This is a genomic window from Blautia sp. NSJ-175 (assembly GCF_022867815.1).
Taxonomy (GTDB): Bacteria; Bacillota; Clostridia; order Lachnospirales; family Lachnospiraceae; genus Blautia; species Blautia celeris.
On record NZ_JALIFQ010000003.1, the window covers coordinates 229,198 to 344,540 of the forward strand.

A 115,343-nucleotide genomic window follows, 5' to 3' on the forward strand; every position below is an offset into this window, starting at 1 on the left:
AACACAGGCAATATTGTCACCGCCCACTTTCGGGGCATTTTCCTGCAGCTGTTTATTTGCAAAATCCATGTCACGAAGGGTCTCAAAAATACCGTCAAAATCCACGTCTCCCTCACCCATTGCCAGATGCTGATGAATGGTCACATCCGCTTTTCCACGTCCGTTCAGCCACGGGGGATTGGCAATATAGCGGCAGTCCAGGGTCTGGTTAAAGGTATCCGCGAACAATACATGAGTCAGCTCGTCGCCTGCGTATCTCAACATGGAACGCACATCCCCTTTGCCCTCGTCATAGAAGAAGCCGTGAGGGGAAGAATATACATATCCCAGATTTTTGGAACGGAAGGATTTTACCAGATCACAGGTTTCGTTATTCAGCTCACAAAAATCATAAGGGTGGGACTGGATTTCCACACGGATGCCTTCTCTCTCTATGATAGGAAGAAGCTCCTCCATGGACTTGAACCACATGCCATTACAGATTTCCTGCTGATTAGGGTCTCCCGACAACTCTGTGTTGATGACCTGGACGCCCATGTCCACTGCAATCTCGATCATACGTTTCCAGTTGGCAACCGCGAACTGTCTCTGCTCCTCAGTAGGGCCTGACCAGCGGTATACAACAATAAAGGATGAAATTTCTACACCGGTCTCTTTTAATGCCTGTCTGTATTCCTGCTCGCATTCTTTCGAGAATAACGGGTGTTTGTAAAAGGGATTGATCCTCGGGTGTGGGGACTGCTCAATGTATTTGTATCCCCAGTCAGCTACCTGATGGACCATGCGGTTGATGTCCATCTGCTTTGCCAGTACATCTACATCAAATGCTATTTTCATATTCTGTATCCTCCTATGGATTTAAGAGTTCGTGCTCTCTTCCAGGTAAAAATAAATGAGATTTCTTTTCCGCAATTGTCTTCCCAAATTCTCCCTGGCGGACTTTTTATTTTTTATAGAATTCAGGCATTTCGTCGAAGGTTATTTCCACTACTTTTTTCTCATCACGTGCTTTGGAAGCTGCTTTTGCAGTTACCTGTCCTACATATCCGTCCCAAGCTGTAGGGCCGTCTACTCTTCCTTCCTTTGTGGCATCGATCCATTCCTGGATTTCCGTGTTGTAGGCATCCACGAATCTGGTGGACCAGTCACTGTGGATTGCATGGCCTCTTGTGGCATTGGCACATACTTCAATATTGGAAGGCTCCGGCAGATTCAGGATGGCATCCTCGCATACAACCTCACATTTAATATCATAGCAGTGACCTGTGTTGACAAAAGCCTCCACATCGATGCGGACACCTGATTTTGTTGTCAGGATCATGATCTGCGGGTCCATAAGGTTTGCATGGGTTCTGCGGGTGTTCTTGGCAAATACCACCTCTGCGGTTGCGTAATCTTCGTTCAGCAGCCAGCGGAGAACGTCGATTTCATGGATCATGGAGTTTTCTACTGCCATAGGTGTGTCATAACTCTCATCCACAGCCGGATTTCTATGTGCGCAGTGCAGCATCAGGGGTTCTCCGTAGGTGCGGTTCTCAATCGCTGCCTTTAACTGACGGTATCCGGTATCGTATCTTCTCATGAAGCCGACCTGTACAAGCTGTTTTCCGCCTGCAACCTCTGCCTCCACGATTCTCTTGCAGGCTTCTGCCTCAGGTGCCAGAGGTTTTTCACAGAATACATATTTTCCTGCTTTGATCGCTGCCATTACATACTGCTCATGATATGGGTCAATGGTGGTGACGATCACTGCATCAATATCGTCCGATGCAATCATCTCTTCTCCGTCTGCATAGAATTTGCAGTCATACTTTTCAGCTACGGATTTTCCAAAATCCACATTTACATCTGCACATGCAACTACTTTTGCACCCTGCAGTTTGTTGTTAATTCTCTCAATGTGTGTTCTTCCGATTGCTCCTGTTCCTACAACACCAATTCTTAAATCTTTACCAGCCATAATCTTATCTCCTTTTCTTCATTCCTGAGAACATTGTTTTTTGTTGTTAAGAGCTCGTGCTCGTACTTTTGTAAAAAAGAGTGCGGCTTTCACCGCAGGTAAATTTTCTTTTGTTATATTGCTCATTATCTCTTGTTTTGCTCGCTTGCGAGCTCGTGCTCTCTTTGATGAGTTAATAATACAACTTTATTTCTTTTGTGTCCATTGACATTTTTACTTAATATCATATTTCATTTTTGTATAATTTTAACAATAATAGTTTTCAGGAGATTTGCTTCCGAATACAGGAAGAGCAGCGGGCTGTGCTCATCGAATTGAGGCCAAATATACAGCAAGGCGGCACGTGCACGCCTTTTTGCAAGGCATGCACGTTTATGTATTGAGCAGCAGCAGGCCGCCCAGACACAGCATGATTCCGCAGATTTGTTTTATACTTATCAGTTCTTTGTAAAAAATCACACCAACCAATATCAAAATAACTGCGAGGCCGATATTTGCGACCAAAGAACCAACGCTGACTTTCCATCCGGCCCTGTATATTGCAATATACCCAAATTCCAGCGCAACGACAGATGCCCCCAGGACAACAGATGCCCAGTTCAGTTTTTTTAACTCAACAAAATAATCCTTTCCGGCTGACGTCAGAAAAAACATGCCTATGGACAAAAGCGCACCTACCAGATATGTGATAGAAAGTGATACAAATGAATTTGCCTCTGCAGGTGTTGATTTGGCGCAGATGTTATAGACCGTGTTGGAGCCGATCACCAAAAGAATCGGCCAGATGTAATTCCACATACTTCTCTCCTCCTCTCTGATTCCTGAACACTATCATGTACCGTACCAAAGGCCGGCAATATACTGTATATAACAGGCGGTATATGCAGACCTTCACTGTAAATATCAGGCTTTTTCAAATAAAAAAACCGCAAACTAATGACCTTAGTTTGCGGTAGGTGTCCACCCAATTTTTATTTTACGTCAAATTCTCTTATCCGTCAAATGTTTTTCTCTCAATCTTTTCTTCTCAGGCAAACCACAAGAACCTGATTCTGTTTTCTTCGTGCCCATCCTATGTGTTTTACAGACTGATGGTCTGTTTCAATGCATCAATGGATGTGAGAACGCCTGCCTCGGTGCTCATAGTCAGGTCTTCCATTTCCAGGGAAACGTATCCGTCATATCCCATCATGCGGCATACAGAGAAGAATTCCTTCCACCACTGCAGGTCTTTTCCGCATCCCACTGCCACATAATTCCAGGTACGGTCTGCCACCTCTGTGACAGCTTTCCACTCAGGCAGTCCGTTGATCTCGGCAAGTCCTCTCTCAATTCTGGCATCCTTGCCGTGCAGATGGTAGATTGCCCCTTTCAGTGCCCTGGCAGAGGCAATGGGGTCTGCCCCCAGGGCGATCAGATGGGATGGGTCCAGGTTGATTCCGATAATAGGATCCACTGCATTTCTCAGTGTCCAGAGTGTTTCTGGATTGTACACCATCTGACAGGGGAATTCCTCTATGGCTACCTGCTCGATACCGTATTTTTTACAATGTACGGTAAATTCCTTCCACCAGGCAATGGTTGTTTTCCACTGGTACTCCACCGTGGGCTGCATATAAGCTGTCATTGTGACGCTGGAGGTGATCCAGTTCGGTGTAGTATCGTGTTCGCTGCCTGCAGGAAGTCCTGACATGCAGACAATTTTCTTTACGCCCAGTTTACTGGCAAGCACAACACAGTCATACATGGAATCAGAATATTCCCTTCCCAGTTCACAGGGCCAGAGCTGGTTGCAGGAGGTGTTCAGCGCTGCAATCTCCATTCCGCGTTTTTCCAATTCCGCTTTATAGGCAGCAAGTTTATTGTCATCCTCCAGCAGTTCTTTTGTGGGACAGTGTGTCCTGGCTCCCCACCCTCCGGCTGTCATCTCCACCGCATCAATCCCCAGGGATTTTACCTTATCCAACATTTCCGTGTAACTCAGTTCTGCAAATACATCTGTGCAAATAGAAAGTTTCATGTTCATTTCCTCCGTCTTAGATTACTTTTTATAAAATTCCGGCATTTCTTCGTATTCAATGTTCACCACGGTCTGTGTGTCGCGGGCTTTGGAAGCTGCCTTCGCTGTCACCTGTCCCACATAACCGTCCCAGGCGCTTGGACCGTCAACTCTTCCTTCCCGGCATGCATTGATCCATTCCTGGAATTCAATATTGTACGCGTCGATAAAACGCTCTGACCAGTCATGACAGATAGGTGTGATGCGGGAATCATTGCTTCTCACCATAGTGTTGGCCGGCTCAGGCAGGTTCAGGGAACCCTCCTCGCAGACAACCTCACACTTGATATCATATCCGTACCGGCAGTTTACAAAAGATTCCACGTCAATGCGAACCCCTGATTCCGTGGTCAGATACATGATCTGCGGGTCGCGCAGTTCTCCCTCCGCGTTGCGTGTTGTCTTTGGAAATACTACCTCTGCTGTTTTATAATTCTCTCCCAGCAGCCAGCGAAGCACATCTATCTCATGGATCATGGAGTTCTCCACCGGCATGGATGTGGTGAATCCCGGTGCGTCGTAGTTCCTGTGTGCACAGTGCAGCATCAGAGGCAGACCGTATTTTCCGGAGTCGATCAGCGCTTTTAACTGGCGGTATCCCGGGTCATAGCGGCGCATGAAACCAACCTGCACCAATTGTTTTTTACCTGCCATCTCCGCTTCCACAATACGTCTGCAGGCATCCGCCTCCGGTGCCAGCGGCTTTTCACAGAACACGTATTTACCTGCTTTGATGGCCGCCGTCACATACTGCTCATGGAAGGGGTCAAGCGTGGTGACGATCACCGCGTCCACTGCATCAGATGCGATCATTTCCTCTCCGCTGTCATATGCCTGAATGCCGTATTTCTCAGCTACAGATCTGCAGAAGTCCATATTCACATCTGCACATGCCACAACCTTCGCTCCCTGGAGTCTGGTGTTGATCCGCTCAATGTGTGAGCGTCCGATCGCACCTGTTCCTACTAATCCAATTCTCAATTCTTCCATTTTTTTATTCTCCTTTATCTTTGATTGATTGAATTTGTTACATTTCTCCCCGCAGCTCCCGCTCTGCCAGTTCCTTCATGATTCGGGGATAAATCTTATCCAGTTTATAGAAAATAAGGACCACCACTGCAATGACCCAGATAAATGTGGTTCCGTATTTGTAAATACTCATGATCATGGCCTTTGCCGTTTCCGGCTGCACAGCGCCGCCTGTGGAGGAACTGATGTAGCCGCTGGCATTTAATAAGCCGCTGATGATAGCGCTTGTCAGGCCTACTCCCAGTTTGAATCCCAGAGATCCGCCGCCAAAGACAAGGCTTTCCTGGCGGATATGGCTCTTCCACTGTCCATACTCAATGACATCTCCCATCATGCCGAAGACCACCGCCGTAAGGGGTGCCTCCCCCAGCGCTCTTACAATGGTAGTTCCCATTGCCAGGCCAAAACTGTGAGGGTTCATAAAGAATACCATCTGTGCCGCCACTGCCAGAACGCATCCGGCCAGGGACAGATCCCTTTTGTTGAATTTCTTCAGAAGTACAGGGCAGATCAGTGCCCCTGCGATCAGTGTGACGGCCTCTGCCATGTACAGTGTGCTGTACATCCAACTGTCATTTCCGAAAATATATTTGCAGTAATAAGGCAGTACAGCTCCCACAAGTGTCTGGTGCACACAGGTGATAGTCCAGAGGATCAGCGTTGCCCAGAAATAAATATTTCCCACAAGAGCCTTTACATTTTTACCGAAGGACGCCTTCGGTGTTTCTTTCTTTACTTCAATATGTACGTGTTCTTTACAGTTTGCAAAACAGATAAGCAGCATGACAAACGCGATCACACACCACAGCATCATGGCTTTCACCCAGGCTGCCTGTGTATCTCCGAATAATTTCACCACCGGCATGGTGAAAGTTACTGCAATGAGCCTTCCCACCGGAGCCATGGACATACGCACAATGGAAAGCAGGTCCCTCTCGTGAGATGACCTTGTCATCATGGTGGACAGTGTTCCGTATGGCACATTAATGGCTGTGTAGCACACCGTGGTGCACAGATTATATGTGACAAAAATGTACCAGAACTGTATCGTCTCGTTCGTCTGGGGGACCGTAAACATAGCTATGGCACAGAGCACATAGGGAACCGCCATCCACAAAAGCCACGGCCTTGATTTCCCCCATTTTGATTTTGTTTTCCCTACAATGACTCCCATGATAATGTCTGAGGAGCCGTCAAATACTCTTGATATCAGCATGACCAACCCCACTGTCGCAATGGGGATTCCCGCATAATCTGTGTAAAACAAAGTCAGCAGAGCATTGATCATGCCGCAGACGATATTACATGCTGTATCTCCGCATCCGTATGCTATCCTGTTTCCCCAATTTAGTTTGACAACTCCGCTCACTGCGGCTGTCTGTCTTTCTCCTGTTATTTCTCTGTTCATAATCACCTCTCCTGTTTTTCATTTTTTCACCGAAAATTATATAAAATTGCCTTCTGTTTTTTTCTGTTCCAACCTGTCTTCAGGTTCTGATATCTGTGTCATAAGCTTTCTGCCACTTTGCCGTATTATAGCTCTTTTTTCATCACCTCCATGTCTATTATGACCAGCATTTCCCTGTTTTTGCTATATTTGCGTTGCCCGTTCATGAACTTTAACTATATTAATCATATCAAATCCGGCTAAAATCCGTTATTATTTTCTTGCTGTATTTTTTGCCTTTTTTCGCTCTCTATGAGATTTTGTTATAAAATCTTGCAAATATGTTAAAAAAAGACATCCATTGCCCGCATCGGAATCATGATTCATGAAAATGATTCTGACACGGACAATGGATGTCCTGTTATTATAAACTGCTTTCATTTAAAATGGCTGCGAAACTCTTTTGGGGAGATTCCCACATATTTTTTGAACATAGCGCTGAAGTGACAGCTGCTGCCAAACCCAAGCCGTTCCTCTATCATATGGATGGGAATGTGGGTATCCATCAGCAGCGTCTGCGCCTCCCCGATCCTGCGGTGTATCACGTACTGCATGGGTGACACTCCTGTCTCTCTCTTATATATATGCGAAATGCTGGAGGGGCTGATGTAAAATCTGTCACTGAGTTCTTTCAAAGTCAGCGGTTCTGTGTAATGTCTGTCAATATAGTCTGTGATCTGCCGCACCAAAAATTCCTTTTTCTGGTCCTCCACCTCCCTACCGCTGTCCTTGTACTGCTCCAGGCGTTCCTTTACAAGAAGGTACACCGCCTGGGCCAGATGCTGACAAACGTCTTTTTTATACATATTTTCTGTGAACAGCTCATGCATGGTACGCATGAGACATCCCATATGCCCTGCAGCGTTTCCCATAGCAAGTACCGGTTTATATCTGGAATCCATCAGACAATTTTCCGGAAGTCCGGGAATCATCACCTGCGTAAGCGCACAGCAGTATGTCTGGATCTCATGTTTTTGAAAAGGGGCCTCCCCGTGTATCATGCCGGCATTGCAGATCACTACATCCCCGGCAGATACCGCATATTCCCTTTTTCCCACAATATACCGCCCTTCCCCGCTGTCAATGTACAGAATTTCCAGTACATCGGGATGCTTGTGCAGCATATGAGCGTGATTCTGGCTGTAGTTTACATCTACAAAGTATGTTTGCATCAATTTTGGCATAGTGGTCATCCTTTACGCTTCTATATGTGTTAAGGTAAATATACTATGCCTCCAAAGCAAATACAAGTAAGAATCAGACTTCCCGGCTTCTGTTTTCCGACCCGAAAATCTTCATCTTCACCTTTGCCGCCGCTGCCACGGCTTCCACCTGATAGGGAATGATGTCTGTCAGGCAGGTTTTTCCCTCTTTCCATGCCTGCTCTGCCGCTTTTGCCGCCGCAATATTGATATCCGTGAAGATATTTACTTTGCTGATCCCGCAGCCAATTGATTTTTTAAAGTCCTCCTCCGACAGCCCGGAACCTCCGTGGAGCACCAGAGGGACATGCACCATATCCGCAATTGTCCGGATTCTTTCAAAATCCAGCTTTGGTTTGAATTTGTAAGCTCCGTGGGCCGTCCCAACGGCTATGGCAAGGGCATCCGCCTGTGTTTTCTCTATAAAATCCTTTGCCTGGGCCGGATCTGTATAGTATGCTTCCGGCATTTCCGCCTCCCGGCCTCCTGCCTCCTGGTTATCCCCCACATGTCCCAGTTCAGCCTCCACAGTTGCACCGAAGCAGTGGGCAATCTTTGCAAGCTCCGCAACCTTTCTCACATTTTCTTCATAGCTGTCCGTGGAGCAGTCATACATAACCGAAGTGAATCCCAGCTTCAGCGCCTCCATGCATTTCTCAAATGTAAGTCCGTGGTCATAATGGACCACCACAGGGACTGATGCTCTATCTGCCATGGAAACGATCAGTGGTGCCAGATCCTCCAGCGGCCCGCTGGGAAGCAGAATCTCCGCTGTACCGATGATAACCGGGGACCTGAGTTCCTCCGCAGCCCTCAGCACACCTCTTGCCAGTTCCAGATTCACGGTATTGAACAGACCCACCCCATAGCCATTCTGCCTGGCCGGAAGTAATACCTCATTTAAATTTGCTAACATTTTCCATGCTCCTTATCTTCTGAAATTCTGTTTTTTCCATCCCTTTTCAATCCTGGACGCCAGTTCCTTAAGCGGCCGGATTCCGCCCAGTGCGTCATAAGCCTCCACACAGGAGGCCCCTTCTGCCGCTGCCAGATGGATACACATTTCAAAAGGATACCCCTCAAGCATAGCTGTCATAAATGCCGCAATGGTGGTGTCGCCCGCACCTGTACCTGACAGCACCCTCTCTGGCTGATAGCTGGCCTCAAATCCCTCTCTGTCCGACCAGTCCTCTGCAGAGATCCCAAGGGCTGTCTCCAGTCCTTCCAGACGTTTTACTTCTGTGGTCCTGTAATACAGGCCGGGAGCTCCGCATTTCAGCAGAAGGACCTTTGCCCCTAATTCCATGCACTTATCTGCCAGAGGCCTGATATCTCTCTGAACATCCAGGGAGAAAGAAATGTCTTCATCCCCTGCTTTGGTCTTCCAAGCCTCATATCTGTCCCGGTCCAGCATAAAGCAGAGTTCTTCGATACTGGGCACAAAAAAGTCTACATACGGCAGCACCCGGCTTAGAATCTCCTTCCAGTCCGCCGCTCCTGCATCTGACTCCCCGTCCACAAAAGCCAGATCAAGGGAAGTTGCCGTCCCCTGGGCTTTCATATATTTCATCATCCGCACCAGTTCGCTTCCGGTGTCCTCATACATTTTCTTCATCAGCGGGGGATAGCCGAAGTGGAACAGGTCTGTCCCCAAAAGCTTTTCCTTCGGCAGATCTTCAAAGGAAAAAGTGTGGTTGCACCCCGGGTCATGAAGAAATATCCTGTCTATACCCGGAAGTGCAAGGACCACCGAATAGGAGGTATTCTGCCCTTCCTGCACAATGATTCCGGAATCTGCGCCCTGTGCGGCATAAATATCGGAAATGATCTTTCCGAATTCATCGCTGCCTGTCTTTGCCATGAGACATACATCTGCCCCCAGCATTTTCATTGCCATACCCGTGTTGGATACCGCACCTCCTGCATGGATATCAACACCCTCCATCTGTATCAGCTTTCCCGGCGACAGGATATTTCCTAATTTCGCTGCCTGCTGATTCTGAGGAAAGAGAGGGGTAATATCCAGACAGGCATGTCCTGCTACAATTACTTTTTTACCCATACGATCACCCTTTTTCTGAACTGTCACGTTTACTTTTGCTCTCGCCGTAAAACGAAAAGTCTGCATTTTCTGCGCAGAAAATTTCTTTATAAACTATCTTCAGTTTAATCGTTTTTTCTCTGCGGGGCATTTCCATGTTTGTGAAAATACGGCGATTATCCTGCGCTGGTTGATTTCTTGGCTGCAAGGCTTATTTTATGGGAAGTTCAGCTAATTATCCGTTCCACAGGCTCGATTTATTTGCTGTTTATCAACGATTAGTTTGTTGTTTTCGTGAATATCTTGAGACAGTTCTTGCCTCTTTTCTGAAATGACATTAGAATAGAAAATAAGAAATTATGAGAAGGCAGTGACGGAAATGGATAAAGAATTTGAATTGATCGCACACCCGCAGATCCACGCGTTCAGTGCTATACTGGTACGCCTTTTTTCCCGTGCGCCGCACGCACACAGGGAGATGGAAATCGGGCTTGTTCTTGACGGAAAAGTGGAATTTACAGTAAACGGAAATGCAAACCAGCTTCACAGCGGTGACATGTATCTGCTGAACCCCATGGACCTCCATGAGATACGCGGACTGGATGGCAGCGCCCTGATCCTCGCCATTCAGATGTCCCGGCAGCTTGTCACATCCTATTTTCAGCACGATGAAAATACATGTTTTCTGGAGAACTGTGTGCGCCCCTTCTTCTCCCGGCATGAGACACGCTACGAAATTATGAATGGTCTGCTTATTGAGCTGGCCTACAATTATTTCGGGCAGTTTGCCAATTATGAATATAAATGCATGAGTCTGCTGAATATGATTCTGTACAGCCTCCACACCTATGTTCCCGAGAAAATATATACAGACGCAGAGATGACAGCCCGCAGGCACAGGCAGGAACGCATGAGCCGCATTACAGACTATATAGAAAAAAATTTCCGGCAGAAACTGCTGCTTAAGGACATTGCAGAGCACGAAAATCTGTCGCTGACCTATCTGTCACATCTGTTCCGCGATGAATTAAACCTGTCCTTTCAGGAATATCTGAATCTGAAACGTTTTGAATACGCCTGCCGTCTTCTGCAGAATACAGATAAAAAGGTGCTCACCGTGAGTATTGAGAGCGGTTTTTCTGATGTCAGATATTTAAATCAGCTCTGCCAGAAATATTACGGCTGCCCCGCCTCCGAACTGCGCCAGAAACGGCCGGGACCTGCCCGCGCGGACAGGCAGGCTGCTTCCAATACACAGAATATCTTTACAGCCGGGGACAGTATGCTGCTTCTGCATACGCTGCGGGAGAGCTGCAGGGAAAAATACGGGGATTATACGATATGGGAATTTTATGGGTAAGCGGATACTGTAATGGAATGGCGTTTCTATTACTCCTTGTAGATATTTTTTCCAAAATCGTATGCCTTCTGCAGATGATCTGTTTTGTCAATCTGCGGCCTGCCGTTTGTATCTCCGCATCCGCCTGCAAGCAGCATGCCTTTGTCCTTGAAACCCATGTAATTGATGACGACAAACTTATAGTATGACACAGCCTGCTCATATGTCCAGAAAAAATTATCTGCCGATGTCATCAGTAAAGCAGCATCTTTTACCGGATATCTTTCATATCGGCCATAGGGAGGATTCGGGTCCTCCTCTGCTATGCAGTAGAATCTTTCTATAAATGCCTTTAATTTAGAGGATATTGTCCAGAACAAAAGCGGTGATGCGAAAACAAGCAGATCCGCTTCTTTTATTTTGGGGACTATTTTGTTGAAATCATCCTTTTGTATACAGGGTTTCCCGTAGCGGCATGCATTGCAGCCGATACAGCCTTTTACCTCGAACTTGTTCAAGGATATTTTTTCTGTTTTATGGCCTGCTTCTAAAGCTCCTTTTAGGAAGGCATCTGCCAGTTGGCTGGTATTTCCGTTCGGACGCCCGCCGCCCTGGATTACTAATATATTTTTCATAGATATCACCTCTTGATATTCTGATTCTGGTTCGTCTTTGTGTGTTGCCAGATAGGGGAATCGTAGGAGACATACTATCTGTTTTCCTGTGTATTTGTTAGTCCTATTCTATCATAAGCCTATAACAAAGTCATTTATTTTCGGGTAACATTAGTCTGATACCGTAAGAACAAGCGGGCGAAATCCCCGCAAATTCAAAATTTCACAGCATCTATTGACAAAATGGAACATCTGTCATAAGATATAAGTATCAATTGATACCTTATCGAAGGATAAAAATTTGACACATGGAACAAAGATACGGATTGAAAGTGAATTAGAGATAAAGGCTTACATACAGAATTTAAAATTTGCACTTAACAATGGAGCCGAAATACAGTTTCAGGCCAAAAGACGTGTAGATGATAATAGAGAAGAAAAGTATACAAATCAATATACTGTAAATACCCTGTTCCCGGATGAAAATCCGGTAGACGCGCTAAGGAGGGAGTTATTAGCATTAAGTGTGGAAGACTATATGCAGACAGTCAAAGACATTCGTTTTCCCAAAAGAAGTGAAATGCGTGAGTTTGGTAAGGTTTACAATAGTAAAGATGACGTATATATTAAAATAAGGGTAGAACTTCTTGGAACATATGGCACCCCCGCAACATTTGTAATGTCTTTCCATTTTGCGGAAAAGGCATTTACACCGGAGATGTTTCCATATAGGAAGAAATAGAGGAGGTGTTTCCATGGATATGAAGATTATTAAAAAGGAAAAACGTTTGTGCACATGCTGCATGGAAGAACATGAAGTGAAGACAGTTCTTGTGAAAGACAGGGCTACTTTTAAGAATTTAAAAGTTGATTATGACGCTTCTTATTTGTATTGTGATGCGGCAGATGAACTTTATATGGATGGGCAGCAGATGCAGGAAAATGATATGCGCCTTAAGGATGCCTACAGGAGAGCAGAAGGACTTTTGACATCCGCCGAAATCAGCGGTATCCGTGCAAAGTATGGAATCAGTCAAAGCGATTTTTGCACTCTTCTTGGCTGGGGCGGCAAGACCATTACAAGGTATGAGAGTCATCAAGTGCAGGACAAGGCACACGACACGATATTAAAGAAAATTGATCAGGATCCGGAATGGTTCTTATCATTATTAAATAATGCAAAAAGTAATCTGTCAGCCGAATCTTATCAGAAATATTTTGATACAGCTACTGCTTTATATGAGAAAGCTCAGGATTCTTATATGCGTAAGGCCATTGAGGCAATTTATGCTGGATTTCAGGGAAATCAGATATTTCACGGGAATACAGAACTTTCTCTAGATAAAGTTGTTGATGTTATCCGCTATTTCGCAGCATCTGCGCAGATAACCGATCTTTATAAAGTTAAGCTTATGAAGCTGATGTGGTATGCAGATGCTCTCTCTTATAAGAATAGGGGTTTTGCAATAACAGGTTTGATTTATCAGGCTCTGCCAATGGGAGCCGTACCGGTAGGGCATAACTCGATTATTGATTTGAAGGATGTTCCATGTGAGGAAGTGGATATGGGAGAGACGAATGCATATCATTTCTCTTTAAAAGGAGCCGTTGCTTTCCCATCTCTTTCGGATGCAGATAAAAATATTCTTGATGCAGTTATTTGTAAACTTGGCAAGATGACAAAAAAAGAAATTATTTCTTTTATGCACAGGGAAAAGGCATATATTGAAACTGCTCCCAGAGATGTGATTCCATTCAAATATGCAGATACTTTACAAATTTAAAAATGGTAAAACACTTGAATTGACCTATAACAAATCTTTTCTAACAAGGGCGGTGCCGGAGCTTAATCTGCTGAAATCATATAACAGCTTCTGCCGCCGCCCTGCCCGATTACCAGGATATAGGCAGTATATAAAAATCAACGAATTACACAACATCTGCATATACTGCCTTGCGGTTATTTATCAATCCAAAATAATCAGCGCCATAAACACCAGATCCACATCCCCTGTATTCACCAATCCATGCCCATGAGCATCCGGTGTAAACGTAACGTCCCCGGCTTTGACAGGACGGACCACACCGTTGTCATCATAATCGCCCTGGCCGGACAGGATATAATATGTCTCACTCTCCTTGTGATGCTCATGGTATCCGAGTGAACATCTCGGCTCAATGATCACTTCCGCGTACAGTCCGCATTTTCCATTCAGTTCTTTTTCCCCTAAAATGTGCTTGATAATCACATGGCCCTTACCACCACACATATTTTCTACTGTCTCTGTTTTTATCATACTTCATCCTCCATGCAAAAAGGTCCCCAAAGGTGGGTTTTCGCCTTTGAGAACCTTTTTTCCAACTTTTATTTTTTCTATATCTTAGACCAATTTCTTCCTGTTGTCAACATTTTACTGCAGGCACTTAGAAAATATCCGGTTTTACCCCTTAACTTGAAAACTATTCTCCTCTACCACAGGGACCTCTTTTGCTTCAACGCCCTCAATCCTTATAAAATTCCCCATGGACAGGCGGTCCAGAAAATTGGATATCTCTTCCTCTCCGCCCTGAAGCTCAAGCTCCACGCATCCGTCCCAGGTGTTCTTCACCCAGCCTGTCAGCTGCAGCAGCCTCGCCAAATGCTGTGCCCGGTATCTGAGCCCCACCCCCTGTACCATACCGGTCAGTATAAAATGCTTTCTAATCTTCATCTTTTACGCCCCATTTCTCCCGATTTCTTTCCATTGCCTTCCGGGTTTTTATTATAAAACCGGATCGGCTGCAGCACCTGCGCTGCTGTTTTATTCAAGGATTCTTCCATCCTTTTTTAAAGGCCGGAAGAATTGTACAACTTGAATTATACCACTTTCTGTAATGTCTGCAACTGTCTTTTTTATATATGCTTTCCCGTAAAACTGCCAGACAGAACCACTCTGCCCTATGTCAGGGAATTCATACGCCTGTGCCGGGAAACTCCCGACAGACAGCCGGAAAGCGTACCGGTACAGGAGTAAAAAAAGGGTTCTCAGGAATATTCCTGAAAACCCTTATCTATATCATCTTTCATACGAATGAAACGGTCCCGCAGCCTCTTTTATCTCACACTCGCATTTTCTTCCTGAAGCAGTGATTGATCAACAGCTTCACTTGGTACCTCTGTGCCTGAAGAATAGTCCTCTGCCTCTGCAAGGTTATTTTCATTCATATTCTGTGTTTCTCCGTTCACTGACGCTTCTGCTTCCGTTGTTTCTCTTAAAATTATATCTTCCGCTTCCCCATAAGCACTTACTTCCGGAATTTCCTGTGCTTCTCCATAAGCATTTTCTTCCGGAATTTCTGTTATCTCTTCCACTGCACCATTTTCGGGAATTTCCTGTGTTTCTTCCGCATTCGATTGGGCCTTATTCTCTTCAATTTCTCTGGCCTCTTCTATCACATTCAACTGCGGCTTTTCCCTACTCTCTTTTGACTCTTCACTGCTTTTTACAATGGTTTCACCGTCACGCATTCCCGCAAAAATCTGGTTTGAAAATCCCAGCAGCAGCGCAAAGGAAAATACAATGCTCCCCATGAATATCTTCCCGGCGATTCCTGTTCTTTTGTTTGATTTTTTATAATTCATTATAGCGATCACTCTCCTCTTCAGACTTCCTGCTGACAACTGGGATGTCATCCGGCTGAGACGGCAGTACAGGCCCGCAAAAGCCACAAGTGTGCCTGCATAGGCTGCCCTTCCGTCCTCTCCTATGCGCCGAAGCACCTCCTCGTCACAGGATAATTCCACTTCTCTAAGAAACGTAAAATAAAAAAACCACAGATACGGATGCTGCCAATAGGCACATAAAAGAAAAAGCGCCAGGAATTTCCACAGGTTGTCCCTTCTCTTGGCATGGATGAATTCATGCAAAACAATCTGTGTATATTTTTCCTCCTCCTCATCCTTCAGATAAGAGGGAATCAGTATTTTGGGCATGAAAAATCCCCAGGTCACCGGCGCACTTATGCGGTCACTCAGCAGAATCCTTCTTCTGTCCAGGCCCAGTTCTTCAAAACTCAGCTCCCGTGCGGCCTCTCCCGGCACCGGAACAGCCTCTCTTAAAATACTGCTCTCACGGCAGTAGCGGATAAACAGTATAAAAAATATCGCACAGCCCACAGCGAATGCGGCCGCCATTCCCCACTTTACAAAGTGATAACTCTCTGCCACTTTCTGCGGAGACATCCTGGAAACGATTCCCATGGTCTGTGTTGAAACAGCACGCACCGGATATCTCTCCACTGCAAGCATCAAAGGCAGTGCCAGGATACCGATGCAGATGAAGATCCGGTCCATCCTGTACTTATCGCTGCTTCCGAACTTTTTTGAAGCCAGACGGAAAATGCTGAAGACAAGGCACATTACCGCAAGAACCACATTGATCTTTATAAATACCATGCTACCTCCGCTTCCTTTGAATCAGCGATTCAATCTCCTCCAGGTCTTCCTTCGTCAAATCCTGCTCCGCGAAGAACGCTGAGATAAAATTTTTCTTGGAACCTTTAAAGGTCCTGGAGATCAATTCGTTCACTTCATAGGATTCAAATTCATGCCTGTCGATCAGGGGCCTGCACCGAAATCCCGGCTCTGACCGCTGAACGGCTCCTTTTTCTATACATTTCTTGATAACTGTGTAAGTTGTATTCTTGTTCCAGCCGACTCTCTCACTCAGCACTTCAACGACTCTTTTTGCCGGTATCTCACCTTCTTCCCACAGGACTTCCATTACTTTCTGTTCTGATTCAAATAATTTCATAAGCATAACTCCTTTGGACTATTGCAATCGTCTACATATAGACTATTACAATAGTCCGTATTTGTCAATGGTTTCTTTTAATCTTTTTTCTCTTCTATGATATCCAGCAGGATTTCTTCCCACACGCCTCTGTTTTCCCGGAGGATTCTCCGGTAGGCAGACTGCGGCAGGGGAGAATCCGCTCTGCCGATCTCTATAGTTAGACTGGGAATCCCCATCTTAAGCAGCGCCCAGTCCTTGTATCCCGCCGGGTCCAGTTCTTCATAATTGCCGTCCGGTTCATAGCCTGTGACAGCGGCAATGCGTTTTGCAAAGGTCTGGGTCCTTGATGCCAGCTCTCCCTGCTGTCCAAATGCCCAGTATATGACACCGCCGGAGGAGTGATAGCTGACTGTGCGGCAGAACAGTTCCTTTTTTGTAAGATTTACCAGTGCCTGCGCCTCTTTGGTGCTCTCCGGCGCAGTTCCCTTGTATTTTTCTCTGGAAGGCCTGCCGATCCCATCCACATACTCTTCCCACAGGGCATCAAAGTTCCGGTTCACATCCACGCCCTCCGCATTGGACTTCCAGCGGCGGAAATAAGATTTCCAGGGCATTCTGGCGCCGTCCTCGTCCGCAATCTCCCACACCTGTTCCCGGATTCCGGGAGACCGCATACCCTCGGCTCCGAACTGGCTCACTGTCACACCGTCCGGATTCGCCATGGGGATAATATGCAGAGCTCGGTCTCTCAGCAGCTCGCTGTAAGAGTATCCCTTGTAAGTTCTGTCCTCATGAAGCAGATTCTCCACAAATTCCCCCAGCTGTTCCATGACAAGCTGAGTGGTCATATATTCTCTTCCATGGATTCCCGCAAAGATCAGAACCTTGTCAGCCGCGTTTTCATCCCCCATACGCACGTGATATAGTTTCCTGCCGTCCACCGTATCACCAACTGTTTGAACTTCCATAATTCCTTTGAAAATTTTGGAAAATATGTGCAAATCATTCTCCATTTCTCGGTAAGTGTAGCCTGAAAATTGGACAAATTGTCGATTTTCTCTTTGATTTCGGGCATTTATGCACATTGACGGATACCTCAAAACTCATTATAATTAAAGATATTCTATGGGAGGGAGAATAAGAAGTGAAGAAGCTGAAACAAATTGCTGCACTGGTTGGAGCCGTACTGCTGCTTGGCATGTACGTCCTGGCTTTTATTTTTTCTCTTTCGCACAGCCCAAATGCCGGTAATATGCTGCTGGCCGCAATCTACTGCACGGTACTTGTTCCCGTGTTTTTGTATGCCTGCCTGCTCGTATACCGCTACACAAGGCAGAAAAACGGTATTCCCAGGATAGATGCCAATTCCTCTGTGGATACCTTTATCTTTGACCTTGGAAATGTGCTGGTCCGTTATGACTGGAAATCATTTTTAAAAAGCATGAAGTACAGTGGGGAAACAATTCAGGCTGTGGGCGATGCTGTGTTTGACAGCCCTGACTGGGTGGATGCTGACCGTGGTGTGCGGAATGAAGAGGAAATTCTCCAGGCCTTTATTGATAATGACCCGGAATACGAAAAAGAAATACGCGAGACATTTGCCAAAATGAGCGGTGTCATACATACCTACTCTTACACAGTTGACTGGCTGAAATATCTGAAAAAAAGAGGGTACAAAATTTATTACCTGTCCAACTTTTCACAGCCGCTCTATGAACGCTGCAGGGAGGAAATGGCCTTTCTGGATCTGATGGACGGCGGCTACATGTCCTGGCAGGTAAAAATGCTGAAGCCGGAACCTGAATTCTATCAGAAACTGCTGAAAGATTTTCATATTAAACCTGAAAAAGCTGTATTTATTGACGATGTCCTGGAAAATGTGGCGGAAGCCCGCTCCCAGGGAATTAATGCTGTCCATTTTAAAGGTCGGAAAGAGACAATCCAAAAATTATTGGAAGAATACGATGTGCAGTAAAAATAAGTGCACCCAAAATAAGACAACGCTCCATTATAAAACCAATGGAGCGTTGTCTTATTGTTTTATTTATTGCGGTAGATAATATCCTCACGGCTCGGACCATTGGAAACCATGGTGATGGGGAAGCCGATCTTCTCTTCCACAAATTCAATATATCTGCGGCAGTTTACGGGAAGGTCATCGTAGTTTTTGATGCCGCGGATGTCACAGTTCCAGCCCGGAAGCGTCTCCAGAACCGGTTTTGCCTTTTCCAGCCTGCCGGTTGTGGGGAATTCTGTTGTAATCTCACCGTCAATATCGTATGCCACGCACACCGGAATCTCCTCCAGATATCCAAGTACATCCAGGACCGTGAAAGCTACATCCGTAGTTCCCTGCATACGGCAGCCGTATTTAGATGCCACACAGTCAAACCATCCCATACGTCTCGGGCGTCCTGTGGTAGCGCCGAACTCTCCGCCGTCTCCGCCGCGTCTTCTCAATTCATCTGCCTCATCGCCGAAGATTTCAGATACAAATGCGCCTGCGCCTACTGCACTGGAGTATGCCTTGCAGACTGTGATGATCTTTTTGATCTCATATGGCGGAATCCCTGCACCAACTGCACCGTAGGCAGCCAGTGTGGAGGAAGAGGTTACCATGGGATAGATACCGTGATCCGGATCTTTCAGGGAACCTAACTGTCCTTCCAGAAGCACTTCCTTACCTTCTTTCAGAGCGTTCCACAGATACAGAGAAACGTCACACACATAAGGAGCGATCATCTCTTTATATTCCGCCAGCTCTTTCATGATGTCATCCGGGTTCAGAAGCGGTTTGTGGTATAAATGCTCCAAAGTCACATTCTTTGTCTCGCATACACGCTCCACTTTATCTCTCAGTGCCGCGTCATCATCGAAAAGCTCGCTGACCTGGAAACCGATCTTTGCATATTTATCAGAATAAAACGGTGCGATTCCAGACTTGGTGGAACCAAAAGATTTTCCTGCCAGGCGCTCTTCTTCATACTCATCAAATTTGATATGATAGGACATTACCATCTGCGCACGGTCAGAGACTTTGATCTTCGGTGCTGGTACACCCTTGTCCACAATAGACTGAATCTCTTTAAACAGTACCGGGATATTAAGCGCAACACCGTTTCCGATGACACTGGTTGTGTGGTCGTAGAACACACCGGACGGAAGAGTATGGAGCGCAAATTTTCCGTAATTGTTTACAATTGTGTGGCCCGCATTGGCACCGCCCTGGAATCTTACGATGATATCGGATTCCTGTGCGAGCATGTCAGTGATTTTGCCCTTACCTTCATCTCCCCAGTTAGCCCCTACTACTGCTTTTACCATTTTTCATTCCTCCTAATGAACTTTTTGTACCCATGTATCATACTACATTTCTTTTAAGAAATAAAGTTCTAATTTGTAAATTCGGACGAAAAATTGCGGATTTTCATGGGAAAGGAGCCGTTTTCCCCGCGTTTTGGCGGCTTAAAACGGCTCCTGCATCCGGGCAGAATAAAAATTCCGATTCTCATTCTGCCGTTTTTTATCAAAAACTGTTAGTCAAAATGCACTTCTGCGGCAAATTTTGCCCTTTCATCCATCAATGCCTTGAATCCATCCTCATTTCTGGACCCCTTCAGCTCATCCATATATTCATCATAATCGCATAAATAAACATAGACGGTAGATGTGTCATGGTTTTTCACGGATACGGTATTTACACTTCCCCCTGTGACATCCATAACTTTGCCCTGGGCATCCAGGATCACCGGGAAATAATCTGCTCTTTTCGTTTTATCATCATATGACTCATTGACTGTGATCTCAAATGGAGTTTTGACAACAGATGCAATGCCTGCGCCATCCTCATTCATCTCATTCACTTCGGCAGTCTGTGTTCTGGAGTAGTCTGCGTTGATATCAAGCTCAAACTGCCAGGAGCCGTCCATCCACCAGTTTTCATGGCTGTTGGGGAAGCTGTCCCAGCCGCCTTCGTCTTCCGCTTCTGTCATGACCCGATTCCACTCTTCATCGGACATGGCTTCCAGTTCCTCCGCCGTGTACCCTGTACTGAAGGTATCGGGATCAGCCAAATCCCCTATGATCTGGCTGATGTCCAGATTCAGGGTGAACTGTTCCGGTACCTCTATTTTGGTGCTGTACTGATCCAGTACTTCCGCGTCAACTATAAATTCTTCCCCGTTTGCCTCAGCCTCTGCCTGCTTTGCCTGCAGCCCGCTGTCGTCTGTATTCTTCATGTTCAGGTCTATACGCATAACCCCTGTGTAGGTATTTTTATCCAGAAACTCGCCTTCCAGATAGACAAGATCATTCTGTTCCTGAGGATTGAAGCTGTAATTTTCCTTCGTTTTCACACTGATCGATGGCTGTCCGTTCCCATCCAGACGGGTATCCTGAAATGGCTCTTCTGATTCTATGATAAGGGAAAGGTACAGGGCCGAGCCGCTGCAATAACTCTCAGACATGGTAACTGTAGTGCCGCCAACCGTTTGACGGAAGGCTCCCGCACCGGTATTTCCCTCATCGCCGCTGTCCTGCCCGCCGCTTTCCCGGTTTTGTGCTGCTTCCTTATCCAGTGGTTCTGCATAATCCTTGTAATCTTCCCCAAAAGAAAGCTGTCCTTCCATGCGCTCAAATATGTGCCCGATCAGCGGCAGATTGGAAGCCCATACCGGATTCTGATAGCAGGCTCCGATAAAGACTGCCATAGCGGCTGCGGCGGCTGTACAACCCACAACTGCTTTCTTCAGATGTCTGCCCCTGCGCTTTGTCTTCCTGTTCATTCGGATGATCTCGGCACCTGCCGGTGCCTTCTCCCCTGCTTTTTTCTCTATCAGTTTCAAACTCTCCTCAAATCTGTCATGAAATTCCTTTGAAGGTACCGGTGCCCCGTCTTTCCATTTTCCCTGTTCTAACATAATGCTTCCTCCTTATCACCAAGACTTTTTCTAAGCTGATTTCTTCCCCTGTAAAGCCGTGTTTTCACTGTATTTTCCCTGGTCTCCAGCATCTCCGCGATCTCCGCAATGGAGAAACCTTCTATATAAAATAAGGTAACCGCAATGCGGAGGTCCTCCGGCAGATCATCTATGGCTGCATAGAGGTCTGTATACAGCTTGTCCTCCTTCCCCGGTGCGTTCTCCACATACTCCTCGTAGGGAACCAGACGTTTACTTCTGCGTTTCATTTGGTAGCACTCATGGATAAGAATGCGTATCAGCCATGTTTTAAAGTATTTTTTTTCCTTCAGGGTATCTAATTTTTCAAAAGCCTTCAAAAGCGCTTCCTGTACCGCATCCGCACTGTCCGCATCATTCCTTAAAATGGACATTGCAACATGGTACAGGGTAGCTTCTGCGTCCCTGACGGCCTGTATAAATTCCTGCTGCTGCATGGGCTCCTCCTTTTTCTGTTTTATCTCTTTTGTTATCTATTAGATACCCGGGGTGATAAAAAGGTTCTGATAAAAATATTATAAATTGTTTTGGGGATGGGCTGCAATACAAAAACACCTGGCAGCCCGGATTTCATCGGACTGCAGGTGCCAGTTTTCCTTATTTATCTATTCTCTGGTGTTTCTCTCCACCAGTTTCACAATCCTATCTGCTTCCTCCCTGCTTTCTGCCTCAGACAGAATAAACAAACCTTTTGAGGAAAGCTGTTTCATGGCAGACTCTATCTCTTCCGGTTTTAAAAGCAGCAGAAGGCCTTTTCCCTTTTCCTGGATTTTTTTCAGCTGATCTATGAATTTTAAAGGTGAGGGCTGCCCTACCACGCTGGTCCACTGAATCATCCTCAGTTTCTCAATAGACAGCAGGGTATCCAAATGCCGTATCTGTTCGATTCCGTCAAAATGATACAAGGGATACTCAAGAAAACTGCTCTGTTCTTCCAGCTCTGTTCTAGCAAATTTTTCATAGATATCATTTGAAAACATAACAGAAATATCACACTGTATCTGACCATGAAATCCGGGAGCCCAGGTGCGGAGCCATCCTATTGTACTGCCTTTGTGATTGCATTCCCCCACAATCCTGTATGTCTCTTCCAGCCCTGCTTCCCACATGCGTTGTATCTTACTTAGGCACCCTCGTATAACCTCTTCGTCCTCCGCCAGAAAATCCACCAGCAGTTCCTGGGAACCTCTAAGAGCAGCCAGTACATCCATGTTTCCGGCCAAATCAGGCATTGAAATAAGATATTCCCCTCTGCATTCATCCCGAAAATACTCTGCATGTTCCAATGTCTTTTGAAAAAGAAAACTATTTCTGTCAAAAATTATCTTTTCAGGGCTTAATTCATCCTTCATAAACGGTGTAAACCATATGGTACTGGGTTCATAGCTCCATTTCATATCTTTTACAAAACCTGCGTGGCCGGCAGGTCCCAGATTCAGCGATACCAGTGGAAACGCATCCCCTGCATAATATGTATGTTCCATATGTCTGAGATTTCTTTTCAGCACAATCTCAGGGTCTGTCCAGTATTTCATTCTGTCCTCGCCGGAAACAGGAAACGCATCTATGGCCTGTCTTTCATTCTTATCCTCATATACAACGCTGACACAGCATCTGTCCAATACTTCATGATCCCAGAGAGCTGTCATACGCTCTTTTATTCTATCAAAATCCACCCTCATATGCACACTCCTTACTTTTTCTCTGTATTATATTTTTCCATAGCTGACTGAAATTTCTCTGCGGCTTCCTCAGGTGTGGTCGTTAAACCAAACAAATCCTGGCAGGTATCCAGATGCACCTGTCCCACTTCCGGCGGAAGATATTGGTCATACCAAAGCTGTGTAGCCGGCGCCCGGTTTACTGCGTCCAGAATCTGCAGACAGACAGGATCTTTTATCATATCCTCCACGCCCTTCATTGGAGGTACCTTCCCCTGCTCTACCATCAGCTCCACCATGTCATCATCGAAAAAGGTTTCTACAAAACGAAAAGCTGCCGCCTGCTTTTCTCCGGTGCAGTTAAAAGTAAAAAACTGGTCCCCAATCGTTCCTATGATAATATCGCCATTATTTTCTTTTCCCTCAATCGCCGGAAATGGAAACCAGCCTACTTTTTCATAGAACTCTTTACTCTCCGACTGCATCGTGCTCGTATACCAGAACCCCATCAATATCATGGCTGCCTTCTCCTGATACAAAAGCTGCCTTCCCTGTCCGTCACCTTCACTCAGGCTGTTGACGCCTTCTGGAAAATAATTCTTTTCCACCCACTCCTGAATCTTTCGGCCTGCAAAGAGAAAACTTTCATCTTCAAAGCTTCCTTTCCCCGCCACCGCTTGATTGAATGGTTCTAGGCCGCCTTCCCGGGCAGCCAGAGACATAAAGAACATGGAGCCTGTCCACTTTGCTTCATTTGCCAGCGCAAACGGAATCTTTCCGTTGGCAGTCAGTGTGTCACAGACCTGTTCAAGCTCTGCCACTGTCTTCGGCACCTCTAGGTCATATTCCTGAAACATCTCTTTGTTATAAAAAACACCTGCGATCGAGTCATTCAGTACGCCAATGGAATACATTTTCCCCTTGTACTGTCCCTGCGCTATGGCTGCATCCTGCATCTTATCCTTGATTTCACTGCTGTTAAAAAGCTCATCTATTGGCTGTCCATACCCTGCTTCTATGTATTCATTCATCGGTCCGCCTGACCAGTTGGCATAGAGGTCAGGACACTCTCCGGAACTCATTGCTATCACTATCTTTTCCTTGTACACATCCGGTTCCGATGCGACTGAAGTGATATGATATCCGCTATCTGTACTTTCATTAAATTTCTTTACCGCTGTTTCATAAATAAGCTTGTCTGTATCCCCTGTGCCAGTATTCCAGAACAGAATTTCTTTACTTCCCTCTTCTTGATTGTTCAGGGTTTCTATTTCTGTACCACCATCATTTCCGCCACATCCCGACAACACAAATACAGCGGACATTACCGCCAAACCTGCCGTCATAATTAAACGCCTTCTCATTTTTTTCTTCCTCCTTGAAATTTTTCCCTCAATTTATAAGTATATTATTGCATTCACTGCAATGCTCTACAAGATAGGAAGGCGACAACAATCAGGACTAATCCGACATCTCCTAATTCTGTTTTCTAGCCTGGCTGGGGGAAAGGTTAAATCTTTTCTTATAGACTCTGGCAAAATAGGATGGGTCCTCAAATCCTGCCTCCTCTGCCACAGCGCTGATAGGCCTTTCCGTATTCATTAAAAGTGTTCTGGCATGTTTCAGGCGCAGTTCTGTCAGATATTCTATGGGGGACATACCACACTCCTCCGCGAAGACACGTTCCAACTGCCTTGGGGAAATTGTAACACTTTTTGCTATATCCGTTACTTTAATGGAGGTATTCAGATTGGAACGGATATACTGAATCGCGCTTGCCAGTATTTTCATTCTGTCTGACAAGTGCTGTTCTGTCCTGTAGTTGTTGGCAATGTAAGAAATTAGCGCCTTAAATCCATATTTCACTGCCACATAGTACTGCCCCTTGGCATCCCTAAGCTGTTCTATCAGAAAATCTGTGAGCAGCTCCACTACTCTTACAGTTTCTTCCCCCATTGTAACGCGGTAAGGATATGCAAGATGCGGCAGCCATTCCGGCTGAATAATAAACATATAGTCAAATCCCTCCACAAAACGCAGCTCCTCATTTTCACCGAAAAGCATCCGCGGATCATACATGAGATTTATTATCTGCAGATTTGAATTATTTCTAAATCCATGCTTTACATCTCCCTTTATGACAAATACATCTCCTCTGCTAAGGCTGTATACCTGCTGTTCCACCAGATGTTCCCCCGATCCTGACACCACGATCACAATTTCATCGAATTCATGGGTATGCTCCATAAAGTCCTGGTTCACAGTTACTCGCTCCACATGAAGACTGTAGTCCTGAAATGACTGATATTCCTGTTTAAAATATTTCTTCTTCTGTAACAGCATAGGCTTCTCCTTTCCCATGTCCGCGTCCGCTTTTAGAACGGCTTTCGCTAGCCATAGTAAATCCGCAGAGCAGACCATGGTCCAAAAAAGGCAGCCATATTCCCAAAAGAATACAGCTGCCTCATCCACATTTTTTATTCCGCCACTTCTCTCCTGCGGAAAATTATAAATATAATTGCCGATACTCCCATCAAAATAGGATAGAACAGATACGGCATGATCGCAATAGGCGTAAGCCCGGACAGACTGGCCGCGGCCAGAAGCTGGGCACCGTAGGGAATCATTCCCTGGCCTACGGACGCGAAGATATCCAAAAGGGACGCGCTCCTTTTGGGGCTTACCCGGAATTCCTCGCTGATCTCTTTTGCAATGGGGCCTGCCATAACGATAGCCACCGTATTGTTGGCTGTACAGCAGTCCACGAGCAGGGCCAGAACGGAGATGCCGAACTCTCCGCCGCGCTCCCCGTTGATCTTCTTCTTGATCACATTCAGAATATACTCAATCCCTCCGTGTTCCTTCACCAGGGCCACAATGGCTGCAACAATAATGGAGATCACTGTGATATCATACATTCCGGTGATACCGTCTCCCATCTTCTGGAACATCTCACTGACAGCAAACGCCCCTGTGCCTACTCCCACAATGAGGGACAGTACAGTACCGGTTATAAGAACAATGAACACATTGATGCCGATGAGCGCACCGATCAGGACCACCAGGTATGGAATCACCTTGATGATCTGGAACTTCAGGTCATCATCAATGACTCCTGCATTTCCCCTGGCGATCACGAAGAAGATCACAGCCGTGATGATAGCTGCAGGCAGAACAATAAAAAAGTTCTCCCTGAATTTGTCCTTCATCTCACACCCCTGTGTCCTCACCGCCGCAATCGTGGTATCGGAAATCATGGACAGGTTGTCACCGAACATGGCGCCGCACACAATGGCTCCCATGCAGATCGGGAGAGGAATGCCTGTCTTCTCGGCAATTCCCACGCCGATGGGTGCCATAGCGGTAATGGTGCCCACACTGGTTCCCATGGAAATGGAAATAAAACAGCCGATGATAAACAGCCCCACCACTGCAATGGAGGACGGCATAATGGAAAGCCCCAGATTGACCGTGCTCTCCACCCCGCCTGCCGCCTTTATGGAACCGGAAAAGGCTCCGGCTGCCAGAAAGATCAGGCACATGGTTACAATATTTTCCTCACCGATGCCCTTTGAGATAATTGCCACCTTTTCCTGAAACCCTACTTTCCGGTTCTGAAAAAATGCTACGGTAAGCGCGATCAAAAATCCCACTATGGCAGGCATGGTATAAAAGTCATGGAACAGGATACCCGCTCCGATAAAAATAATCAGAAACACCCCAATCGGCAAAAGCGCTATGGGATTCCCCCTCTTTTGCTCCTTCATGTAAAAACCTCCGAACTGTATTTTTATTATACGTTGATCTCTGCAGTCATTCCCAGGATTTCTTTATTTTCATCCAGTACCGGCTGTACCACATTTTTCAGGAACGCCTCCACCTGTACCTGGGCACGTCCTGTGTAGCGGGACGGCTCCATGGTCTTCTGCAGGTCTTCCAGACTCATGTTAAATGCGGGATCAGCGGCAATAAGCTCCAGAAGGTTGTTCTCTTTGCCTTCCACCTTCACGTTCCTGCCTGCCTCCATGGACAGCTCACGGATTCTCTCATGCAGCTCCTGGCGGTCCCCGCCTGCCTTCACGGCATCCATCATGATATTCTCTGTAGCCATGAACGGAAGCTCGCTTCTCAGACGTTTCTCTATAACCTTAGGATACACAACAAGCCCGTCCACCACGTTCAGGCACAGGTCCAGGATACCGTCAATAGCCAGGAAACCTTCCGGAACGGAGAGACGTTTGTTCGCAGAGTCATCCAGTGTTCTCTCAAACCACTGGGTAGCGGAAGTGATGGCCGGATTCAGGGCATCCACCATGACGAAACGTGACAGGGACGCAATACGCTCACTTCTCATCGGGTTTCTCTTGTATGCCATAGCCGAGGAACCGATCTGGCTCTTCTCAAACGGCTCTTCCACTTCTTTTAAGTGCTGCAGAAGCCTGATGTCATTGGAGAACTTGTGGGCACTGGCTGCAATGCCTGCCAGTACGTTCAGCACTCTGGTGTCCACTTTTCTGGAATAGGTCTGTCCGGATACCGGATAGCACTCCTTAAATCCCATCTTCTCCGCAATCATGGGATCAATCTTGTCAATAGTCTCCTGGTCCCCGTCAAACAGTTCCAGGAAGCTGGCCTGTGTACCTGTTGTACCCTTGGAACCAAGCAGTTTCATAGTGCTGATCACATAATCCAGGTCTTCCAGGTCCAGCATGAACTCCTGCATCCACAGGGTTGCTCTTTTTCCCACTGTAGTAGGCTGCGCTGGCTGGAAATGTGTGAACGCCAGGGTTGGAAGCGCTTTATGCTCATCTGCAAATTTGGAAAGCTCTGCGATGACGTTGACCAGTTTTTTCTTCACAAGCTTCAGGGCCTCTGTCATCACAATAATGTCTGTATTGTCGCCCACATAACAGGAGGTAGCACCCAGATGGATGATTCCCTTTGCCTTCGGACACTGCACGCCGTATGCGTATACATGGGACATTACATCATGGCGCACCTGTTTTTCTCTCTCTTTTGCCACGTCATAATTGATGTCTTCTGCGTGGGCTTTCAGCTCGTCGATCTGTTCCTGGGTAATATTTAATCCCAGCTCTTTCTCTGTCTCTGCCAGGGCGATCCACAGTTTTCTCCATGTGCGGAATTTCATGTCCGGGGAGAAAATATACTGCATCTCTTTGCTGGCATAGCGCTCAGATAATGGACTTTGATATCTGTCTGTACTCATTTGAATTCTCCTTTTTATTTTATATTGAAGTAAACACAAAAAAGGGCGCCGCGAGGCGCCTTCCGAGCCGGAAGGTGTCCCGGGCACCCCTCTGATTTAAGCCAGGCCCAGACGTTTGAACACTTCGTTATATGCCTCTTCTACGTTGCCCATGTCTCTTCTGAAACGGTCTTTGTCCAGCTTCTCATTTGTCTCTACATCCCACAGACGGCAGGTATCCGGTGAGATCTCATCAGCCAGGATGATGGTTCCGTCTGCTAATTTACCGAATTCGATTTTGAAGTCGATCAACTTCATTCCTGCGTTCAGGAAATATTTGATCAAAAATTCGTTGATTTTTCTTGTATAATTTTTAATGGTGTCGATTTCTTCCTGTGTAGCCAGTCCTAATGCAAGTGCATAGTCATCATTGATGAAGGGGTCGCCCAGGTCATCATCTTTGTAGCTGAACTCTAAGATCGGGCAGAGAAGCTGTTTTCCTTCTTCTACTCCCATTCTCTTGGAGAAGCTTCCTGCAGCCACGTTACGAACAATTACCTCTAAAGGAACGATGCTCACTTTTTTTACGGCTGTCTCGCGGTCGCTCAGTTCTTCTACGAAGTGAGTCGGAACGCCTTCCTTTTCCAGCTGCTGGAAAACATAGTTTGTCATGCGGTTGTTGATAGCGCCTTTACCTGTGATCGTGCCTTTTTTCTCGCCGTTGAATGCTGTGGCATCATCTTTGTAATCTACGATCACTACGCCGTCTACATCTGTTGCAAATACTTTCTTTGCTTTTCCTTCATAAAGCTGCTCTAACTTCTTCACCTTCGTACACCTGTCCTTTTTCCATAATATTGAGTTCTCTCAAAAGAGAAACGTTACGATACACAAGGAATTATATAACATCGGTTTTCAAAACACAAGCCTAAAATCCGGTACTTCTGTGATATTCTTTTGTGTATTTTTCCAAAAGAGCCCCCATGTCTTCCTGTTTTTCCCGGGAAGCATCCGGCTTTTTGGCTTCCATCTCTTTCTGGATCTCTCTGCAGGTATCCAGATCCGCACCCATTCTGGCACATTCTCCCTGCCACTGGGCTTCCTCCATCAGCATCCTGCAGGCACACAGGTAATGCTTCAGGATCAGCTTGGTGTGAAGCTTTTCATATGCCTTTTCAAAGCATTCCTTAGCCTCCTCTATCTGGAAGAGGTGCAGATAGGCACAGCCCATATTGTGGAAGATCTCCCCCTCATACTGTCCGCCAAGACCTCCGGTATCCACACTTCTTAGGGCATCCTCGTAAATGCGGATGGCATTCACATACATCCGGTTGTCCACCAGATAGTCGCCCTTTTTCTTCTTGCGGGCCACTTCGGGAAGCTGTTCCAGGACCACAAGCTCCTCATTTAATTTTTTAAACTGCTCATGGGTCAGGTAATTGATCTCCCTGAAAACAGCCAGGATGAAATCCCCTGCCCCCCGCTCTTCCTCCAGAATCCGGTACAGCTTCTGGTAGAGCTTTAATAGTCCCAGCTCGTTTTTTATCCAGTCACAGAGATGTTCATTGATGATCGTCTCGTCCAGAAGATAGATGTTGTGGTAGAGATAATAACATAATTCTTCTATACTGTAGATATTCGTGCTGATGTTTTCAATATAAAACGGAAGGGAAGCCCGTTTTATCTGACATAATATGTATCCGCTCATCTGTTTCCTCCTACCACGCTGCTCTCTCGGTCCACATCAGGCCGCTTGAGGGGAACATCTCCCCGAATCCCAGATCCTGTACCAGAATAATGCAGGTATCCGCTGATTCATACATGATGTGCACACGAAGCCTCGTGGTCCTGTCAGGCCTTTTCGGAAGCCCCGGCAGCTTCATGCAGTAATGTCTTACTTCCCCGCCGTCCATGGGCTTCACCATGAATTCCAGGTTCTCCCTGCCGTCCAGAAGCAGTTCAAATTCATGCTCTGTCTCATACCAGTTTCTTCCGGCCTCAGCAACGGTATAGTTCTTCTTTTTCCCCTGGATGAGCATTTCCATGCTCACATGGTTCTGGACCAGGGCATTTCCCACATACAGATATGTGCCCAGAAGCTTCTCCTCGGTCCGCTCCCTGGCCGCATAGCATGCCCCTTTCACATACATGTTGTTTCCATAGTATACATGGCGCTGATTCTTGCACAGAAGCGGTACACTCCTTACAGCCCAGTCCTTGGAAAATCCATCCCCTACCAGGTAAATCCCCGCGTATGTGTCATTTCCGCAGGAATCTGCAATCAACTGGTAAAAGTCTACGTCCTTCTGGTCCGGGTCTTCCGGCAGGGTTATGGTCTTGCCGTGTTCCACTGTGACCAGCATGGGCTTTTTCTGGCTGTCTACCACCATGCGGGAAAAAGATACTTTTCCTTTATCAAATGTGAAGAGTCCTGTCATACGGTTCCAGTTATCCAGTCTCTTGCTCATCACATAATAGTAAAAGCTCTCCTCGTAATCCTGCAGAAGCACCTGCCCGGAAGTAAATTTCAGGCGGCTGCACACTCTCTGCAGCTTGCGCACCAGCACCCGGTTCAGGTCCGGAACCGTGATCATCAGGGTCTTGATCTGTCTCGCCGGCTCTGCCACGCCAAGCACGGACAGACAGCCTTTTAAGTAGATCTCCAGCAGCTCCTCCGGCCTGTACCAGCCGCCGTCAATCTCCACCGGTTCTCCCTGGCCCCAGATCTCCAGCAGGTTATCCACCGGAATCTCCCCCTCGTGCATGGAGAAATAATCCGCCTCCATACCGAAGTGCCACACTTCTGTCCTGGGCCTTTTGGAAAGTCTGGTGGAAAATGTATACTGATTGCTTCCTGTCTTCACGGAAAGAGAGACCGGTTCTTTTTCTTTTCTGTCATAATAGCAGATCTGGGAAAACTCCTTCCCCAGTTCCAGGCCCGCGATAATATTTCTTGTCTCATTCATGCCCTTGTCTGCCTCCTTATTCTATCAGTTCAAAGAGAGAGGAAACCCAGGCTTCCTGCTGTCTGTACTGTCCCAGCAGTTCCATAAGCTCCTGTTCTCTTCCCTGCTGTTTCGCCGCCAGCATACGGTTGATCATCTGGTATTTTGTAGTCCCCTCCAGCTTTGCCTCGGGAACGGTGAGCCTGTTCTTTTCCGTCTGCTGTATCTCCCCGCGGCCTGCCACAGTGAAATAATACTCCAGTACCTCCCCGTAAAACAGGATAAATTCTTTATTGTAAATACCCTGATACAGATTTTTCAGCGGTTCGCTTTTGAACTCTCCCGGCTCCCTGTCCGGCTGCAGCATGCGGTAGTGAATGGTCACATCCGCCCTGGGACTGGCCTGGCACTGGGCAAACACCTTGTCCTCAAGCTGCATGCTCTGCAGAAGGGTTCTGGGAAGCTCCTGGAAAAAGGCAAATTTAAGCCCTGTCCTGGCACATACGGATAAGATGGCGCGGGCCGTCTCCAGCCTGTTTTCCTCCCATTTCTTTTCCTGTGCATAATATTTGAGAAGGGCCAGGTCACAGATAATATCATACTCCCATCCTTTTTTCCTCACGTGCTCCAGCGAGCGGAAAATAAACGTCTCCGCCTCTTTTCCCCCGATAAAATACTGAAAGGATGCAAAGGTCAGGTAAGCCAGTATCACCTGTTCCTTACCGCTTAATTTTACATAGTCCTTCAGAACCGCCGCATCCCCCGGATGGTAGATTCTTGTGAACATGCTGTAGGTCAGGATGTCCTCCTCCAGCTCGTAGGCCTCTATGGAAAATCCCATGGAGCGCTCCCACACCCGGATCATCTCATCCACAGGTCCCTCAAAATACTTGGTCAGATATTCGAGAACCACCTCATCATAGGTGTTCTCCTTAAATATATGGTGAGCCAGAAGAAGAAGCTCCTCCTCATATTCAAACTCCAGATTGAGGATCATGCGGCTGCACAGCCTTAACAGGTCTCTTGGGTCGATCTCCTCATAGCCGTACTCACACAGCAGGTCATAAGCCCCCACATACATGCCCTGTTTGATCAAAATGGTGATGAGAAGGCTCTTGTTGACTTTTGCAAAGCTGTGAAAATCCATCTCCCGAAGGTAATCCTTCAGATTGTCATTATCCATATGCTCCTCATAGTAGAGAAGCAGGCGCCTGCGCACCCTCTGCCTGTAATCTTCAGAAAAGCAGTCCTCCCCGGACACATCCTGGATACAGGAGATATTTTCTCTTGTTATGGGGTTCTCATGGTTCAGTTCCCCGCAGGTATAGAGGAGAAGCCCCGGTGTCCGGATTCCCTCCGCCAGAAGCTGCCTTGCCAGCTCTTTTCTCTCCAAAAGCGGCTGGATATTGTAATCTATGGTCTGGATATAGCGCCTCTGCCTGTCATCCTCAAAGACAATCCTGGCGTCCGGTGTGTAAATGGACACATAGGCCACTTTATCCGTACAGATATACGTCTGTTCTTCACAAAATGCCGCATGGCGGACGATCACCCGCCGTATCTTGGGGTCATCACAGTAAAGCCTGTGGGTGAAAAGCACCTTCGCAAGGGCTCTCTTAACTGCAGGATCATGGGAGCTTAAGCAGAACTCCTGGTACACCACAGCAAAGTCCTCATTCATCCTGCCTTCCTTGAGCTTCTCACAGGCGAACTGTTCCATACTGCTTTTATAGCTTAAATAAGTAGTTTTATCCACTTCCTTGTTGCGTATCACATTGCTGTACACAAATGCCTTCTTCGCGTCGCTCAGCGTATTGTTATAGCTGAAATACATGCGTATCATGCGTGGCAGCATTTTCTGGTAATTGCGGCTCATGGTCTCAATATAATACTCGTACAGTCTTGTGATCTTCAGCTCTTTCTCCACTGCCAGCTCATACCACCGGAAATATTCCTTCTTCCTGGGGTCGCCCTTCATGATCAGCATGCAGATGGAGCGCACCACGGCTGTGGAAGGATATTTTTCGTAGATGTATTCCAGTATCTCATATACCTTCTGACTGAAATCCTTCATCTGCCCCGCCAGGTCTGTGGCGCGGAAGGCCATCTCCTCTGTCATAATATCATGCCGCATGGCAAAGAGCAGCACCTGAATGGTGAAGGGACTGATCCTCCTGAGCAGCGCTCCGTCCGCTGCCGCTATCCGGCATGCTTCCAGATACAGAAACGGGCTTCTGCAGCCGGTTCTGTACTGCTCCTCCAGCAGATAGATCTTCTTTGACTGGGTACGCACCTGCTCGGAATCTGTTTTCAGAAGAATATATAACAGAAGGAAGCTGTCCTCCCTGCGCTGGTAAAGCTGATGGAGGCGCACCACCATCTTCTCCCGGATCTCCTGACCGCATCCCAGCACATCCTCCAGGTAGAGATATACGCCCTCCAGCTCCTCCTCCGCCTGAATCCGGCTGTTGTCTTTTAACTTATCCAGGGCGTCCTTTGCTCTGCTGTCCTCCCCGCATTCATGGTAGAACCAGACCTCAAACAACTGGTGCTCCGTGGTGTAATGCCCGGTCTCCCGCAGTTCTGTGAGAAGTCCCAGTGTCCTGCTCTCCCACTGGCTCTTTGACAGCTTCTCCAGACTGTAGTCCAGGTAATCTCTCAAAAGCTCCAGTTTCTTTTTCTTCTCGTATGCCGCAACATTTACCTGGATCTTACCGCTTTTGGAGGCCATCACTTCATAAACAAGGGTCTGGTAAACGGTTTTGATACAGATTCTTCCGTAATTTCTGCCTTTTCCCAGATTCTCTCTGCGGATAATATACTGCAGCTCATATACACTGCCGATGAAATCCTCGTCCCGTATGGACTTTTTCTCTACTTCCAGGAAATCGCCCTCCACGGTCACGCTTGCTTTCAGATAGCCCCAGCCGCTTCTGCGCACCCGGACAGTATCCATAAGGGAACTCTGCACCTCATAGATCTCCAGATTCTCCTGTTCCAGATGCAGCTTCACAGGGTCCTTTTTTCCCGTGCCGATGAGAAATTCCTCCAGATGCTGCCAGGTCACAGGATTTTTCGCCATGGCATAATAATAGGGCAGTACCTCCTGCTCTTCTTTCAGAAGCTCCGGAAAGGAATCATCCAGGAACAGATGGTACGCCTCCTTAAAATCTTTTTTCGCCAGCTCCGCAAAGGCATCCAAATCCCTGATGGAGCCTGCAGATGTCTTGATCCGGCACGGTTCCACCTGTATGGCAAAGGGAACCCTGTACTCTCCGATGCTGGTGCTGAGAACCAGCTCTCCCTCAAAGGAATCTTCGGGGTTCAGGCCCTTTACATCTGCCCCGTAGGGAATCTCTATCTTCTCCCCGGTAAAACGCTCTTTTCCCAGAAGAAAACGGCGATGGGAGGAATAGGCGATCCCTTTTATCCGGCTCCCATTCTCTGCTGCTATGATCAGCTCTCCCCTGATATTTTCCCCGGCCTTTGTGCTCTCCCTGATATCTTCCCTGGACAGCAAAAGACCCGGAACCTCGTATTCAAATCTTCCATTTATCAGTTGTTCTATTCTTCTCTTCAATGTATTCTACCCCGTTATCTCTAAACCATATGGCCCGGAGAATCTCCGACTGATTATTATTTATCTTGTTGAACTATTTTCTATATCCCGCTATAATATGTGTTAGTATATATTATTTCAGGACAGAGTCCTGAATAGTACAATTATACACTACAAATGCAAGGGGTGCAACCTCTGCCGCCCCTTCAACAACTCTATAAATAGGAAAATCAAAGGAAACGGAGGCATTTTCATGCTGAAACATAAAGACCATTTTCACGGCAGCGACCTGGAAAAAATCGAAGAAATCTACGGAATCAAAAAAGAAGACATCACCAGTTTTTCCGCAAATGTAAACCCCCTCGGCATCTCTCCCCTCCTGCGGGAGACACTGGCAAGCCACGTGGACGCCATCACCACCTACCCGGACAGAGACTACACAAAGCTGCGCAAAAGTATCTGTGCATACACCGGCGCCCAGTTCGAGAACATCATTGTGGGCAACGGCTCCACTGAGCTTATTTCCCTGTTCATACAGACCACACACCCAGAAAAAGCGCTGATCCTGGGCCCCACCTATTCAGAATATGAGCGAGAGATTGCCCTGGAAGGAGGCCACACGCTCTATTACCCCCTGAAGGAGGAAAATAACTTCCAGATGGATGTAAACGACCTGTGTGCTCAGATGAAAGACGGCCTGGACCTGCTGGTACTCTGCAACCCCAACAATCCCACCGCTTCTGCCATCTCCAGAAAAGACATGCGCAAGATTCTGGACGCTGCCCTGCAGTTCGGCATTGCTGTCATGGTGGACGAGACCTATGCAGAGTTTGCCCCTGATGACAGGAAGATTTCTTCCATTCCCCTTACCAACAATTACAACAACCTGATCGTCCTGCGCGGTATCTCCAAATTTTTTGCCGCTCCCGGTCTCAGGCTGGGCTATGCAGTCACGGGAAACCCTGATCTTTTGAAATATATCAACACCAAAAAGAACCCCTGGACGATCAACAGCCTGGCAGAGATCGCGGGCTGTATCATGTTCTCCGACAAAGAATACATTGAAAAGACCCGCACCCTCATCACTACGGAGCGGGAACGTCTTCTCAAAATACTTTCTGCCTGGGATACTGTGAAGGTGTATCCTTCCTGTACGAACTTTATCCTTATGAAAATATTGAAGGAGGATGTGACATCGGATATGCTGTTTGACTGCTGCATCCGGAAGGGACTAATGATACGTGACTGCTCTACGTTTCCGTTTTTGGATTCTTCTTATGTGAGATTTTGTGTTATGAGTCCTGAGAAAAATGATGCGCTGATAGAGGCGTTTGGAGAATTGCTGGGGTAAAAGACAGATGGCGGGAGGGGGATAAAAAAATGAACGGGTTGTGGGGGCTGTGCTCCCGCCCCCTCCACACACACCCCTGGTTTTCTCTGCCACTGCGTTTTTGAGAAATAGAGGTGGAATGGCCCGTCCATCCGCTTTCGCTTATTTGAGTTCAGCCTCCAGCTCTTTTATGGTTTTCAGAAGCACCGGATGCCTTTTCCATGGCGCGATCTGCGCCAGCGGCTTCAGCACAAAATCCCGCAGATGCATTTCCACATGAGGCACGATCAGTTCCTCTGTATCTATGATCTCATCGTCAAATAACAGCAGATCCAGATCCAGCGTTCTGGGCCCCCAGTGTACCAGGCGTTCTCTTTTGGCGGCCTGCTCGATCTCGTGCATGCGATCCAGAAGCTCGTGAGGATTGTACAGAGTCCGCATACTGAGGCAGGCGTTCAGGAAGTCATCCTGTTCCACACCGCCGTAGGGCGCTGTCACCAGGTAATCTGAGACTTTTAAGACCTTGCAGCCTGTCGTCTTGTCAAGCTCCTCCACTGCCATGTCCAGGTATGCCTTCTTGTCTCCCAGATTGGAGCCGAGAGCGATGTAAGCGGTATGCCATCCCCTTGTTATCTTTACGGATACGGTTTTCAGCGGGAGGCCTACCGGCGCCCAGGGTTTCTTGATCTCCAGGGTGACTGCTTCCAGATGGGCAATGCTGCAAAGCATTTCCTCTGCCAGATGCTCCGCAGCAGCCTCCAGAAGCTTGAAGGTGTGCTTCTGCATATAAGAAGTTATGAAATGACTCACAGCCCCGTAGTCTATGGACGCTGCCAGCTCATCGGTCCTGCCGGCGTGTACGGTATCTGTGTACAGTGTGGCTGATACCATGAACTTCTGACCCAGTTTGTTTTCCTCCGGAAATACGCCGTGGTTTGCGAATATTTCCAGATCTTCTATGTTTATCTTATCGTATTTTTCCAGATTCATATGCTATTATCCCTTTCTCTCGCAAAGAATGGCCTGTGTCATGCGGATGGCACGGAGGTTTTCTTTTACGTCGTGGACTCTCACAAATGCCGCTCCCTTTTCTACACCCATGACTGTGGTTACAAGTGTTCCCTCCACTCTCTGGTCAGCGGGCAAATCCAGGGTATTGCCGATCACGGATTTCCTGGAAGTTGCAAGAAGAACAGGGTATCCAATCTCCTTCAGCATTTCCAGGTGGTTTATGGCAGTCAGGTTTTGTTCATAGGTCTTTCCGAAGCCCACACCCGGATCCAGGATAATTTTGTCGTCTGCAACGCCTGCTTCTTTTGCGATGGCGGCACATTCTCTTAAATCCTCACACATTTCCTGCATGAAATCTGTGTACTCTGCCTTGTCTCTGTTATGCATAAGACAGCAGGGTACCTGATAGCGGGCAGTGAGTTCTGCTGTTTTTTTGTCGTATTTGAAACCCCAGATATCATTTACCATGTCAGCGCCTGCCTTCAGGGCGGCTTCCACTACCTGGCTTTTGTAGCTGTCTATGGATACGGGGATATCAAAGTTCTGTTTCAGCATTTCGATGACAGGCACTACCCGGTCGATTTCCTCCTGTACGGTGATCTGCTGATGTCCCGGGCGGGTGGATTCTCCTCCCACGTCAATGATGGCTGCCCCTTCGGCGATCATTTGGGCTGCATGCTGTTTTGCACGCTCCACGTCGTTCCATTTTCCGCCGTCTGAAAAGGAGTCCGGGGTTACATTTAAAATAGCCATTATGTAACAGTCATGTTCTGTGTCAAAAATTCTGTTTCCGATTTTCATTTCCTGTTGTCTCCTTTTTCCTGTATTTTTGTCTGCCGCTGCGGTCTGTATGCCGGTTCATACGGTCAGATACATATTTTTCTTCTCTGCACTCCAGCTGCACTGCGCCTGGGCAGGGCAGGAAAAGCAGCAGCGGGAACCTTTATCAGCCCGGTAAAGGATGCCTGCCAGGTTCCTTTTCCCTTTGGCCGACGTGTCGCGGTGGCCGCCGATGGCATCCAGGATCTCCTCTGACTCCGCATCTGTAAAGCCGCAGTCCTTCAGTATGGGAGCGGCAAGTTTTACTCCGCCCTCGTGATGGGGAATGCCCTCAGTGTACTGCAGGCCCCTGCCGATGTCGTGCAGAAGAGCTGCCGCATAGATCATTTCTTTGGAAATTCCCAGATTCCGCTCCAGGTTCTCAATATAAGCCAGTCTGGCGGTATCCAGCAGATGCTGTGCATTATGGCCGCAGAAGATGCGCTCCTGCTCCAGCTTTTCTATATTATGTAAACTTTCCCGGTAAAGCGGATGGTTCCGGATCCGGTTTACCCTTGTCATATCCTGCCTGTTGTCTTCCACTCTTCTTGTCCTCTTTTATCAGCCGCCGCGGCAATTTTGTCAGGCAAATTCCTATACATGATCAGTACGGGAAATGCGCAGGCGCGGCGGAACCCTTGTCAGCACTCCAGCATTCTGTAGAAAGAATTCTGCAGGCTCTCATTGTCGTCAAAGATACCTCTGGTCACTACAGATACGGTTCTGGTTCCCGGTTTTTTGATGCCGCGCATGGTCATGCACATATGCTCTGCCTGGACCAGCACCATCACGCCCTTTGGCTTCAGCTCCTCCATAAAGGCATCCGCGATCTGGGCGGTCAGTCTCTCCTGAAGCTGGAACCGTTTTGCGAACACCTCCACAGTCCTGGCAATCTTGCTCAGGCCCACCACTTCCCCGTTGGGAATGTAGGCGATAGCCGCGTTTCCGTAGAAAGGGAGCATGTGATGCTCGCAGAAGGAATAGAAATGAATATCCTTTTCCATCACCATATCATTATTATCCACATGAAAACGTTTCTTCAGATGTACTGCCGCATCGTCGGTATAACCGGCAGCCAGCTCCTCATACATACGGGCAATCCTGTCCGGTGTCTCCAAAAGCCCCTCTCTGTTTATATCCTCCCCGATTCCTTCCAGAATCAGGCGTACTCCCTCTTTTATCTTATCCTGGTTCATGTATTACTCTCCCTCCATGGCCTGTACTTCCCGGTCCAGCTCCCCTAAAAAGGACAGAGAGCCAAACGCTACGATCACGTCATCCTTCTGTGCATTTTCCATACTCTTCCTCACAGCTTCCCGTATGCTTCCCGCTGCCTCTACGCTGGGATTCACCTTTGCCACAGCGTCTCTTAACTGTTCTGCCGGAAGTGCTCTTTGGTTGTCCGGTGTCTGTATGGTGATGATGTGTTTTGCCAGAGGCGCTGTCATGCTGATCACGCTCTGATAATCCTTGTCCGCAAACACACCGAAAATAAAATGCAGGTCTTTGCCCTGAAAATATGTCTCAAGTGAATCCTTCAGCACCTTAGCCGCCGCCGGATTATGGGCACCGTCTATGACTACCACAGGATTTTTGTGGATAACAGAAAAACGCCCTCTCCAGAAAGCCTCCTTCATTCCTTTTCTCACCTGTTCCTCTGTCAGGGAATATCCCAAATTTCGCAGGGCCTCCACAGCCTCCAGTGCCAGTGCCGCGTTGGTGACCTGGTAAGTGCCTGCCAGGGTGATCTCCACGTCCTTCCAGTCCTTGTAAGAAAAAGTCTGCCTATCATACCCGTAATGCACATCCTGAAAAGCATCCGGGTCCACCACTGAAAGCCTGCACTCCTTCTCACGGCAGACGCGCCTGATCACCGCTGCCGCCTGGGGGTCCTGCTCCGCGCTTACCACCCATGTGCGGGGTTTGATGATACCTGCTTTATTTTCCGCGATCTCCTGAAGGGTACCGCCCAGAAACTCCATGTGGTCCATGCCTATGGAAGATATCATTTCCATCACTGTCGTCTTCACAACATTGGTGGCGTCTAATGTTCCTCCGAGTCCTGTCTCTAATACCACGATGTCGCATTTCTTCTCTTTAAAATACAAAAAGGACAGGGCGGTCTCCACTTCAAATACTGTGGGACTCCCCTTCTTCTCCGCCTCCATGGCATCCACTGCCTCTTTGACAACCGTCACCAGGGCAGCCAGGGATTCCCTGTCTATCATTTCCCCGTCCACCTGAATCCGTTCCCGGTAGGCATATAGGGTTGGAGATATGTACCGGCCTGTCCGCAAGCCCGCACCGGAAAGGATTGTGGACATATATGAGAGTGCTGACCCCTTTCCATTGGTACCGGAAATATGGATAAACTTCAAATCATCCTGGGGATTTCCAAGCCGCTCAAGCAGCTCTCTCATGTTATCCAGACCAAGTACACTTCCGTATTTGGACACTTCGTCCAAATATACTCTTGCTTCTTTGTAATTCATGTTTCTCCTATCCGAGGCGGCCCTCTTTTTTGTCCGTCTCTATATCGTTCCCATTATATTACTTTTCCCCTGTGTGTTCAAGAAATATATCTATTGTATGGAATATTATGCCAGATGCAAAAGTACCGCACTCACTGTTTGCCAAACAGTGCTGCGGTACTTCCAAACTCCTGAACCATATTCATACACACGTTAATATTTTTTCAGGTCGTCCTCATCTTCATGGTCAATCTCCTTCAGTCTGATAAAGAGCACTGCCACCAGGACGCCCACGCCCCCGATCCCCGCCAGCAAAAACAGCAATCCGGCTGAGGAAAATCCATCCAGGCCTGCCGTCTCCCGCAGCCCCGTACAGGCCCACAGAATGATCAGCAGGCTTACTACAATTGTTATGATCACAGGTGCTATCTTTTTCTTCATGGCATACCCCTCCCGGCTTTGCTTTTACTGAAAGTCAAACAGTGACATCTGGTTGGAATCCGGCAGATCCCCGAACAGACCCAGATCATCCATCAGATCGATCACTGTCTTGCTGACCTTGGTTCTGTTTCGGAAATCGTCTTTTGACAGGAACTCCCCTTCCTCCGCGGCCAGCACCACAGCGTCGGCTGCCCTGTCCCCCAGTCCCTCTATGGTATCCAGGGCGGGCATCAGCTTATCCTCCATGATCTGGAAGGTATGGGCATTGGCTTTATACAGGTCAATGGGTACAAACTCAAATCCTCTCGCGTACATCTCCTGCACGATTTTCATGTCTCTGTAGGTATCCTGCTCCTTCTTGCTCAGTGTATCCTTGCGCTTTTCATAGTCATCCATGAAATATTCCAGCTTCTCTTTTCCCTGGCACATCAGCTCATAGGAAAAAGCCGTTGCGCGGATACTGAAAAACGCCGCGTAATATGCCAGCGGATAATAAATCTTACAGTAGGCGATTCTCCATCCCATCATTACATAAGCCGCCGCATGGGCCTTTGGGAACATGTACTTGATCTTCTTACAGGAATCAATATACCAGTCCGGCACATCGTGTGCCTTCATATCGTCAATCCACTCCGGTTTCAGGCCCTTTCCCTTACGCACGCTCTCCATGATGGTGAACGCCTGCCCGTGTTCCAGGCCCTTGTTGATCAGGTAGATCATAATATCATCACGGGTACAGATACATGTAGTAATGGTTGCCGTCCCTGATTTGATCAGATCCTGCGCGTTTCCAAGCCACACGTCTGTACCATGGGACAGGCCGGAAATACGCACCAGGTCAGAAAAAGATGTGGGATTGGCGTCAATCAACATCTGCATGGCAAAATCCGTTCCGAACTCCGGTACCCCCAGGCAGCCTAACGGACAGCCCCTGATATCATCCGGTGTGACACCCAATGCATCCGTATTTTTGAAAAGAGACATAACCTCTTTGCTGTCCAGAGGGATCTCCCTGGCATTGATGCCGGTCAAATCCTCCAGCATACGGATCATTGTGGGATCATCGTGTCCCAGAATATCCAGCTTTAACAGGTTGGAGTCAATGGAATGGTAATCAAAGTGTGTGGTGATAATATCGCTGCTCATATCATTGGCCGGATGCTGCACCGGGGTAAATTCCTCGATATCCCAGCCGATGGGAAGAACGATGATACCTCCGGGATGCTGTCCCGTGGTTCTGCGGACGCCTGTGCAGCCCTGCACGATTCTGTTTATCTCGCAGTAACGCTTGCGGCTTCCCCGCTCTTCAAAGTAATTCTTCACGTATCCGAACGCCGTCTTCTCCGCAAGCGTACCGATCGTGCCTGCCTTGAAAGTCTGCCCGGCGCCGAATATAACCTCCACATACCGGTGTGCCTTTCCCTGGTAATCACCGGAAAAGTTAAGGTCAATATCAGGCTCCTTGTCCCCCTTGAATCCCAGGAAGGTTTCAAAGGGAATGTCAAATCCTTCTTTTGTCAACGGCTTTCCGCACACCGGACAGTTCTTATCCGGCATATCACAGCCTGCCCTGCCGGAGTACGCCCGCACTTCATCGGAGTCAAAATCACAGTAGTGGCAGGAGGGACAGTAATAATGGGGACTTAAAGGGTTTACCTCCGTGATACCCGACATAGTGGCCGCAAAGGAGGAACCTACCGAACCTCGTGACCCTACCAGGTAACCGTCACTGTTGCTCTTCCATACCAGTTTCTGGGCAATCATGTACATAACCGCATAACCGTTGGAGATAATGGAATTCAGCTCCCTCTCCAGGCGCTCCTCAACCACTTTCGGCAGCTTCTCTCCGTATATCTCATGGGCCTTGCTGTAGCAGATCTCCCTCAGCATTTCATCTGAATTTTCAATGACAGGGGGACATTTCCCCTTGTGGATGGGAGATATCTTCTCAACCATATCCGCGATCCTGTTGGGGTTGGTGATGACCACCTCCTCGGCCTTCTCGCTGCCCAGATAGGAAAATTCCTCCAGCATTTCCTCCGTTGTGTGGAGGAACAGGGGCGGCTGCAGATCCGCGTCGTCAAAGCCTTTTCCCGCCATGATGATCCTTCGGTAGACCTCGTCCGGCGGGTCCAGAAAATGCACATCGCAGGTGGCAACCACCGGCTTATTGAACATTTCCCCCAGCTTCACGATCTTCCGGTTGACTTCCCGCAGATCGTCCTCTGTCTGAATATCCGTCCTGTCCTCATCCCGCAGCATAAAGGCATTGTTGCCGATCGGCTGAATTTCCAGATAGTCATAGAAGTTCACCAGTCTGGCGATCTCCGGCTCGGGCCTGCCGTTTAAAACAGCCTGGTACAGCTCTCCGGCCTCACAGGCGGAACCGATCATAAGACCCTCCTGATATTTCAGATACAGGCTCTTTGGTATTCTCGGCCTTCTGTGATAATAGATCAGATGGGAATCTGACACCAGATGATAGAGATTAACCCTGCCCGTATCGTTTTTAGCCAGAATAATGGCATGGTAAGTGGGCATCTTCTGCACTGCGTTTACAGAGACAGCACCCTTCTCATTCAGCTCATCCAGGGTGCTGATCTCCCTCTCCTCACACATGGTAATGAACTTCTGGAAAATCTGAGCCGTACACTCCGCGTCATCCACAGCCCTGTGGTGATGCTCCAGGGAAACGCCCACCGCCTTTGCGACGGTATCCAGCTTAAAACGGTTTAGCTGAGGAAGCAGAAAACGGGCCATTCCCACAGTGTCCACAGATGTGTAATCTGTCTCGATTCCCAGATCCCCGCAGTTTTTCTCGATAAAGCTCATATCAAATTCCGCGTTGTGGGCAACCATGACTGCCCCTCTGCAGAACTCCACAAACCGCGGCAGGATCACATCTATACTATCAGCGCCTGCCACCATACTGTCATTGATGCTGGTAAGCTTTTCAATCCTGAAGGGAATGGGTATCCTGGGGTTTACGAACTCGGAGAAACGCCCTACGATCTTACCGTCCTCCACCCGGACCGCTCCGATCTCGATGATCTTATCCCTAAGAGCGGAAAATCCTGTTGTCTCAATATCAAATACCACAAAGGTTCCGCGCATGGACTGCCCTTTGCTGTTCTGCACGATTCCTTTCATGTCATCCACCAGATAAGCTTCCACACCGTAGATCACCTTAAAATCCGCATCCGGCGGTACAACACCGCCCCAGGAATCAAAGCAGTGGTTGGCCTCCGGGAAAGCCTGCACCACACCGTGGTCTGTAATGGCAATGGCTCTGTGTCCCCACTCATAGGCCCGTTTAATGATGGCCTTCGCATCAGACACACCGTCCATGTCACTCATCTTAGTATGGCAGTGAAGCTCCACCCTCTTCTCCGGGCTGGTGTCTGCCCTGGAACTGGTAAAGGGGGCAATCTTCTTGATTCCCACCACACTTCCGATGGTCAGCTCACTGTCATACCGGTCAATGGTGGTCACACCCTTCAGTTTCAGAAAGGCTTTCTCCTTCACGCCCTCCAGGATCTCACTCACCTGGTCATTTCTGGCGAACATCTTCACTGTGATGGAATCCGTAAAATCCGTGATGGCAAAAATGATGATGGTCTTCTCATTTCTGATCTCCCTGGTCTCCAGTGTCATGATCTGACCGCGTATGCAGACCTCGCCCATCTCCGTCTGGATGCTTTCCAGGGGAATGGTCTCATCTTCAAAATCTCTGCCGTAGATCACATCCGGATTGTCGGAGCGCTTGATGCTGCGCTTATAATCGCCGAAACCGCGGTCTCCTTTTCCGAAATTCTTTCTGCCCTTTCCGTCCTTCCCTTTGTCTTCCTTCCGGTCTTTTGGGGCTTTCTTCTCCTCCCCGGATGTCTTTCCTGCAGGAGCGTCTGCCTTTTTCTCTTCCTTTGAAGTCTCCCCGGCAGAAGCGGCTTCCTCCTCCGGAACTTCTCCGCCCTCCTCCTGCTGCCCGAAAGAAGACTGCTCAATTACGTGAGCAGCCTCCTGCATAATACGGATCTCACTGTTTTTACGGACTTTACTCTCACTGGCCTCCACATATTCCGGCTCCACGATCAGGGAGAAGGGACAGCGCTCGCAGAATACCTTCTCGATATAGGAGACCAACTCCTCCTCCCGGCTCTTTGCCAGCACGGAGGACTGCATCTTAAGCTCCATCTTCTGCTCCTCCGGGAAGGTTATCTGGGCTGTGCGGAACATGTTATACACCAGAATGCTGTAGTTTTTCAGTTCCATGGACATGGAAGTGCGGTATGCGTCAAAAAACAGTTTTGGAGTGTACTGCCCGGTCAGAGTGAACTTCTCAATGATCTTCACCGACATGGGCACACCGGGAAAGAACTGGTTTCGTATGGTCTCCTCCAGGGAATAGATGTATTTCTTATGGATCCACTGCCTGCTCCGGATATAGATTCTGATATGGTCTTTTTCCGGATTGACGGCAACTTTTGTCACCACCACCTCTTCCAGCAGGGCGGCAAGTTCCTGCCCCATTTCCAGATTGGGGAAGACATCCAGAAAATTCTTTTCCATCTTTAAGCTTCCTTTCCGTAAAACACTATTTCTCCCAGTTTTCCAGTTCCAGCCGAAGGACATCTAAAAGCTCCGCCTCCGGAACTTTTCTGATGATCTCGCCTTTTTTGATCAGCAGACCCACACCCTTGCCGCCCGCAATGCCGATATCCGCCTCTTTGGCCTCTCCCGGACCGTTGACCACACAGCCCATGACAGCTACCTTGATGTCCAGCGGGAACTTCTGCACCATGGTCTCCACCTGGTTTGCCAGTCCGATCAGATCGATCTGCGTCCTTCCGCAGGTCGGACAGGAAACCACCTCGATACCGCCTTTTCTCAGATTCAGTGTCTTTAAGATCCTCTTAGCGGACTTGATCTCCTCCACCGGGTCTCCGGTGAGGGATACACGGATGGTATCGCCGATTCCCTGGTATAAGATAATGCCTAGGCCCACAGCGGATTTGATATTGCCGGAATACAGGGTGCCTGCCTCTGTGATGCCCACATGAAGGGGATATGCTGTCTTCTCTGCCAGAAGTTCATGGGCTTTGACGCACATGAGGACATCTGAGGATTTTATGCTGATGACCAGGTTGTCATAGTCAAAGTCCTCTATGATTTTCACCTTGTCAAGCGCGCTCTCCACAAGTCCCTCCGCGGTCACGCCGTGATACTTTTCCACCAGCTCTTTTTCCAGGGAGCCAGAGTTGACGCCCACACGGATGGGGATATTCCTCTCCTTCGCTGTGTCCACCACTGCTTTTATCTTCTCAGGACCACCGATGTTTCCGGGATTGATACGAATTTTATCTGCCCCGTTCTCCATGGCCGCCACAGCCATTCTGTAGTCAAAATGAATGTCCGCTACCAGAGGGATATGAATCTGTTTCTTGATCTCCCCCAGCGCCTCTGCCGCCTCTTTCGTGGGAACCGTACAGCGAATGATCTCACACCCTGCCTCCTCAAGAGCATGGATCTGTGCCACTGTGGCTTTCACATCCTCTGTTTTCGTGTTAGTCATGGACTGGATTAGGATCGGATTGCCCCCGCCTATTTTTTTATCACCTATCTGTACCACTTTTGTATGGTCACGATACATTTCACTGCCTCCTGTATAAAAAGCGTGTTCAGGCTTTTCTGACCTAAACACGCCCGTTCTGCATTTACCGGTTAATCTCTAAAAGCTTATTCTTCAGTTCACTTTCCAGACGGTTCATCTCCACCTCAGCTTCCATACGCTTCTGATGGCCCTCTTTCTGGATGTTCATGATCTCATCAAAAGTGCTGATCAGAGACTCGTTTGTCTTCTTCAGCGTTTCAATATCCACAATGCCCCGCTCGGATTCCTTCGCGGCCTCGATGGTGGCCATCTTAAGTGTCTCCGCATTTTTCTGGAGAAGAGCGTTTGTCATATCGGTCACCTGTCTCTGTGCCCTTGCCGCCTCAGAGGAATGGGCAACGCCCAGTGCCAGAACCATCTGGCTCTTCCAAAGAGGAATGGTATTGACCAAAGTGGACTGGATCTTCTCTGCCATCAGGGTGTCATTGCCCTGTACCAGACGGATCTGGGGTGCTGTCTGGATGGAGATCATGCGGGTCAGTTCCAGGTCATGGATCTTCTTCTCAAATCTCTGGCACATGGAATCCAGGTCCTTGGCTGCCTGGGCATCCTCCGGAAGACCGCTTCTCTGGGCTTTCTCCATAAGCTGGGGAAGGTCTGTGCTGCGCACTTCCTGGAGTTTCTTTTTTCCGGCAAGAATGTACATGGAAAGCTCTTTAAAATAATTCAGGTTCAGGGCATACATCTTGTCCATGGTGGCAGCGTCCTTCATAAGCTGGATCTGGTGCTGCTCCAGGGTCTGTACGATCTTCGCAATATTTGTCTCCGCCTTGGCATATTTTGTCTTCATAGCTTCTATTTTATTGGAGCCGCGTTTGAACAGGCCGCGCAGTCCCTTTTCCTCCTCGGCTGCATCGAAGCTTTTGAGCTGTGTCACCACATCGCCCAGAAGATCTCCCACTTCACCCAGGTCCTTTGTCTTTACCTTTTCCAGAGCCTCCTCGGAAAAATCCGCCATCTTTTTCTGGGTTCCTGCCCCGTACTGCAGAATGGCTGCGGAATTGCGGATATCAATCTGTTTTGAAAAATCATCCACCATTTTCCGCTCCGCATCGGAGAGCACACTCTCGTCAAGCTGCGGTTCCACCGGCTCTTCCTTTTTTATTTCCACAACCGGCGCCGCCTCCTGGGGCGCGTCAAATGTCAGTGTGGGTGTTACCGTGAAATCTTTGAATTCGTCACTCATCTCTTACTCCTTCTTCGGTTCATTTCCATTCACAGCCCGGATCTCACTTATCCTGCTGAAAATCCTTGCCGCCTGTGAGGCCTTCCTGTGCCAGCATGGTCTTCAGGACCGAAATATCTGTGGCTACATCCCACGCCGTATCCCTGAAAAAGCTGTCCAGAAGATTCTCAAATGCTTCATTAATAGTGTCCAGTGTATTTTCAATTTCTTTCTTTGCCATTATGATGTTGTCGCCTTCCACATCCTGTTTGTCCAGCTCTTCATAGGCCTGCAGAAGCTTCACTGTGGTGGGCAGGTAATAATCCATGAATTTGTGCAGGTCATCGATCAGTTCCGGATGCTGTTCCACACGCTTGAAGATACGCTTGATCACATTTTCCAGATGATACATCTTGTTGGATATCTCCACGCCCGGGATGGCGTCATTGCTTTTTCTTATCTGCTCAATGTAGGCATTGCCCTCCTCTATGACCTGACGGGCCTCCTTGGACAAATTCTCATCGCTGTCTGTTTCTTTTTCCTGCCGGATTTCCTGCTCTTTTTCTTTCTGCTGGATCTCCGCCTGTCTCTTTGTCTCCAGATATTGTTTATAAGACTCATCACTGGTGATCAGGCAGGTGCCCGACTCATCCAGATGTCCCTCCAGAAACATATATTTCTTGATCATCCGCTTCAAATCCCTGCGGACAAATTTCTCCGGCTTTCTCACACCCTTTGCCAGCTCCGAGATCTCCGCATACGTCCTGCCGTTCAGGGTGTGTATGTAGGAACGGAAACGGTTTATTTTCTTTCTGAGCTTATTCCCGCAGATTCCCATAATTCCGCTGATGCCGATAGCCGGACCGAACACGGACAGAAAGATTCCCATCTTATCCGCCAGGGAACCGATGAACAGCGAACAGATTCCCAGCACCGTCAGCGTGACGCCGAACATGGCGAACAGCGCAAAACCCAGGGTGGTAAAGAGTATGCCCATGGCTCTCGGCCCGCTGGTATTAATATAGAGGGCAAATTTTTCCCTTGCCTCTTTTACCCGCTTTGTCTCGGGGTACCGGTATCTTGGTCTTGACTGAAACCCATCCGGGGAATAGGTCCTGTCATTCCACGAAGAGCTGCCTGTGTAAGTCCTGCGGGAGCCTGCCCCGCTGTTTGGTCTTCGGATCCTGTCCCGCCCGCCGCAGCACGAACCCTGGTTCATACTGTTTTTTGCCTGGTCCATGCCGCTTTTTGCCGCGTCTTTCACACTGTTGGCCACATTGCCCAGCGCATCCTCCAGCGTGGCTCCCAGGTCTCGGTTCAACCGGTTAAAATTTCCTGTATCCAGGGCATCCTGTACGATATCTTTAATATCCCTACCCAGATTATTCCAATCATTATTTGCCATCTTTTATCTCTCCAGTTTTGAATAAAACTATTAGCTATCAGACATACTTGTCCGTTTGATTACGATTATATATGAAATAAGAGAAAAAAGCAATGCGGCATCTCTTGCAATTCATACGTTAAAGTTTTATAATGATAAAAAATTATGATTACATACCGTATCTATCGGCAGAATGGAGGAACTACTATGGAAAAGAAGAACATTGACTGGTCTAATCTCGGATTTTCATACCTGAAAACCGACTACCGCTATGTTTCTAATTATAAGGACGGAGCCTGGGACGAGGGCGCAATGATCACAGATGACACAGTGACCATCAGCGAGTGCGCAGGTGTCCTGCAGTACGCACAGACGGTTTTTGAGGGACTGAAGGCCTACACAACGGAAGACGGACGCATCGTCACCTTCCGCCCTGACTTAAACGGTGAGCGCATGGAGAATTCTGCCCGCCGCCTGGAAATGCCTGTGTTCTCAAAAGAGCGCTTCATACAGGCAGTGAAGGAAACTGTAAAGGCAAATGCTGCCTATGTACCGCCCTACGGCTCAGGAGCCACACTGTATATCCGTCCCTATATGTTCGGAAGCAACCCGGTTATCGGCGTAAAACCAGCCGATGAATACCAGTTCCGTGTATTCACCACTCCTGTTGGCCCTTACTTCAAAGGCGGCGTAAAGCCTCTGACCATCCGCGTCAGCGATTTTGACCGTGCAGCACCAAACGGCACGGGCCATATCAAAGCAGGCCTGAATTACGCCATGAGCCTTCACGCCATCGTGGATGCCCACAACCAGGGCTTTGATGAAAATATGTATCTGGACCCGGGCACAAGAACCAAGGTGGAGGAGACAGGCGGCGCCAACTTCCTTTTTGTCACCAAAGACAACACCGTGGTAACACCAAAATCCAGCAGTATTCTGCCGTCCATCACCAGACGTTCCCTGATCTATGTTGCGGAACATTATCTGGGCCTGAAGGTTGAGGAGAGGGAGGTTCTCTTCGAGGAAGTAAAAGATTTCGCCGAGTGCGGTCTCTGCGGCACAGCTGCAGTTATCTCCCCGGTAGGAAAGATCGTTGACCACGGCAAAGAGATCATACTGCCGGCAGGCATGGAACAGATGGGCCCTGTAACCCAGAAACTGTATGACACACTCACAGGCATCCAGATGGGTAGACTGGAAGCTCCTGAGGGATGGATTCAGGTTATTGAATAATTATTGAATAAATCAGAGGCCTCCGGCGGGAATTTTTCCTCCGGAGGCCTGTTTTGTGTCCGCGGCAGAGCCGCAGGTATTATTTGCCGTTTTTCTTATATTTTACGAACTGGTATTCCAGGTCAAAATAGGTCTGCTCCTCGCTGGCCTCAGCTGCTGACCAGTCCTTTCTCTCATCCAGATTGGGGAACCAGGTATCTGCCTCATAGGCGAAGTCGATCTTCGTTACATAAGCGGTATCACAGTAGTCCAGCAGGGCGCTGTATACGCTGTCACCGCCGATGACATAAATCTCTTCGCTGTCATATTGTTTCAGTTCTTCCATAAGCGCATCCACACTGTGCACGATCACAGCGTCTTTTACCTTGTAATTTTCATCCCTTGTGAGCACAATGTTCGTGCGGTTTTTCAAGGGCTGTCCGCCCGGAAAGCTCTCCAGAGTCTTTCTTCCCATAACAACCACTTTGCCGGTGGTTGTGGTGCGGAAAAATTTCATGTCAGCCGGAATGCTCACAAGCAGACGGTTGTCTTTGCCGATTCCCCAGTTCTTATCTACAGCTACGATTATATTCATCTTGTCTCTCTCCTTTGTCATGCAGATTCTTGGACTGCCGCCTCAAACTGCTATGGGTATATTCCTGATCTGCGGCCCCGCCTGGTAATCCTCCACGATCAGATCCTTTGTGGTAAAGTCATAAAAATCCTTTATCTCCGGATTCAGGGTTACCTTTGGCGCCGCATAAGGTGTCCTGGAAATCAGTTCCCTGACAGCCGGCACGTGGCGGTCATAGATATGGGCATCCGCGATCACATGCACCAGTTCCCCGGGGATCATGTCATTTACCTGGGCCACCATCATAAGAAGGATGGAATACTGGCACACATTCCAGTTGTTTGCCGCCAGAACATCCTGGGAGCGCTGGTTCAAAACACCGTTCAGTACCAGCCTGTCCTCTGCCGCGTCCTTTGTCACATTATAAGTCATGCTGTAACAGCAGGGGTCCAGCGCACCGCTGTGCAGATATTCAAACTGGTACAGATTGGTCATGATCCTGCGGCTGTACGGGTTTTCTTTTAGCTGCCGCAGTACATAATCCATCTGGTCTGTCTCCTCCCCCTTGTAGATGAACTTCCTCCCCACCACATCGCCGTAACAGGTTCCGATGGAGCCGTCCGCATCCGCCCAGGCATCCCAGATATGGGAATTCAGGTCGTGGATGTTGTTGGACTTTTTCTGGTATATCCAGAGGATCTCATCCATGCAGCTTTTAAGAGCTGTCTTCCGCAGTGTCAGCGCGGGAAACTCTTTTCTCAAATCATAGCGGTTCACAACTCCGAAACGTTTGATCGTGTACGCGCTCTCCCCGGTATCCTCCCATTTTGGGCGGACCTTTTCGCCTTTTGTGTCCGTGCCGTTCTCCAGAATATCGCGGCACATATCCATAAAAATATGATCTGCCAGACTCATGCCTTGTCCTCGCTTTTCTATAATAGGTTTCTAATCATCTTTTGTCCTATACAGAATATCATTAATTATTGAAATTGACAATAGAAGAAAAACCGCCCGGATGCGGCTCTGCTGCCATGCATCCGGACGGTTCCTGTCCCGTTATTACTTAAACAGATTGCCAAACAGATCTTCAAACAATTTTTTTATCCATTGGTTGGAGGTTACAAAGATAATAAAGATCACAACCGGCAGTACAAACTTCACCAGCACTGACCAGGCGGAAACCAGTTTAAAGCTGATCTTTCCGTCATTCGTAACTTCCTTCTCTGCATTTTTCCTCTTCCATACCCATCCGATAAAGATACAGGCCAGAATCCCGCCAATCGGCAGAGATACATTGGACACCAGATAATCTCCCAGGTCAAAGAAGGTTCTTCCGGCAATCTTAATATCGCTCCAGATACCGAAGCTGAGCGCGCAGGGGATTCCCAGACAGGTGATGAGTGCCGCGGAAATGACGGATGCCTTTGCACGGCTTACCTTGAATGTGTTCACAGCAAAGGAGACCACTACCTCTAAAAACGCAATACTTGTGGAAACTGCGGCAAACAGCACCAGCACAAAGAACACCACCCCGAAAATCTTTCCGCCTGCCATCTCATCAAACACTGCAGGCAGTGTCTGGAACATAAGACTCGGTCCGCTCTCCGGTGAAAATCCAAATGCGAACACAGCAGGAAGAATGGCAAATCCCGCGATCATGGCCACCATGGTATCGAAAAACGCAATGCTTGCGGCACTCTTGGGAATATTCTGATTTTTCCCCAGATAGGCCCCGTATGTGATCGTGGCCCCTGTACCCAGTGACAGGGAGAAAAATACCTGTCCAAGTGCTGACAGGAAGGCTCCCGGCGTCAATTTTGAGAAATCCGGTTTCAGAAAGAATTTGATTCCCTCCCCGGCACCCGGAAGTGTACAGGAACGAATGACAATGACGATCAGGCAGACGATCAGAAGCGGCATCATGATCTTGCATGACTTCTCAATCCCCTTCTGGATTCCCATTACAACAATAGCCACTGTGATGACCATAAACACCAGATAATAGATGATCTGGCTGCCCGTATTGCTTGTAAACGATGTAAAAAAGGCTTCACTGCTCTTTGGCAGCCCTGTCACGGAGACAAAAATATACCGGATCACCCAGCCGCCCAGCACGGCGTAGTAAGAAAGGCCGATGAAGCTTGTGATCACCGCCAGAATACCCACACCGCCCCATTTGGAATTCAGGGCCTTATAGCTTCCGAAGGCGTCTTTTCCTCCGGCGCGGCCAATACTGATCTCGGCAATGATCAGCGGAATCCCCACCAGAAAGATGCAGATGAGGTACACAAGAACAAAGGCTCCGCCTCCGCTCTCCCCCACAAGCATGGGGAAACGCCATAAGTTTCCCATTCCCACAGCAGAACCCGCTGCTGCCATAATAAATCCGAAGCTGCCCGACCATTTGGGCGCTCCTCCTGTTTCCTGTGTCTGTTTACTCATAATCTCCTCCTTTTCCGGCAAAAAAAATCTCCCGTCCATAATTGACATACAATCAGGACGAGAGCATTATGCTTCGTGGTACCACCTTGATTCATCCGCGCCTCACGGCACAGACCTTTGCAAGTACGGGAAATCCAAACCACTCCATGGATATCCTTATACTCCGGCGCTGTAATGGGCGCTCCCATCGTAGCCTATACTTCTGTAGTCGGTACGCGGCTCCAAGACCATCTTCCATCCAGCCTGCTGCACTTCTTCCCACCGATCGAAGCTCTCTTTGCCAGTCTGCAGAATGTACTCTTCTTTTCTTTGCCTTTTTCTTTATATTTTAATAATAGTATAAAGCGGTTCTTTTTCCTTGTCAAACGGTTTTTGGGTAATCCAAGGGGGTTTTCTCTCCCGGTCCGCCTGTCCCCGGCACTTTACACATTTCCTGAAACGTGATATAGTCACCAGGAAGCAACCTATAACCTGATAAGACGAAAGAGGAACCCAACTTGAAGAAATTTTTCATATTGCTGCTGAAGCCCTTTTCTTTTCTGCCGGCACTTCTGGTGATGTACTTGATATTCTCCTTTTCCAGCCAGACGGGAACCGAATCGGGAAATCTCAGCTATAAAATAAGCCATAAGATCATAGTGACCGCAGATACTGTACTGGATAAAAATATGAGCGAAGAACAGATCGCCTATTACACGGACAAGATCCACACACCTGTCAGGAAGCTGGCGCACATGAGTGAATACTTTGTGCTGGCTGTCTGTGTCTCCTTCCCCCTGTACGTATACGGCCTGCGCGGGATTCTGCTGATCCTCTTTGCAGGATTCATCAGTGTGGGTTTTGCCTGTACAGATGAGTTCCACCAGTCCTTTGTGGCGGGCAGAGGCCCTTCCAAACGCGATGTGATGATAGACAGCATCGGCGCTTTTGCCGGCATCCTGCTGGTCCAGTTTGTCTGCTGGAATACCCTGCGCAGAAGCCGAAAGAAAAATCGTTAATGCAGATTCAGGGACACATCGCCGCAGGGGAGGATTTCCTCCTCTCCCTGCTCATTTTTAACAAGCAGCCTGCCGTCCGGCAGGATTTTTTCTGCCTCCACACTTCTGACCCGGGTCCCGTATGCCACCCGCACACGTCTGCCCGGCACGATATTCCTGGAAATATAAGCTTCCGGGATTCCCTCCTTCTCCGCCTCTTCGAGGAGATAATTGATAATACCTGCAGTCAGCAGGTTCCTGTCCACATACACATCATCCCCCAGTATGGCTCCGGCAACCTCTGAAAGCTCCCCGGGAAAACCGCCGGCCGGCATACGGAGATTCAGTCCTATTCCCACCACCACCAGCTCAATATCTCCTGTCTCAAAGTCTGTCACAGCCTCCGTAAGGATTCCGCATACCTTCCGCTCCCCCAGATACAGATCGTTGACCCACTTGATTCCCAGAGATACCCCGCAGACTTCCTCCACAGCGCGGCAGACAGCCACCGCAGCGGCGGCTGTCAGGGTCAGACTCTCCTGCGCTGTCCTTTTCGGCCGCATGAGTACGCTCAAATAAAGACCGCTGCCCGCCGGTGAGTAAAAGGTACGCCCCCGCCTGCCCTTTCCCTCAGTCTGAGCCTCCGCTGCCACAAAGGAGCCATGGGGCAGATTTTCCTCAATCCCCTTCTTTTTCAGATACTGGTTCGTGGAAGAGATTTCCTTTTCCACCTGCATAAACACATTCCGATGTTCCAGATGCATTTTCACTGCCTCCACGGACAGAATATCATTATCCGTCTCCAGGGCATACCCTCTGTTATTCACAGCCAGAATCCGGTATCCCTCCTGGCGCAGGTTTTTCATGGCTTTCCACACCGCTGTCCTGGAATATCCAAGCCTTGATGCCAGTTCCTCCCCTGAAAGGTATTCCCCTCTGTGACTCTCAAGCAGCTTCAAAAGCTCTGATTTTGTTGACATTTTCCCGCCTCCTATCCACTGATTTTGCACATTGGCGAAAAGCCAGACTCCCATCCGGGAATCTGGCTTTTCTTTCGTATCTTGTAACGATTCTATCTCTCCTCACGGAAATAGTTCACACCGCAGGACTGCGGCTGGGAATTCTCCTTTGAGGAACGGATGGAAGTGATGATCAGCACAAGTATTGTCATGAAGAACGGCACCATATCGAAAATGGAATCCGGTATCCTGATGACTGACTTCGGTACATAGTATTTCAACACGCTGAACGCACCGAAAACCAGTGCCGCGAAAATAGCCTTATTGGGATTCCAGGTGGCGAATATTACCAGCGCCACAGCGATCCATCCAAGACCGTTTACACAATTGCTGATCCATACACCGTTACAGATGATCATGGAACAGTACGCACCGCCAATCCCGCAGATGCCTCCGCCAAGCATCAGATTGATATATTTCAGCCTTGTGACGGGAAGGCCCGCGGCATCCGCAGCCGCCGGATTCTCCCCCACTGCCCGGATATTCAGTCCTGCCTTGGTCCTGTGCAGATAAATGCCGCACAGAATGGCAGCCACGATTCCGAGATACACAAAAATATTATAATTAAAGAACAGTTTTCCCAGTACCGGAATATCGGACAGCAGCGGAATCTCCACTTTGCCAAGGCTGTCTAAAATGCCGGACGGCAGTTTCAGAGAGGTGGCCCCTGACTTCTCCCGTACAAAATCACCGAAGAAGTTGCTCAGGCCGATACCGAAAATAGTAAGTGTCAATCCGGTAACATTCTGGTCTGCCATAAAGGTAACGGTGAGCACAGCGTAGATGAGTGCGCCCAGCATACCTGCCGCAAATGCGGCGATCAGTGCCAGAAGCAGATTATCTGTCTTATATCCCATCATGAAGCCTGCGCATGCACCGATGGACATCATGCCCTCCACGCCCAGATTCAGATGTCCTGACTTTTCATTGATGATCTCACCTAAGATCCCGAACAAAAGCGGAGTACCGGCAAGAACTGCCGCCACAAAAAAGTTAGTAAAAAAATTCATTACGCCTTTCCTCCCTTCTTACGGGTCACAAAACGGTATCTGACGAAAAATTCACATCCCAGCACGAAAAACAGGATGATCCCCTGCAGCACATCTGCCGAGTAGGCGGACAGCCCATAGGAGGACTGCATAACCGTACTTCCCTTTTCCAGCACACTGAACAGCAGGGAAACCACCAGGATTCCCACCGGATTAAGCTGGGCCAGCCATGCCACGATGATAGCTGTAAATCCCACGCCGCCTGCCACTGAAGTGGTAAGGGTCAGGTCCGAACCGCTGGCCTGTACCATGCCTGCGATACCACAGATGGCACCTGAAAATGCCATGGTGCGCAGCACGATCTTCTTATAGTTCATGCCCGCATACTGGGCTGTGGCGCGGCTCTCGCCTACCACGCTGATCTCGTAACCCTGTTTTGTGTATTTCAGATAGATATACACAATGACTACCAGAACAAGCCCGATCAGCCATCCCACATGCACGCCGAACAGCTTGTCAAGCTGCGCATTCTCCCCAAACCTGGCGATTTTAGGAAATCCCGAAGAGTTGGGGTCCTGCCACGGACCATCCCTTAAGAAGGAAATCAGATACAGCGCGATATAGTTCAGCATCAATGTGAAAAGTGTCTCATTGGTACCGAATTTTGCCTTGAAAAACGCGGGAATGATACCCCACAGAGCGCCTCCCAGCATACCTGCCAAAAACATGCAGATCATGAGAAGCCAATGAGGGAAATCCCAGCAGAACAGGGCAAAAAATGTGGCAAACACAGCGCCCATGATGATCTGCCCCTCAGCTCCGATATTCCAGAAACGCATCTTAAATGCCAGGGTAAGTCCCAGCGCCGGTATGAGCAGCGGCACCATAAGTTTGATTGTCGCCTGGAATGCCATGCTGCTTCTGAATGCACCTGATACAATGGTAGCATACACAGAAAACGGATTATATCCGATACAGAGGATAAAGAGGCCGCCGGCAACAATGGCAAGCAGTACTGAGGCCAGACGCAGCAGCCGAACCTGTTTTGCGGGGCGCTCTTTTCTCTTCTCAACACGAATCAGAGGCTCTTTCTTTCTTGTCTCATCCATCAGCCTTCACCCCTTCCCTTTTTGATCCTGTCATCATCAGTCCCAGTTCTTCCTTTGTAGTAACGGCAGCATCCACGATTCCGGTCACCTCTCCATGGCAGAGCACCATGATCCTGTCAGAGATTTCCAGAAGCACGTCCAGATCCTCACCGATAAACATAACGGCAACACCCTTTTTCTTCTGCTCATTCAGCAGGTCATAGATCGTGTAGGAAGAGTTAATATCCAGACCTCTGACCGGGTAAGCGGTGATCAGCACTGACGGCTCTGATTCGATTTCCCGCCCAAGCAGAACCTTCTGCACATTACCGCCCGAGAGCAGGCGCACAGGCGTCTCCACATTGGGGGTCATGATCTCCAGGCGTTCTACCAGCTCCTCAGCCAGTTTTTTGGCGGGCTTTCTGTCCACAAAGATGCCCTTTGCCTTGTCATAGGATTTCAGCAGCATGTTGTCCACCATACCCATGGACGCCACAAGCCCCATGCCCAGCCTGTCCTCAGGCACAAAGCCCAGGCTGATTCCCAGGTTGTTGATCTGCTTCGGCGTCTTGCCGATGATATTTTCTTTATTGTGCAGGACTGCACCTGTCTCCACAGGCACAAGACCCGCAATGGCCTCGCACAGCTCCTTCTGTCCGCTGCCGGCGATCCCTGCAACGCCCAGGATCTCTCCCGCCTTAATCTCAAAGGACAGATCCTTAAGTGCCATGGTCCCGTCCGCTTTCTTCACAGACAGATCCACCACTTTTAATCTGGTGTGCACATTCTCACATTTCGGCCGGTCTATCTCCAGGGTGACCGGACGGCCCACCATCAGCTCGGTGAGCTGCTTTTCATTGGTCTCGGCTGTGTTTACCGTGTCTATGCTTTTTCCTTTTCTGAGGATTGTCACCCGGTCGCTGATCTCCATAACCTCGTTCAGCTTGTGGGTGATAATGATAATGGCGCTTCCCTGCTCTTTCATTCTGCGCAGAATGGCAAAGAGCTTCTGGGTCTCCTGGGGCGTGAGCACTGCTGTAGGCTCGTCTAAGATTAAAATATCCGCATTTCTGTACAGTACCTTCAGAATTTCCACGGTCTGCTTCTCACTGACGGACATATTGTATATCTTCTTCTCCGGGTCAACCTCAAGACCGAATTTTTTGGTCAGCTCCAGGATTTTCTCTTTCAGCTCCCTGGGCTTGATCCTTTTTCCCTCTGCACCAATCACCACATTATCCATGGCTGAAAATACATCCACCAGCTTAAAATGCTGATGGATCATGCCGATTCCCAGCTTCTTGGCATCCATGGGGGAATTGATCACCACTTCCCTGCCATTTACATGGATGCTGCCCTCATCGGGGTGGTAAATGCCTGAAATCATATTCATCAATGTGGTTTTTCCGGACCCGTTCTCACCAAGAAGCGCTAAGATCTCTCCCCTTCTCACATCCAGGTCAATATGGTCGTTCGCCACAACACTGCCAAATGTCTTTGTGATACCTCTCAGCTCAATGGCATTCTCTACCTTGTCTAAAGCCAACTGTGTCACCTCTCGTTTCTTTCTGTTTTGGTAACGCATACACCATCCGTTACAATTTTAGACACAAACATACAGGATAATTGTATCATAAGAAAAGAGGGAATACAAAATGATTTTTCACATTTTGTATTCCCTCTTTGTATTTTTCACTAAACAAGAAATATGGATCAATCTACGATTACATTCTTATAATACCAGTTGATTCCTCCGGTAATGGTCGCATCATCCAGTGTGCCGCCTTCTGTTCCCACAGCTTTGCCGTCGTTGGTCTCCAGAACTCCGTCAAATACATTGAAGCCTTCTTCCATGATCTTTCTTCTGGCTTCTTCCACTTTCTCTTTTGTTCCCGGTGCGCACAGCTCCTCATTGATAGGAGTGATATCTACCAGACCGTCATCCATTCCGCCGAAGTAGATCTCCGGTGTCCAGGTTCCGTCAATGACTTTCTGCACTGCCTGTGTATAATATACGCCCCAGTTCCAGATAACAGAGGTAAGTGTAGCATCCGGAGCATCCTTGCTCATATCAGAATTGTATCCTACGCCCCATACGCCTGCGGATTCTGCCTCAGTCTGCGGGTTGGGTGTATCACAGTGCTGTCCGATCACGTCACAGCCCTCTGCGATCAGAGCTTTTGCCGCGTTGGTCTCCTCTGTGGGTGAGAACCAGCTGTTCGTTACTTTTACGTGGATCTCCGCGTCCGGGTTCACCTCTGCAACACCGATGGCAAATGCGTCGATACCGCCGGTAACCTCTGAGTTCTCAGAACCCATGGCTGCCACATAGCCAATCTTGTTGCTCTCTGTCTTCATACCTGCAACGATACCGGATAAATATCTTGCCTGGTAAATTCTTCCGAAGTAGTTGTTAAAGTTTGTATCATTGGACTTATATCCTGTGCCGTGAGAGAAGATCACATCCGGGAATTCCTGCGCAAGCTGCTCACAGGTGTCCATGTAGTTAAAGCTGGTGGCGAAAATGATCTGGCATCCGTCCTCGATACATTCCCTGATCGCCTGTTCTGTCATGGTTGGGTCTGTATCCGGGATATTGTTCTTACGGATGATCTGGCTGTCTTCCAGTCCCAGTTCCTTCTGCATCTCAACGATGCCCTGGTCATGTGTGTAAGTGTATCCGGAACCCTCTGCCGGATCGGAAATATGGATAACGCCCACCTTCAGGTCTTCTTTTGCAACCGGAGCGAATTTACCGCCGGCTTCCGTCTTGCTGTCGTCAGCAGCATCTTCTTTTTTGTCCGTATCATCCGCTTTTTCGGCGTCGTCCGCATTGGTATCTTCTTTGCTCGTATCTTCTGTCTTGGTTTCTTCCTTCTTGTCCTCAGCTCCCTGCTGCTGTCCGCAGCCTGCCAGCATGGCACCGACCATTGTCAGAGATAACACGATACCTAAAATTTTCTTCTTCATGCTCGTCCTCCTTTTATAACACCTGTACTTTCTTTTTATTTATGAGTACAAATTAACTATAACATTATATTTTTTGTTTTTCAACCGGCATATTGGAGATAATTTCAAAATAATCGCCTTATTTTTCCAGATATTGATAAATATTCCGATATACTGTCAGTTTATCTTTTTCATTTAAAATCTCATGGCGCATGCCCGGATAGAGCTTTCCCGTCACGTGGCGGTAGCCCACCTGCCTCATGTACTGAAGCTCTTTCACAAACTTTCTGCCGTTTCCGATACAGGGGTCCTCTTCGCCCCCCAGAAACAGAATGGGCAGCTGGGGATTCTGCAGCCTCCAGCCCTCTTTCCTGTAGGTTTCCTTCAGGAGCATCAAAAGCCCCTCAAACCCATCCGCCGTAAAAGTGAAACCGCACAGGGGTGATTCCTCATACGCCTTCACCACTTCCTCATCGGAACAGATCCAGGCAAACCGGCTCTTCTCCCCTGCAAAACGGCTGGCAAAGGTACCAAAGGACATGGTCTCTAAAAGTTTGCTGCGATAGCGGCCTCCTCTGTGCCTTTTCTGTGTTCTGGCTATGAGCAGGCCCAGATCCACTGCCGGATTCTCACATGGCGGCCCGGTAAGGATCAGTTTTTCCAGCTCATTGTCAAAATATTTCAGGTAATTCCTGGCTACCAGTGTGCCCATGCTGTGCCCCAGAAGATACACCGGAAGATCCGGAAATATCTCTTTGATCCATATGGTGATCTGATGAAGATCCTCCACCATGGCTTTATTTTTACCGCCGTAAAGATATCCCAGCTCCTCCCGGTTATGTACACTGCCGCCATGCCCGCGATGGTCATGGATCACACAGATGTATCCCCGTTCGGCCAGGTATTCCATAAACGGCAGATACCGCTCCTTGTTCTCGCTCATGCCGTGGGATATCTGTACCACACCTTTTGTCCCCTCATTTGGCACGACCCATAAGACGGACAGCCCCAGGCCGTCATATTCTGATTTCAGTACCGCTGTACCGTGTACCATGCAAAAACCCCCTTTTCTTCCAATATCTCCCGGTATCCAAAAACACAAAAGGCCGCCGCATGATTCCCGCGGCAGCCCCGTTACATATGCTTAGCTCTCTACAACTTCCAGTACGTCCATCGGACATGCTTTCGCACAGATACCGCAAGCGATACATTTGCTGCTTGTCGGTGAATCCTCTGCCTTCACCATTACATGGAAAGGACATGCCTCAACACATTTGCCGCATCCGGTACATTTTTTCTTGTTGATCATGTAAACGCCCTTTGCATTCTGTGTGATCGCACCTTCTGGACAGGCCTCTGCGCACTTTCCGCACTGTACGCAGACCATCGGTTTTGCATCGCCCTTTTTGTCAATGATCTGGATACAGGATTTGTCCGGGTCAAACTCCTTGTAAAAGCTTGTTGAACAGGCTCTTACACATTCCAGACATGCCATACACTTTGCGCCTTTTGTCACTTTCAGTTTTTTCATCTTGAATTCCTCCGCTTTTTTCCTGAAATTTTCGTATGCCCAAGAAGCATACACAAGCATATGCTTATGTGACAATTTTAACATTATATATTATGTTTCACAAGTGCATTTTACAAAAAAGGACATTCCCGCCCATGCGAAAACGTCCTTTTTGTCAGATTTCGTCAGAGGCTTTTCTCCTCCGCAAAATCTGTCCTGTCTATTTTGCTGCTTCGTTGTAAATGAGAGCCATCATTTCAAAATCTTCGTCTGTATTATTCTCCATGCTATGGCTCTGTCCCGGCTCAATGACACATACATCTCCGGGATGCACTTCTGTACGGCTGCCGTCATTGTCCACGAAAACTCCTGTTCCCTTCAGCACAAAATACGGCTCTGTGTTGCCCACATGCTGATGCATACCGATGGAGCTGTGCGGCTTTAACACTACTTTGGCATATAACTTGCCGTGTCCGTAAAGCTCTTCCTCCTTCAGGATATGATGGAATTCCACGGTGCCTTCTCCGCCCCGCACATTCTGCTGTTCCACTACATTTGTCTTTCTGACCACGATGTTGATCCCCTTTCTTCTGTCGTATAGCATCCATCCCTTATGACCGGGGGTGGATTTTCTGTTTATAAAAATGATTTGACGATAAAGAACACTGCGGGAACCAGAAATGCGGGAAGCATATTCATGGTTCTGAAATTCTTGATTCCCAGGATGCTGAGGCCTGAGCTGAAGATCAGGATACCTCCGATAATGGAAATCTCCGCCATGATCGCCGGACTCATGACACCGGCCAGCAGCAGTGCCAGGCAGTAGAAAAATCCCTGCCAGAAAAACAAGACAATGGCTGCCAGTGCGATACCGAATCCAAAGGTGGATGCCAGCACAGAGGATGTGACAAAATCCAGCATGGCATTGGTGAACAGGTAAGTATTGTCCCCTCTCAATGCGCTCTCCATGGGCCCCAGAATGGACAGGGTTCCCACGCAGAACAGTAATATCGCCGTGGATAAGCCCTGAGCCAGATTCCCATTGGAAAACCCGGTGACAAACTTCTTAAACTTGTCCTCCAGATGTATCTTCTCTCCGAGAAGCCCGCCAAGTGCCAGACTCACAATAAACAGAACCGGGTATTCACTCTGGGGCATGTACTTGACTATGGCATTGATTCCCAGCGCTGTGGCTGCCAGCCCCATGGCCTGCATCATGATCTCCTGATGCTCCTCCCGTATTCCTTTTTTCAATCTGCTGCCGATAAAGCTCCCTGTCAAAATCGTAGCGCAGTTTACCAGTGTTCCTATCATCTCTCGTATCCGCCTTTACAGTTTCAGGTATTGTTCCACATTCACAATAAATACTGTAGCGCCGCCCACATCAATGGTGACCGGCGGTGCGGAATATCCCAGCACCGGACCTTTTGTCCCGGCGGAATAAGTTGGATTGATGAGCATCTCTTTTCTTCTGGAACACTCTTCCTTGATGACCTGGAGCACCATTTCCACCTTGTCGTCCTCAGTTCCTATCATCAGCGTGGCATTTCCTTTTCTCAAAAATCCGCCTGTACTGGCAAGTTTTGTCACACTGATGCGTTCCTTATTCAGACGTTCTACCACGAATCCTTCATCTTCCTTGTGCACGATCGCAAAAATCATTTTCATAATGAAGCACCTCCTAATGCAGTGCTGCTCTCTGCCCCCGTCCGGTCTTATCACAGACCCCAGGCGCCGGTGGGCGTCTGACCAGCTTTTCGTCTATTATAGCATAAATTGAGCATAATGGAAAATTATTTTCTCCTTTCACAAAACATTCAAATTCCATTCACAATTCTTTTAATATTTCACCACAGTTTCATCACATTTGTGCTTTATTATTAGATACATAGAAAGGCAATCACCTTTATATAAAAATTTTCTTTTTCATACGCCGGGCTTTATAAAAAGCCCGGCCCTCCTTTTTTTACAGGGTAAATACCCCAGAAATATTTTTTAATTTTTTTCAAAAAACGTGTTGACATTTGACGAAAGATATAGTATATTATGTTTTGTCGTTAAGACATGCGCGAGTGGCTCAGTTGGTGGAGCGCGACCTTGCCAAGGTCGAGGCCGCGGGTTCGAGTCCCGTCTCGCGCTCTTTTTATTTCTTGAAAAGGACGGACATCTCAAAAAGATGTCCGTCCTTTTGCGTTCTGCATTTATCTATGCATAAACACTCCCCGCTTTTCTCACAAGTTCCTCCAGCAGCTCCTGCATCTTCCCAACCACCGGATGACTGCCCAGTCCATATTCTCCTGCCAGCCGTTCCATTCTTGGAAATGCCAGCCAGGTACTGCCCGTCTCATCCTCCCAGAGGGCAATCCTGAGCGGAAGTTCCAGGGAAATGCTCTGATCCTCCTGCATCAGCCCGGTTCCCACTTTTGGAGCACCAAAGACGACCACTGTGGTCGGCCGCAGGGACAGACCTGCCTCCTCTGCATTTTTCGCATGGTCAAATTCTGCAAATACCGGAATTTTCTTTTCTTCCAGAACGTTTTTCAATCGTCTGACCATATCCTTTACCGGAAACTGCCCTTCAAAGAGATACAATTTATTATCATCATAATTGGTGGACAGCAGATCTCCGAACGCCCCCGCAATTCTTCTTCCCAGATTCGTAAAGTCAATACCTTCCTTATTTGCCAGCAGCGTAACGCACACCAGTTCATCCGGATGGGTAAACCTGCTCAGGAAAGAAGAATACCCGGGAACAGAACCTTTGATATCCATCAGTCCTCTGTGCTTATAAAACTGCCAGCCTGCCACTCCCGGCACCTCTCTGCCGTCCGGCAGGTTCCACGGGGCGTAGACAAGCTTTCTGTGCTCAGGCTCATGGATCAGCACTCCTCCTGCCAGCCCGATATCCCAGAAGGAAATATCCTGCGCGGACGCCCAGACATCCCCCACGCCCCTGAGGGCTGAAGACGCTGCCCGCCCTGTCCTTCTGCCGAGTTCGTCATAACTTGCGGCCGGTTCTGTGGGGTCAATGTATGTCCCGTCTTTTTTAAACAACTGATGGATGTTCTCTGTCAGGGATACATCCTCATGCCTGAAGTTTTCCAGGTCCTCCGCAAATCCTGTCCTCTTCAGTCCAAGGAAATGGATCTGCCTTTCTGTCACAAAATCATGATATGTCTCACCGCTTACACGTTCCACGATCTCTGTCAGCATCAGGAAATTTGACGCACTCCATTCCACCTCTGTACCCGGAGTAAAATGCAGGGCTTCTTTGCTTATTAAATCAAGAACCTCTTTAAACTCCCATTCTCTGTAAATGTCAAATCCATCCGTCTGGCAGTCAGGCAGACCCGACGCATGGCGGAGCATCTGCAGAATCTCAATATCATACCATTCCTCCGGTACCTCCGGTATATGATCACCCAGTTTATCTTCCAGCCCCAGTTTTCCATCCTCAAAAAGCTGCATGACTGCCACAGCCGCAAACGCCTGGGAAATGGGGCCTGCCGGCCACATTGTATTGGCTGAAGCCAGCCTTCTCTCACCTGTATCTGACAACCCATACCCCACTACTCTCGGAATATAGGGGGCCTGAACAATTGCCAGGGTAAGTCCCGGAATCCCCTTTTCCTTCATAAACTCCCATATCATGGAATCTACGCTCTGCCCAAGATATGATACATCTGCACTACCTCTCATTTTCATAACTTCGTGTTCTTTCGTATTCATAACTGCTCCTTTCTGAGCCCATGACTCAGAATATAAATCCTCATCACGCTACTGTAATTTTTTTTGTTACTCTTATACTGTAACTATATCAGTTACACTTTCACTTGTCAAGAAACATTTACCGATTGACCGGAACTTTTCACCATTTTATGATAAAAGAAAATACTTTCGCTCAAAAAGGAACAAGTGCCCTCCAATCAAAGTATAAAAAACAGGAGGAGAAAACCTGATATACAGATTTTCTCCCCCGTATGGTTTAAAGCTTATTCCTTGTAAATAATTACTTTGTGATACTTTCGGCCTTGCAGGTGGAGATAAAGGTCGGATCACTGTTATTGGCGCCGACAAGAACCACTACGCCATATTCGTTTCTCAGCACACTGCCCTGTCCGACGGTCTGACCGCCTGCCTTGACAGCGGCTCCTGTTGTACCCACCGGCAGATAAGAACGGACAGCAGCCTCACAGTTTGCGCAGCAGCCTGTAGGTGCCGGAGCAGGTGCCGGAAGATACGTGATTCCGTTATTATAGGCAGCACTGGTGATTCTGACGGCTGCGATTCTGCAGATTGATACCGCCTCCTGTGCTGCGCCCTGGCTGTTTACTATCTGGAAAAGACCGGCATTTGGATTTGTGTTCGGGGCAGGAAGAAGGCTTCCCGGACGGCCGCTCACATTGTTGCCGCTTTCCATGGATATCACAAGATTTTCTGTTGGATAAAGCGTGATGATCTGCTGAAGGAGGTTTCTCATCTGCGCAACACATGCACAACATGCCGTATCTCCTGCAGGACCTGTCGCGCCTGTAGCTCCGGTATTCCCTGTGGCTCCGGTGGCCCCGGTAGCGCCGGTTGCTCCTGTAGCTCCCATTACCCCATTGGCTCCGGTCGGGCCGGTTGCTCCTGTCGGACCCGTAGCTCCGTTGGCCCCGGTAGCTCCTGTGGCTCCCATAGGTCCTGGTGCTCCGGTGGCTCCTGTATTTCCGGTGGCTCCGGTGGCTCCCGCTGCTCCATTCATACCTGTAGGCCCTGTGGCTCCGGTCGGACCGGTTGGGCCTGCAGCTCCGGTAGCTCCGACGGCTCCATTGGCTCCGGTGGGACCCGTAGGGCCTGCGGCACCTGTCGGGCCGGTTGCTCCATTGGCTCCTGTATCACCTTTTGCTCCCATTGGCCCAGTGGGGCCTGTGGCCCCGGCTGCCCCTGTGGCTCCGGTTGGGCCGGTTGCTCCGTTGGCTCCTGTATTTCCCGTAGCTCCGGTGGCTCCCGCGACTCCATTGGCTCCGGTGGGACCCGTAGGGCCTATGAGCCCGGTCGGCCCCGTTGGACCGGCAGCTCCGGTCGGACCCGTAGCTCCGGTGGGACCTGTCGGACCTGTGGGACCTGTGGGACCGGCAGCGCCTTCCGAACCTGTTGCACCTGTAGCCCCGGTAACTCCTGCCGCTCCTGCTGCTCCGGTCGGACCTGTGGGACCAGCCGGAATCGTATAGAACAACTCAGCGCCATCCGGTGTAAACGTTTCATCAACAGACGCCTCTGTGCCGGGTTCTCCCGTCACTGTACCTGCCACGGTAATCACAGGCGTCTTTCCTGCAGGCCCTGTGGCCCCCGTTACACCTGCAATTCCAGGGGCTCCGGTTGGGCCTGTGGCACCACGCATTCCGTTAGCGCCTGTAGCTCCGCTTGGCCCTGTAGGTCCTGTGGCTCCCCGCATTCCCGGAACTCCCGCAGCACCGGTAGCACCTCTTGGGCCGATAGGCCCTCTCGGACCTATAGGCCCCATGGGTCCCATGGGACCTGTAGGCCCCGGGCAGCAGCATCTTCTCTCATGACAAACCGGACAACATCTTGTGTCCTGGCATCCTGCTGCATGCACATCATTATTTCTCTCTGCCGCAGCACTCTCTTCTTTTCCATATCTACAATTATCTTTCATATTATCACATCCATTTCTATTAGCAGTTCAAGACTGCTAATACATTGTATGTTGCTGTCCAATGGATGTTAAGAATTTTGGGAATTTATGTTTTTTCCACGAAAGTATTCCCTATTGTATAAGTAAGCCGCGGAATCCGGTTTATATTTCCCGCCCCTCTCGTTATATGCCTCCGCCTCCGCGTATCTTCCCAGTTTATCACAGCAGACACAGAGCTGCATTGCCGGAATATACCCATAGCAGTCTGGGAGGACAAAACCCCCTCTTTCGATATCCGGCCTGCATTCAAGAGCTGTTTTATACCAGAAGACAGCCGTTTCGTACTGATCCTCTTCCATAAAATGCTTCCCGATGTCACAGCAGATCTCTGCTCTCGGCACATCATATTCCAGGCTCCTTAAGAGCGCCTGCAGAGATGCTGCCCTGTTTCCTTCTTTTTCATAACACTGCGCCATGACCTGGCATGCCTCTATCTTATTTTCCAGCCAGGCATCCGGCTGCCTTAAAAAGCTGCCGAATGCCTCGACAGCTTCCCCGTAAGCCCCATGGTAATATAGTTCCCGGGCATAATAATAGAGTTCTCTTGCATTCAGGACCTTCCCCTGTGCCAGCATCTTCTTATATATATTGAGGTTCCTGTCCGGGTCCCCTGCACCGATCTTTTTATGTGAAACAGCAGCCTCTGAGTATACAATATTTCCGCCGGGCGTTATGACCTCATGTACTGCGCCCTGCCATAAAAATCCACGTCCGTTCCGAATCAGACGCTCTCTGTAATACCAGAATACTGCATTTCCTTTCTCATCAAATGCCGTATGATACCGCATCATCACAATATCCGTGTCCAAAGACAATTCACGTTTCATTGTCAAAAAAGCCATTCTGTCCTTCTCGAGCAGCACATCATCCGCGTCCATCCACATACAGTATTCCATAGATGCTTTGGAAAAAGAAAAGTTCCTGGCAGCCGAAAAATCATCTGTCCATTCAAATGTAAATACTTTGTCAGTATACCGTCCTGCAATCTCCTTTGTCCTGTCCTTTGATCCTGTATCCACAATGATCATTTCATCCACCAGGTCTTTCATCCCTGAAAGACAGCGATCCAGAACCTCCTCCTCATCCTTAACGATCATACATAAACTCACAGTTATCATGCATTCCCTCTTCCTTCACACGCATGTCTCATTACACAATATGCCGCGGCGCGCATAATTGTACGTGAATTCAGAAAAAAAGGACGTGACTCTTCATCACGTCCTTAAAATAGCACTCAATATATACTGGCTGTTGGGGAAATTCTTATGTGTGATATCCTCCAGGCGTATCAAATCCACGTCCAGCCACAATTCTTCTGCAACGATCATAAGATGAGAAAACATGATACCAAAATTAAACTCCTCATACCTGCCCAGGTGATTCATATTATGCTTCTTGGCAAATACGTGAATTCTGTTATCGTAAACCACAAACCGCCATGGCTGGCTGTTCATACTGGACGGCGCCAGGCGTGCGGAATCCAGAAGCTGCTTCATCCACTGTCTCGGAACCTCCTTGTACACACAAAGCTCCTGCAGATCCATGCGCTTTGCTTCCACAGCCTTTCTTGTATGGCTGCCCCGGCTGTATCCGAAAGCCATGAGAATCACAAATTTCAGATTCCCCTTGTGAGGGTTTCCTGCCTTTGGCTTCACACCGCTTAAAAAACATGTCCCCAGCCCTTTTGCACACATAAAGAGCGCAAGCTGCTCCATAATATATCCCGCGTTCATCATAGCGCGGTCTTTATCCTCTGAGTAAAAGGCAATGTAATAAGGTGCCTTCGCTCCCAGCAGATGTATTCTTTTATTTTGTCCCTTAGTATTATCTATAATAGAAATCTCCGTATGGATACCCGGATTCAACCCTTCAATCTGGCTGTAATACTCTCTGATCTCACTCAGCAGAGCCGCCTTTACCGGTTCCATCTCATAGCTTCGGACAGATTTTCTTGAAAATATCGCTTCGTATAAGTTCATACTCTCACCTTTTAATTTTTCCGTAACAATATTGTAACATATAATCGGGGAATTGCAATGCCTAAATGGATGGTTTTTCAAATTCTTTTGTATTTTTTTAAAAACCTATTGACAAAGTACCTGTAAATGCGTATTATTGTATTAAGCAATTAGTACAGTAATACAGGAGGTGTTACATTATATGTCGTGGAAACTGAATCCTGATCGGCCTGTCTATGTACAGCTGATCGAGCGTATCACAACAGATATCATCGCTGGCATCTATCCGCCGGGAAGCAAACTTCCATCTGTGCGGGATTTGGCGCAGACAGCAGGCGTCAATCCCAACACTATGCAGAAAGCCCTGTCAGAGATGGAGCGTACCAATCTGGTGTACAGCCAGAGAACCAGCGGAAGATTCATTACGGAGGACCTTAGTATGATAGATGATCTGAAAACAGAACTTGCATCTGAACAAATCAAGGAGTTTCTTGAAAAAATGGAAAAAATAGACCTGTCTAAAGAGGACATCATAGGGCTGATCAATAAAGTGAGCGAGGAGGAGAAAAAATGAGTACGATTCTGGACTGCCGGGGCCTGACAAAACGTTATGGCAATAAACTGGCACTTGACCACATCGACTTATCACTGGACCGTGGTAAGATCATCGGTCTGCTGGGCCCAAACGGCAGCGGCAAGACCACATTAATCAAACTGCTGAACGGCCTTTTGGTTCCCACTGAGGGAGAGATCTTTGTTGACGGCAAGGCACCCGGTGTGGAGACAAAGAGGATTGTATCCTATCTGCCGGAACGCACCTATCTGAACCGCTGGATGCGGGTTTCAGATCTTATATCCTATTTCTGTGACTTTTATGAAGACTTCGACAGGTCACGGGCCTATGACATGCTGCAGAAGCTGAATATCAACCCCAACGACCGTCTAAGCACCATGTCAAAGGGTACAAAGGAAAAAGTACAGCTCATTCTGGTCATGAGCCGCAGAGCCAGTCTGTACTGCCTGGATGAACCGATTGCAGGTGTTGACCCTGCTGCCAGGGATTATATCCTTTCCACGATCATCAACAACTATGATGAAAATGCTACCATCCTCATTTCCACCCATTTGATCTCAGATGTGGAAAACATTCTGGATGATGTGATTTTTATTCAGAACGGGCATATCCGCATGCAGGACAGCGTGGACAATATCCGCATGGCCAAAGGAGTATCTGTGGACAGTCTGTTCCGGGAGGTGTTCAAATGTTAAAGAAACTATTCAAATATGAGTGGAAATCTGTTTCCACACTACTATTAATTGTACACGGAGCGCTTTTAGTTTATGCACTCATCGGGCGCATTGGATATCAAATTTATTTTTCAAAATTTCTTTCTGACTCATCCAATACCGTTATGGGCATGACAACCATGTTTTATGTGGTCGTCTACGTATTCGGGATCATGGCAGTCCTGCTTATGACCATGCTGTATCTGGCAATACACATACAGAAAAGTTTCTTTTCAGATGAAGGCTACCTGACGCACACGCTTCCGGTATCTCCCACACAGCTTTTGTTGTCCAAAATATTTATTTACTGGGTATGGACAATACTTGACCTGATCTTTGTTGCTGCATCCATTGCCATCCTTCTGGTGAACAAAGAGACCTGGCCCGCCATCGTTTACGGATTCCGGGAGATGTGGCACACACTGACCTCCCTGAGCGGACTGTCGGATATCCTGAACAATATTGTATATCTGCTGTCCCTCTGTATAGAATTTTTCATCTTCTCCACAGGGCTTTTGATCTTCGCTGTCTGCCTCGGAAGCCAGTTCAAGACCCACAAAGTTATGGGGTCCGTGTTATCTTTCTTTGGTATTATAATTTTATGCAATATCGTAGACCTTATTATTACAAGTATTACCCTTCCGGGCGGAGTCGGAACCGTAATGATGATCACACGTGCCGGTGAAAGAGTCACTAATTATTCCTATATCATAGAAACCCTCTGGTATCTGGCAGCCGGTATTTTCTTCTTCTTTGGAAGCAGATATATCTTGTCAAAAAGACTGAACCTGGAGTAGAATAAAGACATATGATCACACTTTTATAATCAAAAGGGGGAAATGCTTATGCTGATAGTCACAACAGATCACATAACCGGAAAAAATGTTGAAATGCTTGGCCTGGTAAAAGGCAGCACCATCCAGACCGTGCACATGGGCAAAGATATCATGAACGGATTCAAGACTCTGGTGGGCGGCGAACTGACCTCATATAATGAGATGATGAATGAGGCCAGAGCCCTGGCAACCAAACGCATGGCGGAGGAAGCCCAGTCCATGGGAGCAGATGCCATTGTATGCGTACGCTACTCATCTGCCTCTGTTGCCCAGGCCGCAGCTGAGATCATGGCTTACGGCACTGCAGTAAAATTTGTTTAAAGAAATGGCGCAGGAACCGTTTTTTCCGGTACTGCGCCATCTTTTTATTTTCTTTTATACTTTCTTATACCATTTTAAACTTCTGTCCGCCAAGGCTCTTTACCGTATAATTATCGTTTCCGCCTTCAATATGTACAAGAATCTCTCCGTCCCTGCATTCTGCATGGGCTTTCATCACAATTTTGCCTCTGCAGTCCGGTATCTCCACATCTGCTTCTTTTCCATCGGCAAATACAGACAACAGAAGTGTCACACCGTCCGCAAAGTCATATTCCGCTTCCCGGTCATTCTTTCCGACAGGCAGAATCGTATTTTCCTTCACCATAAGCGGCATGGAATGGTAATCGTAAACTTCCCTGTACCAGGTTCCGCCCTCTCTTGTCTCCCCGGTGATCAGATTCACCCAGGTTCCCTTCGGCAGATAATAATCCACCTCACCGGATTCTTTAAATACAGGCGCCGCGAGCAGGGAAGAACCGAACATATACTGACGGTCCAGGGTATCACAGGCTCTGTCCTCAGGGAAATCCAGGAACATGGGCCGCAGAACCGGTGTGCCGTATTCATGGGCACGGACAGCCTGTCCGTACAGATACGGCATCAGGCGGCATTTCAGATTCACAAACTCTTTCAGCACTACACAGGCTTCCTCATCAAATAGCCACGGCACGCGGTAGGAAGAAGACCCATGCAGACGGCTGTGTGAGCTCAAAAGCCCGAACTGGCACCAGCGTTTGTAAATATCTGCCGGAGCTGTCTGTTCAAATCCGCTGATGTCATGGCTCCAGAATCCAAATCCACTGAGGGAAAGAGACAATCCGCCCCGCAGCGTCTCAGCCATGGAAACATACGTAGCGGAGCAGTCGCCGCCCCAGTGAGCCGGGAACTTCTGCCCGCCAACCGTTGCGGAACGTGCAAAGAGTACGGCATCCCCCTCACCTCTGACTTCCTCCAAAAGCCGGAATACGGTCTGATTATATAAATAGGTATAATAATTATGCATTTTAACCGGATCTGAGCCGTCAAAATAAGCGATATCCTTCACAGGAACCCTCTCACCGAAGTCTGTCTTAAAACAGTCCACACCCATGTCCAGAAGTGTCCTTAATTTGCTCTGGTACCAGGCGCAGGCATCAGGATTCGTAAAGTCCACAAGTCCCATCCCCGGCTGCCACAGATCTGTCTGCCATACGCTTCCGTCCGTGCGTTTCAGCAGATAGCCTTTCTCGCTGCCCTCCTCAAACAGGCAGGATTTCTGACCGATATAAGGGTTGATCCATACACAGATCTTCAGGCCCTTGTCGTGGTATCTCTGCAGCATGGATTTGGGATCTGTAGTTACATTTGGGTCCCATTTAAAGTTACACCACTCAAAAGCCTCCATCCAGTAACAATCAAAATGGAACACATGCAGCGGGATATCCCTGTCTGCCATTCCCTGTATAAAACCGGACGTAGTATTCTCATCATAATCCGTCGTAAAGGATGTGGTGAGCCAGAGGCCGAAGGACCATGCAGGAGGCAGCGCAGGCTTCCCTGTCAGTTCTGTGTATTTCTCCACGGTTCCCATTGGGCTTTGACCGCTGATGAAATAATAGTCCAGACGCTCCCCTTCCACGGAGAACTGGATTCTCTCCACTTTCTCACTGGCGATCTCATAGGCCACGTCGCCCTCATTATCCACCAGGACACCGTACCCCTTGTTGGTAATATAAAACGGAATGTTTTTGTAGGCAATCTCACTGGCTGTGCCGCCGTCTTCATTCCACATTTCCACAGTCTGTCCGTTTTTCACGAAAGGTGTAAACCGTTCGCCAAGACCGTAAACATACTCATCCACATCAATGAGAAGCTGTTCCACCATATAGTTCTTTCCGGTTTCCCTGTTGTGCATATGTGCCAGGTTGCGGAAGCTGGACTCTGTCAGGAACTTATCCCCCTCATAAAAAGCCAGCTTATACGCATTCGGCGTCTTGTCAATCACTGCCCTTAAACTTCCGCTGGCGAAGGTCAGGCATTCCTCTGTCTCTGTGATCTGAGCATGGGGATGATCATTTGTGATCTCCGCAAAAGGCCCTTTATAAAGTGCTCCTGCGTGGTGGACGGCTGACACCTTGATCACGCCCTCCATAGGTGTGGAAAGTTTGACCGTCAGCATGGGAATGTTCAAGGCATCCCCTCTGCCTGCAATATGTTTTCCGGGCAGATAAACAGTCAGTTCATCTCCCTTTACGGTATGACCGCCGTACTCTACAGCATAGGCGGGGGTCATTTCGTCTTTTAACAGCCAATATCCATTGGTAAATTTCATAGCTGTGGTTCCTCCAGTTCTTCTATTTTTGGTTCATGCTTCTTCAATACCCGTTCCATAAATTCAGAGCAGAGCAGGGATGCAGCTCCGGGCACAACTATCATGGTATAGGGTATCCATGCCACTATCGCAGCAGAGGACACTAAAATAAACAGCAGCATAACAGTTGTCAGGAAATAACGTCCTGTCATGAACATGGACAGCTTTAAAATCCATCCCATAGGCATTTCAAATCTGGAAAGCGCAGGGAATACATAGCAGAGCATTCCTGCCGCGTAGATACTGACTCCATAGTAAAGGCAGATAAAAAATAATCCCACGTTTCCTGAAGTCTTCGCCTGTAATATCCCCACGTTTAACTGCAGGATAAACAAAACCACGGCGAAGAGTATTTCAAGAAGAATGCCGTCTTTCAAGTTTCTCCGGTATGATTTCAGAAACTGCTCCAGCACATATCCCTCTTCATTTTTAATAACCTTCACTGCAGTATAGTACATAGCAGTTGTAGATACACCAATCGTTATGATGGGGAGGCATCCAATCAGCCAAAATAAACTCAATACTATTGTATTGAATATCTTATCAATCACCTTTACATACTTACCGTCATAACCAAATATTGTACCATTGCCCATATGTCATCCCTGCTTTCCTTTTCAATCACTGTTTAAAAAATCTCTTCCAGTTCCCCTGCTTTTACAAATACAGGAATACTCTCATACGGCGCGTCACATACATATTCTGCACCGCCTTCATATAACCTGTTGTCGTTGATATTTTTCCATTTTCCTTCCGGCAAATATACCTTACGTTCCCGAACACCTTCATACAATACCGGGCAGACAAGTACCTTGCTGCCGAACATGTACTGATCTTCAATTTCCCAGGCTTTTTTGTCTTCCGGAAAATCATAGAACAGGGGACGCATGATCGGTGTTCCTTTTTCGTGGGCATCCTGCATCAGAGTCTTCACATAAGGACGCATCTTTTCGCGAAGCTCCATATACTTCCTGCAGATCTCATATACTTCTTCACCGTAGCTCCATACCTCGTTTTCTGCTCCGCTTATGTGTTTCCCTCCACCTGTAGTGCCGAGAGGTTCTTTGAATGGTTCACGGAATCCATGCAGCCTCATAACCGGACAGAATGCACCGAAAGCAAACCATCTGACAAAACATTCTTTAAATGCATCATCATGGATATTACCGCCGTGGAAACCGCCGATATCGGTTGTCCACCACGGAATACCGGAAATGCCCATATTCAATCCTGCTGCCAACTGGTTTCTCAGGGCACGGAAAGAAGAGTCAATATCACCGGACCATACCAACACACCGTATTTCTGGCTGCCTGCCCATGCACAGCGAAGAAGATTGACAATATTTTTCTGTCCCTCTGCTTCCATTCCCTCATATGCCATACGGGCATAATATTTCGGATATAAATTTCCCACTTCCATATCAGCTCCCAGGAAATAGCGGTAATGTTCAAATTCGTATCCGGTAAACTCAGGCTCCGCCTCATCTAACCAGAAAATCTTAATGCCCAGGTCATAATAATTTTTCTTTATCTTCTCCCACACATAATTTCTTCCGTCAGGATTGGTCACATCTATAATGCAGGCATCTCCAAGCTGTCCGATCCGTTTCCCGTACTCAGAACGGGTCAGGTATCCCAGCTCTGTCATCTCCTCATAATTCTCACTCTCCGCGTCAACGGTAGGCCAGATGGATACCATCAGTTCAATGCCCATCTCCTTTAATTCCCTCACCATTGCTGCAGGGTCCGGCCAATAATCTTTATCGAACTTCCAGTCGCCTTGATGGGGCCAGTGGAAGAAATCCACTACAATGACATCAATGGGAAGACCTCTTCTCTTATACTCCCTGGCAACTTCCAGAATCTCATCCTGTGTCTGGTAACGCAGCTTACACTGCCAGAATCCCATTCCGTAATCCGGCATCATGGGAACCTTACCCGTGGCATCTGCATAGGCTTCTTCGATCTCAGCCGGGGTATCTCCCGCTGTGATCCAGTAATCCATCTGTTTTGTTGACTCAGCGATCCACTCTGTAACGTTCTTTCCAAATGTCACCTGACCGATTGCCGGATTATTCCACAGAATACCGTACCCTCTGTCTGACAAGGCAAACGGAACACTTGCCTGGGAATTTCTATGGGCCAGCTCAATGATACAGCCTTTCACATCCAGATACGGCTGCTGATACTGTCCCATACCGAAAATCTTCTCATCTTTATATGCCTCAAACCGGACTGTCAATTTGAAATTATCAGAGCACTGCCGTGGGTTAAAGGTACGCGGCACGATCTCCAATGCGCTTGCGAACTTATCACTTCCCTCATACATATCTCTGGTGCGGTCATACTCCTCCAAAAGAAGCTTTCCATTCTGATTATAATATTGGAGTACCCCGTTGTCCATGATTTTACAGGTTAATTTCCCATTGGTGATAACTGCTTTTTTCCCTTCAATGGTGATCTGTACCTCTGTATCTTCCGGTTCTAAAAGCGCGCTGTCCGTATCCGGGATAAACTCACTGCGCTGTGTTGCGCGCACACGCAGACTGTTTTTCCCCCATGGTTCGATGAGGAGCAGTTCCTTGTCCTGTCTCCTGTATAACTTGTTGCCCACTTGTTTCAGCATTCAAATACCTCCTCCTGATTGACTTTCTTATTTTATGAAAGGGCTGCCCCAGTTTTACGTGCAGCAACCCTTTTCGTTTAGAAGTTCAGTTCAAATTCATTTTTTGTAAACAGTGGAATCTGTTCGATAGGTGCAGCCGCAGTTACTGTCTGTCCGCCTTTAAAGCACTCGCCCGTCCATACATTTTTCCATTCCGCTCCTGCGGGAAGATAGACCTCTCTTTCCTCCTGTCCTTTTTCCATAACAGGAGCGACTAAAATTTCAGGTCCGAACATGTACTGTGTCTCATTCTCCCAGCATGCCTTATCCTCCGGAAAATCATAAAACAGAGGTCTCATGACCGGTGTACCTTTTTCATGCGCTTCTTCCATCAGTCTGCGCACATAGGGACGCATGGCCTCACGCATTTCAATGTATTTCTTACAGATTTCATAAACCTTATCTCCGTAAGACCAGATTTCATTCGGCGCTCCGGATACGCACTCCGCGCCTCCGGTTGTTCCGTATTGAGGCTGATACGGCATGCGATAGCCATGCAGTCTCATAACAGGACAGAACGTACCGTATTCAAACCATCTGATCAGAACCTCATGGAAATCCTCATCGTAGATATCAGCCCCGAAAAATCCTCCGATATCTGTTGTCCACCAGGGAATCCCTGCGATTCCCATATTGAGGCCTGCCGCAAACTGGTTCTGAAGACTTTCAAAGGAAGAATGGATATCACCTGACCACACAAGTGCCCCGTATCTCTGGCTTCCGGCCCATGCACAGCGCAGCAGATTCACGATGTTTTCCTGTCCTTCTTTTTTCATGCCTTCAAAGAAGGTCTGTGCATACATTACCGGATAGACATTTCCGATCTGGACATTCGGTCCCAGATGATAACGATAATTTTCAAAATCATACACCGTATATTCCGGTTCCGCTTCATCCAGCCAGAAAATCTTCACACCCTTGTCATAATAATTCTGTTTTGCCTTGTTCCACACATACTCTCTGGCTTCCGGATTCGTCGGGTCATACTGGATGGTATTGCCCATATAAGTGTTGTCAATACGGACACCTTTTTCCACCCGTGTCAGGAGACCTTTTGCCTTCATCTCCTCAAAATTCTCACTCTTATAATCCACCATAGGCCAGATGGATACCATAAGTTCAATACCCATCTCCTTCAGTTCCGCGATCATGGCATCCGGGTCCGGCCAGTATGTCTCGTCAAATCGCCAGTCACCCTGCTTCGGCCAGTGGAAGAAATCTACTACAATGACATCAATAGGAATCTGACGGCGTTTGTATTCTCTTGCCACCTCCAGAAGCTCTTCCTGTGTCTGATATCTGAGTTTACACTGCCAGAATCCCATTCCGTATTCCGGCATCATGGGAACTTTTCCCGCTGCATCTGCGTAAGCTTCCTCAATTTCAGCCGGTGTATCGCCTGCAGTGATCCAATAATCCAATTTCTTTGTGGATTTTGCTTCCCATGTGGTAATATTTTTATTGAAGCTGACACGCCCGATTGCAGGATTGTTCCACAAAAATCCATATCCAAGGGAAGACAATGCAAAAGGAACACTTGCCTGGGAATTTCTGTGTGCCAGTTCCAGTTCTGCACCTTTGACATTTAGGAACTTCTGCTGATACTGGCCCATACCGTAAATCTTCTCGTTTGGATTGGATTCAAAACGCATGGTGAGCTGATAATCGCCCCCGATGATCGGTTTGAATTCCCTTGCTTCAACCTCCAGGGAGCTGCAGGTATCCGCAAACATATCCTCTCTGTTGCGGACATATTCCTCAAGCAGTACTTCCCCCTTTTGGTTGTAAAAAGTAAGCTTACCGATATTGTTCACTACTGCCCTGATCTTTCCGTTTGTAATTTCTGCGGAAAAATCATGTATTGCAATACTTGCCTCTTCGCGTCCCTCCGGTTTTCCATCTAATGCCCAGAGCTCATCCGGCATCTCGGGCATCTTGGAGGCGCGGACCCGGAGACTGTTCTTTCCCCAGGGTTCCACGATCACGCGCTCCGCATCATAACGGTAATACAATGCATGATCCTTTTCCTCAAAATATCCCAGTAAAAAATGATTGTCCGAACGGAAATCTCCGGTGGATGCACCTTCTTTTTTTATAATATCCGTCATTTTTTGTCCTCACTGTCCTATACTTCTTATTCTTTTACTGCACCTGCCGTCAGGCCGCCTACAATGTATTTCTGCAGGAATACAAACAACAGGATAACAGGCAGTACCAAAATTGCTCCGTATGCCATAATACAGTTCCACTTGGTTCCGTATTTACTCTGGAATTTATAGATATTTGCTGTCAATGGACGCATATCCGGTTTTACGTTAAATGTCATGGAATATGCCAGGTCATTCCAGCCGCCCAGGAAGGAGATAACTACTACTGTGATAACACCTGTCTTGATCGCCGGAATCATGATCTTGAAGAAGGAACGGAACACGCCGCAGCCGTCAATTCTGGCAGCATCATCCAGGGATGTGGGCACGCTCTTAAAATAAGGTCTCAAAGTTACGACGATAAACGGAACAGATCCTGAAGCAATTGCCAGGGATGGACCTAAATATGTTCCTAATAAATGCAGCTTGTTAAAAATCAGATACATAGGAGTCAGCATCAGGGATGCAGGAAGCATCTGGGTTACCAGGAAGGTAAGCAGGAATACTTTTCTGCCCGGTACTTTATAACGTCCCATGCCGTAAGCTGCCGGAATACCAAATACCAGTGAGATCACCATGGATAAGAAAGCGATACAGATACTGTTCTTCAGGGAAGACAGGAATTCAGCATCCTGGAAGTTCTTGATCCAGGGCTCTAAGGTAAAATTGTGCGGATAATATGTCACAAGTTTGCCGAATGATTCCGCATCTGATTTAAAGGACATTGCAAGAATCCAGTAAATCGGAAACAGGAACAGAATGGCAACGATAACCGCGATAACACAATTGATCAAATTTCTTCTTTTTTCTTTGGAGCTTGTTATTTTCACTTTTCCTGCCATTCTAATCATCCTCCTTTGATATGAGACGCAAGTAGAATAGTCCGACAATGAACAGGCATGCGAACAAGATGATCGCCGCTGTAGAACCTAAGGAGAATTCATACTGTTTGAAGGACAATGTATAAGCGTAAGTACCAAGAACATCAGTAGAGTTCAGAGGACCGCCGCTTGTCATAACAAACATCAAATCGAATGCTTTGAAGGTATAAATAAAACCTAACATAAGCACAGATAAAATAGCCGGTTTCATAAGCGGAAGTGTGATATAGAGGAATCTCTGGAACGGATTAGCGCCGTCAACCTCCGCACTCTCATAAATCTCCGTGGAAATTCCTGTCAGGCCGGAAGTCAGCAGCAGCATATTGAACGGGATTCCAACCCAGCAGTTCACTGCAATGATCGCGATCATGGCTGTACTTCCGTTCAGCAACCATTCCACCGGAGCGTTGATCAGCCCAATCTTCATAAACAGGTCATTGATCACACCACTGGATACATCGAACATATTCTTGCCCAGCAAAGCCGTAACAGACATGGGCATCATATAACCTACCAAGATCATACCACGGATGGGTCCGGCAAGCGTAAACTTCTTTGAGAAAAACAGTGCAAATATAAATCCTATAGTAAACTGTACAACCAAACATCCAATGGTAAATATAAATGTATTTTTAAATACCATCAAAAATGTTTCATTGTGGAATAACTCTATGTAGTTGGACAAACCTACAAAGACATCGGTTCCGCCTTTGAACGTTTTAACATTTACATTCCTGAAACTGAGCACAAAGTTATAAATCAGCGGATACCCAAGAACCACCAGCATATAAATGAATCCTGGAAGGATAAAGGTATAGCCTTCTCTTCTTTTTTTTGCCGCCATCGACATTTTCATGGATTTCACCCCTCTTCCAAATTCCTATCTGTTTCTTTTAAAAAGGTTTAAGATGTATCGCCGGGATACACCTTAAACCTTGTTTTACAGTCAGCATCCAGACTTATTCTGTATTACTTCTGTACTGCAATAGGTGTTTCTTCCAAAATAGGTGAAATCGTTGCCTGGGCTTCTTTCAAAGCTTCTGCCGGGTCTTTGTCACCCAGTAAAGCTGCCTGCTCTGCTTTGTACAGGGCTTCGGAAATGGTCGGCCATGACTCGTGAGGTCCCCTTGCTACTGCAAATTCCATGGAATCGTTGAATACTTTGTATCTTTCATCTGCTGTCCAGAAGTCTTTCAGTTCAACTGCATCTGCACGAACCGGTAATTTTCCTGCGATTTCACACCAGTCTGCCGTGTTCTGTGCGGACTGCATATATTTCAGGAATTCTGCACACTCTTCTACATTTTCAGAACCGCTGCATACACCGAAGTTTTCGCCGCCGATAACGGTTGCCTGCTGCTCGCCTTTTGGCATTGGAGTATATTTGTATTCCCATGTTACATCGTCTTTATTATCGGTATCTAATGTAGCAATCTGCCATGTACCGGATTCCAGCATTGCCGCTTTACCTGCGATCCAGGCATTGTAAGCATCGCCCTGTCCCCAGTTTACAGCTTCTTTACTCATATATCCGTCTTTTACCAGATCACTTAAGAATGTCAGCGCATTTACTGCCTTGTCACTGGAAACATCTGTGATGTCTGCTCCTGCTCCATACAGCCACGGAATGAACTGGAAGGTTCCCTCTTCATTGGCGATAGCTGACATGGCAAATCCATAGACACCATTTGCCTCATCTGTGGTCTTCTCGCATGCTTCTTTGAATTCATCCCATGTTGTCGGCGGATTTTCAATTCCTGCAGCTTTTAAAAGGTCCATGTTGCAGAGTAATGCCAGACAGTTTGAGTTGTTCGGCAGTCCGTAGTATTTGCCGTCAGCATCCATACAACTGCTCAGAGGTCCTTCATAGAACTGGTCCAGATCAGACCATCCCTCCAGATATTCGGTGATGTCCGCAAATACTCCCAAGGAAATGTAGGAAGCCATATCCGGTGAATCTACCATACCGATGTCAGGAAGCTCTCCTGATACAGCACCGATCGTATACTGTTTCATCAATTCATCACGTGATACAAAAGTAGGTACAATGTAGATATCACTTTGCTCTTCGTTGTATTTTTTTACAACTGCATTTAATGCGTCAGCCTCATGCTCAAAATAATGCCAGAGGGTAACTTCTTTTCCGCCATTGGGCTCACCTATGTCTGCTGCAGTAGCTTTTGTTCCTGTTTCAGTCTCTGTGGAACCGGTGTCCGCATCATCTGCGGTATCCTCTGTACCGGTATCCGTACTGTCAGTCTTAGTGTCGCTGCCTCCCGAACTGCCGCAGCCTGCTGTCATGGTCAATACCATTGCAGATGTCATGGTCAGTGCCAATGTCTTAACAACTTTCCTCTTCATTTTGTTTCCTCCTTTTGTTTTTTTGTTTCTTAGGATGTCCTTATTATAGCGTTTAAATGATATTTCAAAAACCGCCGCTTTTAAGATTCGGATTAATTTTTTAGGGTATTTTTTTAATATTGGAGTAAAAAATTAATATTTTTTATTTTTCATTGTATATATTGTACATTTACAGCATATATTGACAGCATTTTACACACAAAAAAGCGAGACACTAACGTCTCGCCTTTATAAACTCCGTCACATTGACTCCAGTCTCTTCTTTGAAGCATTTGTTAAAATACTTGGGATCTGAAAATCCCACACTATACAGTACCTCGTCCTTAGAAATTTCCCCTTCCAGCAAAAGTTCCTGGGCTTTCTCAATCCGGTATCTCCGAAGGAACCTGGAAAAATTCTCTCCCACATCTCTGCTGAACAGATAACTGAAATATTCCGCACTGACACCCAGGTCTGCAGCCAGATCTTTCTGTGAAATTTTAGATGCATAAGAGCATTCTATAATATGCATTGCCTTTAAAATAAGCGGATGCGCATTGGGATATCTGCTTTTTAAATCCCTGTTCTCTTTATCCCAGACCACACTGTTGTGCTCCTCCAGTCTGTGTATAATATCCTCAATGTCCTCAGGGACCAGAGGCTTCACCAGATAATCCGTGACCCCAAGAGAGATGGCCTGCCTGGCCAGTTCAAATTCCTCATACGCGCTGATGATCACAAACTTAGTCTTCATATCCTGAGCTCTTGCTGCTCTAATCAGAGAGATTCCATCCATATAGGGCATTTTAATATCAGTAAAGACCACATCAGGCTCTAATAGCTTCATGAGTTCAAATGCCTCTTTTCCGTCCGCCGCCTCACCCACGACCTCATGCTTATCCGAAGCCATCATGATCAGATTTCTGAGTCCTCTGCTGGCCCTCTTCTCATCTTCTGCTATAAGTATTCTCACACTAATTCCTCCTCCTGGCATATCTCACTCTGTTTTTTCAACTCTGATTCCGGGATTGGAATCCAGAATATAAAGGAGGTTCCTGAATCCAGATTTGTCTGCATTTGGATATCCAGATTTTCTCCATAATACATACGCATTCTTGTAACAACATTTAATATTCCTATCCCTACCTTCTGACGCTGCAGCACAGGTGCCATTCCTTTTGACTCCAGGATATTTTTTATTACCTTTTCAGTTTCAGAATCTATTCCGCTTCCATTATCTTTTATCTCTATTCTTAAGCGGCCTTTTTCCTCTGAAACAGTGATCTTCACCATTCCCCCCTCATGTCTTCCCTCAAACCCATGGAGGATGGAATTTTCTACAAATGGCTGGAACATCAGCTTACAGCATGGCCAATAACCGTATTCCTCTTCAAAATCAATAGAATAATCAAATACATTCTCAAATCTTGTCTTCTGCAGATAAAGATACTGGTCAATCCAGGCTATCTCCTGATACAGATATACATCCTGGCATTTCTGGTCAAAGGTATAGCGTAGTATGTTGGAAAGCTTTTTGATCAGCACAGATACCTGACGATTTCCCGCCTCTATAGCTTCATAGTTGATCGTACCCAGTGTATTACATATGAAATGTGCATTGATCTGGGATTCCAGGGCCTCCCGCTCTGCCTGATGCTGGCGCTCAATGGACGCCAGTGTCTCCTCATGCTGTCGTTTCATGGCAAGATTTTTCTCTTCCAGTGCTTCGATCATTCTATTGTACTCATCCGCAAGCTGCCAGATTTCATGTTTTCCTTCTATGGAAATCTTACTGTGGAAATTTCCTTTTTTCACTGTCTTAATAGACTCTGAAATCTTTGTCACAGGCTTGAGAAGATAACGCATGAAAAAAACAGTCAGAAATATGTAGGCCGCCAGAATCAGAATATAGATGATGACACCCCTGTTGTAAATCTGGTCCACATGCTCCTGCATTTTATGCTCATCCATCAAAATATTCATAGTCCAGCCAAAATAGCCCAGCTCACGGCTGATCACCTGTATCTCATCATCACGCACCAAGCTGTCCTCTGCGGTACCGATATATTTATCCATATTATGGTAGAGAATCTGTCCGTTCTCATCTGCGATGTAGCCCTGCGCATATTTAACTTTTGGTATCTCCACTGTGTTTAAAAATTCTTTAAAGACATCCATATTATAGCTGACGATCAGAACATTTTTCACTTTTTTAAGCCCGGTCCTGTTGCCGATCAAAGGATATGCCACGTGAAAAAGGCGCAGGTCAGAATCCTGCGGATGCACACTTGGCTCTGTGGATGCCATGTACAGGGGAATATAGTAGTTATTCGTATTGTTCATGACCTCCTGAAACATTTCACGCAGATACTTATCGTTGTCATCATCCCACATAGCCCCGTCGGAACGCTTATAACGGTCATACTGGCACATCAGGCCATCCTCACCCACAATGGCTACGGCAACTGTATTCTTAATATAATCATAGTCTGACAGGGTATTATATAATGCACTATATCCATTGCTGTCATAAAAAGATTGGACTTTATTATATATATCCGCAGATACCACCATCTCACTGCCAAAATTTATATGCTCTTTAATAGAATAATTCACATTTTTCTGAACAGATACCAATACTGCATTCTCTGTTTCAAAGCTTTGTTCCACAAGATAGTTCAGGTACTCATTTTTCAGATATCCCTGAAAAACCAGTGCCATCACCAGAACCGCCAGCGTGAACACAAGAACAAAAGAAGAAACGATATGCTCTTCAAAATATGTCTTTATCTTTCTGTATATACGCATCGAATCCCCCCTTTTCTTTTTACAGCCATACCGTTAGTGCGTTCACACCCTGGTGGCTCCTTAAGACCAAACGATGTTACCCTTCTGCCGCCTTCACTTCCTCAGCCACCACCTGGATCTGCCCGTCCACATCCTTTTTAAACTGTTCCCAGGCATCGGGGTGGTCCACGAAGTATTTGGGGCAGATTTTCTCTGTCACATCGTAGTGGCGGATCACATCACTGCTCTTTAAATCAAAACGGTAGCAGAGCCATCCAACCAGCTTCACAAGGGAGTCATAGGTTGCCTGGGTAAATTCGCCGGTCTCATCCTTGTGGCAGCACTCGATGGACAAGGTGTCGTCATTGCGGGAATTGGAGGCATAGGCGATCTCTGAACTGGGAATGCACTGGACGATCTCGCCCTCGATCCCTATGACGAAATGGCTGCTCACTTTTGTCTCGTGGCTGTCCTTCAGGCCCTCAAAATAGTTTCTGTTTTCCGCTGCCGTGCTTCCCGGATTGGCGGTATAATGCACCACAACGCCTTTTATTTTCTTCAGAGGGATACCTGGCCTGGAATACTCGTTTACATCCAGCAGGTTCACGTCAAAAGGCGGCGCGCCGATAAAACTGCCGTTCTCCTGGGTGACCTGGGCCTGCAGTTTTTCCAGTTTGGCCTCCTGTATCTTTCCTGTCATTATTTTTATAACCCCTATTGCGAAAATGATTCCCAGCAGGACCAGGCCGAAAAGCATGAGCCTTCTGTTTCTCTGTTTCCTTCTGTTTATCCTTCTGTAATCCCTTCTGGTATTTCCTCTCCTTTGTCCCATAAGCGTTTCTCCCCATTTATGTACATTTCCTGTATCACAGGCTTCCCCTTTATAAGACAAAAGGCTGTTGCCACTTTAGCAACAGCCTCTGTTCTTGTATCGATAGGAGATACACAATGCCTGTGCTTCCTATTATTCGTCTACACTGTAATTCGGTGCTTCTTTTGTAATGTGAATGTCGTGCGGATGAGATTCTTTCAGAGACGCAGCTGTGATTTTTACAAACTGACCGGTCTGCTTCAGAGTCTCGATATCTTTTGCACCGCAGTAACCCATTCCGGAGCGGAGACCACCCACTAACTGGAATACGGTATCCTCCACATGGCCTTTGTAAGCAACTCGTCCTTCCACGCCTTCCGGAACCAGTTTCTTGGCATCCTGCTGGAAGTAACGGTCCTTGCTGCCGTTCTCCATTGCCGCAATGGAACCCATGCCGCGGTAAACTTTGTATTTTCTTCCCTGGTATAATTCAAAATCTCCGGGGCTTTCGTCACATCCTGCGAAGATACTGCCCATCATGCAGACATTGGCTCCTGCCGCAATGGCTTTTGTCATATCTCCTGAATACTTGATACCGCCGTCTGCGATGATCGGGATGCCTGCCTCTTTTGCAGCAGCATAGCATTCCATAATTGCAGTGATCTGCGGTACACCGATACCTGCAACCACACGTGTGGTACAGATGGAACCGGGTCCGATACCAACCTTGACAGCATCCACACCAGCCTCGATCAGGGCTTTTGTAGCTGCTCCGGTTGCCACATTACCTGCAACTACCTGCAGATTCGGATGTTTTGTTTTGATCTCTCTGACTGCTTTGAGAATGTTGGCGGAATGTCCATGGGCTGAGTCCACAACAACAACATCGACCTGTGCCTCCACTAACGCGTCAACACGTGCCATGACATTGGCTGTGATACCCACTGCGGCACCGCACAGCAGTCTTCCCTGCTCGTCCTTTGCGGATAACGGATATTTTATCTGTTTCTCAATATCTTTAATGGTAATAAGACCTTTTAAGTTGAAGTTTTCATCGACAATCGGAAGTTTTTCTTTTCTTGATTTTGCCAGGATTTTTTTTGCTTCCTCTAAAGTCACTCCTTCTCTGGCTGTGACCAGATTCTCTGATGTCATGCTCTCTTTGATCTTCTTACTGAAATCCTCTTCAAATTTCAGATCACGGTTGGTGATGATACCTACCAGCTTCCTGCCCTCAGTAATGGGAACACCAGAAATACGGAATTTTGCCATCAGATTGTTGGCATCCTCCAGAGTATGTTCAGGTGAGAGATAGAAAGGATCTGTGATAACACCGTTCTCGGAACGTTTTACCTTGTCCACCTCATCTGCCTGTGCTTCTATAGACATATTTTTATGAATGATACCGATACCTCCCTGTCTCGCCATGGCGATCGCCATACGATATTCGGTAACTGTATCCATTCCTGCACTCATCATCGGAATATTTAACTTCACTTTTTTTGTCAGATTCGTCGACAAATCAACCTGATTGGGGATTACTTCGGAATATGCCGGAACCAGCAGCACATCGTCAAAAGTAATGCCTTCACCAATAATCTTACCCATTTTCGTTCTCCCTTCGTTTGTTTATAGTAAAATAATATAACAAATTACGACAAACCTGTCAATCCGTAAAAACTTTTCTCGGACAGCTTTTTTCAATATTTTTGATCAATTCCATGTCCGGCTCGATCAGCACTTTACAAACCTCTTTGTCGTCCGGGATGATCATAGCATAAATATTATGAGATGGATTTCCGGATGAAAAATCAAAAACCTTCATATTTTTATTATGATTCTGGTAGTCCAGACGATGTGACTTGAGGGGTGCCATAATTTCCATCTTGGAAAGGTCCAGGCTCTTTATTCTCTTTCTCTTTGCCTTGGAAGCGATCCTGTCAATGTCCAGTTCTCCATTCACATAGAGATATTCAAATTCCAGATCCAGGTTCGGCAGCAGAAAATAGGCAGCCACTCCCAGAACCACAGCTACAACCAAGGCAATCGGTGTAAATAAAATACCGGCAACTGCAGCCAGTACGATCAATGCGATAACCAGTACCTTGATTGCCTTCTCCTTCATCGTCTGCTCCTTTTTCACGAGCAGCTCTGAGTACGCGTCGTTCATGTTTTCCTCCTTTAGTATCAGCTTTTGCTTATAAGTCTATCACAAAGAAATGCCGGTGTCCATATGACACCGGCATAAGAAATGTGAAATTTCTATTATATATTACATCATTCCCATTCCAGGAGCACCGCCTGCCGGCATAGCCGGTGTTTCTTCTTTGATGTTGGAAACAACAGCTTCTGTTGTCAGCAGAGTACCTGCAACGCTTGTTGCGTTCTGCAGTGCGCTTCTTGTAACTTTTGTAGGATCCAGGATACCTTCTTTGACCATATCCACGTATTTCTCGTTTAATGCGTCAAATCCTACACCTGTCTCGGATTCTTTTACTTTGTTGATGATAACAGAACCTTCCAGACCGGCATTTGCTGCAATGTGGTACAGCGGGGATTCCAGAGCTTTCAGAACAACCTTAGCACCTGTCTTCTCGTCTCCGTCCAGTCCTGCGATCAGTTTCTCAACTTCTTTGGATGCGTGGATGTAAGCAGATCCGCCGCCTGCGATGATACCTTCCTCAACTGCTGCTCTTGTAGCGTTCAGGGCATCTTCCATACGCAGTTTTGCTTCTTTCATCTCTGTCTCGGTAGCAGCACCTACACGGATAACAGCAACGCCGCCGGCCAGTTTTGCAAGTCTTTCCTGTAATTTTTCTTTATCAAATTCAGATGTTGTCTCAGTGATCTGATGTTTGATCTGAGCGATTCTTGCATTGATATCTTCTTTGTTGCCTTCGCCGTCAACGATAACTGTGCTTTCTTTCTGTACTTTAACAGATTTTGCACGTCCTAACTGATCCATGGTAACGTCTTTTAATTCCAGACCCAGTTCGTCGGAGATCACAGTACCGTTTGTCAGGATCGCGATATCCTGCAGCATCTCTTTTCTTCTGTCACCATATCCCGGAGCTTTCACTGCTGCCACGGAGAAGGTTCCTCTTAATTTATTTACGATCAGGGTTGTCAGAGCTTCGCCTTCAATGTCTTCAGCGATGATCAGCAGTTTTGCGCCTGATTTTACAATCTGCTCTAAAATAGGAAGTAAATCCTGGATGTTGGAGATCTTCTTGTCAGTGATCAGAATATAAGGATCATCCAGAACAGCTTCCATCTTATCCATATCTGTAGCCATGTATGCGGAGATATAACCTCTGTCAAACTGCATACCTTCTACCAGATCCAGCTCTGTCTTCATGGTCTTGGATTCTTCAATTGTGATAACACCGTCATTGCTTACTTTTTCCATAGCATCTGCTACCATTTCGCCCACTTCATCATCGCCGGCGGAGATAGCTGCTACTCTTGCGATCTGGTCTTTTCTTTCGATCTTGCCGCTCATCTTCTGAATAGCGTCAACTGCAACATCTGTTGCTTTCTTCATACCTTTTCTCAGGATGATCGGGTTAGCGCCTGCTGCCAGGTTCTTCATACCTTCGTTTACCATTGCCTGTGCCAGAACAGTTGCTGTGGTGGTACCATCACCTGCTACATCGTTTGTCTTGGATGCAACTTCTTTGATCAGCTGAGCACCCTGGTTTTCAAATCCATCTGCCAGCTCGATCTCTTTTGCGATTGTAACACCGTCGTTTGTGATAAGCGGAGCGCCGAAAGATTTGTCAAGAACAACGTTTCTTCCTTTCGGTCCTAAAGTTACACGAACGGTATCAGCTAACTGGTTTACACCACTTTCAAGGGCAGCTCTTGCTTCTGCGCCGTATTTGATTTCTTTTGCCATGATTCGATTCCTCCTGAAATTAAAATAATGTCTATTTCTGTTTTCTGGTTTTATTCATGTTAATAGAGTTTCCGTAAAATCAGCTTCTGCTGCTGTCTCTTCGCCGACAGCTTCCTGTTATTTTACTACTGCAAGGATATCGCTCTGCTTAACGATGATGTACTCTTCGCCGTCAAGCTTCACTTCTGTACCAGCATATTTGGAGTAGATCACCTGGTCACCTTCGGCAACTTCCATTTTGATCTCTTTGCCGTCAATCACTCCGCCCGGTCCTACTGCTACAACTTCTGCCTGCTGTGGCTTTTCCTGTGCCTGGCCCGGTAACACGATTCCGGATTTTGTGGTCTCTTCTGCAACCAACTGTTTTAATACAACTCTGTCTCCTAATGGTACTAATTTCATATCTATTGCCTCCTTTTAGAATTCTCTGCTTGTTATTAGCACTCATTTGATTCGAGTGCTAACCGTTAGTCATATATTAGTGAATCTGCCGCATTTCTGCAACTTCTTTCATCTCCAATTAATTGAGTTAATACTAATTATTTCTCATTTTTTCTCTTGTATTCTCGTTTTATCTCATCTTTTTAATTTTCATTGAATTTTATATTTATTTTAGAATCTTTATATTTCCGCATGAAAACCGGGTTCCGGGCCATCCCATAGCAAAAGTTTAGCCCAAATCTGCTGACCGCATACAGTATTTTCCGTAAAAATATAAAAACCCAAAGAAAACCGGAGGTTATTTCCTACTATATGAATAACCTCCGGTTTTCTTTCCATGCATTTACTGTTTTTTCACCAGTTTGCGTTTCTTGATCTCTTCCAATTCATCAAAGATCACTTCATTGAGCACTTTGATATAGGTTCCTTTCATGCCTGAGGACCTGGACTCAATAACGCCGGCACTCTCGAATTTTCTCAGCGCATTGACGATCACGGAACGTGTGATTCCCACTCTGTCTGCAATCTTACTGGCAACCAGAATTCCTTCGTCCCCGTCCAGCTCATCAAAAATATGGATGATCGCTTCCAATTCTGAGAAAGAAAGCGTATTGAACGCAGATTTCACAACCTGGATCTTCCGGTTCTCCTCTGCATTCTCCTCATGTACAGAACGCATCATTTCCAGCCCAACCACTGTTGTTCCATATTCACTTACAATAATATCCTCAATATCATACCCTTTCTGATCCCTGTACATAAAAAGGGTACCCAGTCTCTCGCCGGCAATATCAATGGGGCTGATGATCGCCATATACTTACTGATGTTCTCGCCTTCAAATCCCAGTGTCTGGAGATTCACGTTCTCCTTTGTTGACAGCACGCCCAGCAGACGTTCATTGAGCAGTTTATCAATATATCCTCCCACTTCACTGTCAATCAATTCCGTAATCTCCTCCACGCCCGGACAGGTACCTACACCAAGCACCTTTCCTTTCCGGCTGATAACCAGGATATTAGAATCCAAAGTCTCCACCATCACCTCACAAATGTCGTTGAACAGCACCTTAGAAGAATTGTTGTTATGAAGCAGTTTGTTAATCTTTCTGGTTTTATCCAATAACTGTACGCTCATAGCGACCTCCTTTCACTCTATTCCTACAGAATATAACCGCTAATTTCTATTCTCTATATCCTTTTTTATTTTAACACACAATTATTCTGAAATCAATGCATGATTTTTTTATTTTCTGTCTATTTATCTCTTTCCCACAAACTTAACTTTCAAAACAATTGAAATTTCCCAGACTTCCCTTACTTTCCCCGTCTGTCAGATACTTTCCCCCATTCTCCAACTCTTCCCTCCCCCCATCCCCCAATGTCAGATACCACCCCCTTTTCCCCCAACCTTACCCCCAACTCTTCTTTCCCCACACATCCCTTTTCTCACTGCCAAATACCTGTGTGAACACCCATCCAGCACCTTCCGCATACACTGCCTTTCCCACTTCCAGATACCTGTATTAACACCTATCCAGCACTTTCCGCATGCACTGTTTTTCTCACTGCCAGATACCTGTAGACCATCTATCCAGCACCTCCCGCATACATCTCTTTTCTCTCTACCAAATACCTGTGTAAACACCCATCCAGCACTTTCCGCATGCACTGTTTTTCCCACTGCCAGATACCTGCTGCACAAAGTCCCTGGGGGCCATTGGAGGCAGATGGCTGGATGGACTTATGGGAAAAAGCGGGAAGAATGGGTGATAGAATTTGCTTCACAAAAGCAAATTCTAAGGATAGCTGAGCAGACAAAACATCAGTTTTGTCTGCGGTTCTATCCGGTTCACCCATTCTTCCCGCTTTTTTCCATTAGTCCATCCCCATCTGCCGACTGGCCCCCAGGGACTTTGTGCGGCAGGTATCGTCCGCCTTAGACAACCTCCGCTCCTGCCACCCTCTCACTTACACAGATCAGGCCTCCTGCTCCACCTCATCCTTCTTCCGTATCATCACAAACCCACAATGCTCATCCGCACAAACAATCTTATTCCCCTTCTCCAGCATATACCCACCGCAATTCGGGCATTTCTCCTTAGAAGGCTTCTGCCATGACATAAACTCGCATTCCGGATTATTCTCACATCCATAATACCGGCGCCCCTTCTTACTCCTGCGCAGCACCACATCTTTCCCGCAGACAGGACAGGGAACACCGATTTTTTCAAGATAAGGCTTCGTATTCCTGCAGTCCGGAAATCCCGGACAAGCCAGGAACTTCCCGTGCGGTCCATATTTGATCACCATATTCCGCCCGCACAGATCGCAGATAACATCTGTCACCTCATCCTCGATCTTCACTTCCTCCAGCTCTTTCTCCGCAGTCTGCACTGCATCCTCCAGATCCGGATAGAAATTCCGTATCACAGTCTTCCACTGCACAAGTCCTTCCCCCACACTGTCCAGCAGTTCCTCCATTGTGGCCGTAAAATACACATCCACAATACTGGGGAATGACTTCTTCATAATATTATTAACGACTTCGCCCAGCTCCGTCATATACAGATTCTTATTCTCCTTCGCCACATACCGCCTTGCAATGATCGTGGTGATCGTAGGGGCATAGGTACTTGGACGTCCGATTCCCAGTTCCTCCAGCGCCTTTACCAGTGTAGCCTCCGTATAATGTGCCGGCGGCTGTGTAAAATGCTGCTGCTCATGGAATCCCTGGAAGGAAAGCTCTGTGCTCTCGTCCAGTCCTTTTGCAAGGAAAGAATTCTCTGTCTTCTCCTCATCCTCCTGCACATAGACAGCCATAAAGCCGTCGAATTTCAGCTTAGAGGCAGCCATGGTAAAATAATACTCTCCGCCCTTGATTTTCACGGATGTAGTCTCATATTTTGCATTCTGCATCCTGCTGGCAGTAAAGCGTTTCCAGATGAGCTGATACAGCCTGAACTGATCTCTGCTCAGAGATTCCTTCAGAGAAGCAGGTGTCCTTGAAATATCTGTTGGACGGATGGCTTCATGGGCATCCTGTATCTTTTTCTTCTTATCATCCTTTTTCTCCTGGGTCAGAGTGTATTCCGGCCCATACTGGGAAGTGATGTATTCATGAGCGGCAGATTCAGCCTCCTCAGAAATCCTGGTGGAGTCTGTACGCAGATAGGTGATAACACCCACTGTGCCGTTCCCTTTAATATCAATTCCCTCATAGAGCTGCTGCGCCAGACGCATGGTCTTCTGTGTGGAAAAATTCAGCACTTTCGATGCTTCCTGCTGTAAGGTACTGGTAGTAAACGGAAGCGGCGGCTTTTTCGTTCTCTCGCTCTTCTTCACCTCAGCCACTTCATAGCTGGCGCCCTCCAGCCCGGCAAGGATCTTATCCAGTTCTTCCCTTGAGCCGATGCTCATTTTTTTGTTTTTATTTCCATAGAACTTGGCAATCAGCGGCTTCTTTTCGCCTTTGACAGCAAATTCCGCATCCAGTGTCCAGTATTCCTCAGGGATAAATGCATTGATCTCATCCTCACGGTCCCCGATGATGCGCAGGGCCACTGACTGTACACGGCCCGCACTGAGCCCTCTTTTCACCTTAGCCCAGAGTACCGGACTGATCCTGTAACCAACCATGCGGTCCAGCATTCTTCTGGTCTGCTGCGCATCCACCAGATTCATGTCAATGTCGCGCGCCTCTTTAATAGAAGCTTTCACTGCAGTTTTCGTGATCTCATTGAATGTAATTCTGCGCATCTTCTTCTCGTCCAGTTTCAGCGCTTTGGACAGGTGCCAGGAAATGGCTTCTCCTTCACGGTCGGGGTCAGTTGCAAGATATACCTTGTCCGCTTTTTTCGCGGCCTTGCGAAGCCCCGCCAGGATATCCCCCTTTCCCCTGATAGTTATATATTTAGGTTCGTAATCATTCTCCACGTCGATTCCAAGCTGGCTTTTGGGAAGATCCCTTACATGTCCGTTGGACGCCATGACCTCATAATTTGAACCGAGAAATTTCTTGATTGTCTTCACTTTTGCCGGTGATTCCACAATCACTAAATATTTCGCCATCTCAACCTCCCGTTCTGGCATAATAATTTTTGACTGGCTCTGCTACAAGCCCCTTCAATTCCAGTTTCAATAATATTTCCTGAATTTCCCCAGGATTTAGTTCTACCTGAAGGAAAATCTCTTCCAGATATTTTGGCCTCAAATCCAGACAACTATACACCATTTCTTCCCGGCTTGCAAGCCTAAAGTTTGATTTTGCCTCCAAATCTGTTTTTAATTTTTCCGAAATCTGAAGTTCATCCAGAATAATATCCACGGAGTTTGCAATGCCTGCGCCTTCAAAAATCAAGTTGTTGCATCCCTCACTGAGTGTATCCCCCAAGCGCCCCGGAAGGGCATAAACAGTCTTTCCCTGCTCCAGTGCAAAGTTCACAGTAATCAGGGAACCGCTCTTTTTCCCTGCCTCTATGACCAGTACCAGATCCGCCAGTGCACTGATGAGCCGGTTCCTCCTTGGGAAATGGTAGGGAAGGGCCGGTGTCTGCGGCTCATACTCTGAAAGTACGCCTCCCCGGAACGGAATCCTTCTATATATATCCATATTCTGCCTGGGGTAACAGATATCCACACCGTTGCCCAGAACCGCAAAGGTCTCTCCTCCGCCGTCCAGCGCTCCCCTGTGCGCCCAGCCGTCCACACCTCTGGCCATTCCGCTTATGATCTGGATCCCGAACCGGGACAGCTCTTTTGCAAAGTAATACGCCTGTGAGCTGCCGTAACTGCTGCACCTTCTGGCCCCCACAATAGCCACACTCTTTTTACGGCTGTCCGGAAGTTTTCCCTTCACATACAAATATTCCGGCATGTCCTCAAAACATCTGAGCTTGTCCGGATAGGCTTTTCCTGTCTTGGAACAGCAGAAAATCTTCTCTTTTTCCATGTATTTCATACCTTCTTTCTCTCCAGTCCTCTGTAGCACACAGCCTCACTGATCTGTGCTTCCTTGATCTCTTCTTCCCCATCCAGGTCTGCGATCGTACGTGCTGTCTTTAAAATCTTATGATAGGCCCTGGCACTTAAATTCATCTTTTCGTAAGCTTTTTCCAAAAGGCGCTGTCCTTCACGGCTGACACTGCAGTATTTTTCCACCTGTTTTCCGGACAGTTCCGAATTATAGCATACCTTCAGCCCCTGATACCTGTCCTGCTGTGCCAAAAATGCCTTTTCTACCCTTTTCATAAGCTCTGCCGAACTCTGTCCCGCCTTCCCGCCGGAAATCTCCTGATACGTCATGCAGGCCGCTTCTGCGCAGATGTCTATCCGGTCCAGTATGGGGCCGCTGATTTTCCCGGCATACCTGCTGATATCCCTGTCCGTACAGGTACAGCGCTTCAGATCCGGATATCTGCCGCAGGGACAGTGGTTCATTGCTGCCACCAGCATACAGTGTGCCGGAAATTCATAAGAACCCCCGGTTCTGGCGATCATTACCTTATGCTCCTCCAGGGGCTGTCTCAGTATTTCTATGGAATTGTGGGAAAATTCAGGAATTTCGTCCAGAAAAAGAACGCCTCTGTGTGAAAGTGTGATTTCCCCGGGCCTTGGAATTCTGCCGCCTCCGGCCAGCGCCTGGGGAGAAATGGTGTGATGCGGTGCCCGAAATGGCCTTGCTGACATAAATGGCTGTTCCTCTGTCAAAAGCCCTGCGACACTGTATATTCTGGATACTTCCAGACTCTCCTCTCTGGAAAGCCGCGGCATGATGGTGGGAATCCTGCGGGCGATCATCGTCTTCCCCGCACCCTGAGGCCCTGTCATGAGAAAGTTATGGAACCCGGCAGCCGCGATCACGGCAGCCCGTTTCACAGTCTCCTGTCCCTGGATCTCCCTGAAATCCACATTATAAACAGGTTCTTTAAGATTCTCCCGGTCATATATCCTCTGGTCTTCCACACCCCATTTTTCCCTGCCAGACGCGTCCAGAAACTCCTGCAGGGACTCCACTCCCAGAACCTTTATCTTTCCTGTTGCCAATGCCTCCCTGCAGTTGCCCACAGGAACGATACAGAGCCAGCACCCGTTTTGCGCCGCGGTCTCTGCCAGAGGCAGGATACCTCTGACGCTGTTTATCCTGCCGTCCAGCCCCAGTTCACCGGCCAGCATCACACCGCTTAATTTCTCCTCTTCTATGTATCCGAACGCTGCCAGAAGTGCGGCTGCAATGGGCAGGTCAAACCGGTTCCCCTCCTTCCGCACATCTGCCGGCGCCAGATTAACCGTGATCCTTTTGGGCGGCAGGCTGATCTTCGTGTTTCTGATCGCCGTTTTCACCCGCTCCTGAGCCTCCCTCACCTGGGATGACAGGTATCCGACCATATTAAATACAGGCAGACCGCTGCTCACATCCGCCTCTACCCGTACAGGAACGCAGTTCACACCGCAGATAGCTGCTGACATAACACTGCTGAACATACAGATACTCCTTTCCCCCGCAGCAGGACAGAAATCCCCCTCCGGCGCGGGTGTACATATTCTCTTTTTACTTGCTTCATTTGTTTTGGAAACAACGGTGGAACCACCTGGAAAGAAATGCGGGAATCCGCTTTCTGACTTATTATTACTGTATCATATTTTTTTCTGCCACGCAATGGCTGACTGGATTTTTTATTATAAAACCCAATCACCCTGCTTACCTGCAAATCATATATTACTCTGAAAAATTATTGGTATTCCAGGACTAAATTTATGCCAATGCCTTCTCAATTACCTATAATTTCTCTACCCTTCTTAAGAATTATTGGTATTTCAAAACCAAAAAACGGCTATTTCTTCCTCGATTACCTATAATTTCTCTACCCTTCTTAAGAATTATTGGTATTTCAGAACCAAAAAACGGCTATTTCTTCCTCGATTACCTATAATTTCTGTACCCTTCTTAAGAATTATTGGTATTTCAGAACCAAATACCGGCTATTTCTTCCTCGATTACCTATAATACACATAATCTTCTTAAATATTATCCGTTTTCATGGGCCTGATTCTTCCTGTACTCCCTTGGCCCTATCCCACATTTTTCCTTAAAGATATGCGAAAATGCCAGCGCATCCCTGTATCCCACCCGGGCAGCGATCTCACCGATCGTATCCTGCGTATCACGCAGAAGTTCCTTTGCCCTCTCCATCCTCACCTGCAGGAGATACTGCTGGGGCGGGCATCCCATGACGGTTCGGAATTGTCTGGTCAGACCGCTCCTGTTCATTCCATGTTCCCGGGCGATCTGCTCGATTTTCAGGCTCTGCTCCATATGCGCCTTCATATATGCGGCAATCTCCTGTATTTCTCCGGCTCTGCCCCTGCTGTCCGGCACTTTATATCCTGTCTGCCCCAGGGATTTCCTGTAATCCTCGATCAGATCGATCCATATCTTCGTCACACGGCAGTTCTGTTCCAGCCGCTCCACATAATCCGCACTTCCCGCCTCAAGCATATCTCTGACTGTCCTTGTCAGTTCCGCCAGACAGTCTGCAGAACGAAGGGGCGTCTCCCCGGCAAGACCGGCCTCCCTGACACATTCCTCCACTTGGGCACCACAGGAACACAGACGGATATAATAGAAGAAATTCTGCGCGTTTCCCTGGATTTTCACTTCCGTCTCCGGGGTGACCGCCAGCACATTTCCCACGTTTACGCCATAATCTTTCCCGCCTGCTGTTATACTTCCGCTCCCTTTGGTTATGATAAATAAAGCATATTCCCCGCTCCCTGTCCGGTACTTAGCCATCCCCTGTCCCATACAGCTCCACTCCACAGACAGCAGGCTCATGCCGCCCTGCGTACAGTCACTTCCCTGCTGCTGACTATTGTAATTCCCGCCCATATAAACAGCCCTCTGCTCCTACTCTTTTTCATAAGATTATAGGTCAATTTCACCCTAGAGTCAATAGGTCACAACGCCATAATTGATTAACAATGGAGAGCTGTAGTAACCATTCAGACAAATCTTTGTATTTCCAGCGCTGACCGTACGGAACCCCAATGCCAATAGGCATCCGGCCTTATGAAGCGGCTTCCAGACGACCGGATGCATAAAGATGAACGGTTACAGGCTGTTTCAAAAAAGAAAAGAGGTATATGAATTGTCCAGATTAAAAGACTTAAGAATCAAAAGGGGATATACCCAGATCAAAATGCAGCACCTGACCGGCATTGATCAGAGCGATTACTCTAAAATCGAAAACGGAAAACGCTACTACACCTTTGAACAGTGCAAAAGGATTGCTCTTGCCCTGGATACCAGCATGGACTATCTTGCAGGTCTGACAGACGAGAAAAAACCTTATCCCAGAAGCATGAACTGAGTTTTTTTGCAGCCTACCCGTCCCTAAATGAGTGGGAAAAGCACAATTTGGCGGATTTGCTCATAGACTATAATTAAATCCCTTTGAGGTAAAGCTGCTTGAAAACATTTCTTAAGCCCTTGACTTCCGAAGAAGAGAAGTATTATCTTCAAGAATACAAAAGGGGCAGCCAGGAAGCTAAAAATATTCTCATAGAGCGCAATCTGCGCCTTGTTGCACATATTGTGAAAAAATATCAAGGGGTTGAGGAAGATTTAGATGATTTGATTTCCATCGGAACCATTGGGCTTATCAAGGCCATCCATACATTCAACGGAGAGAAATCCAACCGTCTCTCCACCTATGCTGCGCGATGTATTGACAATGAACTCCTTATGCTGCTGCGTTCCAAGAAAAAGACCAACAAGGAAGTTTCCCTCTACGAGCCTATCGGAACAGACAAGGAGGGCAATGAGATAAATCTTCTGGATGTGATTGAAAATGAACCGGTAGACGTGGTGGACCACTATTCGCTGAAGGAGGATATCAGAAAGCTCTACGGGCTTCTGGACCAGGTGCTCAGTGAACGGGAACTGGAGGTGCTCAAGCTGCGGTACGGCCTCTACGGAGAAAAGGAACTGACACAGAGGGAAATAGCAAAGCGGCTGAATATCAGCCGCTCTTATGTCTCCCGTATTGAAAAAAATGCTGTCTTAAAGCTCCGGAACTGCTTCCTTCCGTCTTAAAATATCGTACAGTTCAAGTCCTTCCCCCAAATCCACATACAGCACCTGCTGGGGATGCGGGGCACTTTCACAGGAATTCCCTTCCTCATCATATATGGCTTTCACAACCACCGGACGGTTCTCTCCGTCCGGTTTCATGGCCTCTATCGTCTCTCCCACGAGGAATTTATTCCTCTGGGTGATGCGGTACAGCCCTTCCGGCGTCCTGTCTTCCAGATATCCCAGATAAGTATAGTCCTTGGCATAAGTATTGCTGTCATATATCTGTGCAGTTTCATCCGGTTTCCCATAGAAAAATCCGGTGGTGAACTGTCTGTAGGTGCATCCCATAATCTGTTCCCTGTACCAGGGCATATTTTTCTGATAAAGTTCAGGGCTGTCAAAATAGTCATCTATGGCTTTTCTGTAGGTTCTGGCCACTGTTGCCACATACAGGGCGGTCTTCATGCGCCCTTCTATTTTCAGGCTGTCAATCCCTGCTGTCAGGATATCATCCATGTGCTCGATCATGCACAAATCCTTGGAATTGAAAATATAAGTCCCTCTCTCGTTCTCATAGACGGGCATATATTCCCCCGGCCTTGTCTCCTCCACAATGGAGTATTTCCAGCGGCAGGGATGGGTACAAGCCCCCTGGTTGGCGTCTCTTCCTGTGAAGAAATTGCTCAGCAGGCATCTTCCCGAATAGGAAATGCACATAGCCCCATGGATAAATGTCTCAATCTCCATATCCCTGGGAATATTGGCACGAATCTCCCTGATCTCCTCCAGGGAAAGCTCCCTTGCACACACCACGCGCTTAGCCCCCAGTTCATGCCAGAACCGGTAAGTGCCGTAATTGGTGTTGTTGGCCTGGGTGCTGATATGCCGCTCAATCTCCGGGCAGACTTCCTTTGCGATCATAAAAATACCGGGGTCTGATATGATCAGTGCATCCGGCTTGATCTCTTTTAACTCTTCAAAATATTCCCGCACACCCTCCAAATCCCTGTTGTGGGCCAGGATATTGGCTGTCACATACACTTTCACCCCGTATCTGTGGGCAAAGGCAATACCTTCCGCCATATCCTTCATGGAAAAATTCCGGGCTTTTGCCCTCAGTCCGAACACCTCGCCGCCGATGTATACGGCATCTGCGCCGTAGATCACAGCGATCTTCAGAACTTCCAGGCTGCTGGCGGGAATCAGTAATTCTGGTTTTTTTCTCATTTTATCCATCCTGTTTCTGTTTCTTTATACTCAGAGTCACTCCATCTCCCAGAGGCAGTATGGAGGTTTCCAGTTCTTCATGGTTCTTCAGCACATAGAGATACTCCCGCATTCTTTTGTAAATGGTGCGGTTCCTGCGCTCCACGGCAAAATGGGACTCGATCAGGTCCCCGTCCTGCAGCACATTGTCGGACACCAGGATTCCTCCCGGTCCGAGAAGCCTTAACACTTCCGGAAGAAAATGGATATACTGCGCCTTGGCAGCATCCATAAAAATCAGGTCATAAGGACCCTCCAGCGTTGTTAATACCCGGGCAGCATCCCCGCAAAGCAGGGTGATCCGGTCCTCTTTGCCCGCTTTTTTGAAATTTTCCTGCGCAATGGGTATCCGCTTCTCATAGTTCTCTATGGTGGTGATCCTGCACGTCTCCGGCGCGTATTCGCTCATCAGAAGCGTGGAGAACCCAACAGCAGTCCCCACCTCTAAAATGAGGCGGGGACGTTTTATCTGAAGCAATACTTTCAGGAAACTCTGCATCTCCCTGCGGATGACAGGCACCCTGTCCTCCCTGGCTTTTTTCTCCAGTTCATTGAGAAAGGGGGTGTTTCCTCTGTCCAGGGAATTGATATAGGTTACTATTCTCTCGTCAACTATCACTTTTATTTCCTCTGCTATTCTGTTCCCTGGTCTGTGCCTTCCCCGCCGGTCTCCGAGGTATCCTGTACAGCCGAATTGCCGTCTGTACCGCCACCCTGGGTGGGCTGGCCGTCCACATTCTCCCGGGCCAGAATTGCCATCATCTCTTCTGCTGTCATATTGGTATTCAGAATATAGGTACCTGCCTGAAGTTTATTCTTATAATTGGACAGTTTCTCCTGTACTACGAAGACCTTTGCGTCCTCGATCAGGCCCTTTTTCTTCAGGATCTTGCCTATCTGATAGACAGAGGAACCATCCTTGATCACAACCGTGATATCTGTTCCCTCTCCCTCAGCCATCGGAACCTCATTGAAGATCGCATACCCGAAATCATAGGCAGACTTGCCCACAAAAATGACCGCAAATATAATACAGGCATAAACTGCCAGCCTGAAAAATCCGCTTGCCATTATAGATGCCGCACCCTGTTTTCTGATTCCTTTTGCCATGTTGTTCTCCTTATAACCCGTTTCCGGCCCGGCAGGAAAAGCGCCGGCCGAAAACAGCCTGTTTTGTTAAAGATCCGGAATATCCAACTGTATTCCCTGATGAATGGAAGCGTCAATACTCTGAAGCTGTCTGCACAGCGTAAGCTCCGCTTCCAGGAAACGGTTTACCTCCGGAATCCTGCACAGTTCATCCATCTTGCTGTCTATATCATCAATCGCATCATAGAGATTGATATCGTCACCTTCTGCCTGAATCTGATAATTCAGCTTGCGCAGCTCATCTACCTGTTCCTTCAGCCCCGGGACCGCCTTGATCTCTTCCAGAGCCGTGCAGTACTGCTTGTAGACAACGCCGTTTTTGATTGCATGCACCAGCTTGTCCACGCAGACGTCGATTATACTCATCTTCTTAAGCCTCCATGATGATGGGCAGAATCATGGGATTTCTCTTGGTTCTCTTCCATAAAAATTCACCCAGGGAGTCCTTGATCACATTCTTGATTTTGCCCCAGTCTGTTATATGCTTGTCCAGGCACACATCAATGGCGTCCTCCACCACAATTCTGGCCTCATCCATCAAATCTTCCGATTCCCTTACATACACAAAACCACGGGAGACTATGTCCGGTCCTGCCAATAGACGGCTGGAACGCTTCTCCAGAGTCAGCACCACGATCATGATACCGTCCTCTGCCAGATGCTGGCGGTCACGAAGCACGATATTTCCCACATCGCCCACACCAAGTCCGTCAACCAGGATAGCGCCTGTGCGCACTTTGCCTGTAACTTTAGCAGGTTCCTCCTCATTCAGTTCCAGCACATCGCCGGACTGCAGGATAAACACATTTTCTTTCGGAATTCCCAAATCCAGGGCAAGACCTGCCTGGGCTTTCAGGTGGCGGTATTCACCGTGCACCGGAATGGCGTATTTGGGTTTTACCAGGGAATAGATCAGCTTGATCTCCTCCTGGCAGGCATGTCCGGATACGTGGGCATCCTGGAAAATAACGTCTGCGCCTTTCATGCTCAGTTCATTGATCACCTTGGATACTGCCTTTTCATTACCCGGAATGGGGTTGGAACTGAAAATGATCGTATCGTTGGGCTTGATCGTCACTTTCTTGTGAATGCTGGCTGCCATCCTGGACAGGGCTGCCATGGACTCGCCCTGGCTTCCCGTGGTGATCAGCACCACCTTCTCGTCCGGATAATTCCTAAGCTGGTCAATCTCAATAAGCGTCTTGTCCGGAATCCTCAGATATCCCAGTTCAGAAGCTGTTCCGATGACATTGACCATGCTTCGGCCCTCCACAGCCACTTTCCTGCCGTATTTGTAAGCAGAATTAATAATCTGCTGCACCCTGTCTACATTGGATGCAAAGGTGGCAATGATGATCCTGGTATTCTTATGCTCTGCAAATATATTGTCAAAGGTCCTTCCAACCGTGCGCTCGGACATGGTAAATCCCTTGCGCTCTGCATTGGTACTGTCGCACATAAGTGCCAGTACACCTTTCTTTCCGATTTCCGCAAACCGCTGCAGATCAATGGCGTCTCCGAACACAGGAGTATAGTCCACTTTGAAGTCACCGGTATGCACCACGATTCCCGCAGGTGAATAAATTGCCAGCGCGGAGGCATCCTGAATGCTGTGGTTTGTCTTGATAAATTCTATACGAAAGCAGCCCAGATTGATGGACTGTCCATGTTTGATCACTTTTCTCTTGGTACTTCTAAGCAGGTTATGCTCTTTGAATTTATTCTCGATTAATCCGATCGTAAGCTTTGTTGCATAGATGGGGATATTGATCTCCTTCATCACGTAAGGAAGCGCCCCAATATGATCCTCATGACCATGGGTGATAACGAAACCTTTGACTTTGTCAATATTGTCCTTCAGATATGTGATGTCCGGTATAACAAGGTCAATTCCCAGCATATCGTCCTCCGGAAATGACAGACCGCAGTCCACTACGACAATACTGTCCTCATATTCAAAGGCAGTAATATTCATTCCTATCTGTTCCAACCCGCCCAAAGGAATGATCTTCAATTTTGAGTTGTTGTTTTTTTTCAAGTTAATTCCTCCAATTTCTCCGTTCAATTTTCAAATTCAATGTCCTCTAACATGGCTTCAAAGACCTTAAAAACCGCATCGTATTCCGTATCGTCTTCCACGAACACGTAGCAGCCTTCTTCTTCGCCATCCTCTGAAATGTCCTTTAAAATATATGCTGCTGCCCCTTCATCGTCCGAATCGTCGGGATCCACTACCAGCAGATATACGCTTCCGTTCACTCTTGTCTGTTCCAGAATTCCTAACTCCAATTCTGTTCCGTCTTCTCCATCAAAAATAATTGTCTCCATACATTCTTCCTTTCTGTCGTTCTTTTTACGTGCATAAACGCCCAAACCCGGAAACGAGCCTTCTTTCCCTCAATAGTCCAAATACGGTATCAAGCTGAAATCAAACTGTACCCGGGTTTGCTTTTGCATCCAGATAGCCCTGCAAAATAAACACTGCAGCTATCATATCCACGTATTTACTTCTGTTCTCTCTGCGCACGCCGCTTTCCATGAGCGTACGGTTGGCCTCAACAGTAGTCAGCCTTTCATCCCACATGATCACAGGCAGTCCGCATCTTCTCTCCAGCATTTCCTTCAGCTCCAGAGACTTCTGCGCCCGTTCTCCTATGGTGTTATTCATGTTCTTGGGAAATCCAAGAACAATCTCTTCCACCTGATATTCGCTTACAAGCTCTTCAATCCGGCGAAGGGATTTTCTAAGTTTATTTTCATCTTCCCGACGGATAATTTCGATTCCCTGGGCAGTAAGACCCAGAGGGTCGCTGATCGCCACCCCTATTGTCTTAGAGCCATAGTCAAGTCCCATGATTCTCATCATCAGTCACGCTTCCAGGATTCGTTCTTGATATACTCCTTCAAAAGCTCCTCCACTAACTCATCACGCTCTACTTTCATAATGGTACTTCTGGCACCCTTGTAGCTGGTGATATAAGTCGGGTCGCCGGACATGATGTAACCAACGATCTGGTTTACCGGATTATATCCTTTCTCCGCCATAGCATTGTATACCAGGTCCAGAACTTCCTTTACCCGGACTTCCGGTTCTGTCTTCACTTTGAAATATTGAGTATTTCCTAAATTATTCTCCATAATCTCTCACGCCCTTATCTAAACTTGTAACTATTCGGGTTACCTATTCGGATCGCAACCGCCGGATAGTTCTCTAAACCATATCCTTATTCTAATATATCTTGGAGGGAAATTCAACCATTATATTGCGCAAATAAAAACGCCATCTTCGACAAATCCGCCAATTTTGCCAATTTTTATGCAATTCTCCAGGCTTTCTTTTGTCTCTGCTGCCACTTTCAAATACTCTCTGGTATGGCCGATCCAATATGTTTTACCATGGATCTGGGCCTGCTCCTCAAAGAGGATCTCCACTTCCCTGCCGAGATAATATTCCATAAATTTCTGTTTCTGCTGTTTTCCCAGCTCTATCAGCACATGACTTCTGGCTGTCTTTACCTGTTCCGGTATCTGTCCTTCCATGCGGTCAGCCCGGGTGCCCTCCCGTCTGGAATATTTGAAGATATGGGTCTCGTAAAAGCCCGTGCGCTCTATCATGTCTCTGGACTTTTCAAATTCTTCCTCTGACTCCTGGGGAAATCCCACGATCACATCCGTGGTGAGAGCCGGATGGTCAAAATATTTACGCAGAAGTGCACAGCCGTCCAGGTACTCTCCGGCAGTGTATCTCCTGTTCATACGTTTCAGGGTTTCATCGCAGCCGCTCTGCAGGGACAGATGGAAATGAGGACATATTTTAGATAAGCTGCTTATAGTTTTGACAAATTCTTCCGTAATAATACGGGGTTCTAAAGATCCCAGGCGAATTCTTTTCACTCCCTCGATCTCATGGACAGCCAGAATGAGCTGAAGAAGCGAATCACTGCAGTCCACACCGTAGGAACTCAGGTGGATGCCTGTGAGGACAAATTCCTGGTAGCCGTTCTTAACAAGCCGTTTCACCTCGTCTACGATCTCCTGCCTTTTCCGGCTTCTCACACGCCCCCTCACATAGGGGATAATACAGTAGCTGCAGAACTGATTGCATCCGTCCTGCACTTTCAGGTAAGCTCTGGTGTGCTCCCCTGTGGAGGAGAGCTTCAGTTCCTCATATGCCACCGGTTCTTTTAAGTCTATCAGTTCTTTTTCCTGGCCCTTTTCCCTGTCATACTGCTCTAATACAGCCAGCAGATCCTGTTTTTTGTTGTTTCCCAGCACAATATCAATGGCCTCATCTATCTGTGCCTCATCTTTTTTTGCCTGTACATAGCAGCCTGCTGCCACCACCACGGCATCCGGATTCATCTTCTTGGCCTTGTGGAGCATCTGCCTTGATTTCCTATCCGCAATGTTGGTGACCGTACAGGTATTGATGATATAAATGTCCGCCCCGGGCGCAAAAGGCACGATCTCATACCCTGCCTGTTCCAGCATCTGCTGCATGGCTTCTATCTCGTAAGCGTTGACTTTACAGCCCAAATTGTGCAATGCTACTTTTTTTTTCATTCTAAACCTCTTTATCGTGATAATTCGTTAAGCGTTTTGACGAATAGTTGTCATATTCTTTGTATTTTATTTCTCCCTTTTTTATATTGACTTTTTTTGCCATAAACGGTAACATAAGTCTTGTAAGAAGCAAAAAACGGAATAGGTAAGGGAGGATTTTTCCAATGAAAACAGTAAAAATTTCACTGAATTCTATCGACAAAGTAAAATCATTCGTGAATGAAATTACAAAATTTGATTATGATTTTGATTTAGTATCCGGAAGATACGTTATCGACGCTAAGTCCATCATGGGTATCTTCAGCTTAGATTTATCCAAAGCTATTGACTTGAACATCCATGCAGCTGATGGCGCTTTAGATGACATCTTAACTGTATTAAAACCATATTTAGTAGACTAATCGAGATTCATTCCGACAAAGCAACAGCCAGGACTGCCCGAGGGCAGTCCTTTTTTTCTGCTTATTTATTCACAGATGATCGTCTCTGCCGTTTGGATGGCTTCCTCCATCATCTCTTCTATCTTCTCCTGAAGTTTTTCCTCAGAACGCTTGATGACCTTCAGGCTCGGCTTTGTCACAGGATGTTTGGCCACGAAAATGGTACAGCAATCCTCATAGGGAAGGATGGAAGTCTCATATGTGTTGATCTTCAGAGCCACATCCACGATCTCCTGCTTGTCAAATCCGATCACCGGGCGGAATACAGGCATGATGCACACTTCATTTGTGGCTGCCAGGCTCTGCATGGTCTGACTTGCAACCTGTCCTATGCTCTCTCCGGTTATCAGTCCCAGACAGCCGTCCTTCTCCGCAAATGCCTCAGCGATCTTCATCATATAGCGGCGCATAATGATGGTCAGCTCCTCATGAGGGCACTTTTCATAAATATATAACTGAATATCCGTGAAATTGACCACATGCAGACGGATGGGGCCGCTGTAGCGTGCCACCAGTTTAGCCAGGTCCACAACCTTCTGTTTCGCGCGTTCGCTGGTGTACGGCGGCGCGTGGAAATACACAGCGTCAATCTTTACACCGCGTTTTGCGATCATATAGCCGGCCACCGGGCTGTCAATGCCGCCGGACAGAAGAAGCATGGCTCTGCCGCCGGTGCCCACAGGCATGCCGCCGGGTCCCGGGATCACCTGGGAATACAGATATATCTTATCCCTGATCTCCACATGGATAAACACATCCGGTTTGTGCACATCCACTTTCATATTGGGGCAGGCATCCAGGATCTCTCCGCCCAGCTCCGCATTCAGTTCCATGGAATTCATGGGATAACTCTTTTTCGTTCTCCTCACATCCATCTTAAAGGTCATGGTCTTATCACCGTAAACCTCCTGTGTGTAGGATACAACGGCCTTCGCCAGCTCCTCGTATCCCTGGTCCTGAAGCACAACAGCAGGACAGATGCCGAAGATACCGAACACCCGCTTCAGCGCCTCCACAGTCTCCTCATAATCATATTCTCCCCGGGCAAACACATAGATCCTGCCCCTCTCCTTCACCACGTCAAATTCTCCATCCACGCCCTTTAACACGTGGCGGATCTGGTCCACCAGAGCGTCCTCGAAGATATAGCGGTTCTTTCCCTTGATCGCTATCTCCGCGTATTTTATTAAAAATGCTTTATACATATTCTATTCCTTTCCTTTATCAGTGCCTTGCATACTTCCGGAGCACAGGCAGTACAGTTCTGATCTGCTCCAGTGTATAATCAAGCTCCTCTTTTGTGGTAAATTCACTGAGGCTGAAACGAATGGCCGATTCCCGCCGTTCCTGGTCGGCGGATATGGCTGTCATGGAGGCGCTTGCTGCCCGCTTGTGGCTGGAACAGGCACTTCCCGCAGATACATAGATTCCCTTGTCCTCCAGGGTGTGCAGCAGCACTTCGCTCCTCACGCCCAGAAAGCTGGCATTTATAATGTGAGGTGCCCCGTCCTTCGGCAGCGGCCCGTTGATAACCACCCGCTCCATTTCCGACAGGTTCTTTGCCAGATAAGTCTTAAGCGCTCTCAGCTTTTCCATTTTTTCCTCATGGTTCTCATAGACCATGCGTGCCGCAGTGCCAAGGCCCGCAATCCCCGGTACATTGTCTGTGCCGGAACGCATGCCCTTCTGCTGCCCGCCTCCCAGGATCATGGGATGGATCTTAACCTTTTCGCTGACATACAGGAATCCCACGCCCTTCGGCCCATGGATCTTATGGCTGCTCACAGAGAGCAGATCGATCCCCATACGCTTCGGATAGATCCTGTACTTTCCGTATCCCTGTATGGCATCCACATGGTATACGGTCTTCGGGTTCCTGTCATGTACCAGCTTAGCCACTGCCTCCACAGGCACAACCGCTCCCATCTCATTATTCACATACATGGTGGATACCAGGATCGTATCAGGGCGGATTGCTGCCTCCAGTTTTTCCAGGGACAGATTTCCTCTCTCATCCACCGGAATGACCGTGATCTCATACCCCTGTTCCTTCAGCCATTCCAGAGGGGCAGAGACTGCCGCGTGCTCAAAAGATGTGGTAATGATGTGCTTTCCCTGCCTGCAGTTGGCATACGCAGTACCCACAAGGGCCCAGTTGTCCGATTCTGTTCCACCGGAGGTGAAGAAAATCTCTTTTTCCTGTACTTTCAGGGTTTTGGCAATGGCGGAGGCTGCTTCCTTCACATACCGTTCCGCTTCCACGCCTTTTAAATGCATGGCTGATGGGTTGCCGTAATCCTCCATCATGGTTTTCACCACAATGTCCTTTACCTCTTCAAAACATTTTGTGGTGGCTGAGTTGTCCAGATACGCTTCCATTCTATTCCTCCAGTGCAAACATCAGGACAGAGAGGACGGTAAGCCCTGCTGTCTCTGTCCGCAGAATTCGTTTTCCCAGTGTGATGGCCCTGGCCCCCATGTCTGCCGCCATACGCACTTCTTCCTCGTCAAACCCGCCCTCCGGTCCGATAAAAATACCGATGGACTGGCCCGGTTCTATCTGATCAATGATCTTCTTTGTCTCTTTCATGTCTTTTGCCAGTTCGTAGGGCAGAAGCACCACGTCCAGCTCTTTCGCATGCTCTACGGCTTCGCTAAAACGCATCACATGTCTGACTTCCGGCACATACATACGTTTTGACTGCTTTGCCGCGCTCTCGGCAATGGCCTGCCAGCGGCGAATTTTATTTTCTTCTTTTTTTCCATCCAGCTTTACCACAGCGCGCCTGGTTGCCACGGGAATCACCTCATGGACTCCAAGCTCCACGGCCTTCTGGATGATCAGCTCCATCTTATCACCTTTTGGAAGCCCCTGAAACAGATAAATCCTGGAAGACAGCTCATATCCTGCCTCCTGCACATACATCACATGCGCCAGGACTTCCTTGTCACCCAGCTCCTCAATGTAGCAGGCATACTCCAGATCATCCCCTGAGCTTATGAGGATCTCCTCTCCTGTTTTCATGCGGAGCACATTTTTAATATGGTTTACATCACTGCCCAGGATGCGGATGGTGTGTTCCTCCACCTGGGACGGCTCTACGAAAAAACGGTACATGAAAACGCTCCTTATTTCTTTTGGGCAGTCACGGATACCCACTCGCCCTGGTGTGTCACCTCAAGGATCTCAAGGCCCGCATCCTTCACTGCCTTCACCACAGTTTCTTCCTTGTCATCAATGATACCCGATGTGATATAAATACCGCCCTTTTTCAGCTGGTTCAAAATGACCGGGGTGAGCGGCACCAGCACATCTGCCAGAATGTTGGCTGCCACAATATCGTATTTCTCATATCCCACCCTGTCCTGAATAGCTTTGTCATCAATGATGTTTCCGATCATCATGTCAAAGCTTGCAGCAGGGATACCATTTACTTCCTTATTCTCCTCCACAGCAGGTACTGCACATGGGTCCAGATCAGTTCCCACCGCGTGTTTGGCGCCCAGCTTTAAGGCCACAATGGACAGAATGCCGCTTCCCGTCCCCACATCCAGAAGCTCTGTCTCGGATGTCACATATTTCTTAAGCTGGCGGATGCAGAGCTGTGTCGTCTCATGCATGCCCGTTCCGAACGCGGTTCCCGGGTCAATATGGATGATCATGCGGTCCCTGTCCTCCTCCTTTACTTCCTCCCAGGAGGGAATGATCAGAATATCATCCACGTAAAACTGTTTGAAATACTGTTTCCAGTTGTTGATCCAGTCCTTGTCCTCTGTCTCGGATGTGGTGATGGTACCCTCACCGATATCCACGAAATTGCGGAGTTCTGACAGCTCGGCATTCACCTTCTCCAGCATTTCCTCTACATTTTCATCCTCATCCAGATAGAAATTCAGATATGCCACACCGTCATCCTCGGGCATATCCGGCAGGATGTCCACAAACATCTGCTTTTTATCCTCCTCTGTCAAAGGTTGTTTATCCTCTATCTCAGCACCCTGGATGCCGATATCCGCCAGTGTGGAGATAATGATGTCCTCCACGTCGGTCTTTGTTTTCAGTGTGAATTTATTCCATTTCATATATTATATTCTCCTTTCCTGCTGCCATCGCAGCCAGTGAAATCAATCTTGTCCTGCCTACACAAATAAAAATACCAGGGAGATCGTAACAGCCGAGAGCACAGTGGACAAAATGATCCCCTCGGATATGGCTGCGGTCTCTTTCCCGTACTGCTCGGCCATCATCATGGGCATATTAGCCACAGGCAGAGACATCATAAGTACAATGGATGCCCTCATAATATAATCCGGCAGCAGAGGTTTCAAAAGCAGGGCCAGGGCTATGGGCACTGCAAGAAAACGGATGGCTGTGAAAAGCAGAAGCCTCCTGTTCCTGAACACACTTCCCAGGTTCATTCCCACCAGGGACATACCGATCACCAGCAATGACAAAAGCGTACATGCATTGCCGCAGTAGTTTACCAGTGACTGCAGATCTGCCGGAATCCTGATATGGAACCAGTAGATAAAAAAGGCTGTGATGCAGGCAATAAAGCCGGGGCTGAAAATATCTGTCCAGGACTGTTCCACCCCTTCCACGCCTTTTTTCACCAGCATGATACCAAAGGTGAAGATCACCACATTGAACAGAAAGTTAAAGACGATCACATACACCATAGATTTAGGCCCCAGCACCGCGGAGGCCACAGGCAGCCCGATAAACCCAAGGTTGCCGAATACAGTCATCAGAATGTATGCCTCCTTCTGGGAGACAGGCACCCGCAGGATCTTCGTCAGAGCATATCCCAGTATGATGAGAAATGCAAAACAGAGAACGCCTATGAGGGCCACCAGGCCCACATCTTTTCTGGATATGGTGCTCAGGTCACTGAACATGCTGGATATGATCAAAGCCGGGGAGCAGAGGTTCAATACCAATGCTGACATGTCTTTGGATGCAGCGGAGGATATGATATGCTTTTTATACAGCAGAAACCCTGCCATAATCAACGCGAATATTATTATCATCTGCTTCATAACTACAAGACCGCTCATTTTTCCACACTCTCCGCTTTTGTTATCATTATAATTGTCTGTCGCTGTAATTGTCTGTTGTCCTGATAATTACATCCAATATTTCTATTATATATAAAAAATATGAGGAATGCAACGATAAAAGAAACGGAGAGCCAATATAAAAAAACAGAGACGCGGCCTCCGAAAAGGATCACATCTCTGTTTTTCTGATACAGCGAAGCAAAACTCCGCCTTTTTACTGACCTTTTTATGGGTCCTCTTATGCTTCCTCGTAGCTGACTTCCATATGGACTTTTCCGGATCTTTTGCGGAAAAACGCGTATGCAAGACCAAATACCAGTACCACTACATTGGCAACAAACTCCCACGGTTTCAGATCACTGAACAGAAGTGTTGTCTGCAGGATCAGGGAGATACCGCCTATTACAGCCCAGAACAGAAGCACACCGTTGCTTACATGGAACCTGGATTTGTTCCACACATCCGGAATCTTCTTGACCATATTGTAGGAGGTAAACGCCAGTATTGCGAAGAATACGTTGTTTAAGATAACTGCCATGTTGCCGATCGTGGAGATCGGAACATTGAACAGGATAACGATCACACACTCCAGGTAGAACATGGTGAGGATGACTGTAGGTGTTTTGTATTTCTTATGGATCGTAGCAACCTTAGGCGGGAACCATCCGTCAACTGCTGCCTGCAGGATCGGTTTTGTAACCCAGCCAAGTGCAGAGTTCAGGGTTGTGGACAGTGCGAACATGGCACCGCCGACAATAAAGAATACATGCAGCGGATACGGAAGCACTTCCGCGGATACCAGTGTCAGCGGCTGATTGGCAACTTCCGCTACCGGAAGAACGCCGGATGCAACCACTACCAGACCTGCATAGAATACAGCGATGATACAGGTAGCTACAATGATGACAAACGGAATATCCTTGGTGGGGTTCTTACACTCCGCGCCCAAATGGATGACAACGTTCGCTCCGCCTACGGCCCAGGTAAACAGGGCACCTGCGGACAACATGGATTTCACACCGTGGGTCATGAATTCCGGCTGTTCAAAATAAGTCGGAGTCACATGGGGCAGACCGAACACGATAAATGCTGTCAGGGCCAGAATCATGATCAGCATCATGGCGTTCTGCAGTTTGGCTGCTCCCTCAATTCCCATCAGGTTCGTGATATAGAAGACGGTCAGCACGATGAGTGCGATCAACTGGCGTACAAAGCCGTTGGAAGCCAGTGCCGGAATCAGGCCCAGCATATAATCCGCAAAGCTAAGCGCGTACATAGCCAGTGCCGTCCAGGACAGGATATGAACGATAACGAAAAATCCTGCGCTGACATCATTTCCGAGAAGTGCAAGCTGTGTGTAGAAACCGCCTCTCAGACGAACCGTACCTGCTACAAATATCAACGGAATATTGGTAAAAATAGTAAAAATAGCGGCGATCAGCATGGAAATGCTGGCTGACCTTCCTGTCATGGCAATACCGATACCTACCATGGCAAAAATACCGGAACCGATCGTCTGTCCGATACCAATGGACAGCAGTTCTTTTCTGCCTAATACCCTCTTTAGTTCTTTGGTTGAAGCAACTTCAGACATATATTCCCTCCTCTTTTATGCGCTAATATTGTATATAGACATAACTGCATCTGATTAAATCAAAAGATGCACAGACTCCCCCTGTACTGCCCGCCCCGGGGAATCTGCATTCCCCGGGAGACAGTGCATTAGAGAAGAGGTTATGTCTATGTCCTGCCGTTATGCGTATTTTCCTGCAAAATATCCGCCGCTTACTGCCTGCAGAATCTTGCCCGGTTTGATACAGTCACCTACTGTGATAAATTCCGCGTCGTTTGTACGGAGTTTCTCCACCTCATCGATCTTGGATCTCATGCCCACAGACAACAGAACCGTGTCTGCCGGATAGATGACCTCCTTGCCGTCTTTATCTTTTGCGTGTACACCGTCATCCTCAATGGAGGTAACTGTGACTTCTGTATACGGATGTAAATTCTCTGTGCGTTTTTCGTATTCCAGCATCATGGCTTTCAGATGCAGGATCGGTGCGTCCGGAGCCAGTTTATCCTGCATTTCCAGAACGGTCACATCCTTTCCTTCCATAGCCAGGGCCAGACCTTCCTCGCATCCCACAAGACCGCCGCCGATCACAACGACTTTCTCTCCGAATTTCAGGTCCGGGTCGCGAAGCTGTGTGACTTTTACTACATTTTCTCTGTCAACTCCCGGGATCCTTGGGATGATCGGTTCTGCGCCCACTGCGCAGACTACTGTATCCGGTGCGATCTCCCGGATCAACTCCGGTGTTGCAGTTGTATTCAGGCGTACCTGGATTGCTTTTCTCTCCACCATGCGAATCAGGTACTGCAGATAACTTCCAAGATCCTCTTTGAAGGAAACATCGTGGACAGCCACGTTGAGCATACCGCCGAGACGGTCCGCTTTCTCAACCAAAATAACTTCGTGTCCCTGCTCTTCCGCTTTCAGGGCTGCCTGCATACCGCCCGGGCCTCCGCCGATCACCAGCACTTTCTTAGGCTGCGGTTTTGGCTGGTACATACCTTCTTTTAAGTCACGTCCGACTTCCGGATTTACCACACACTGGGAAATGCCGGAGCACATATCTACATACGGAACGAAATCCAGAGACAGGCAGTGATTACATCTCACGCACGGGCGAACCTCATCGAAACGTCCTGCTTTTGCCTTGTTCGGGAATTCCGGATCTGCCAGGATCTGACGGCCTACATAGATCACGTCTGCCTTGCCGGATGCAATGATGTCTTCCATCTCTGCCGGATCAGACAGGGCACCTACCGTCGCGATGGGTGTCTTCACATGTTTCTTAATGGCCTCTGCCAGATATACATTGACACCGTGCGGCAAAAATGCGGACGGGAACATACGGCATCCGGAGTTCACGTCGCGGAAGGAAGTGGCGGATACATGGATCAGGTCCACTTTGCCGTCCAGCATTTTCGCAAATTCAATGGCATCCTCTATGCCGTAGCCGCCTTCCATGAATTCATCACCTGAGATACGGATCTCAATGGGGAAGTTCGGTCCCACGGCTTTGCGGATACGGTCAATGACCATAAGCGGGAATCTGGCGCGGTTTTCAATGGAACCGCCGTATTTGTCTGTTCTTGTATTGTACAGCGGGGATAAGAATTCACTGAGCAGCCAGCCATGGCCACCGTGGATCATGGCCATATCAAATCCGCCGAATTTTGCTACATAAGCGCCATGTGCAAAGGCATCTGCGATCTCATTCATGATGTCTTCGTCCATGGGTGTTACATCCACACCGTATACACCCGGCTGTGCACTTGGTCCGTAGATGATCCCGTTTGTGTACTGGGGATGGGCACGGGCACCGCTATGTAAAATTTCAATATTTGCCAGTGCGTTGTGCTGATGGATTCTGTCTGTCAGCTGCAGATGAGATGGCATAAATCCCTCGTTGTCCAGATTGCAGAGGTTTCCATGGGCACTTCCCGTGTGGGCGTGGACC

General features: G+C 47.7%; 103 protein-coding genes and 1 tRNA gene (2 of these 104 only partly in view). 15 read left to right on the forward strand and 89 right to left on the reverse strand.

Annotation, left to right across the window (positions count from 1 at the left end; translation table 11 throughout):
- From MUB35_RS06595 to MUB35_RS06635, 9 genes are all read right to left on the reverse strand, one after another.
- On the reverse strand, nucleotides 1-837 hold the 5' portion of the coding sequence (locus tag MUB35_RS06595) for a sugar phosphate isomerase/epimerase family protein (RefSeq protein WP_033141097.1). 84 nt of this gene lie to the left of the window's left edge; only the first 837 of its 921 coding nucleotides appear in the window; its start codon is at nucleotides 835-837; its stop codon lies off the left edge, out of view.
- 106 nt (nucleotides 838-943) lie between these two features.
- Nucleotides 944-1,960 (reverse strand): Gfo/Idh/MocA family protein, encoded by a 1,017-nt coding sequence (locus MUB35_RS06600; RefSeq protein ID WP_033141096.1) that lies wholly within the window; start codon nucleotides 1,958-1,960, stop codon nucleotides 944-946.
- A gap of 372 nt (nucleotides 1,961-2,332) precedes the next feature.
- Nucleotides 2,333-2,758, reverse strand: coding sequence for an EamA family transporter (locus MUB35_RS06605; RefSeq protein WP_033141095.1), 426 nt, complete (start codon nucleotides 2,756-2,758; stop codon nucleotides 2,333-2,335).
- Between the two features lie 283 nt (nucleotides 2,759-3,041).
- The gene (locus MUB35_RS06610) at nucleotides 3,042-3,980 is read right to left on the reverse strand and encodes a sugar phosphate isomerase/epimerase family protein (RefSeq protein WP_033141094.1); all 939 of its coding nucleotides are present in this window, start codon (nucleotides 3,978-3,980) and stop codon (nucleotides 3,042-3,044) included.
- 21 nt (nucleotides 3,981-4,001) lie between these two features.
- The gene (locus MUB35_RS06615; protein ID WP_033141093.1) at nucleotides 4,002-5,009 is read right to left on the reverse strand and encodes a Gfo/Idh/MocA family protein; all 1,008 of its coding nucleotides are present in this window, start codon (nucleotides 5,007-5,009) and stop codon (nucleotides 4,002-4,004) included.
- 37 nt (nucleotides 5,010-5,046) lie between these two features.
- A complete protein-coding gene (locus tag MUB35_RS06620; RefSeq protein WP_033141092.1) occupies nucleotides 5,047-6,456 on the reverse strand; it encodes an MFS transporter in 1,410 nt (469 codons plus the stop codon).
- Between the two features lie 416 nt (nucleotides 6,457-6,872).
- A complete protein-coding gene (locus MUB35_RS06625) occupies nucleotides 6,873-7,679 on the reverse strand; it encodes an AraC family transcriptional regulator (protein ID WP_244805941.1) in 807 nt (268 codons plus the stop codon).
- 73 nt (nucleotides 7,680-7,752) lie between these two features.
- Nucleotides 7,753-8,613 carry a class II fructose-bisphosphate aldolase gene (locus MUB35_RS06630; RefSeq protein ID WP_227210422.1) on the reverse strand — a complete coding sequence of 287 codons (861 nt, stop codon included), beginning with the start codon at nucleotides 8,611-8,613 and terminating at the stop codon, nucleotides 7,753-7,755.
- A gap of 12 nt (nucleotides 8,614-8,625) precedes the next feature.
- Nucleotides 8,626-9,759 (reverse strand): carbohydrate kinase family protein, encoded by a 1,134-nt coding sequence (locus tag MUB35_RS06635; protein ID WP_244805942.1) that lies wholly within the window; start codon nucleotides 9,757-9,759, stop codon nucleotides 8,626-8,628.
- Nucleotides 9,760-10,117: 358 nt separating this feature from the next.
- Between MUB35_RS06635 and MUB35_RS06640 the strand changes: the two genes are divergently transcribed.
- A complete protein-coding gene (locus tag MUB35_RS06640) occupies nucleotides 10,118-11,098 on the forward strand; it encodes an AraC family transcriptional regulator (RefSeq protein WP_148392618.1) in 981 nt (326 codons plus the stop codon).
- Between the two features lie 29 nt (nucleotides 11,099-11,127).
- Here MUB35_RS06640 and MUB35_RS06645 read toward each other — a convergent pair whose 3' ends face one another.
- Complete coding sequence (locus tag MUB35_RS06645) at nucleotides 11,128-11,712, reverse strand: flavodoxin family protein (RefSeq protein WP_054352088.1); 585 nt, start codon at nucleotides 11,710-11,712, stop codon at nucleotides 11,128-11,130.
- A gap of 280 nt (nucleotides 11,713-11,992) precedes the next feature.
- Between MUB35_RS06645 and MUB35_RS06650 the strand changes: the two genes are divergently transcribed.
- Together MUB35_RS06650 and MUB35_RS06655 are read left to right on the forward strand one after the other, a co-directional pair.
- The gene (locus MUB35_RS06650) at nucleotides 11,993-12,433 is read left to right on the forward strand and encodes a hypothetical protein (RefSeq protein ID WP_054352087.1); all 441 of its coding nucleotides are present in this window, start codon (nucleotides 11,993-11,995) and stop codon (nucleotides 12,431-12,433) included.
- A 13-nt stretch (nucleotides 12,434-12,446) separates the two neighbouring features.
- The gene (locus MUB35_RS06655) at nucleotides 12,447-13,475 is read left to right on the forward strand and encodes a type II TA system antitoxin MqsA family protein (protein ID WP_103731436.1); all 1,029 of its coding nucleotides are present in this window, start codon (nucleotides 12,447-12,449) and stop codon (nucleotides 13,473-13,475) included.
- Between the two features lie 183 nt (nucleotides 13,476-13,658).
- On the opposite strand, the gene MUB35_RS06660 is transcribed toward MUB35_RS06655, so the two are convergent.
- The 5 genes from MUB35_RS06660 to MUB35_RS06680 form a co-directional block, all read right to left on the reverse strand.
- Nucleotides 13,659-13,988 carry a cupin domain-containing protein gene (locus tag MUB35_RS06660; protein ID WP_244805943.1) on the reverse strand — a complete coding sequence of 110 codons (330 nt, stop codon included), beginning with the start codon at nucleotides 13,986-13,988 and terminating at the stop codon, nucleotides 13,659-13,661.
- Between the two features lie 144 nt (nucleotides 13,989-14,132).
- On the reverse strand, nucleotides 14,133-14,402 hold the full coding sequence (locus MUB35_RS06665) for an acylphosphatase (RefSeq protein WP_054352085.1): 270 nt from the start codon (nucleotides 14,400-14,402) through the stop codon (nucleotides 14,133-14,135).
- A 383-nt stretch (nucleotides 14,403-14,785) separates the two neighbouring features.
- A complete protein-coding gene (locus tag MUB35_RS06670) occupies nucleotides 14,786-16,126 on the reverse strand; it encodes a M56 family metallopeptidase (protein WP_054352084.1) in 1,341 nt (446 codons plus the stop codon).
- 1 nt (nucleotide 16,127) lies between these two features.
- Nucleotides 16,128-16,484 carry a BlaI/MecI/CopY family transcriptional regulator gene (locus tag MUB35_RS06675; protein WP_225305376.1) on the reverse strand — a complete coding sequence of 119 codons (357 nt, stop codon included), beginning with the start codon at nucleotides 16,482-16,484 and terminating at the stop codon, nucleotides 16,128-16,130.
- Between the two features lie 77 nt (nucleotides 16,485-16,561).
- Nucleotides 16,562-17,551: a M14 family zinc carboxypeptidase gene (locus MUB35_RS06680; RefSeq protein ID WP_103731435.1), complete on the reverse strand. Its 990-nt coding sequence runs from the start codon at nucleotides 17,549-17,551 to the stop codon at nucleotides 16,562-16,564.
- Between the two features lie 59 nt (nucleotides 17,552-17,610).
- Here MUB35_RS06680 and MUB35_RS06685 point away from each other — a divergent pair, with 59 nt between their 5' ends.
- Nucleotides 17,611-18,441, forward strand: coding sequence for an HAD family hydrolase (locus MUB35_RS06685; protein ID WP_054352081.1), 831 nt, complete (start codon nucleotides 17,611-17,613; stop codon nucleotides 18,439-18,441).
- Nucleotides 18,442-18,506: 65 nt separating this feature from the next.
- Here MUB35_RS06685 and MUB35_RS06690 read toward each other — a convergent pair whose 3' ends face one another.
- From MUB35_RS06690 to MUB35_RS06745, 12 genes are all read right to left on the reverse strand, one after another.
- Nucleotides 18,507-19,790, reverse strand: a complete 1,284-nt coding sequence (locus tag MUB35_RS06690; protein WP_033141082.1) for an adenylosuccinate synthase — start codon at nucleotides 19,788-19,790, stop codon at nucleotides 18,507-18,509.
- Between the two features lie 212 nt (nucleotides 19,791-20,002).
- Nucleotides 20,003-21,385 carry a DUF4179 domain-containing protein gene (locus MUB35_RS06695; RefSeq protein WP_033141081.1) on the reverse strand — a complete coding sequence of 461 codons (1,383 nt, stop codon included), beginning with the start codon at nucleotides 21,383-21,385 and terminating at the stop codon, nucleotides 20,003-20,005.
- The gene (locus MUB35_RS06700) at nucleotides 21,379-21,861 is read right to left on the reverse strand and encodes an RNA polymerase sigma factor (RefSeq protein ID WP_033141080.1); all 483 of its coding nucleotides are present in this window, start codon (nucleotides 21,859-21,861) and stop codon (nucleotides 21,379-21,381) included. The genes MUB35_RS06695 and MUB35_RS06700 overlap by 7 nt, the downstream gene beginning before the upstream one ends.
- A 168-nt stretch (nucleotides 21,862-22,029) precedes the next feature.
- Complete coding sequence (locus MUB35_RS06705; protein WP_244805944.1) at nucleotides 22,030-23,106, reverse strand: hypothetical protein; 1,077 nt, start codon at nucleotides 23,104-23,106, stop codon at nucleotides 22,030-22,032.
- Between the two features lie 11 nt (nucleotides 23,107-23,117).
- A complete protein-coding gene (locus tag MUB35_RS06710; RefSeq protein ID WP_244805945.1) occupies nucleotides 23,118-24,449 on the reverse strand; it encodes an extracellular solute-binding protein in 1,332 nt (443 codons plus the stop codon).
- A gap of 112 nt (nucleotides 24,450-24,561) precedes the next feature.
- The gene (locus MUB35_RS06715) at nucleotides 24,562-25,428 is read right to left on the reverse strand and encodes a helix-turn-helix domain-containing protein (protein WP_244805946.1); all 867 of its coding nucleotides are present in this window, start codon (nucleotides 25,426-25,428) and stop codon (nucleotides 24,562-24,564) included.
- Between the two features lie 134 nt (nucleotides 25,429-25,562).
- Nucleotides 25,563-26,852, reverse strand: a complete 1,290-nt coding sequence (locus MUB35_RS06720) for a Na+/H+ antiporter NhaC family protein (RefSeq protein WP_033141078.1) — start codon at nucleotides 26,850-26,852, stop codon at nucleotides 25,563-25,565.
- A 26-nt stretch (nucleotides 26,853-26,878) separates the two neighbouring features.
- Nucleotides 26,879-28,312, reverse strand: coding sequence for an adenylosuccinate lyase (purB, locus tag MUB35_RS06725; RefSeq protein WP_033141077.1), 1,434 nt, complete (start codon nucleotides 28,310-28,312; stop codon nucleotides 26,879-26,881).
- Nucleotides 28,313-28,408: 96 nt separating this feature from the next.
- The gene (gene purC / locus MUB35_RS06730) at nucleotides 28,409-29,119 is read right to left on the reverse strand and encodes a phosphoribosylaminoimidazolesuccinocarboxamide synthase (protein WP_033141076.1); all 711 of its coding nucleotides are present in this window, start codon (nucleotides 29,117-29,119) and stop codon (nucleotides 28,409-28,411) included.
- A gap of 100 nt (nucleotides 29,120-29,219) precedes the next feature.
- Nucleotides 29,220-29,999: a tetratricopeptide repeat protein gene (locus tag MUB35_RS06735; protein WP_033141075.1), complete on the reverse strand. Its 780-nt coding sequence runs from the start codon at nucleotides 29,997-29,999 to the stop codon at nucleotides 29,220-29,222.
- A 10-nt stretch (nucleotides 30,000-30,009) separates the two neighbouring features.
- The gene (locus MUB35_RS06740) at nucleotides 30,010-31,257 is read right to left on the reverse strand and encodes a DUF5716 family protein (RefSeq protein WP_033141074.1); all 1,248 of its coding nucleotides are present in this window, start codon (nucleotides 31,255-31,257) and stop codon (nucleotides 30,010-30,012) included.
- A gap of 16 nt (nucleotides 31,258-31,273) precedes the next feature.
- A complete protein-coding gene (locus MUB35_RS06745; protein ID WP_244805947.1) occupies nucleotides 31,274-34,816 on the reverse strand; it encodes a DUF5717 family protein in 3,543 nt (1,180 codons plus the stop codon).
- 232 nt (nucleotides 34,817-35,048) lie between these two features.
- Here MUB35_RS06745 and MUB35_RS06750 point away from each other — a divergent pair, with 232 nt between their 5' ends.
- Nucleotides 35,049-36,146, forward strand: a complete 1,098-nt coding sequence (locus MUB35_RS06750) for a pyridoxal phosphate-dependent aminotransferase (protein ID WP_103731260.1) — start codon at nucleotides 35,049-35,051, stop codon at nucleotides 36,144-36,146.
- A gap of 141 nt (nucleotides 36,147-36,287) precedes the next feature.
- Here the strand turns inward: MUB35_RS06750 and folK are convergent, their stop codons facing one another.
- From folK to MUB35_RS06800, 10 genes are all read right to left on the reverse strand, one after another.
- The gene (folK, locus tag MUB35_RS06755) at nucleotides 36,288-37,115 is read right to left on the reverse strand and encodes a 2-amino-4-hydroxy-6-hydroxymethyldihydropteridine diphosphokinase (RefSeq protein ID WP_199688303.1); all 828 of its coding nucleotides are present in this window, start codon (nucleotides 37,113-37,115) and stop codon (nucleotides 36,288-36,290) included.
- 6 nt (nucleotides 37,116-37,121) lie between these two features.
- Nucleotides 37,122-37,937, reverse strand: a complete 816-nt coding sequence (folP, locus tag MUB35_RS06760; RefSeq protein WP_054351954.1) for a dihydropteroate synthase — start codon at nucleotides 37,935-37,937, stop codon at nucleotides 37,122-37,124.
- 57 nt (nucleotides 37,938-37,994) lie between these two features.
- The gene (locus MUB35_RS06765; protein ID WP_317430433.1) at nucleotides 37,995-38,498 is read right to left on the reverse strand and encodes an HD domain-containing protein; all 504 of its coding nucleotides are present in this window, start codon (nucleotides 38,496-38,498) and stop codon (nucleotides 37,995-37,997) included.
- A gap of 98 nt (nucleotides 38,499-38,596) precedes the next feature.
- Nucleotides 38,597-39,151, reverse strand: coding sequence for a GTP cyclohydrolase I FolE (gene folE, locus MUB35_RS06770; protein WP_033141071.1), 555 nt, complete (start codon nucleotides 39,149-39,151; stop codon nucleotides 38,597-38,599).
- Nucleotides 39,152-39,154: 3 nt separating this feature from the next.
- Entirely contained in the window at nucleotides 39,155-40,447 is a 1,293-nt protein-coding gene (locus tag MUB35_RS06775; protein ID WP_033141070.1) for a bifunctional folylpolyglutamate synthase/dihydrofolate synthase, read from the reverse strand.
- Nucleotides 40,448-40,639: 192 nt separating this feature from the next.
- A complete protein-coding gene (locus MUB35_RS06780; RefSeq protein ID WP_033141069.1) occupies nucleotides 40,640-40,867 on the reverse strand; it encodes a hypothetical protein in 228 nt (75 codons plus the stop codon).
- Between the two features lie 24 nt (nucleotides 40,868-40,891).
- On the reverse strand, nucleotides 40,892-45,433 hold the full coding sequence (locus tag MUB35_RS06785; RefSeq protein WP_244805948.1) for a PolC-type DNA polymerase III: 4,542 nt from the start codon (nucleotides 45,431-45,433) through the stop codon (nucleotides 40,892-40,894).
- A gap of 25 nt (nucleotides 45,434-45,458) precedes the next feature.
- Nucleotides 45,459-46,514: a flavodoxin-dependent (E)-4-hydroxy-3-methylbut-2-enyl-diphosphate synthase gene (gene ispG / locus MUB35_RS06790; protein WP_103731263.1), complete on the reverse strand. Its 1,056-nt coding sequence runs from the start codon at nucleotides 46,512-46,514 to the stop codon at nucleotides 45,459-45,461.
- Nucleotides 46,515-46,578: 64 nt separating this feature from the next.
- The gene (locus MUB35_RS06795; protein ID WP_103731264.1) at nucleotides 46,579-47,721 is read right to left on the reverse strand and encodes a toxic anion resistance protein; all 1,143 of its coding nucleotides are present in this window, start codon (nucleotides 47,719-47,721) and stop codon (nucleotides 46,579-46,581) included.
- Nucleotides 47,722-47,764: 43 nt separating this feature from the next.
- Entirely contained in the window at nucleotides 47,765-49,105 is a 1,341-nt protein-coding gene (locus tag MUB35_RS06800) for a 5-bromo-4-chloroindolyl phosphate hydrolysis family protein (RefSeq protein WP_103731265.1), read from the reverse strand.
- A gap of 186 nt (nucleotides 49,106-49,291) precedes the next feature.
- Here MUB35_RS06800 and MUB35_RS06805 point away from each other — a divergent pair, with 186 nt between their 5' ends.
- Nucleotides 49,292-50,317 carry a branched-chain amino acid aminotransferase gene (locus MUB35_RS06805; protein WP_033141064.1) on the forward strand — a complete coding sequence of 342 codons (1,026 nt, stop codon included), beginning with the start codon at nucleotides 49,292-49,294 and terminating at the stop codon, nucleotides 50,315-50,317.
- 79 nt (nucleotides 50,318-50,396) lie between these two features.
- Here the strand turns inward: MUB35_RS06805 and MUB35_RS06810 are convergent, their stop codons facing one another.
- From MUB35_RS06810 to MUB35_RS06820, 3 genes are all read right to left on the reverse strand, one after another.
- The gene (locus MUB35_RS06810) at nucleotides 50,397-50,891 is read right to left on the reverse strand and encodes a dihydrofolate reductase (protein ID WP_227242539.1); all 495 of its coding nucleotides are present in this window, start codon (nucleotides 50,889-50,891) and stop codon (nucleotides 50,397-50,399) included.
- Between the two features lie 42 nt (nucleotides 50,892-50,933).
- A complete protein-coding gene (thyA, locus tag MUB35_RS06815) occupies nucleotides 50,934-51,785 on the reverse strand; it encodes a thymidylate synthase (protein ID WP_033141062.1) in 852 nt (283 codons plus the stop codon).
- Nucleotides 51,786-51,929: 144 nt separating this feature from the next.
- Nucleotides 51,930-53,312: a sodium-dependent transporter gene (locus MUB35_RS06820; protein WP_033141110.1), complete on the reverse strand. Its 1,383-nt coding sequence runs from the start codon at nucleotides 53,310-53,312 to the stop codon at nucleotides 51,930-51,932.
- 497 nt (nucleotides 53,313-53,809) lie between these two features.
- Between MUB35_RS06820 and MUB35_RS06825 the strand changes: the two genes are divergently transcribed.
- Nucleotides 53,810-54,310, forward strand: a complete 501-nt coding sequence (locus MUB35_RS06825) for a VanZ family protein (protein WP_033141061.1) — start codon at nucleotides 53,810-53,812, stop codon at nucleotides 54,308-54,310.
- Here the strand turns inward: MUB35_RS06825 and MUB35_RS06830 are convergent.
- The 10 genes from MUB35_RS06830 to MUB35_RS06875 all read right to left on the reverse strand — a co-directional run bounded on the left by MUB35_RS06830 (nucleotide 54,307) and on the right by MUB35_RS06875 (nucleotide 63,512).
- Nucleotides 54,307-55,269: a biotin--[acetyl-CoA-carboxylase] ligase gene (locus MUB35_RS06830; protein ID WP_033141060.1), complete on the reverse strand. Its 963-nt coding sequence runs from the start codon at nucleotides 55,267-55,269 to the stop codon at nucleotides 54,307-54,309. The genes MUB35_RS06825 and MUB35_RS06830 overlap by 4 nt on opposite strands.
- 92 nt (nucleotides 55,270-55,361) lie before the next feature.
- Nucleotides 55,362-56,318 carry an ABC transporter permease gene (locus MUB35_RS06835; RefSeq protein WP_033141059.1) on the reverse strand — a complete coding sequence of 319 codons (957 nt, stop codon included), beginning with the start codon at nucleotides 56,316-56,318 and terminating at the stop codon, nucleotides 55,362-55,364.
- Nucleotides 56,318-57,406 carry an ABC transporter permease gene (locus MUB35_RS06840; protein WP_033141058.1) on the reverse strand — a complete coding sequence of 363 codons (1,089 nt, stop codon included), beginning with the start codon at nucleotides 57,404-57,406 and terminating at the stop codon, nucleotides 56,318-56,320. Before MUB35_RS06840 ends, MUB35_RS06835 begins: the two co-directional genes overlap by 1 nt.
- Nucleotides 57,399-58,970: an ABC transporter ATP-binding protein gene (locus tag MUB35_RS06845; RefSeq protein ID WP_052099403.1), complete on the reverse strand. Its 1,572-nt coding sequence runs from the start codon at nucleotides 58,968-58,970 to the stop codon at nucleotides 57,399-57,401. Before MUB35_RS06845 ends, MUB35_RS06840 begins: the two co-directional genes overlap by 8 nt.
- A gap of 128 nt (nucleotides 58,971-59,098) precedes the next feature.
- On the reverse strand, nucleotides 59,099-60,355 hold the full coding sequence (locus MUB35_RS06850; protein ID WP_033141056.1) for a BMP family ABC transporter substrate-binding protein: 1,257 nt from the start codon (nucleotides 60,353-60,355) through the stop codon (nucleotides 59,099-59,101).
- A gap of 118 nt (nucleotides 60,356-60,473) precedes the next feature.
- Nucleotides 60,474-61,388 (reverse strand): alpha/beta fold hydrolase, encoded by a 915-nt coding sequence (locus MUB35_RS06855; protein ID WP_033141055.1) that lies wholly within the window; start codon nucleotides 61,386-61,388, stop codon nucleotides 60,474-60,476.
- Nucleotides 61,389-61,478: 90 nt separating this feature from the next.
- Complete coding sequence (locus MUB35_RS06860) at nucleotides 61,479-61,865, reverse strand: 4Fe-4S binding protein (RefSeq protein WP_033141054.1); 387 nt, start codon at nucleotides 61,863-61,865, stop codon at nucleotides 61,479-61,481.
- A 199-nt stretch (nucleotides 61,866-62,064) separates the two neighbouring features.
- Entirely contained in the window at nucleotides 62,065-62,415 is a 351-nt protein-coding gene (locus MUB35_RS06865; protein ID WP_033141053.1) for a cupin domain-containing protein, read from the reverse strand.
- A 65-nt stretch (nucleotides 62,416-62,480) separates the two neighbouring features.
- Entirely contained in the window at nucleotides 62,481-63,158 is a 678-nt protein-coding gene (locus MUB35_RS06870; RefSeq protein WP_033141052.1) for a DUF554 domain-containing protein, read from the reverse strand.
- Between the two features lie 15 nt (nucleotides 63,159-63,173).
- Nucleotides 63,174-63,512, reverse strand: a complete 339-nt coding sequence (locus MUB35_RS06875) for a cyclic-di-AMP receptor (protein ID WP_018596100.1) — start codon at nucleotides 63,510-63,512, stop codon at nucleotides 63,174-63,176.
- A 398-nt stretch (nucleotides 63,513-63,910) separates the two neighbouring features.
- Here MUB35_RS06875 and MUB35_RS06880 point away from each other — a divergent pair.
- Nucleotides 63,911-63,983: transfer RNA gene (locus tag MUB35_RS06880), tRNA-Gly, on the forward strand.
- Nucleotides 63,984-64,049: 66 nt separating this feature from the next.
- On the opposite strand, the gene MUB35_RS06885 is transcribed toward MUB35_RS06880, so the two are convergent.
- The 4 genes from MUB35_RS06885 to MUB35_RS06900 all read right to left on the reverse strand — a co-directional run bounded on the left by MUB35_RS06885 (nucleotide 64,050) and on the right by MUB35_RS06900 (nucleotide 69,521).
- Nucleotides 64,050-65,573, reverse strand: a complete 1,524-nt coding sequence (locus tag MUB35_RS06885; protein WP_033141051.1) for a serine hydrolase — start codon at nucleotides 65,571-65,573, stop codon at nucleotides 64,050-64,052.
- Between the two features lie 280 nt (nucleotides 65,574-65,853).
- Nucleotides 65,854-67,503: a collagen-like protein gene (locus MUB35_RS06890; RefSeq protein WP_081960285.1), complete on the reverse strand. Its 1,650-nt coding sequence runs from the start codon at nucleotides 67,501-67,503 to the stop codon at nucleotides 65,854-65,856.
- A gap of 68 nt (nucleotides 67,504-67,571) precedes the next feature.
- Nucleotides 67,572-68,660, reverse strand: coding sequence for a tetratricopeptide repeat-containing glycosyltransferase family 2 protein (locus tag MUB35_RS06895; protein ID WP_033141050.1), 1,089 nt, complete (start codon nucleotides 68,658-68,660; stop codon nucleotides 67,572-67,574).
- A 96-nt stretch (nucleotides 68,661-68,756) separates the two neighbouring features.
- Nucleotides 68,757-69,521 (reverse strand): nitroreductase family protein, encoded by a 765-nt coding sequence (locus MUB35_RS06900; protein ID WP_033141049.1) that lies wholly within the window; start codon nucleotides 69,519-69,521, stop codon nucleotides 68,757-68,759.
- A gap of 181 nt (nucleotides 69,522-69,702) precedes the next feature.
- Here MUB35_RS06900 and MUB35_RS06905 point away from each other — a divergent pair, with 181 nt between their 5' ends.
- Genes MUB35_RS06905 through MUB35_RS06920 form a run of 4 tightly spaced genes read left to right on the forward strand, consistent with a single transcriptional unit; the run spans nucleotide 69,703 to nucleotide 71,944 of the window.
- Nucleotides 69,703-70,074: a GntR family transcriptional regulator gene (locus MUB35_RS06905; protein WP_244805949.1), complete on the forward strand. Its 372-nt coding sequence runs from the start codon at nucleotides 69,703-69,705 to the stop codon at nucleotides 70,072-70,074.
- Nucleotides 70,071-70,769, forward strand: a complete 699-nt coding sequence (locus MUB35_RS06910) for an ABC transporter ATP-binding protein (protein ID WP_033141047.1) — start codon at nucleotides 70,071-70,073, stop codon at nucleotides 70,767-70,769. Before MUB35_RS06905 ends, MUB35_RS06910 begins: the two co-directional genes overlap by 4 nt.
- Nucleotides 70,763-71,584, forward strand: coding sequence for a hypothetical protein (locus MUB35_RS06915; protein WP_033141046.1), 822 nt, complete (start codon nucleotides 70,763-70,765; stop codon nucleotides 71,582-71,584). The genes MUB35_RS06910 and MUB35_RS06915 overlap by 7 nt, the downstream gene beginning before the upstream one ends.
- Nucleotides 71,585-71,632: 48 nt before the next feature.
- Nucleotides 71,633-71,944: a YbjQ family protein gene (locus MUB35_RS06920; RefSeq protein WP_033141045.1), complete on the forward strand. Its 312-nt coding sequence runs from the start codon at nucleotides 71,633-71,635 to the stop codon at nucleotides 71,942-71,944.
- Between the two features lie 64 nt (nucleotides 71,945-72,008).
- Here the strand turns inward: MUB35_RS06920 and yicI are convergent, their stop codons facing one another.
- From yicI to MUB35_RS07015, 19 genes are all read right to left on the reverse strand, one after another.
- Nucleotides 72,009-74,255, reverse strand: coding sequence for an alpha-xylosidase (gene yicI, locus MUB35_RS06925; protein ID WP_244805950.1), 2,247 nt, complete (start codon nucleotides 74,253-74,255; stop codon nucleotides 72,009-72,011).
- On the reverse strand, nucleotides 74,252-74,890 hold the full coding sequence (locus tag MUB35_RS06930) for a YesL family protein (protein WP_033141043.1): 639 nt from the start codon (nucleotides 74,888-74,890) through the stop codon (nucleotides 74,252-74,254). The genes yicI and MUB35_RS06930 overlap by 4 nt, the downstream gene beginning before the upstream one ends.
- 32 nt (nucleotides 74,891-74,922) lie before the next feature.
- Nucleotides 74,923-76,920: a glycoside hydrolase family 31 protein gene (locus tag MUB35_RS06935; protein WP_033141042.1), complete on the reverse strand. Its 1,998-nt coding sequence runs from the start codon at nucleotides 76,918-76,920 to the stop codon at nucleotides 74,923-74,925.
- 77 nt (nucleotides 76,921-76,997) lie between these two features.
- A complete protein-coding gene (locus MUB35_RS06940; RefSeq protein WP_052099401.1) occupies nucleotides 76,998-79,067 on the reverse strand; it encodes a glycoside hydrolase family 31 protein in 2,070 nt (689 codons plus the stop codon).
- A 26-nt stretch (nucleotides 79,068-79,093) separates the two neighbouring features.
- On the reverse strand, nucleotides 79,094-79,948 hold the full coding sequence (locus MUB35_RS06945; protein ID WP_033141041.1) for a carbohydrate ABC transporter permease: 855 nt from the start codon (nucleotides 79,946-79,948) through the stop codon (nucleotides 79,094-79,096).
- Between the two features lies 1 nt (nucleotide 79,949).
- Nucleotides 79,950-80,843: a carbohydrate ABC transporter permease gene (locus MUB35_RS06950; RefSeq protein WP_118593771.1), complete on the reverse strand. Its 894-nt coding sequence runs from the start codon at nucleotides 80,841-80,843 to the stop codon at nucleotides 79,950-79,952.
- A 113-nt stretch (nucleotides 80,844-80,956) separates the two neighbouring features.
- Nucleotides 80,957-82,348 carry an ABC transporter substrate-binding protein gene (locus MUB35_RS06955; RefSeq protein ID WP_052099400.1) on the reverse strand — a complete coding sequence of 464 codons (1,392 nt, stop codon included), beginning with the start codon at nucleotides 82,346-82,348 and terminating at the stop codon, nucleotides 80,957-80,959.
- A 214-nt stretch (nucleotides 82,349-82,562) separates the two neighbouring features.
- Nucleotides 82,563-83,300, reverse strand: coding sequence for a response regulator transcription factor (locus tag MUB35_RS06960; protein WP_033141039.1), 738 nt, complete (start codon nucleotides 83,298-83,300; stop codon nucleotides 82,563-82,565).
- A complete protein-coding gene (locus tag MUB35_RS06965; protein WP_103732562.1) occupies nucleotides 83,297-85,135 on the reverse strand; it encodes a sensor histidine kinase in 1,839 nt (612 codons plus the stop codon). The genes MUB35_RS06960 and MUB35_RS06965 overlap by 4 nt, the downstream gene beginning before the upstream one ends.
- A gap of 76 nt (nucleotides 85,136-85,211) precedes the next feature.
- Nucleotides 85,212-85,946: a peptidoglycan recognition protein family protein gene (locus MUB35_RS06970; RefSeq protein ID WP_033143760.1), complete on the reverse strand. Its 735-nt coding sequence runs from the start codon at nucleotides 85,944-85,946 to the stop codon at nucleotides 85,212-85,214.
- Nucleotides 85,947-86,078: 132 nt separating this feature from the next.
- Nucleotides 86,079-87,533 carry an IMP dehydrogenase gene (gene guaB, locus MUB35_RS06975; RefSeq protein ID WP_033143761.1) on the reverse strand — a complete coding sequence of 485 codons (1,455 nt, stop codon included), beginning with the start codon at nucleotides 87,531-87,533 and terminating at the stop codon, nucleotides 86,079-86,081.
- Nucleotides 87,534-87,591: 58 nt separating this feature from the next.
- Nucleotides 87,592-88,095, reverse strand: a complete 504-nt coding sequence (locus tag MUB35_RS06980) for a DUF6106 family protein (RefSeq protein ID WP_033143762.1) — start codon at nucleotides 88,093-88,095, stop codon at nucleotides 87,592-87,594.
- A gap of 102 nt (nucleotides 88,096-88,197) precedes the next feature.
- Nucleotides 88,198-89,823, reverse strand: coding sequence for a chaperonin GroEL (gene groL, locus MUB35_RS06985; RefSeq protein WP_033143763.1), 1,626 nt, complete (start codon nucleotides 89,821-89,823; stop codon nucleotides 88,198-88,200).
- Between the two features lie 117 nt (nucleotides 89,824-89,940).
- The gene (gene groES / locus MUB35_RS06990) at nucleotides 89,941-90,225 is read right to left on the reverse strand and encodes a co-chaperone GroES (protein WP_033143764.1); all 285 of its coding nucleotides are present in this window, start codon (nucleotides 90,223-90,225) and stop codon (nucleotides 89,941-89,943) included.
- Nucleotides 90,226-90,607: 382 nt separating this feature from the next.
- Complete coding sequence (gene codY / locus MUB35_RS06995) at nucleotides 90,608-91,399, reverse strand: GTP-sensing pleiotropic transcriptional regulator CodY (RefSeq protein WP_018596076.1); 792 nt, start codon at nucleotides 91,397-91,399, stop codon at nucleotides 90,608-90,610.
- Nucleotides 91,400-92,241: 842 nt separating this feature from the next.
- A complete protein-coding gene (topA, locus tag MUB35_RS07000; protein ID WP_118593773.1) occupies nucleotides 92,242-94,332 on the reverse strand; it encodes a type I DNA topoisomerase in 2,091 nt (696 codons plus the stop codon).
- Between the two features lies 1 nt (nucleotide 94,333).
- A complete protein-coding gene (gene dprA, locus MUB35_RS07005) occupies nucleotides 94,334-95,221 on the reverse strand; it encodes a DNA-processing protein DprA (RefSeq protein WP_103733226.1) in 888 nt (295 codons plus the stop codon).
- Nucleotides 95,218-96,744 carry a YifB family Mg chelatase-like AAA ATPase gene (locus MUB35_RS07010; RefSeq protein ID WP_118593774.1) on the reverse strand — a complete coding sequence of 509 codons (1,527 nt, stop codon included), beginning with the start codon at nucleotides 96,742-96,744 and terminating at the stop codon, nucleotides 95,218-95,220. The genes dprA and MUB35_RS07010 overlap by 4 nt, the downstream gene beginning before the upstream one ends.
- Before the next feature lie 544 nt (nucleotides 96,745-97,288).
- Nucleotides 97,289-98,149 (reverse strand): AraC family transcriptional regulator, encoded by an 861-nt coding sequence (locus tag MUB35_RS07015; protein WP_244805951.1) that lies wholly within the window; start codon nucleotides 98,147-98,149, stop codon nucleotides 97,289-97,291.
- 214 nt (nucleotides 98,150-98,363) lie between these two features.
- Here MUB35_RS07015 and MUB35_RS07020 point away from each other — a divergent pair, with 214 nt between their 5' ends.
- The gene (locus MUB35_RS07020) at nucleotides 98,364-98,630 is read left to right on the forward strand and encodes a helix-turn-helix domain-containing protein (RefSeq protein ID WP_081960452.1); all 267 of its coding nucleotides are present in this window, start codon (nucleotides 98,364-98,366) and stop codon (nucleotides 98,628-98,630) included.
- Between the two features lie 98 nt (nucleotides 98,631-98,728).
- Nucleotides 98,729-99,355: an RNA polymerase sporulation sigma factor SigK gene (gene sigK, locus MUB35_RS07025; protein WP_033142378.1), complete on the forward strand. Its 627-nt coding sequence runs from the start codon at nucleotides 98,729-98,731 to the stop codon at nucleotides 99,353-99,355.
- On the opposite strand, the gene MUB35_RS07030 is transcribed toward sigK, so the two are convergent.
- From MUB35_RS07030 to mtaB, 9 genes are all read right to left on the reverse strand, one after another.
- A complete protein-coding gene (locus MUB35_RS07030) occupies nucleotides 99,323-100,564 on the reverse strand; it encodes a peptidase U32 family protein (RefSeq protein WP_033142377.1) in 1,242 nt (413 codons plus the stop codon). The genes sigK and MUB35_RS07030 overlap by 33 nt on opposite strands.
- Nucleotide 100,565: 1 nt before the next feature.
- Complete coding sequence (locus MUB35_RS07035) at nucleotides 100,566-101,222, reverse strand: O-methyltransferase (RefSeq protein ID WP_244805952.1); 657 nt, start codon at nucleotides 101,220-101,222, stop codon at nucleotides 100,566-100,568.
- 14 nt (nucleotides 101,223-101,236) lie between these two features.
- Nucleotides 101,237-101,713 carry an endolytic transglycosylase MltG gene (locus MUB35_RS07040; RefSeq protein ID WP_052099587.1) on the reverse strand — a complete coding sequence of 159 codons (477 nt, stop codon included), beginning with the start codon at nucleotides 101,711-101,713 and terminating at the stop codon, nucleotides 101,237-101,239.
- A gap of 66 nt (nucleotides 101,714-101,779) precedes the next feature.
- Nucleotides 101,780-102,118 (reverse strand): YlbF family regulator, encoded by a 339-nt coding sequence (locus MUB35_RS07045; RefSeq protein WP_033142375.1) that lies wholly within the window; start codon nucleotides 102,116-102,118, stop codon nucleotides 101,780-101,782.
- Nucleotides 102,119-102,122: 4 nt separating this feature from the next.
- Nucleotides 102,123-103,790, reverse strand: coding sequence for a ribonuclease J (locus MUB35_RS07050; protein WP_033142374.1), 1,668 nt, complete (start codon nucleotides 103,788-103,790; stop codon nucleotides 102,123-102,125).
- A 23-nt stretch (nucleotides 103,791-103,813) separates the two neighbouring features.
- Nucleotides 103,814-104,080, reverse strand: a complete 267-nt coding sequence (locus MUB35_RS07055; RefSeq protein WP_033142373.1) for a DUF1292 domain-containing protein — start codon at nucleotides 104,078-104,080, stop codon at nucleotides 103,814-103,816.
- 100 nt (nucleotides 104,081-104,180) lie between these two features.
- Nucleotides 104,181-104,615: a Holliday junction resolvase RuvX gene (gene ruvX / locus MUB35_RS07060; RefSeq protein WP_033142399.1), complete on the reverse strand. Its 435-nt coding sequence runs from the start codon at nucleotides 104,613-104,615 to the stop codon at nucleotides 104,181-104,183.
- 2 nt (nucleotides 104,616-104,617) lie between these two features.
- Nucleotides 104,618-104,890 carry an IreB family regulatory phosphoprotein gene (locus tag MUB35_RS07065; protein ID WP_018596061.1) on the reverse strand — a complete coding sequence of 91 codons (273 nt, stop codon included), beginning with the start codon at nucleotides 104,888-104,890 and terminating at the stop codon, nucleotides 104,618-104,620.
- 120 nt (nucleotides 104,891-105,010) lie between these two features.
- Nucleotides 105,011-106,315: a tRNA (N(6)-L-threonylcarbamoyladenosine(37)-C(2))-methylthiotransferase MtaB gene (gene mtaB / locus MUB35_RS07070; protein ID WP_033142372.1), complete on the reverse strand. Its 1,305-nt coding sequence runs from the start codon at nucleotides 106,313-106,315 to the stop codon at nucleotides 105,011-105,013.
- A gap of 164 nt (nucleotides 106,316-106,479) precedes the next feature.
- Here mtaB and MUB35_RS07075 point away from each other — a divergent pair, with 164 nt between their 5' ends.
- Nucleotides 106,480-106,716 (forward strand): HPr family phosphocarrier protein, encoded by a 237-nt coding sequence (locus MUB35_RS07075; protein WP_018596059.1) that lies wholly within the window; start codon nucleotides 106,480-106,482, stop codon nucleotides 106,714-106,716.
- 65 nt (nucleotides 106,717-106,781) lie between these two features.
- Here the strand turns inward: MUB35_RS07075 and thiI are convergent, their stop codons facing one another.
- The 7 genes from thiI to MUB35_RS07110 form a co-directional block, all read right to left on the reverse strand.
- Complete coding sequence (thiI, locus tag MUB35_RS07080; protein WP_033142371.1) at nucleotides 106,782-107,960, reverse strand: tRNA uracil 4-sulfurtransferase ThiI; 1,179 nt, start codon at nucleotides 107,958-107,960, stop codon at nucleotides 106,782-106,784.
- Between the two features lie 19 nt (nucleotides 107,961-107,979).
- Nucleotides 107,980-109,134: a cysteine desulfurase family protein gene (locus tag MUB35_RS07085; RefSeq protein WP_033142370.1), complete on the reverse strand. Its 1,155-nt coding sequence runs from the start codon at nucleotides 109,132-109,134 to the stop codon at nucleotides 107,980-107,982.
- A 1-nt stretch (nucleotide 109,135) separates the two neighbouring features.
- Nucleotides 109,136-109,873: a 16S rRNA (uracil(1498)-N(3))-methyltransferase gene (locus tag MUB35_RS07090; RefSeq protein ID WP_033142369.1), complete on the reverse strand. Its 738-nt coding sequence runs from the start codon at nucleotides 109,871-109,873 to the stop codon at nucleotides 109,136-109,138.
- 11 nt (nucleotides 109,874-109,884) lie between these two features.
- Nucleotides 109,885-110,838: a 50S ribosomal protein L11 methyltransferase gene (prmA, locus tag MUB35_RS07095; RefSeq protein ID WP_033142368.1), complete on the reverse strand. Its 954-nt coding sequence runs from the start codon at nucleotides 110,836-110,838 to the stop codon at nucleotides 109,885-109,887.
- Nucleotides 110,839-110,895: 57 nt separating this feature from the next.
- Nucleotides 110,896-111,813, reverse strand: coding sequence for an AEC family transporter (locus MUB35_RS07100; RefSeq protein ID WP_033142367.1), 918 nt, complete (start codon nucleotides 111,811-111,813; stop codon nucleotides 110,896-110,898).
- Between the two features lie 241 nt (nucleotides 111,814-112,054).
- Nucleotides 112,055-113,410 (reverse strand): APC family permease, encoded by a 1,356-nt coding sequence (locus MUB35_RS07105; RefSeq protein ID WP_033142366.1) that lies wholly within the window; start codon nucleotides 113,408-113,410, stop codon nucleotides 112,055-112,057.
- Between the two features lie 159 nt (nucleotides 113,411-113,569).
- Nucleotides 113,570-115,343, reverse strand: partial view of an oxidoreductase gene (locus MUB35_RS07110; protein ID WP_033142365.1) — the 3' portion only. Its footprint extends 188 nt past the window's final position; 1,774 of the gene's 1,962 nt are visible here — the last part of the coding sequence; its start codon lies beyond the right edge, outside the window; the stop codon is at nucleotides 113,570-113,572.

Bases quoted from the DNA above. Each gene is read 5' to 3' on its own strand.
- MUB35_RS06905 (WP_244805949.1), top strand. From the start codon at position 69,703: ATGTCGTGGAAACTGAATCCTGATCGGCCTGTCTATGTACAGCTGATC.
- MUB35_RS06915 (WP_033141046.1), top strand. From the start codon at position 70,763: ATGTTAAAGAAACTATTCAAATATGAGTGGAAATCTGTTTCCACACTA.
- purB (WP_033141077.1), bottom strand. From the start codon at position 28,312: ATGAGTACAGACAGATATCAAAGTCCATTATCTGAGCGCTATGCCAGC.
- MUB35_RS06710 (WP_244805945.1), bottom strand. From the start codon at position 24,449: ATGAGAAGGCGTTTAATTATGACGGCAGGTTTGGCGGTAATGTCCGCT.
- MUB35_RS06680 (WP_103731435.1), bottom strand. From the start codon at position 17,551: ATGTGCATAAATGCCCGAAATCAAAGAGAAAATCGACAATTTGTCCAA.
- MUB35_RS06935 (WP_033141042.1), bottom strand. From the start codon at position 76,920: ATGCTGAAACAAGTGGGCAACAAGTTATACAGGAGACAGGACAAGGAA.
- MUB35_RS06900 (WP_033141049.1), bottom strand. From the start codon at position 69,521: ATGAACTTATACGAAGCGATATTTTCAAGAAAATCTGTCCGAAGCTAT.
- MUB35_RS06660 (WP_244805943.1), bottom strand. From the start codon at position 13,988: ATGATAAAAACAGAGACAGTAGAAAATATGTGTGGTGGTAAGGGCCAT.
- MUB35_RS07030 (WP_033142377.1), bottom strand. From the start codon at position 100,564: ATGAGAAAAAAACCAGAATTACTGATTCCCGCCAGCAGCCTGGAAGTT.
- MUB35_RS07100 (WP_033142367.1), bottom strand. From the start codon at position 111,813: ATGAGCGGTCTTGTAGTTATGAAGCAGATGATAATAATATTCGCGTTG.
- MUB35_RS06695 (WP_033141081.1), bottom strand. From the start codon at position 21,385: ATGTTAGAACAGGGAAAATGGAAAGACGGGGCACCGGTACCTTCAAAG.
- MUB35_RS06630 (WP_227210422.1), bottom strand. From the start codon at position 8,613: ATGTTAGCAAATTTAAATGAGGTATTACTTCCGGCCAGGCAGAATGGC.
- MUB35_RS06840 (WP_033141058.1), bottom strand. From the start codon at position 57,406: ATGGATGAGACAAGAAAGAAAGAGCCTCTGATTCGTGTTGAGAAGAGA.
- MUB35_RS06775 (WP_033141070.1), bottom strand. From the start codon at position 40,447: ATGAATTACAAAGAAGCAAGAGTATATTTGGACGAAGTGTCCAAATAC.
- MUB35_RS07090 (WP_033142369.1), bottom strand. From the start codon at position 109,873: ATGTACCGTTTTTTCGTAGAGCCGTCCCAGGTGGAGGAACACACCATC.
- MUB35_RS06645 (WP_054352088.1), bottom strand. From the start codon at position 11,712: ATGAAAAATATATTAGTAATCCAGGGCGGCGGGCGTCCGAACGGAAAT.
- MUB35_RS06615 (WP_033141093.1), bottom strand. From the start codon at position 5,009: ATGGAAGAATTGAGAATTGGATTAGTAGGAACAGGTGCGATCGGACGC.
- MUB35_RS06795 (WP_103731264.1), bottom strand. From the start codon at position 47,721: ATGAGTGACGAATTCAAAGATTTCACGGTAACACCCACACTGACATTT.
- folE (WP_033141071.1), bottom strand. From the start codon at position 39,151: ATGAACCAGGATAAGATAAAAGAGGGAGTACGCCTGATTCTGGAAGGA.
- MUB35_RS06715 (WP_244805946.1), bottom strand. From the start codon at position 25,428: ATGCTGTTACAGAAGAAGAAATATTTTAAACAGGAATATCAGTCATTT.
- MUB35_RS06875 (WP_018596100.1), bottom strand. From the start codon at position 63,512: ATGAAAATGATTTTTGCGATCGTGCACAAGGAAGATGAAGGATTCGTG.
- MUB35_RS07010 (WP_118593774.1), bottom strand. From the start codon at position 96,744: ATGTTCAGCAGTGTTATGTCAGCAGCTATCTGCGGTGTGAACTGCGTT.
- MUB35_RS07045 (WP_033142375.1), bottom strand. From the start codon at position 102,118: ATGAGTATAATCGACGTCTGCGTGGACAAGCTGGTGCATGCAATCAAA.
- MUB35_RS06965 (WP_103732562.1), bottom strand. From the start codon at position 85,135: ATGCGTATATACAGAAAGATAAAGACATATTTTGAAGAGCATATCGTT.
- MUB35_RS06700 (WP_033141080.1), bottom strand. From the start codon at position 21,861: ATGCAGCAGCAGGAATTTATACAGGCCGTCAGGGACGCAGAAGCTACC.
- MUB35_RS07075 (WP_018596059.1), top strand. From the start codon at position 106,480: ATGAAAACAGTAAAAATTTCACTGAATTCTATCGACAAAGTAAAATCA.
- MUB35_RS06670 (WP_054352084.1), bottom strand. From the start codon at position 16,126: ATGGTATTTATAAAGATCAATGTGGTTCTTGCGGTAATGTGCCTTGTC.
- MUB35_RS06785 (WP_244805948.1), bottom strand. From the start codon at position 45,433: ATGGAAAAGAATTTTCTGGATGTCTTCCCCAATCTGGAAATGGGGCAG.
- MUB35_RS06655 (WP_103731436.1), top strand. From the start codon at position 12,447: ATGGATATGAAGATTATTAAAAAGGAAAAACGTTTGTGCACATGCTGC.
- guaB (WP_033143761.1), bottom strand. From the start codon at position 87,533: ATGGGTAAGATTATTGGTGAAGGCATTACTTTTGACGATGTGCTGCTG.
- MUB35_RS06910 (WP_033141047.1), top strand. From the start codon at position 70,071: ATGAGTACGATTCTGGACTGCCGGGGCCTGACAAAACGTTATGGCAAT.
- MUB35_RS06820 (WP_033141110.1), bottom strand. From the start codon at position 53,312: ATGAGTAAACAGACACAGGAAACAGGAGGAGCGCCCAAATGGTCGGGC.
- MUB35_RS06750 (WP_103731260.1), top strand. From the start codon at position 35,049: ATGCTGAAACATAAAGACCATTTTCACGGCAGCGACCTGGAAAAAATC.
- MUB35_RS06665 (WP_054352085.1), bottom strand. From the start codon at position 14,402: ATGAAGATTAGAAAGCATTTTATACTGACCGGTATGGTACAGGGGGTG.
- MUB35_RS07065 (WP_018596061.1), bottom strand. From the start codon at position 104,890: ATGGAGAATAATTTAGGAAATACTCAATATTTCAAAGTGAAGACAGAA.
- MUB35_RS07055 (WP_033142373.1), bottom strand. From the start codon at position 104,080: ATGGAGACAATTATTTTTGATGGAGAAGACGGAACAGAATTGGAGTTA.
- MUB35_RS06720 (WP_033141078.1), bottom strand. From the start codon at position 26,852: ATGAAGGAGCAAAAGAGGGGGAATCCCATAGCGCTTTTGCCGATTGGG.
- MUB35_RS06950 (WP_118593771.1), bottom strand. From the start codon at position 80,843: ATGAAAATGTCGATGGCGGCAAAAAAAAGAAGAGAAGGCTATACCTTT.
- MUB35_RS06830 (WP_033141060.1), bottom strand. From the start codon at position 55,269: ATGTCAACAAAATCAGAGCTTTTGAAGCTGCTTGAGAGTCACAGAGGG.
- thyA (WP_033141062.1), bottom strand. From the start codon at position 51,785: ATGAGTCTGGCAGATCATATTTTTATGGATATGTGCCGCGATATTCTG.
- MUB35_RS06920 (WP_033141045.1), top strand. From the start codon at position 71,633: ATGCTGATAGTCACAACAGATCACATAACCGGAAAAAATGTTGAAATG.
- MUB35_RS06870 (WP_033141052.1), bottom strand. From the start codon at position 63,158: ATGATAGGAACACTGGTAAACTGCGCTACGATTTTGACAGGGAGCTTT.
- MUB35_RS06945 (WP_033141041.1), bottom strand. From the start codon at position 79,948: ATGGCAGGAAAAGTGAAAATAACAAGCTCCAAAGAAAAAAGAAGAAAT.
- MUB35_RS07020 (WP_081960452.1), top strand. From the start codon at position 98,364: ATGAACGGTTACAGGCTGTTTCAAAAAAGAAAAGAGGTATATGAATTG.
- groL (WP_033143763.1), bottom strand. From the start codon at position 89,823: ATGGCAAAAGAAATCAAATACGGCGCAGAAGCAAGAGCTGCCCTTGAA.
- groES (WP_033143764.1), bottom strand. From the start codon at position 90,225: ATGAAATTAGTACCATTAGGAGACAGAGTTGTATTAAAACAGTTGGTT.
- MUB35_RS06855 (WP_033141055.1), bottom strand. From the start codon at position 61,388: ATGGTACACGGTACAGCGGTACTGAAATCAGAATATGACGGCCTGGGG.
- MUB35_RS06860 (WP_033141054.1), bottom strand. From the start codon at position 61,865: ATGAAAAAACTGAAAGTGACAAAAGGCGCAAAGTGTATGGCATGTCTG.
- MUB35_RS06610 (WP_033141094.1), bottom strand. From the start codon at position 3,980: ATGAAACTTTCTATTTGCACAGATGTATTTGCAGAACTGAGTTACACG.
- codY (WP_018596076.1), bottom strand. From the start codon at position 91,399: ATGAGCGTACAGTTATTGGATAAAACCAGAAAGATTAACAAACTGCTT.
- MUB35_RS06835 (WP_033141059.1), bottom strand. From the start codon at position 56,318: ATGAATTTTTTTACTAACTTTTTTGTGGCGGCAGTTCTTGCCGGTACT.
- MUB35_RS06850 (WP_033141056.1), bottom strand. From the start codon at position 60,355: ATGAAGAAGAAAATTTTAGGTATCGTGTTATCTCTGACAATGGTCGGT.
- MUB35_RS07040 (WP_052099587.1), bottom strand. From the start codon at position 101,713: ATGGCAAAAGGAATCAGAAAACAGGGTGCGGCATCTATAATGGCAAGC.
- MUB35_RS06620 (WP_033141092.1), bottom strand. From the start codon at position 6,456: ATGAACAGAGAAATAACAGGAGAAAGACAGACAGCCGCAGTGAGCGGA.
- MUB35_RS06605 (WP_033141095.1), bottom strand. From the start codon at position 2,758: ATGTGGAATTACATCTGGCCGATTCTTTTGGTGATCGGCTCCAACACG.
- MUB35_RS06810 (WP_227242539.1), bottom strand. From the start codon at position 50,891: ATGAATATAATCGTAGCTGTAGATAAGAACTGGGGAATCGGCAAAGAC.
- MUB35_RS06970 (WP_033143760.1), bottom strand. From the start codon at position 85,946: ATGGGACAAAGGAGAGGAAATACCAGAAGGGATTACAGAAGGATAAAC.
- MUB35_RS06740 (WP_033141074.1), bottom strand. From the start codon at position 31,257: ATGAATGAGACAAGAAATATTATCGCGGGCCTGGAACTGGGGAAGGAG.
- dprA (WP_103733226.1), bottom strand. From the start codon at position 95,221: ATGAAATACATGGAAAAAGAGAAGATTTTCTGCTGTTCCAAGACAGGA.
- ispG (WP_103731263.1), bottom strand. From the start codon at position 46,514: ATGTATCGTGACCATACAAAAGTGGTACAGATAGGTGATAAAAAAATA.
- folK (WP_199688303.1), bottom strand. From the start codon at position 37,115: ATGAATCTGGAAAAATACGATAAGATAAACATAGAAGATCTGGAAATA.
- MUB35_RS06625 (WP_244805941.1), bottom strand. From the start codon at position 7,679: ATGCCAAAATTGATGCAAACATACTTTGTAGATGTAAACTACAGCCAG.
- MUB35_RS07015 (WP_244805951.1), bottom strand. From the start codon at position 98,149: ATGGGCGGGAATTACAATAGTCAGCAGCAGGGAAGTGACTGTACGCAG.
- MUB35_RS06805 (WP_033141064.1), top strand. From the start codon at position 49,292: ATGGAAAAGAAGAACATTGACTGGTCTAATCTCGGATTTTCATACCTG.
- MUB35_RS06930 (WP_033141043.1), bottom strand. From the start codon at position 74,890: ATGGGCAATGGTACAATATTTGGTTATGACGGTAAGTATGTAAAGGTG.
- prmA (WP_033142368.1), bottom strand. From the start codon at position 110,838: ATGAAATGGAATAAATTCACACTGAAAACAAAGACCGACGTGGAGGAC.
- topA (WP_118593773.1), bottom strand. From the start codon at position 94,332: ATGGCGAAATATTTAGTGATTGTGGAATCACCGGCAAAAGTGAAGACA.
- MUB35_RS06895 (WP_033141050.1), bottom strand. From the start codon at position 68,660: ATGATAACTGTGAGTTTATGTATGATCGTTAAGGATGAGGAGGAGGTT.
- MUB35_RS06675 (WP_225305376.1), bottom strand. From the start codon at position 16,484: ATGAAATTATTTGAATCAGAACAGAAAGTAATGGAAGTCCTGTGGGAA.
- MUB35_RS06800 (WP_103731265.1), bottom strand. From the start codon at position 49,105: ATGGCAAATAATGATTGGAATAATCTGGGTAGGGATATTAAAGATATC.
- ruvX (WP_033142399.1), bottom strand. From the start codon at position 104,615: ATGAGAATCATGGGACTTGACTATGGCTCTAAGACAATAGGGGTGGCG.
- MUB35_RS06735 (WP_033141075.1), bottom strand. From the start codon at position 29,999: ATGAGCGGATACATATTATGTCAGATAAAACGGGCTTCCCTTCCGTTT.
- MUB35_RS06635 (WP_244805942.1), bottom strand. From the start codon at position 9,759: ATGGGTAAAAAAGTAATTGTAGCAGGACATGCCTGTCTGGATATTACC.
- MUB35_RS06890 (WP_081960285.1), bottom strand. From the start codon at position 67,503: ATGAAAGATAATTGTAGATATGGAAAAGAAGAGAGTGCTGCGGCAGAG.
- MUB35_RS06600 (WP_033141096.1), bottom strand. From the start codon at position 1,960: ATGGCTGGTAAAGATTTAAGAATTGGTGTTGTAGGAACAGGAGCAATC.
- MUB35_RS06980 (WP_033143762.1), bottom strand. From the start codon at position 88,095: ATGAACGACGCGTACTCAGAGCTGCTCGTGAAAAAGGAGCAGACGATG.
- MUB35_RS06690 (WP_033141082.1), bottom strand. From the start codon at position 19,790: ATGGTAAAAGCAGTAGTAGGGGCTAACTGGGGAGATGAAGGTAAGGGC.
- MUB35_RS06845 (WP_052099403.1), bottom strand. From the start codon at position 58,970: ATGCGTTACCAAAACAGAAAGAAACGAGAGGTGACACAGTTGGCTTTA.
- MUB35_RS06780 (WP_033141069.1), bottom strand. From the start codon at position 40,867: ATGAAGAAAAAGATAGCACCTGTGATCATAACAATTGTAGTAAGCCTG.
- yicI (WP_244805950.1), bottom strand. From the start codon at position 74,255: ATGAAATTTACCAATGGATATTGGCTGTTAAAAGACGAAATGACCCCC.
- MUB35_RS06955 (WP_052099400.1), bottom strand. From the start codon at position 82,348: ATGAAGAGGAAAGTTGTTAAGACATTGGCACTGACCATGACATCTGCA.
- MUB35_RS06640 (WP_148392618.1), top strand. From the start codon at position 10,118: ATGGATAAAGAATTTGAATTGATCGCACACCCGCAGATCCACGCGTTC.
- MUB35_RS06705 (WP_244805944.1), bottom strand. From the start codon at position 23,106: ATGAGGGTGGATTTTGATAGAATAAAAGAGCGTATGACAGCTCTCTGG.
- MUB35_RS06940 (WP_052099401.1), bottom strand. From the start codon at position 79,067: ATGACGGATATTATAAAAAAAGAAGGTGCATCCACCGGAGATTTCCGT.
- MUB35_RS06885 (WP_033141051.1), bottom strand. From the start codon at position 65,573: ATGAATACGAAAGAACACGAAGTTATGAAAATGAGAGGTAGTGCAGAT.
- thiI (WP_033142371.1), bottom strand. From the start codon at position 107,960: ATGTATAAAGCATTTTTAATAAAATACGCGGAGATAGCGATCAAGGGA.
- mtaB (WP_033142372.1), bottom strand. From the start codon at position 106,315: ATGAAAAAAAAAGTAGCATTGCACAATTTGGGCTGTAAAGTCAACGCT.
- MUB35_RS07085 (WP_033142370.1), bottom strand. From the start codon at position 109,134: ATGGAAGCGTATCTGGACAACTCAGCCACCACAAAATGTTTTGAAGAG.
- folP (WP_054351954.1), bottom strand. From the start codon at position 37,937: ATGAAAATCGGAAACAGAATTTTTGACACAGAACATGACTGTTACATA.
- MUB35_RS07105 (WP_033142366.1), bottom strand. From the start codon at position 113,410: ATGTCTGAAGTTGCTTCAACCAAAGAACTAAAGAGGGTATTAGGCAGA.